Raw genomic sequence first — 115,343 nt, forward strand, 5'->3', positions numbered from 1 at the left:
CCTTTCCCGAAGGCGGGTGCGCACGTCGCCGGCGAGCATGTCGGCCATCGCGTATTTGTTGACAAGCGTGTCAGGGCACACCGCGTTGCCACCCAGCGTGCGGATCTCGACATCGTCGGGAATCAGTGGGTGCATCCGGTAGACGGCCACGAACTCCTCGGTGAGCGAGAACGGCACGCCGCTGTCCTCGGTCGGCGATCCGGGGATACCGCACAGGACCTCGTTGTCGGTGACCCGCCCGTACCGACGCCGGATCCGCTCGCCCAGGAGACCGAACCAGTTGCCGCGCATCGCGGCCACGGTGGTGGGGTGGGCGATGACCGCGGGGGTCCAGTCGATGGTGTGGATCTTTGCCATCAGGGCGGAGTTGATCAGTCGCGCGGTGTCATAGAGTCGCTGGTCGTCGGACTTCAGATGCGGGTACGCCGCGGCCAGACGATCGCAGATCGCGTTGTGCTCGCGCAGGAACAACGAGTGCAGCAACGCCAGGCCGACCCAGAAGTTCGCGGCCTGCCCCTCGGGGTCGAGCAGACGCTCGGTGTCGGCGGGCGGGAGTCCGTCATCATCGAGCCTAATCTTGCCACCTTTGCGGGTCCGGATCGCTTTCGCATATTCCTTTGTCTCGCCGTAGATCTGGGAGCCATCCCACCAGTGTGAGACCGTGGTGGCGAAAGTGGGCGGTGCACCACGGGCGGACGATGGGGCCGGGGCGGTCCGTGCGAACGTCATCGCTCCGTGGGACCAGTTGTCGTCGGGGGAGAGGTCGATGGTCCAATCAGCGTCTGAGGGGGCATGACTGAACCAGTCGTGCACCTCGAACTGAATCCAGGCCGCGGCGAGCAGATTGAGCGTGGTGGCCGGTCGAAAATGGTCTCGTGCCAGGAGACGCCGACTGATCAACCGCGGGTTGGGCTCGAGGATTTGATCCGGCGGCTCGGGAAACGTCTGCTCGGCCGGTATGTTGCGGCCGAAGAGGCTGCCGCTGGCACCCACTCGGGGTGATTGCAGGTTGTTGTACGTGCCGTCGATCGTTCGTGCGCGATGGTCATCTCGCTCGCCGGGAGGCAGAAGTGCGCCCGGACGACCGGTGTCCACCAGGTTGTGGGCACGCAACTGGCTACGAAGACCAACCAGAACCGCCAACCCTGCGGGTGTCCAGAGGCGGGCCCAACCCACCGAATGGTCAATCCGTTCCGCGGTAGCGGCGAGATACCTGGTCACGGACCCGCGCGTGTCGACCGTGGTGGTTTGACATTCCGACCCCACACCAGCGTTTCCGCCCGTTGGCGTGTGCTTCCCGAGCATGGCGACCTCCGAGAGTGCCTCTGGAGAGTGATGCACGGCCCCGGCGTCATCCCGACCCCTGTTCGCCGCAATCACCAGTATGTCCGGTTGGGAGTTGCTTGGGATGAGTAGTCGACTACTCGTTCTACTCGATCGGCGTGCGAGGGGGGTCGTACGACTGAGGTAGCGGCGTACTCGCGTCAGGTCCGTGCGCGGCAGAGACGATGAAGCTGAGCCTGCGGCGCCCGGGGTCGAGACAGTGCACCGGTCGCCGTCGGAGTGAGCAAAGTTCAGAAAGGGGCCGACACGGTGATCCCACCCATCAAGATCAAGGTCAACCTCGACCGGCCGGCTGTGACCGACGTCCTCGACGTCCTGGGTTGCGCGACCATCCAACCGATCGCTCGGGAGATCTGGTTCGCCGAGGCGCGAGTGGCCGTGACAGACGATCCGCTGCCCCTGCTCGCCAGCCATCTGGCGATACGGCTACGAAGCGGTGACCGCGACGACGTGACGGTCCAGCTGCGCCCATGCGTCACCGAACAACTCGTCGGGCGCTGGACCGCACCGTTCGAGGAACCCGACTTCACCTACCGTCTCGAGCAGGACTGGTGTGGTTCGCGGCAGGTGATGTCGTCGTCCGCGATCAGCAATCGCGCACCGGGATCGGTCGCGGCGGCAGTGGAGACGGGCATGGATCCGGCTCACGTGCTCGACGCTTCTCAACGTCAGTTCGTGGTCGCGTGCACGACGGTTGGCGTGCCGATCGATCACCTCATGACGCTCGGGCCGGTCGCCTCGACGACATGGCCGGTGATCACAATCGATCAGTGCTCGGTCCACGTCGAACGCTGGACCGTGCGAGACGTCGACCTCCTCGAACTGTCGACCCGGGTCTGGCCGCGCCCCGGCGAAACAGTCGAACGCCTCGAAGCGCGGGCCCTCGCCCGGCAAGAGGCGTTCGAGACAGCGCTGACCCGGCGAGGACTCCGCATCGACGAAGACCGCATCGACACCAAGACACATCAGGTCATGGCCGCGTTGACGTGCGACACCCCCGCGCCCTGACTCCTGGGGATTGCCGGGTCCGCCACCGTTCGGTCCCTGAGGAGCGTCGCGAGGTAGGAGCGATGCGTCACCAACCGGTCCCTGAGGAGCGTCGCGAGGTACGAGCGATGCGTCACGAAGGGCGCCCTTCGTGACGGTCCTCCGCTGGCGCTCCGGACGTCCTCAGGGATCGGGTGGTGGGCCCGCGATGGCCGCTCGCGGCCACGTGATGGTACGCAAGCGCGCGCTCGCAACCGTCACCATTCGGTCCCTGAGGAGCCTCGCGAGGTACGAGCGATGCGTCACGAAGGGCGCCCTTCGTGACGGTCCTCCGCTGGCGCTCCGGACCTCCTCAGGGATCGGGTGGTGGGCCCGCGATGGACGCTCGCGGCCACGTGATGGCACGCGATCGCGCGCTCGCCACCGTCACCACCGGTCCCTGAGGAGCCTCGCGAGGTACGAGCGATGCGTCACCATTCGGTCCCTGAGGAGCCTCGCGAGGGACGAGCGATGCGTCACGAAGGGCGCCCTTCGTGACGGTCCTCCGCTGGCGCTCCGGACGTCCTCAGAGAACGAGTGGTCGGCCGCGACGACGATCAGACCTTGGCCTGCATCGAACTCCTGGCTGGATTGCCCTGCTCGTCGACCTTTGGGTCGGGCTCGTCCTTCTTCTCGGTGACGCCCGCCTTGATCCCGGCGCCGATGTCAGGGTCGATACGGGTCCAGTACTCGTAGGCGCGGGCGAGGACGGGTTCGCTGACTCCGTTCAGGAGGTGACCCACCACGTTGTCGACCAACCGTGTGCGTGCGTCGTCGTCGAGGACCTCACGAACCATCGTCCCGGCCTGGCCCCAGTCGTCGTCTTCCGGATGATCGACGTAGGCGCTGCGGACAATCTCGCCATCGGCGGCCCACTGCGGCTCGGCCTGCCCCGGATACACGGCTGACGGTCCGCCCTTCGAATTCGGCGCATACACGGGATCGGTCACCGGAGTGATCCGCATCGCGCCGTCCTTCGAATAGCTGTGCACCTCGTTGCGCGGAGCGTTCACAGGGATCTGCTTGTAGTTTCCGCCGAGTCGTGCACGATGGGCGTCGGAATAGGAGAACACCCGTCCGAGCAACATGCGATCTGGGCTGAACCCGATGCCGGGGACCACGTTGTTGGGTTCGAAGGCCGCCTGCTCGATCTGGGCATGGTTGTCGGTCGGATTGGTGTGCAGCGTCATCCGGCCGACCTCGTGCAGCGGGTAGTCGCCGTGCGGCCACACCTTGGTCAGATCGAACGGATTGAACCGGTACTTCGTCGCGTCGTCGTACGGCATCAGCTGCACCTTGAGCGTCCAGCTCGGATGATCGCCGCCGGCGATCGATTCGAACAGGTCGCGGGTGTGGAAGTCGGTGTCGGCGGCAGCCATCTGGTCACCCTCGTGTTGCGTGAAGAACTCCACGCCCTGATCTGTGATGAAGTGGTATTTCACCCAGTGTTTGACGCCTTCGGAGTTCACCCACAGGTAGGTGTGCGACGAATAACCGTTCATGTGTCGCCAGGTCTTGGGAATCCCGCGATCACCCATCAACCACGTCACCTGGTGGGCCGATTCGGGCGACAACGTCCAGAAGTCCCACTGCATGTCGTGGTCGCGCAGATTGTTGTCGGCGCGACGCTTCTGCGACCGGATGAAGTGCTGGAACTTCATCGGGTCCTTGATGAAGAAGATCGGCGTGTTGTTGCCGACCATGTCGTAAATGCCCTCGGAAGTGTAGAACTTCAGTGCGAATCCGCGTGGATCGCGCCAGGTGTCGGGGCTGCCCCGCTCGCCGGCGACCGTGGAGAAGCGTGCCATCATCTCGGTTTTCACCCCGGGCTGGAACAAGCCGGCACACGTGTAGGCGGAGACGTCCGCGGTGGTCTCGAAGGTGCCGAAGGCACCGCTGCCCTTGGCGTGCGGCTGCCGCTCGGGGATGCGTTCCCGGTTGAACTGGGCCATCTGCTCGATCAGGTAGTGATCGTGCAGGACGATCGGCCCACCCGCACCCACGGTCAACGAGTGCTCATCGCTGCCTGCCGGTGCTCCCGAGTCACGGGTCGTGTACATGGAATTGCTGTCGGACATATCGCCTCCGAGAAGGTCAATCCGTCATGGGCATAGAAATACCCGGGCTGTTTCAGGTACGCCGCTGATCCTACGCTCCTGGCTCGAAGCGCCGTCGCGTTTCTGTCGACGAACCCCGAACTGCCCGTCGAGACATGTTCGTACACAACGCATCTGTTGGGTGCCGCGGATGTCAGGCAGGCGCTGCGGCGCGGAGTCGCTCCAGTAGCGGCTGTGCGGCATCTGCGAGGAACTCATCCTGCGTCTCGCCGCCGATCTGAACGAGGGCGATATCGGTGAAGCCCGCTTCCCAGTACGGGCGTACCGTATCGACGATCGCATCGAGGTCCGGACCGCAGGCGATCGACCCAGCGACGTCGTCGGGGCGTACGTACTGCGTCGCCGCGGCGAAACCGGCGGTGGTCCGGAGATCGGCGTTGACGTCCCAACCGCCACCGAACCAGCGGAACTGGTCGTGGGCTCGGGCCACCGCGGCTTCCTTGTCCGGATCCCAACAGATCGGGATCTGCCCGATGGCCCGGGAGTCGCGGCCGACAGTACCGGTGGCGCTGTGCCGGTTCCAGCGATCGATCAATTCGCTGTCCGGTTCGACCGCGATGAGGTGATCGACCGACGAGGCGAACTCGTCGATGCCGCGCCCACCGGCGATCGCCGCGCCGATCGGCACACCGTCGTCGGGCAGATCCCAGATGCGAGCCGAGTCGACCTGGAAGTACTCACCTCGGAAGTCGACGAGCCCGCCATCGTGCAGCGCGCGGATGATCTGAATCGCCTCGTCGAGCATGGCCTGCCGATCTGCCACCGACGGCCAGCCGGTTCCTACGACATGCTCGTTGAGGTTCTCGCCGCTGCCGAGTCCGAGAATGAATCGCCCGTCGGCGAGGAGTTGCAGGGTGGCTGCCTTCTGGGCGATGACGGCGGGGTGATACCTGATCGTCGGGCAGGTCACGTACGTCATCAGCCCCACTCGCTCGGTCGCATGCGCCACCGCGCCGAGCACACTCCAGGCGTAGGGGGCGTGACCTTGCGACGAGAGCCACGGGAAATAGTGGTCGCTGCACACCTCGAAGTCGAAGCCGACATCTTCGGCCGCGACCGCGAACCGTACGAGATCCTTCGGGCCGGCCTGCTCGGTCATCAGGGTGTAGCCGAATCGTGTTGTCATGGTGCGCTCACTTCTCCCACGTGCAGAAACGGGATCTGCTGCAATGCTGGACATGATGCACTCGACCGGCGGCCGAACCTGGAGGCGATGACATGGGCTCGGACTCTGCTTCACCGATCAACACGGCCTCGTCGGTGGACACCGTGCTGCTCGATGTCGACGGTACCCTCATCGATTCGACCTATCTGCACACCTTGGCGTGGATGCGTGCGTTCGCCCGGCACGATCTGATACCGGCGTGGTGGAAGGTCCATCGCACCGTCGGGATGGGCGGCGACCTGTTGGTGGCGCATGTGTGCGGTGATGCCATCGAGGAACGACTGGGCGACGAACTGCGATCGGAGTGGGCGAATCGATACCGTGAGGTTCTTCCCGAGGTCCGCCCGTTTCCGGGGGTCCGGCAACTGGTCGACGCCCTGTCCCACACCGGGCTGAAGGTGGCGCTGGCCTCGTCGGGGGCGAGCGAGTTCACCGACGCGGCTCTGGACCTCCTCGAGATGACGCGCGACGACTTCGCGGCGGTCACCTCGGCCGAGGACGCGGACCGGTCGAAACCTCATCCCGACATCCTCCAGACCGCACTCGAGCAGGTAGGCGGGCGGCGCGCGGTCCTGGTGGGTGACACGGTCTGGGATGTGAGCTCAGCGCTGCGGCAATCGGCGGACTGCGTGGCCGTACTCACCGGCGGCTTCTCGGAAGCAGAACTCCGGGACGCCGGCGCGACACTCGTCGTCGACGACATCAGTGTTCTGGCACAACGAGATTGGCGTCCCTGATCACGTGCCGCCCACACCGACCATCGCGCGGTACAGGTCGATGAGCGCTTCGGTCAGTTCAGGAAGGCGGGCGGGACTCTCGGACGCGGTGTCGGAATAGCGCATGACGACACCGGTGATAGCATCGGCGATCAGGTCGGCAGACGCAGCGGGCGCAGCACTACCGTCCTCGGCCAGCCGTTCGATGAAACGGACGTGGCGTCGATGAGAGCGTGCATGGATCTCGTGGTGCAGCTGCCGGATGCCGGGGTCGGACAATGCCTGGTGCTCGATCACGGTGAGCATGCCACGATGGCGCGTGTACGCGGCGAGGTAGGCGGTCAGCGTGCTCCGTATGGTCTCGCCGGCCGACGAGACGTCCGCTTGTTCCTGGAGCTCCAGCAGCTCCTCGCGCACGCGCGCGGCCAGTGCCATGAACACGTCGTCCTTCGAGGGGAAGTAGGCGTACACGGTTGGCCGGGTGACGCCCGCTTCGCCGGCGATACCCGCGATCGTGGTGCCGGCGTACCCCTCACGGCAGAAGACCCGTTCGGCGCAGTCGAGGAGCAGAACTCGCTTGTCCTCGACCGGCAGACTGCGCGGGCCGATCGCGTTCACCGGCACACCCCTGCTTCGGGCGTCACGTCATGAACCCCGGTGATCAAAGGCACGGCCGATCCAGGCCCGGGTCTCGGCCGGGTCGATGACCGCGTCGATCTCGAAGACGCTGGCCACGTTGAGTGCCTTGCCGCGTTCGTAGTGCTGGGCCACCAACTCGGCGTAGCGCGCCTGCCGCGCTGTGGGGTCGGCAATGGCGTCGAGCTGATCGCGGTAGCCCAGGCGCACGGCTCCCTCGAGTCCCATGCCGCCGAACTCTCCGGTCGGCCAGGACACGGTGACCAGAGGTGCGTGGAGATCGCCGCCGGCCATCGCCATCGCGCCCAGGCCGTACGCCTTACGCAGCACGACCATCACCATGGGCGTGGCCAGCGTCGCACCCGCACGGAACATCGCGCTGAACCGGCGCACCGTGGCGGTCCGTTCGGCATCTGGGCCGACCATGAATCCCGGTGTATCACACAAAGAGACGACGGGGAGTCCGCGGGATCCGCACAACTCGAGGAATCCGACGGCCTTGTCGGCGGCGTCGCCGTCGATCGCGCCGCCGAGATGGGCGGGATTGTTGGCGATGATCCCGACGGAGCGGCCGTCGATGCGGGCCAATGCGGTGACCACTCCGATTCCGAAGCCCGCGCGAAGCTCGAACACCGAGTCCGTGTCGCACAGCACCTCGATGATCGGACGCACGGGATAGGCACGAAGTCGGTTCTCCGGCACGAGGTGTCGGAGTCGTCGCTGATCCTGCCCATCGTCCACAGAACGACAAGGGATGGCGAGAAAGTCCAGATATCGCCGGGCGTCGGCGACCGCAGTGACATCGTCCGCCACCAAATGGTCCACCACACCGTTGGCCACCTGGACGTCCATCGGCCCCACATCTCCCGGCGCGACGCGTCCGAGTCCGCCGCCCTCGATCATCGCGGGACCACCCATCCCGAGACTCGACCCCTCGGTGGCGATGATGGTGTCACAGGTACCGGCCAGGGCGGCGTTGCCCGCAAAACAGTAGCCCGCAACAATCGCGAGTGTTGGTACGTGACAAGAGATCTCGGCCAACAAGCGGAAAGTCGTGACATCCAGCTGGGCAACTGCGGAGGTGTCCGTATCTCCCGGCCGGCCGCCGCCGCCCTCAGCGAAGATCACCACCGGGAGTTGTTCCCGTCGGGCGAGTTCGAAGAGCCGGTCGGTCTTTCGATGGTTGTGCAGGCCCTGAGTGCCGGCCAGCACGGTGTAGTCGTAGGCCATGATCGCCACGGGCATCCCATGCGCCCGGCCGGTGCCGGTGATGAGGCCGTCCGCGGGAGTGCGGGTGATCAGATCGTCGACGTCGCGTCGTTGACGTTGCGCCGCGATGGTCAGCGCTCCGTATTCGACGAAGCTGTCCGCGTCCAGAACCCCGGCCACACTTTCCCGGGCCGTCAGCCGGCCCTTGAGGTGCCGCTTGGCGACGACGTCGGCACGACCTTCGTCACGGGTGAGGCGTATTCGAGCCAGGACCTCGGCAAGGTCGGGTCGGATGTGGTCGGGGTCGGCATGTGTGGCCGATCCGTCGGCCCTCGAGGTGTCCGCCGACTGCGCGAGGAAGACTACGGCGGTGCCCTCGTCGACCGTGTCGCCCACTGCACCGGCCAGCGCGACGACCGTGCCGGTGGCCGGCGCGGACACGACATGTTCCATCTTCATCGATTCGACGACCACGAGTTCCGAGCCGGCCCGGACCTCGTCGCCGACATCGACCGGGATCGAGACGATCACGCCACGGATGGGGGTCGGGACGGGAACGGAATCGTCAGTGAGAGCGGGGTCGTCGCCGATTACGAGGTCGCTCTCCGCCGACTGCGGAACGAGATCGGCCAGGTGGCGGTCGACGTACGCCGTGTCGATCCGGCCGGCCGCGACGTCGTCGAGGGCCAGTAGTGAACGCAGGAGGTCGACGTTCACCGGCACCGGTTCGACGTCGAACCGGGCGAGTGCGCGGGCAGCGCCGCGCACCGCAGCAATCGGATCCGATCCGGTCACGATCACCTTCGCCAGCAACGAGTCGTAACGTGGTCCCACCGTGTATCCGGTGTAGCCGTGGGTGTCGACGCGAATGCCACGGCCGGAGGGCGGCTCAAAACGGGTCAGCACACCGGAACCGGGAGAGACGGTGCCGTCGGCACCGATCCGCTCGGCGTTGACGCGCGTCTCGACAGCGGTTCCGCGAGGGGACGGAGGTCCGTCGATGCCGAGGCAGGCGAGCGACTCACCCTGCGCCACACGGATCGCCAGCTCGACGAGATCGAGTCCGGTGGTCTCCTCGGTGACCGTGTGTTCCACCTGGATGCGGGGATTCACCTCGAGGAACACGAACTCGTCACCGGTGACGAGGAATTCGACCGTGGCGAGTCCGCGGTAGTCGGTCATCAGGGCCGCGGCGGCGTCGTGAAGCCGTTGCCGCAGCGATGTCGAGAGTGCGGGTGCCGGGGCGATCTCGATCAGCTTCTGCCGTCTGCGCTGGACCGAGCAGTCCCGATCGCCGAGCACCACCGAGGTCGACCCGTCCCCGAGGACCTGGACCTCGATGTGGCGGGCATCGCTGAGGTACCGCTCCAGGTAGAGCGAGTCGTCGCCGAAAGCGCCGGCGGCCTCCGATGCGCACCGGGCCATCGCGGCCTCGAGATCGGTGGGATCGGTGACGATTCGCATGCCACGACCACCGCCACCGGCGGCCGCCTTGACCATCACCGATCCGCCCGAGCCCAGCGAATCGAGGAATTCGTGCGCGGTCGCGACGTCGGTCGGAGCAGTGGTGGCCTCCAGCACCGGCACCCCACAACCGGTCGCGTGTGCGCGAGCAGACGTCTTGTGCCCGAACAGCTCCAGCGATTTCGCCGCGGGACCGACGAAGACGATCCCGTTGTCCGCGCACGCGCGGGCGAGCTCAGGATTCTCCGCCAGGAATCCATAGCCCGGGTGGAGCATGTCACAGCCGCACTCGATGGCCGCGGCGACAATCTGGGCGAGGTCGAGATACGCGGCGGGACCGGCTCCGTCGAGCACGACCGACTCGTCGGCCATCCCTACATGAGCGCACTCGGCATCGTCGGCCGGATGGACCGCGACGGTGTCGATCCCGAGTGCTGCAGCGGTCGCCATGACACGGACCGCGATCTCGCCCCGATTGGCGACCAGCAGCTTCATCAGTTCCCCCTTCGTATGATGATCCCGGCTGCTTCCCGGTCCCAGGTGTCGGCGCCGACGCCGGTGTCGCGCAGTTGCTTCTTCTGGATCTTCTGAGTCGGCGTCTTGGGCAGCACGTCGGTGAACTCGATGTATCGGGGAACCATGAAGTAGGGGAGTCGTTCCCGGACGAACTCGATGAGCTGCGCCGGATCGGGTGATCTACCGGCACGCCCGACCACCACCGCCTTGATCTCGTCCTCGCTCAACTCGGACGGGACCGCCACCACGGCGCTCTCGAACACGTCGGGGTGCTGATTGATGACCCGTTCCACCTCGAAACTCGAGATGTTCTCTCCGCGACGGCGGAGCGCGTCCTTCATGCGATCCGAGAAGTAATAACGCCCCGCGTCATCGGTACGGAAGGCGTCGCCCGTGTGCACCCATCCGTCGACGATGGTCTCGGCGGTCTTGTCCGGCAGGTTGTGATAGCCGCGCATCACCAGGCGCGGATCCGCGGGACGTACCCACAGCTCGCCGACCGCTCCCGGCGGCACCATCCGGCCTCGGTCGTCGACCAGCTTGAGCTCGAACTCGTCTCGGGCGAAACCTGATTCGCCGCCGACGATCGTGTCGGGCGCACCGTTGAGCACCGCGCCGATCTCGCTCATGCCGTACACGGCGGCGAGATCGATCCAGAACCGCGCCCGAAACGCGTCCACGTCGCTGGCCAGCGGTGCCATGACGGCGATCTCCAATGGGTTATGGCCGTCATCTGGTTGCGGTTCGACCTGTTGCAGGAGTTCGGCCATCGCGCCCAGCATCACCGTGAACGTGATCTGCTGATCGCGCACCGTCGTCCAGAACCGCGACACCGAGAAGCCGGCCTCGACGACGCAGGGGATGGTGTGGATCAGCGACTGGTAGACGCCGTACCACTGTCCCGCGAGGTGAAAGAGCGGCAGGGTGACCAGCGTGCGGTCGTCCCGTCGGGGACGCTCCTGGTCCTCGCGCGAGGCATAGGTGTAGGCCTGCGCATGGGGGATGAGCACGCCCTTGGAGCGGCCCGTCGTGCCCGATGTGTACATGTAGGCCATCAGGTCGTCGGCGTCGAGGTGTATCGGCACCGCCGGGGTGTGCGCCGTCAGATCGTCGAAGGTCACCACGCGGACCTGATCCCGGAGCCCATCCGCGGCGGCGATGTCACCGCGGATCACCAACGTCTCAAGGTCGGTGAGATCGGATGCGATCCGAGCAAGCCGGTCGACATAGACGTCGTCACAGATCAGCACCCGCGAACCGGAATCGTTGAGGATGTGGGTGAGGAACTCGCCTTTGTAGGCCGTGTTCACGGGCACCTCTGCACCTCCGCCCAGGCAGGTGCCGGTCCATGCGTGTACGGCGTCCACCGAGTTGTCCATCAGGATCGCGACGGGCTCCTGATGGCGGACGCCGAGGGCTGCCAGACCCCCGGCGATCGCGAGGGACCTCTCGTGGCTCTCTGCGACCGTGTAGTGGGCGTCCGCGCCGATGAGGGACACGTCGTCGGGTGCTCGGGTCAGGGCCCGGTCGAACGCCCAGCGCATCGTGCGGTCGGTGATGTCCGGTAGTCGTCCCACGCAATCCTCCTCGACCGATCAATGGCGATGACGCTACTTTACATTGATGTCAACTAACGCTCGCTGCACTTCGGCCGGAATCCTTCTGAACTCTGCAGGCCCGCGCAGTCGAACAGAAAGCCGCGCGAAGAACTGTCAACCCGCGACGCGCCGTGGCACGATTTCCTTGTGACCAGCGCTCCAGACGATGATCAACGGCTCCGCGACCTCGCGCGCCTGCGACGCGTGCGTGACCGGATCGATCGCGAGTACGCGCAACCACTCAACGTCGAATCGCTCGCACGCGGGGCCCACATGTCGGCCGGCCATCTCAGTCGCGAGTTCCGCCGGGTGTACGGGGAATCGCCATACTCCTATCTGATGACGCGACGCATCGAACGGGCGATGACGCTGCTGCGGCGTGGGGATCTCAGCGTGACCGACGTGTGCTTCGCCGTCGGGTTCTCGTCGCTGGGTACCTTCAGCACCCGGTTCGCCGAGCTCGTCGGCATGCCACCCAGCGAGTACCGGGTGCACGAGGCGGATGCGACCGCCGGCATACCGCCATGTCTCGCCAAGCAGATCACCAGACCGATCAGGAATCGAGAAGCGCCTGCGGGTCGATGACCTCTAGCGTGATCGACATGAACATCACCATTCACTACGCCTTCCTGCCACAGACCGATCCGGAGGCCGCACTTGCCTTCTACCGGGACACTCTCGGCTTCGAGGTTCGCAAGGACGTCGGCTACGAGGGGATGCGCTGGCTCACCGTCGGCCCCCCGAATCAGCCCGAGACAGCGATCGTGCTGCATCCGCCGGCCGTCGATCCGGGGCTCACCGATGACGAGCGCCGCACAATTCTCGACCTGATCGCCAAGGGTAGCTACGGTGCGCTCACCCTGGGCACCGACGATCTCGACGGACTCTTCGAACGACTCGAGGCCAGCGGCGCCGAAGTCCTCCAGGAACCCACCGATCAGCCGTACGGTGTGCGTGACTGTGCGTTTCGGGATCCGTCGGGCAACCTCCTACGCATCGATCAGCTCGACTGACCGGGCTCGATTGACGACCCCATGTGCCAGTTCCGAGAAGGACGTGTACACCTCGACGCGTCCGGCAGAGTGGTAGCGACGAGTCCGACACGGCAGCACGGTGCGGTGGGTTCAGGTCGGCCCGCACGAAAAGGATGGAGACACGATGAGCACCCCCACGAAGGCGAAGCCGACGGCGAAAGCCGCGTCGCCTGACGTTCCGATCGCCGACAGCCACGATCTGATCCGTGTTCACGGCGCGCGGGAGAACAACCTCAAGGACATCAGCCTCGAGATCCCCAAGCGGCGCCTGTCGGTCTTCACCGGCGTCTCCGGATCGGGCAAGAGCTCCTTGGTCTTCAGCACCATCGCCGCCGAGTCCCAGCGGATGATCAACGAGACCTACAGCGCATTCGTGCAGGGGTTCATGCCCAACCTCGGTCGGCCCGACGTCGACGTGCTCGAGGGCCTGACCACTGCGATCATCGTCGATCAGGAACGCATGGGCGCCAACCCGCGTTCCACGGTCGGCACCGCCACCGACGCGAATGCGATGCTGCGTATCCTGTTCAGCCGGCTGGGGAAACCGTATATCGGTTCGCCCCAGGCGTTCTCCTTCAACGTCGCCTCGGTCAGCGGTGCCGGGGCGGTGAGTATCGAGAAGGGGGGCCGCACCGTCAAGGAGCGTCGCAGCTTCTCGATCACCGGCGGGATGTGTCCACGATGCGAGGGGCGCGGTGCCGTGTCGGACTTCGACCTGACCGCCCTGTACGACGACACCAAGTCGCTCAACGAGGGGGCACTCACCATCCCGGGCTACAGCATGGAGGGATGGTACGGCCGGATCTATCGCGGGTGTGGATGGTTCGACCCGGACAAGCCAATCAACAAGTTCACCAAACGACAACTGAACGATCTGCTCTACAAAGAGGCAACCAAGATCAAGGTCGACGGCGTCAACCTGACCTATCTCGGACTCATCCCGCAGATCAAGAAGACCTTTCTCTCCAAGGACCGGGAGGCGATGCAGCCGCACATTCGCGCCTTCGTCGATCGGGCCATCACATTCCAGACCTGCCCGGATTGCGATGGCACCCGCCTCACGGCGGAGTCGCGGTCGTCGAAGATCAAGGGTCGCAGCATCGCCGACCTCTGCGCCATGCAGATCAGCGATCTGGCCGATTGGGTGCGCGACCTCGACGAACCGTCGGTCGGACCTCTGCTGACAACGTTGGGTGAGACACTCGACTCGTTCGTCGACATCGGTCTGGGGTACCTGTCGCTGGACCGGCCGGCCGGGACGTTGTCCGGTGGGGAGGCGCAGCGAACCAAATTGATACGCCACCTCGGATCGTCCCTGACCGACGTCACCTATGTCTTCGATGAACCGAGCATCGGCCTGCACCCGCACGACATCGAGCGGATGAACAACCTGCTGATCCAATTGCGGGACAAGGGCAACACGGTGTTGGTGGTCGAACACAAACCGGAGGTGATCGAGATCGCCGACCATGTCGTCGACCTCGGCCCACACGCCGGTAGCGACGGCGGCGAGATCGTGTTCGAGGGCACGGTCGACGGTCTGCGGGGGAGTGCGACTCTGACCGGTAAGCATCTCGACGACCGGGCGTCGGTCAAGCAGTCGTTCCGCGCATCCGACGATGCGCTCCAGATCCGCGGTGCGTCGACGCACAACCTTCAGGACGTGGACGTCGACATCCCACTGGGCGTCCTCGTCGTCGTGACCGGTGTCGCCGGATCCGGCAAGAGCTCCCTGATAGACGGGTCGGTGGCCAAGCGCGACGACGTGGTGTCGATCGACCAGGGCGCCATCAAGGGCTCGCGACGGAGCAATCCGGCGACCTACACCGGCCTGCTCGATCCGATTCGAAAGGCCTTCGCCAAGGCCAACGGCGTGAAACCCGGTCTTTTCAGCGCGAATTCCGATGGGGCATGCCCCAATTGCAACGGCGCCGGCGTCATCTACTCGGACCTCGCGATGATGGCGGGGGTGTCGACGCCCTGCGAGGTCTGCGAGGGGAAACGGTTCTCCGCCGACGTGCTCGACTACGCCTTCGGCGGCAAGGACATCAGTGAGGTCCTGTCGATGTCGGTCGCCGAGGCGGAGCGGTTCTTCGGCGAGGGCGACGGGAAGATTCCGGCCGCGCACAAGATCCTGGTGCGGCTGCGCGACGTCGGCCTCGGATATCTCAAGATCGGGCAGCCACTGACGACATTGTCGGGTGGCGAACGTCAGCGACTCAAGCTGGCCGCGCAGATGGGGGACAAGGGCGACATCTACGTCCTCGACGAACCGACGACCGGACTCCATCTCGCCGACGTCGAACAACTGCTCGGACTCCTCGACCGCCTCGTCGACTCGGGCAAGTCCGTCATCGTCATCGAGCACCATCAGGCGGTGATGGCCCATGCGGACTGGATCATCGACCTCGGACCGGGCGCCGGCCACGACGGTGGGCGAGTCGTGTTCGAGGGCACCCCATCCGCCCTCATCGCCGACAGCTCGACGCTGACCGGCGAACATCTCGCCGCCTATGTCGGGGCCTGAGGTCGGCTCCCCGCGGTTCGCGGGATATGGGTGACGTACGTCTCCGCGAGTCGTAGACTCGCTGTTGGAACATAACTAAGTATTCGTTCCAACGCGCGGCGACGTCGCGTTGAGGTGCGGCAAGGGTGTGGGGAGCACAGGTATGAACGCGAAGAAGAGGATGCAAGCCGGGCTGGGGACGCTGAGCAAGGCCTATCCCAGCAAGCCTCGCCCCCTCGCCGAGCCGCCCGCCGGTTCGGGACTGAAACCGGTGATGGGCGATGCCGGCATGCCGATCCTGGGCAATACCCTCGAAGCCCTCGCCGATCCGCTCGGCAGTGCGATGGCTCGCTACGAGCGCTTCGGTCCGGTGTCATGGTCGGGATCGCTGAACATGAGCATCGTCACCCTGATCGGGCCGGATGCGATCGAGTGCGCCTGGATGAACCGCGAAAAGGCATTCTCCAGCGAAGAGGGCTGGGAACCCATGATCGGACCGTTCTTCCGGCGCGGCATCATGCTGTTGGATTTCGACGAGCACATGCATCATCGACGGATTCTGCAACAGGCATTCACACGTCCCCGCCTCAACGGGTATCTCGACATGATGACCCCACACATCGCGAAGACGCTGTCCAATTGGAATGTCGGCAGCGGCTTTCCGATGTACTCGCGGACCAAGGACCTGACCCTGTCGCTGGCCACCGAGGTATTCGTCGGCGCGTCGCTCAACGAGTCCGAGGCCCATGACCTCGAGAGCGCCTTCGAGGCGGCCGTTCGCGGCGGCCAGGCGCTGGTTCGCGCCGATGTCCGGGACTGGACGTGGGCGCGCGGGCTGCGTGGCCGTGAGGCGCTGCAGAAATACTTCCGATCCGAGATCGGCTCCCGACGCGCCGGCGACGGCGACGACCTGTTCAGCGTCCTCTGCCACAGCGAAGACGAGGACGGCAACACCTTCAGCGACGAAGACGTGGTCAATCACATGATCTTCGTGATGATGGCCGCTCACGACACCAGCACCATCGCGCTGTCGATGCTGACCTACTTCCTCGGCCGATATCCGGAGTGGCAGGAACGTCTCCGCGACGAATCACTGGCACTGGGCAAGCCGACCATCGACTATGACGACCTGGACAAGCTGCCGAGCCTGGACCTCGCGTTCAAGGAAACCCTCCGCATCAATGCGCCGGTCGGCATGTTGTTCCGAAAGACCATCGCCGACACCGACATCCTCGGTCACTACGTGCCGAAGGGCACCTTGATCTCGATCCACCCGTGGGCATCGATGCTTCGGGAGGAATGGTGGCCGAACCCGACCCACTGGGATCCCGAGCGATTCTCTCCGGAGCGCAAAGAGGACAAGGTGCACCGTTTCGCCTGGGCGCCGTTCGGCGGCGGCGCACACAAGTGCATCGGCCTCTATTTCGGTGGCATGGAGGTCAAGGCGATCATGCACCAGATGCTGCAGCAGTTCGAGTGGTCGGTGCCCGCCGACTATCGTCTCGATCTCACCTACGGGACCGGGCCGACCCCGGCGGACGGGCTCCCGATTGACCTGCGCCGACGCACGACAGCGTGACTGACGGCCGCCCTTCGTGACGCATCCTCGCGGGCTCGGAGGCTCCTCAGGGAGCGGGTGGTAACGCAGGTCGCGAGAGTCGCCTCGGGAGGGCCGCCCTTCGTGACGCATCCTCGCAGGCTCGGAGGCTCCTCAGGGAGTGGGTGGTAACGCAGGTCGCGAGAGTCGCCTCGGGAGGGCCGCCCTTCGTGACGCATCCTCGCGGGCTCGGAGGCTCCTCAGGGAGCGGGTGGTAACGCAGCCCGCGAGACACCCCCCGCTCCCTGAGGAGCGAGCTGGCGAGCTTCACCCGCTCCCTGAGGAGCGAGCTGGCGAGCGTCACGAAGGGCTGGTCCCGCGGCCCCCTTCGAGGATCATCCCGCTCACGGTCTCGACCAGGTCCGCGACGAGAAGCTCCGATTCCTCCCGGTTGGCTCGCCACGCGGCAACGGTCGAGATACTGGTGCGCATCCCCTCGATGGGCAGGATGCGCACCGCCTCGCCGTGAAACAGTCGGTTGGCCATCCCGTCGTGGAGGCCGACCAGGGTGAACGCCTGCCCTGTCGCGACGAGGTGTGCCAGTCCGATGAAATTGTCGCCGGTCAAAGTGATCCGCTTGCGGATACCGTGGCGATTGAGCAGTTCGTCCAGATTTCGGTAGATCTCCGGCGCGGCGTCGTGATTGATGGATGCGAACGGTATGTCGGCCAGGTCCGCCAATGCGATCGATTCGGCGTCTCCGGCGACGGCATCCGTGCCCACCGCGACCCCGACGGGCTGTCGTTCGAGAAATGTACTGCGGATACCGGATCCGCCTGCCGGCCCGTGGACCAGAGCGAGGTCGATCTGGCCGGCGCGCACGTCGCGGAGCAGCGGCTCGGAACTGGCCGGGACGAGTTGGGGTCTGATGTCGGGATGGGCGTGGGCGAGGTCTGCCAGAAAGGTGTCCCGCACTGTCGCCGACACCTCGGGAGCGATCCCGATGACCGCCTGGCGAGCCGACCGTGTGTCGGCGTCGCGGACGACGACGGTCAGCGCGTCCGTGCGATCCAGGATGTCGATCGCCCGCGGCAGCAACGCCGCGCCTGCCTCGGTGAGGTCGATCCGGTGATGCGCCCGTACGAACAGGGAGGCGCCGAACTCACGTTCCAGATCCTTGATGCGTCGGCTCAGCGGCGATGCCGCCATGTGCAGCCGAGCCGCGGCCTTCGTGAAGCTCCGCTCCTCGGCAACGGCGACGAAGTACCGCAGATGGATCAGGTCCACACCGCCTACCCTAACGACCCGATCCACGCCACGACCGATGCGGTCATCTGGCCCTGCTCGAATTGATTCTGGTGACGCCGACGACACGCCCATAGCCTGGGAAGCGAGATCACAGTGGTGTGGACAAGGAGGTGGCGCATGTCGCGCGAGCCGATAAAGATCGCGAACTTCTCCGGGTACCTCGGGGACCGCCGCACGGCGATCGACGAGGCGATGGCGGGTGACCCGTTCGACGTGATGATCGGTGACTACCTCGCCGAGATCACGCTGGCGGCCTTGTCGGCGGCCTACCAACGCAATCCAGACCGTGGCTACGTCGACTATTTCGTCGACCAGATACGGCCCCACCTGTCCACGATCGCCGCCCGCGGAATCAAGGTGGTCACCAATGCGGGCGGATTCCATCCGGCCGCGCTCGCCGCGACCCTCCGCGAGGAGGCGGCAGCGGCGGGGGCCGATCTGCGGATCGCCCACATCGAAGGCGACAACATCCTGTCCGATCTGACACGGTTGGCCGGGCAGGGACACCGATTCGACAATCTCGACGGCGGCGCACCGTTGAGCGAGTGGGTGGCCACACCGTTCGCCGCCAATGCCTATCTCGGTGGCTGGGGCGTCGCCGCGGCGCTGGCCGACGGGGCCGACATCGTGGTCTGCGGGCGTGTCACCGATGCCTCCCTGACCGTTGGACCAGCGGCCTGGTGGCACGACTGGTCCGCCGACGACTGGGATGCGCTCGCCGGCGCGGTGCTCGCCGGGCACATCATCGAGTGTGGTGCGCACGCGGTAGGCGGCAACTTCTCCGGGTTCCTCGACATCCCGCACCGCACCGTTCCGGGGTTCCCCATCGCCGAGATCGCCTCCGACGGAACATGCGTGATCACCAAACACACGCGCGATGGCGGTGCGGTCACCGAAGACACCGTGACCGCACAGATCATGTACGAGATCCAGGGGCCCGTCTACCTTAATCCCGACGTCACCGCACACCTGGACCACGTTCGGGTGACGGAGGTCGGGGCGGATCGGGTCGAGGTGAGCGGCACGACCGGATCGCCACCACCCCCGACGACCAAGGTCGCGATCTTCGGTCCGGTCGGTTTCACAGTCGTCAACACCGTGTTCGTCACGTCCCCGCACGTCGACGAGAAGATCGCACTCATCCGCGATCAGGTCACGCTCGACCTTCCTTCCGGTGTTGCAGTGGAGTTCACCCCGATCGGGACGGCCGCCGACGATCCCGAGTCCCAGTGGTCGGCGACTGTCGCGCTGCGGGTGATGGCCACGGCGGACACCGCGGATCTCCTTTCGCAGGCAGACCTCGGCAGACGTCTCGGGAGCCTCTATCTGCAAGGCATTCCCGGCTATTTCCACGACGGCGCGGCCGGTCTGCAATCGAAGCCGCGACCACGAGTGGACTACTGGCCGGGCTTGCTCCCGATGGCCGCGCTCGATCACCGCGCCGTACTCGACGACGGTCGCGTCATCGAGGTGGACGCGCCCGAGCAGACGGAGATCGTCGGGCAACCCCTTCACCCGGAACCCTCGGAGGCCCCGCTCTCGGAGCGGGTGACCCGCCTTCCGCTCGGCACCCTCGTCCATGCGCGCAGTGGCGACAAGGGCGGCAACAGCAACGTCGGGATATGGACGCGTGATCCGCGGGTGTGGTTGTGGCTCAAACGGTTCCTCACCAGCGACGAGATCCGCAGGCTGATCCCGGAAGCGAAGGACCTCGACGTCGTACGCCACGAGTTCCCCGAGTTGCAGTCGGTACACTTCGTTCTCCGTGGCCTGCTCGGTACCGGTGGTTCCTCGAACACCAGGGTCGACCAGGTCGGTAAAGCGGTCGGGGAGTATCTGCGCTCCCGGCAGGTGCTCATCCCCGACGATCTCCTCGCCAATGCGGTCGATCCGTCGTTGGAGGATGCCCTGTGAGCGCATTGGCCGATCGTCTGCGGACCGCCTACGAGAACCCGGCCACCGGCGCCGACTTCGATCCGTCCGCTGAACTCGACGAGGTGCTGACCGGGATAGGGATGAGCGCCGCGGATACCGGCGGCGCGATCGACTTCCTCGGGGCCGATCCCGTGGTACCCAGTACGCTTCGTCTCGGTGGAGCGGCAGCAATCGCGCTCGCGGCGAAATCGGCTGCGCTAGCGAAACTCTGGCGCCTGCGCGGCGGTGAGGGCCAGGACATCAGGGTGGATCTGCGCAGCGCGCCGCATCGGCTGTGCCCGTTCTACGACCGCAAGTGGGAGCTGGTCAACGGCTATCCCGCCGGAACACCGTCGAACCCGTCGAACGCGTTGGGTTTCCGTTTCTACCCGACCGGCGATGATCGTTGGATCATGCCGCTCAATCCATACCCGAAGATCAAGGTCGGCGCCCAGAAACTGCTCGGTGTACCCGACGACGGCGCGGTCGTGGCGAAAGCGATCGCCACCTGGAAGGGACGCGAACTCGAGGCCGCCGGCGCCGAAGCCGGCGTGGTGATGCCGATGCTGCGCACCGTGCCCGAGGTACTCGACGAGCCACATTTCCGCGACGTCTTCGGCGACATGCCCCTGATCGAGATCACCAAGATCGCTGACAGCGAACCTGTTCCGCTGCCGAGATCGGGCGACCAACCCCTCGACGGGATTCGCGCACTCGGTATGGGCCACGTGATCGCCGGGGCGGGTGTCGGTCGTGCGCTGGCATTGCACGGCGCCGATGTCCTCAACGTGTGGCGGCCCAACGAGCTCGAACACGATGCCACCTATGTCAGCGGGAACGTCGGTGTCCGCTCGACGACACTTGATCCCTATCGCGGTGATGGGCCACAACACATCCAGCGTCTGCTGGCCGGCGCCGATGTGTTCTACGCGAACAGGCGACCCGGATACCTCGCGGAGATCGGACTCTCGCCCGCCGACGCCGCACAGGCCCGCCCGGGCATCGTCTACGCGACCGCCTCGCTCAACGGCGAATCGGGCCCGTGGTCGTCCTGGGTCGGCTTCGACCAGACCGCGGGCAGCCTCGCGGGCATGATGTTGCTCGAAGGTGGGGGCGACAAGCCCGTTCTGCCGCCGATCATGGTCGTCAACGACTACATCGTGTCCTGGTTGATGGCCGCAGGTATCGCCGAGGCGCTGGCCCGCCGCGCCCACGACGGCGGCAGCTACCAGGTACATGTATCGCTGACCCGCGCCGCATTGTGGATCATCGGCATGGGTATTTTCGATCTCGAGTACGCCCGTGGCACAGCCGGACAGCCCGGCAACGCCGACCGCCACCTCTATCTCGATCCCGAGACCTTCACCGCCGAAACTCCTTTGGGCCACTATCAGGGTGTGACCGATCAGGTGCAGATGAGTGCTACGCCGGGGCGGTACCGAACCATTCTGGTGCCGAAGGGATCGTCGCGGGCGGCATGGCTCGACGACCCGAGCTGAGGCCATGCCGGGCGAGACGCCGAGTCGCACTTTGCGCGTCCGCCAACCTGGCGGTCGCTGGCCGGGTAGCTTCGCACCGTCGGATACCGTTCCGCGAGACCTGATACGAGGGGCAGAGTGACCGAGAAGAACATCGCGCCGTCGACCGATCCCGCCGAGGTGGCCGATCGGATAGCGGGGCGTCTGAGTACGATTCGTGGCCGCGACATCACCGTGCGAAAGGCCCGTGTCCTGCCGGCGGGGGCCAGTCGGACCACCTATGCGGTCACCATCGGCGACGAGTCCGGCGACGAATCGGTGATCGTACGAGCGGCACCGGCGGCACAGCCGGGCGAAGGAGGACTCGCCGCCGAGGTCGCGGTCCTCCATGCCGCGTTGGACGCGGGTGTGGCGGTGCCCGAGGTGATCGACGTCAGCGACTCCGCCGGCGAATCCGGTGTGCTCGGCTTTCCGTACGCGGTGATGAGCTTCATCGACGGTGAATCGATTCCCCGACGGATTTTGCGCGACGAGGCGTTTGCGGAGATCCGGGACCAGTTCGCCCGACAGGCCGGTCACACCCTGGCCCGCATCCACGCGATGGAGATGTCGGCGACGGGTCTCGCATCGATCGGGGACCCGATCGATGCCCTGCGAACCTTGTTCGCCCGTGAGTACGCACAGGCGCCGGCGGGCCTCGTGGTCGCCGTGCAGTGGCTCGAGGAGAACCGTCCCGAACCGGGGTCGACCACGGTCGTGCACGGCGACTTCCGGCTCGGCAACCTGCTGATCACCCCGGACCGGATCTCGGCGGTGCTGGACTGGGAACTCGCCCACCTCGGTGATCCGATGGAGGATCTGGGCTGGCTCTGTGCCAAAGCGTGGCGGTTCGGGGTCGCTCGACCGGTCGCCGGGATGGGAACTCGCGCCGATCTGCTCGACGCCTACGCCGAGGTCGCCGGATGGCGGCCGAGTGAGACGACCCTGCGTTGGTGGGAGCTGTACGCCACCGTTCGCTGGGGTCTCATCTGTGCACGACAGGCCAACCGCTTTCTCGACGGTGCCGAACGATCCATGGAACTGGCCGCGATCGGCCGACGCAGCGCGGAACAGGAATTCGACGCCCTGCTGGCCCTCGGCATCACCGCGCCGATGAGGGTCATCGATCCGAACGACACCGTCACCCACCAGGAGCGGCGATCCGAGGACCCGCACACCGCCCCGACGATGTCGGATCTGCTGGAATCGGTGTCGGGCTTTCTGTCCGACGAGGTCGCGGCCGACGCCGGGGTGTCACCCCAGGTTCGGTTCCACACCCGCGTGGCCGGCAATGTGCTGGCGACCGTGCGACGACAACTGCTGGTGGGTGAGAGCCAGGCCGCCGAGAGTCGACAGCGACTGGCCGGCCTGGGCGTCACGAGCTCCGCAGAACTCGCCGCTGCTCTTCGCGACGGCACATTGTCGGCCGACGACGCAGCGGTCCGAGCCGTCGTGATCGCCGAGGTCGTGGACCGTCTGACGGTCGCGAACCCGCGACACCTGTCCCAACCCGAATGCTGACCGAGGGGAACTCAGAGTGGATTTCGCACTGCCCGAATCGCTGACCGACTATCTTGCCGAACTCGATGCGTTCATCGCCGCCGAGATCGTCCCGCTGGAGCAGTCCGACGACAACATCCGGTTCTTCGATCACCGCCGTGAGGATGCCCGGACCGACTGGGATCGCGGCGGGCTGCCCAGCGCCGATTGGGAGGCACTGCTCGGTGAAGCACGTCGTCGTGCCGACGCCGCCGGCCATTTCCGTTACCCCTTTCCGGCCGAGTTCGGCGGGCGCGACGGCTCGAACCTGTCGATGGCGGTGATCCGGGAACATCTCGCGTCGAAAGGGCTCGGGCTGCACTGCGACCTGCAGAACGAACACGCCATCGTCGGCAACAACGTCGGCTTGCTCCTGATGCTCGAGTACGGGTCGGATGACCAGAAGAAGGAATGGGTCGAAGGGTTGGCGGCGGGTACCCGATTCTTTGCCTTCGGCATCACCGAACCCGACCACGGATCCGACGCCACCCACATGGAGACCTCCGCGGTCCGTGACGGCGACACCTGGGTGATCAACGGAGAGAAGACCTGGAACACGGGTATCCATGTCGCGCACCGCGACATCATCTTCGCGCGCACCGCCGGGGAGGCCGGGGATGCTCGCGGGATCACGGCGTTCCTGGTCGACCCGCACACCGACGGCTTCACGGTCGAGGAGTATCTGTGGACCTTCAACATGCCCACCGACCACGCCCACATCACACTGCGGGACGTGCGTGTGCCCCACACGGCCATCATGGGCGAGGAAGGACGTGGGCTGCAGATAGTCCAGCACTTCTTCAACGAGAACCGGATCCGGCAGGCCGCATCGAGTCTGGGCGCGGCGCAGTACTGCATCAACCGGGCGGTCGACTACGCCAACGAACGATCACCGTTCGGTAAGAAGCTCTCGACGAACCAGGCCATCCAGTTCCCGCTCGTCGAATTGCACACCCGCGCCGCCATGCTGCGAGCCCTGATCCGGGAGACCGCGTGGAAGATGGACACTCACGGACCCTTCGCGGCGTCGCAGGAAGTGTCGATGTGCAACTACCAGGCCAACCGATTGTGCTGTGACGCAGCCGATCAGGCGATGCAGGTGTTCGGTGGACGCGGCTACTCACGACACGAACCGTTCGAGCACATCTACCGCCATCACCGCCGATACCGCATCACCGAGGGTGCCGACGAGATCCAGATGCGACGCGTGGCGGGTTACCTGTTCGGCTTCATGTCGGCCGGCGCTCCGAAGGGCGTCGGCAGCGGTCAGGCCGGGTGACGCGGCGCTGAGGCGGCGGCCTGCGCGAGCGCCCAGTCGAGTGCGTGATCGGCCACCGCCTCCCAACCGGGTTCTGCGCAGGTCCAGTGTGATCGACCCGGGAACTCGTAGTACTCGGTGACCGCTGCGGACTTCCGATAGTGCCGCGCATTCGACTTGTTGACCGCCGGGGGCATGATGTGGTCGGCGCCACCGCCGATGAACAACAGCGGTGCGCGTTCGTCGCGTGAGTAGTCGACCCAGGTCTCGAGATGACGCGGGGTGAGGTTGGCGAACAGCCCGTATCGCCAGACCCATGACCCCGGGGCGGCGATGGCGTACCGGTCGTAGGCCTCACGCGATGCCTCCGCGGTCAACGTGTTGGTGAAGGCGTAGTGGAACTCATCGGCCGTGAAGCCTGCCGCACCGTTTCGGCTCGAGGGATGCCTGAAGAACGGAAGCAACGACCGGAGCTGCGAGGGAGGATTGACCCGAACGCCCTCGGTCGGCGCGGAGTCGATCACCACCGCTGCGGCACCCAGGCCGCGGTCCACGAGTAGCTGAGTCATGGTGCCCCCGAACGAGTGGCCGATGAGGATCGGCGCCGCTGGCAACTCCTCGATGATCTTCGCCAGGTGTGCGATGGTCTCGGGAACCGTGAGGTCCGCGATCACCTGCGGGTTGTCCCGCAGGGCCTCCACCTCGACCTCGAAGCCCGGGTAGGCGGGGGTCAGAACCCGCAGGCCCTTGCTCTCGTAATGCGCCACCCAGTGTTCCCAGCTGCGGGGTGTCATCCAGAGGCCGTGGATCAACACGACAGTGTCGGGCTTGGGGGTTGTCATCGTTGCACTCCGTTTCATCGGTGCGGTGGATGTGACGGGTCCGGAGCCTCGTCGCCCCTGGGCTCTCTGCGGCGGCACCGTACCGCATCGTCTCCGTGTCGATCTGGCCCAGCGCGCACACTTTTGTGCTCACGCAGCACGACTCGGAGATCGCGACCCGTCCCGCCGATTGACGACCCGTGCAGTGTCAGCACAGGGGAGTGCAGGCACAAGCAGTTCGGGTGCGCTCCCTGCACGTACGGTTGGGGCCCCGAGTCGCGCAGGAAGGACCCTCATCATGACTTCGATCGCTCTGCATCGCCGGTCGATCCGGTCGCTCGTGACGATGATGGCGGCGATGTTCATCGTTGCCGTCGGCCTGGCCGGACTGTCGCCGGCGCCGGTTCATGGTGCGCCGCTCAAGCCGACGATCGTGTTGGTGCACGGCGCATTCGCCGACTCCACCGGATGGCGCCAGGTGGCGGCGAACCTCACCGCACGGGGTTACCCGGTGCAGACCTTCGACAATCCGCTACGCGGTCCAGCGCATGATTCCGCACTGCTCGAGAAGCAACTCGCGGGAATTTCCGGACCGATCGTGTTGGTCGGCCATTCCTATGGCGGGGCCGTCATCACCAACACCCACGATCCCGATGTCGTCGCGAACGTCTACATCGCCGCGTTCGCGCCCGATCGTGGGGAGTTCGTCCAGGGACTGCTGAACCCACTGATGTATCCCGGGAGCCGGCTCCTGCCGCCGGCATTGCAGCTGAAGGTGGTGGATGACCCCACCGGCATCGGCGGCAAGAATGTCGACGGATACATCGCCCGGGAGTACTTCCACGACATCTTCGCGCAGGACGTCAGCGCCGCGACCGCGGCCGACATGTATGCGCACCAGAAGTCCGCCGCCCTCGTCGCGAATCTCGAACCGTCGGGAGCACCGTCCTGGAAGAAGGTGCCGAGCTGGTATCTGGTCTCCCGTCAGGACCGCGTGATACCACCCGCCCTTCAGCGATTCATGGCGTCGCGTGCCGCACCCGGCCGGACCGCCGGCGTCGACGCCGGCCACGCTTCGCTGGTGTCGCAACCGGGCGCCGTGACCGCGATCATCCTGTCCGCCGCGCAGGCGTGAGCCTGCGGTTCGCTGATCGTGCGATGCGTGCCCACTCGGTCCCTGAGGAGCGTCGCGAGGTACGAGCGATGCGTGCCCACCCGGTCCCTGAGGAGCCTCGCGCGGGACGAGCGATGCGTCCCCACCCGGTCCCTGAGGAGCCTCGCGCGGGACGAGCGATGCGTCCCCACCCGGTCCCTGAGGAGCCTCGCGAGGTACGAGCGATGCGTGCCCACTCGGTCCCTGAGGAGCGTCGCGAGGGACGAGCGATGCGTCACGAAGGGCGCCCCTTCGTGACGGCCCTCCGCTAGCGCTCCGGGCCTCCTCAGGGATCGGGTAAGTCATTCCCGGTGGAGCCGTCGCGGGACGAGCGATGCGTGCCCACCCGGTCCCTGAGGAGCCTCGCGAGGTACGAGCGATGTGTGCCCACCCGGTCCCTGAGGAGCCTCGCGAGGGACGAGCGATGCGTCCCCACCCGGTCCCTGAGGAGCCTCGCGAGGGACGAGCGATGCGTCACGAAGGGCCCGACACGGATCTTCGTTGTGGGCACGAATGGCTCGCACCGTACCTCCCTCGAACCGTCTGCTTGAACGAGGAGCGCGATGCAGGAATCACTGCTCCAGCAAGTCACCGACTTCGTGCGAACACATCTGACCGATCCCGACCTGTCGGAGGCGATGATCGCGGATAATCTTGGAGTGGCACGGGCCCGGCTACGTGACCTCTCGGCATCCACGCAATTCGATCTCGACAGGTGGATCATCGCGGAGCGTCTCCGTCTGGCCCGCACGGTTCTCGCGGAGCAGAGCACCGGGTGGTGTCCCGAACAGTCGCGACGATGGGGCTTCGGGAACGCTTCCCACTTCACCGAGGAGTTCACGGCGGCCTATGGCGTCACACCGAGCGAATGGCAACGGATCACAGCGGCCGAGCCGCACCACACCGACGACGATCCCGACTGAGGCGACCTGACATGGTGACGGTCTTCAGTACCGCCGGGCTCGCCCCGTCGGAGCGAGTGGAGGCAACCTGCGCAGCGATGCAGGAGCAGTCGGTGCCGTCGACCGTCCAACTTGAGGACCCGGCGAACGTGACCTCTCGGATGGATGTCTGGACCTATGGTGACACCAGTATCTTCCGCGCCGAGATGACCGGATTCCGGCTCATCCGGACCCATCAGCAGATCAAGTCGGGCCCGGGCGAGATGCTGGCCATAGCCATCCATGAGGGTTGCGTCGGAAAGCAGGAACAGTTCGGCATCCAGCGGTACGCACGGCCCGATGAGCTCATGCTGATGGATCTGAACTCGACCTACGACTATGAGCTGAACGGTGTGGGTGCATCACGGTGCCTGCACGTTCCGGTCGAGGCCATCGGGCTGCCGCACGAGCTCATTCGGGAGGCTGCCGATCGGCTTCCGGCCAGCCCGGTGTATCAGATGCTGGTCAACCACATCCGCGAACTCACCGTGCACGCCGAGGCGTTGACGGTCAGCAGTGCGGCGCACGCATTGGGTGAGATCAGCATCGAGCTGACCCGCACACTGCTCGCCTCGGCATACGACGTCGACTACGCCCGGGGCGCGATGGCGGAGCTGATGCTGCCGCGCATCCGCGCGTATGTGAAGCAGCACCTCCGGGACCCTGGACTCGGCCCGGAGCGCATCGCCGCGGCCCACGGCATCTCGCAACGACGGCTCTTCCAGTTGTGCGCCGGCGCCGACTTCCGCCTCGAGCAATGGATCATCGCCGAACGGCTCGTGCGGGCTCGCGACGAGCTGGCGCGACGGGACATGCGGATGATGTCCATCGGCACGATTGCCCGGCGATGGGGATTTGCCAACGACTCTCACTTCAGTCGCCGGTTCCGGATGCAGTACGGGTTGTCGCCACGTGCGTGGCGGCAGTTGAACGCCGATTGCGATCCCGGGCCATCGACCGCTGCACCGTCCCCGTCGTAGCACCGTCATGGCCCTTCTTCTCGATACCTCAACCGTCGAACCCGGCGCAGTCGCCACCGAACTACATCGGGCCCTACGGGCGGCGGGTGCCGCAGCAGCCGCCGCTGTCACCCCTTTGGTGCCGCTCAGCGCGTTCCGTGCGACGGTCCACGGCTGGTCGGTCGGTGAGGGGATCACACTGATGCACAGCGAGTCGGACCCGATCGCCGTGGCCACCACGGCTCCACGGATCCATGCTCAGCCTTTCAACCGGGTGGCCCTCGCCGCCGTCTCCGCGGGTTCGTGGACCCATCTCCAGCACGGCAGGCGGATCGACCCCACAGATCAGGAATCGACCCTTCTCATCGTGGACCCCGCTTGTCCCTTCGACTTTCGCCGATCCGATCGCGGCGCGGCGACCGTCGTCCATGTCGATGTGGGCCTGCTGAATCTGCCGCCGACGGCGATCCGCGCCGCGGCGATCGCGTTGCGCCGAGCCCACCCGCTCCATCGCCTCTACCTCGACCATCTGGATCAGCTTCGGTGCGTGGCGCAAACCTGTCCCGCCATCCTGCCCGAGTTGGGCACCACGACGAACCTGCTCACCCGATCTCTCATCCTCGACGTCGCCGACGGTCCCGCTCCGGTTCCCATCGACGACGCCGGCGATCTGCTCACGCGTCTGAGTCGTCACATCACCGAGAACCTCACCGACGGCGATCTCTCGGCGACGGCGATCGCCAGGGCACACAACATCTCGGTGCGGACCCTCTACAAGACATGGGAGTCCACCGGCACGAGCTTGCAGGAGCACATCATCGGGCTTCGACTCGACCGGGCTCGCGACACGCTGCTCAGCCACCCACACCTGACGATCGCCGCGGTCGCCCGGCAGCACGGATTCGCCGATCCGACCCATTTCACTCACCGTTTCCGCGATCGCTTCAAGGTGAATCCACGCGACTGGCGTCTGACGAACCGACGACCGCTGGACGGGTGAGGGCGCCGTTACGCCACACGTGCACCGGCGATGCCAACGTACTCAGGCGCCGGCAGGCCCTGGGATCGAACCGGGCACCAGACGATGTTCGGCCACCGGCACCCGGGCGGAACGCCGCAAACGGATATGAGTGTCACCGTTTGTCGCGTACAGCGCGACATCAGAGGGCAGCTCGCGCGCAATACGCCGGACCTGCCAGGAAGGCCGGGCGCCACGCATCCCGACCACGACCGCCGTTGCCTGATGCCGGATCGCCGCATCCGAGAGAACCCGAACGGGGTCGCCTTCGATCGTCTCCGACGTCACCGTTGCCCGGCACCCGGACGCGAATGTCTCACGGCCGCGGCGCAGCTGCTCGTCGAGGATCGCCTGGTCCGACAACAGATATGCATCGCCCTTGAGTGCGTCGTACCCCACCCTGTCGGGCCGCGGCGGGCGGGTCGGGTTCATGCCGCAGACGAGCGCCACGCGGCTACTGGCGTGGACCGCGCGGGTGGTCGCCATGAGTGCCCTCCGTGACGCCTCGGTGTCGGTGTAGCCGACGACCAGCACACCGTGGGCCGGAAGCGCTGTGACGATCTCGTGTGCGAGTGTTCGCTGTGGGTGGATGATCTCGCGGAAGGTCATTGTCCTCACCTCATGCCGTTTCGACCGGTGGATGACGCGGTGGATCGATTGCATATCTGACGCTATGGTCTCCGGGACGCTCGATCTGCATGCCGAGGACGGAAACCGGCTCCACCCCAGGGTGGAGACGACCGTCCATCCGGAAGACGATGACTTCGGCCGAGCACCACCTATCCTTGTGTCGGTGAGGTCGTCGATTGCGTGGCTGCTCCGCCGGATCAGGATGGCCGGCGACGGCTATCCGCCGCTCTACCCGGCGGTGACCCTCGGCGGGTCATTCGCGATCATCATCGGTGCGGTGATCCAGCGCGTTCCGCTCGTACCGCCGTGGTGGGCGCTGATCGGTGCAGCGGTCGCGGCACTCTCGCTGGTCCTCGATCTGTGGCTGCTCAGCAAGATTCCGTGCACCGTCCTCGCCGCGGTCGCGACCGGTTTGATGCTGATGGATCCCGTGTCCACCGACATCGCGCCGCTGTTCCTCGCGCTGACCACCGCCATCGCCGCGGCCATGGAGTCACTCCGGACGAGCGTGGCGGTGACGGTTCTGTCCATCAGCGTGATCGTGATCGGCAATCAGACCGGCCACCTGCAGTCGCCGGCCGTGTACATCCTCGCGATTCTCTGCGGTTGGCTGGTGGGCTACATGATCCTCTATCAAAAACTGCTGTCCGAGAACGAGGTACGCGCACAACGTGTCAGAGCCGACCACGCCGCCAATGACGAGCGTCGCCGGATCGCCCGGGAAATACACGATGTCATCGCACACTCGCTGTCGATCACGATGCTCAATGTCACCGGCGCTCGACGTGCGTTGCAGGACGGCGCCGACGACGAGGCGCTCGAGGCGCTCGAGGACGCCGAAAGACTGGGCCGGCAGGCGATGACCGAGATTCGCTACATCGTCAAGGTGCTCGGCACCGAGGACGCGGTGGCCGCACCGCCCCCCGCGGCGGGGGACATCGTCCAGCTGGTCGAGGAGTATCGCAAGGCAGGGATCGACGTGTCGCTCGATGTTCATGGCGACCTCACGGCGATTCCGGGTCCCATCGGCTCTGCGCTGTACCGCATCGCTCAGGAATCCCTGGCCAACGTGGTCAAGCATTCGCCCTTCCCCAAGGCGAGCGTCACAGTGCGGGCCGATCCTGACATCGCGCTGCGCGTCCAGAACCCGTACACACCGACTCTCGGTCGGGCGGGCACGGACGGTTCGGGCATCGATGGGATGCAACAGCGCGCCCAGCTTCTCGGCGGATCGGTCGGTGTCAACGGCAGCGACGACTCATGGGTGGTGTCCGCGGTGTTCCCTGATCCGGTCCGCCCAACACGACAGCAGGCGATGTGATGACCTCGGTGCGGGCCGTACCCGCGGATGAGTCGCCCATTCGGGTTCTGCTGGTCGACGACCAGGAACTGGTCCGGACCGGCCTCCGACGAATCCTGCGACCGCGGGATGGGTTCGAGATCGTCGGGGAGTGCGGGGACGGGGGTGACGTCCTCGCCGCGGTCGCCGCGTGTACCCCGGACATCATCCTGATGGACTTGCGGATGCGCCACGTCGACGGGATCACGGCTACGACCTCGGTTCGGCGCCTCACCCAACCGCCCCCGGTGCTGGTGCTGACCACATTCGACGACGACCAGCTACTCTCCGGCGCCCTGCGGGCAGGGGCCGCCGGATTCGTGCTCAAGGATTCACCGGCCGAATCACTGATCTGGGCGGTGCGTGCGGTTGTCCGTGACGGCGCCTTTCTCGATCCGGCGGTCACCGCGCGGGTACTGGGCGGATTCCGGCGTTCCGCTCCTGAACCGCGTCAGCTCGGGGACACCGGATTGACAGATCGCGAACTCGACGTGCTCAAACTCATGGCACGGGGGCTGACAAACGCGGAGATCGCTGTCCGACTGTATATTTCGGAGGTGACGGTGAAGAGTCATGTCAACCACATCTTCACCAAGCTCGATCTGCGCGACCGTGCGGCGGCGATCGTCTACGCCTTCGACCACGCCTTGGTCCTACCGGCCGAGCGAACGGGCGATTGACCGATTCATCCGATCTTCATTGTCGCGGATGTACCATTGACAATTGTGTTAGGCAATCAGGCCCTGATCCGCTGACGTGCATCATGGCAACAGAGCTGGTCGAGGGCTTGACCTTCACCTCATCCGCCCCCGTTGTGGTCGATGACGAGCTCGTCTCCGGTTTCGCCGATGTGCTCGGGTCGGCCCCGGACATTGTGCCGCTGCCGATCATCTACCGCGTGAGTGTCGAACTGGCCCATCAGGCAATGGATTCCGGCGTGGTCCCGCGCGACGGCATCGTGCACACCGCGGAATCGATGCGCATCCGGCGCGCTCCGCGCCTCGGCGACCGGCTCACCGGCCTCCTGACGGTCACCCGGGTCCATCATCGCGCCGGCGCCACCCAACTGGCCGTGCGCAGCGACATCCTCGCCGATGGCGAGAGCACGCCGATCGTCGAGAGCACCTCGACCTTCGTCTTTCGGCCAGAGGCGAGGCCATGACCGAACGGGTGACCGATCGGATCCAGCTCGACGACCCACTCTGGGATGTCGAGGAGGATATCTCTCTGGAGCGGGTCCGTCGCTACGCCGAGGTTTCCGGCGACAACAACGCCATCCACATCGACCCGGATGCGGCCCGAGCGGCAGGCCTGGCCGCTCCGGTCGCGCATGGACTGCTGCTGGTCGCCATCATCCTCAAGTACGCGGACGCCTGGGCTCGCACCAACGGTCTGATCATCACCGGTTGCGATACTCGTTTCGTCCGGCCCGTGTATGTGGGCCTGCAGCCATGCCGACTGCACCTGACCGGTCACCTCGGCCGGCCCGAACAGATCAGCGCCGAAGTCTGGGTCCTCGACCCTGACGGTGTCACGCACCGCCCGGTGATACGTCCGATCCGGATCTCCTATCAACACCTGACCGAGGCGTGATCAGCGGTTCGACTCAGACCCCAGCATCGAAGCCGCCGCCCGCAGGTCCGACCGTAAGGCGGCGGGGGTCACGATGCGCAGGAGCGCGACAGCGGGTGCGATCACCGTGGGGACCGTGAGGTGCGCCGCCGCCGCGACGTCGCTGCCGCCGCCCGAGCGATCACGGAAGCTCAGCGTGAGACTGGCATCGACGAACCGCCATCGTCCGATCTCGGACCACCGTTCGCCCGGAACACATTCGGTGACCTCCATCTGCGGTGCCACGCCGGGCACGACGGTCACATCGGTCCATGCCGTACCGCGGTCGCCGGGCCGACCGCCGACCGCAGCGACGCTATCGACGCGTCGCAGACTCGACTGCCACTGCGGTCGATTCTCCGGATCGACCAGATAGTCGAAGGCGATATCCACCGGCACGGCGAAAGACACTGTGACGTCGGCGATCTGCATACGGTGGGTCGGAAAGTTCACGGGTGCTCCTGATCGGTGTCTGCAGTCTAACGGGCGTCGTCAACCGATAGTTTGGTCTCATGCGCGAGTTCCGAACAGTTCCCGACGCAGACAGCGCCGGAGCCGCCTTCCATGCGCTCTATGGCCCCTGGGCGACAGTCGCACCTCGAGATGTCCCCGACGTCCTGAACAATTTCACGAGACCGTGGTGGATCGCGGGCGGTTGGGCGATCGACGCATTCACGGGGACGGTCCGATCGCACGAGGACATCGACGTCGGCATCTTCCGTGATGACGTCCCGGCGTTGAGGGAAGCGATGATCGGCCACCTCCACGTGTGGTCGGTGGGTCCCGACGGGCTGCGTCCGATCACCGACGAGCAGCCGCTGCCGGCCTCGGCCGACCAGATCTGGTTGCGGGCCGATGCCTCGTCACCATGGCTCGTCGACATACTGCTGACCCCACAGCGTCACGGGCAGTGGGTGAATCGGCGTGATCGCACACTGGTGGCGCCGTTGACCGAGGTTACCTGGACCGATCGCGACGGCATTCGCTACCTCAAACCCGAACACGTCCTGGCGTTCAAGGCCAAATGGAACGCGGACGGGGGTGGCAGGTCCAAGGACGTCGCGGATTTCGAACGCGCCTGGCCCGCACTGGGCGTCGATGCCCGACGATTGCTCACATCGTTCCTCACCGAGCATCACCCGGATCATCCGTGGCTGGCCTACATGCGGTAGATCAGGACAGGTCGACGTGACGGACGTCGCCGAACCTCGCAGCGGCTTTCGTGCCCGGTTTTGGGCAGAGACTCCGCCTGGACGCAACATTGCGCAGGCGGCGCATTGATCGATGGTGTCGATGAATCAGGCGAATATGTGTCCTTGTGCCACCTCGGATGCGAACTAGCATCGAATGACGACCCAGGTTCGTGGTGCGCAACGGGCCGACGAACCCGATGGGACGAGGTGAACACCGACGATGCGAGCGCTCGATTCGGCTGGCGACTCCACCGACGACACAGCCACAGTCGGGCTGCTGGACCGACCCGACGGACCACGTCCGCGCCCCCGTGACCTGATTCGCGACGTCGGCGGCACCTATGTCGTCAACGGCATCATCGGACTCATCTTCTCGGCGACGGGACCTGTCGCGGTGATTCTCGCGGCCGGGTCCGCCGGGCACCTCACGCATGCCCAGCTCGCCTCGTGGCTGTTTGGTGTCTTCGTACTGAACGGCGCGCTGACGATCCTCACCAGCTGGGCGTATCGGATGCCTCTCGCGTTTGCGTGGACGATCCCCGGGACTGTCTTGGTCGGTACCTCACTGGGCCATCTGTCCTGGCCCGAGGTCCTCGGATCGTTTCTGCTCACGGGGGTGCTCGTTACCGTCGTGGGGCTGACCGGCCGGGTTCGACAGGTGATGTCGGCGTTGCCGACGCCGATCGTGATGGCCATGGTCGCCGGCGTCTTTCTCCAGTTCGGGACCGACGTCGTCCGCTCGGTCGGTCTCGACCCGAGCGTCGCGCTGCCGATCATCGTGGCATTCTTCGGTCTGATGGCCTACCGGCGCCTGGGTCGTTTCCTGCCGCCCATCATCGGTGCCTTTGTGGTCGGAATCGGGGCTGTCGCCGTGAGCGGACAGTTCCGTCCCGGATCAGATACGGGCTCGTGGGTGGCCGTGCCGCAGTTGCAGGCTCCCGAATTCAGCATCCGGGCGCTGACCGAGTTGGTGATCCCGCTCGCCATCACCGTCATCGTCGTGCAGAACGGACAGGGTGTCGCGGTACTGCGTGCGGCCGGGCACCGCGCCCCGGTGAATGTGGTCACCATCGCGTGCGGGCTCTGGTCGATGCTCGCGTCGGCGATCGGGGCGATCTCGAGCTGCCTGGCCGGACCCACCAACGCGTTGCTGGTCGCGGGCGGTGTGCGGGAACGCCAGTACACGAGCGCCCTCACATTCGGCACTCTCGCTGTGCTGGTGGGGGTGTTCGCACCTGCGTTCGTCGACTTCATGCTCGCGATGCCTGCCGCGTTCATCGCGACGGTCGGCGGACTGGCGCTGCTGGGTGCCCTACAGAATGCGTTCCGCTCCGCCTTCGGTTCGCACTACACGCTGGGAGCGCTGGTCACCTTCCTGGTCTCGATCTCCGACCTGACCGTCCTCAACATCGGTTCCGCGTTTTGGGGTCTGGTCGCCGGTGTACTGGTGTCGCGGGTGGTCGAGCGCGAGGACTGGCGGCGTACAGCCTGACACCGGTGCTGCGATTGCAGGAATCCGGCCCTTCGTGACGGTCCTCCGCTAGCGCTCCGGACCTCCTCAGGGACCGGGGGAGACGTCCTCGGGTCAAGAGCCGGGGCGGAGACGTCCTCGGGTCGGGAGCCGGGGAGACGTCCTCGGGTCAGGGACCGGGGGAGACGTCCTCGGGTCAGGAGCCGGGGGGAGACGTGCTCAGCTCAGGGAGCGGGGGAGACGTCCTCGGGTCAGGGACCGGGGGAGACGTCCTCGGGTCAGGAGCCGGGGGGAGACGTCCTCAGCTCAGGGAGCGGGGGAGACGTCCTCGGGTCAGGGACCGGGGGAGACGTCCTCGGGTCAGGAGCCGGGGGAGAAACGTCCTCAGCTCAGGGACCGGGGAGAGACGCCCTCAGCTCAGGAGCCGGGGGAGAAACGTCCTCAGGGACGGGCACGATTCCGGCACCGCGGTCAATGCGTCTGTTGGGCAGAGGGATCCGGTTTGACGTGAGGTCGAGCCCGCTCCTGCAGGCTTCGGAACACGCGTTTGGACGCCTCCGCCCACGGCATCAGGATGGGGAACACATGGAACATGCCGTATTCCTCCATCGCGTACACCTGTACACCGGCCTTTTCCAGCACCTCGGTGAATGCCCGAATCCCGTCTCGGAACATCTCGTCCGCGCCCCAACAGACAAAGGTCGGCGGGAACCATTCGGGATCCAGGTCGGCGTAGAGGACCGAGACACGTGAATCGTTGGGTTGCACGCCGTGCAGATACGGCGTCACCGGGACATTCCACGGCAGGATGTCGAACTCGGCGTTATCCGTCATGGACGGGCGGTCGAGGTCGAGATCGATCTCGGGGGAGAACAAGGCGACCGCCGCAGGCCGGGGCATCGCCTCCGCGTGCAGATGGGAGAGCAGAGAGGCCGCCAACCCACCGCCGCCGGAGTCGCCGGCGACGACGAGATGCGACGAATCGACCCCGCGATCGAGCAGTCCCTGATAGACATCTGCGGCGTCGAGCACACCTGCGGGAAAAGGAAACTCCGGGGCCATTCGGTAGTCGGCGATGAAGACCTCGTAGCCGGTGTGCTTCACCAGCGAAGCGGCGAACGCGGTGTACATGATCGGCGACGTACCGATGTAGCCGCCGCCGTGGAGGTACAGAATCGTGGCCCCGATGGTCTGTTTGTCGTCGGTGTCATCCACGAACGCATCCGAACTGGCCTTCGCCCGACACCACAGCCCGGGTACGCCGCCGATCGTGTCGCTGGTGATCTCGACCCCGTCGCTCAACGCGACGAAGGGTGGCATCACCACTTTGCAGATGTCGTCGAGGATCTTCTCCATCGACCGGAACTCCTCGATCGGCAGGGCCATCGAATAGCCCATGAACGACCGCACGACCTGGCGCGTCACCGTCTGCCCGACGTTGTCCAGCAAACCTCCGGGCCCCTGCCACGGGCGGCGGAAGGGAACGCGTGCCAACCCGTTGACCAGACACTCGGCCAGACCCACGACCGCCAGTGCGGTCACCGGACCAGACGCCGTGCGCACTCCAGGACGATCAGCCATCACCATGCCGACCATGATAGTGACAGCCGACCTCCCGTCCGGCCTTGATATGCAAGTAGCCACTTGCATATAGTGGGCTCGTGGCCGATGTGTTCCGAGCACTCGACGACGAGACGCGACGTCTCGTGCTCGATGAATTGGCTCGACGCGACGGCCAGACGCTGTTCGAGATCTGTTCACTGCTGACCATGCGACATGGTCTGAGCCTGACCCGCCAAGCAATCTCGCAGCATCTCGGTGTGCTCGAGTCGGCGGGGTTGGTCGTCACCGAGCGTCGCGGCCGCTCCAAGTTCCACTATTTCAACCCCGAGCCCCTGAACGAAGTCACCCGACGCTGGCCCGTCGGAGAGAGGACCCATCATGAGGATCAACCTGACGAGCGTCTTCGTCGATGATCAGCGAGCCGCCCTCGCCTTCTACACCGAGGTGCTCGGTTTCGTGAAACACCATGACATCCCGATAGGCGACGCCTCTTGGCTGACGGTGGTATCGCCCGAATCGCCTGACGGCCCGCAACTTCTGCTCGAACCCGCCGGCCACCCCGCGGTCAAGCCCTATCGCGACGCCCTCGTCGCCGATGGCATTCCGCTTGTCCAGTTCGCCGTCGACGACGTCGAGGCCGAACACGCGCGCCTCACCGGCAGCGGTGTGGTGTTCACCCAGCCACCGACGGACATCGGGACCGCTGTGATGGCGGTCTTCGATGACACCTGCGGAAACCTGGTACAGATCGTCGCGGAGAAGTCGGGTGCCGCTCCTACCGTGTGAGGCGCGTCCGCCGGAGCCTCAGACGATGCCGCGCTCGTAGGCGAAGGCCGTCGCGGCCGTCCGGGTGTTGACGCCGATCTTGGCGAAGATGTTGGTCAGGTGTCGCGACACCGTCTTCTCACTGAGAACCAGGTCGGACGCGATCTGTGCATTGCTCCGGCCGGTCGCGACCAGGCGGAGCACCTCGATCTCGCGATCACTGAGCCCAGCCGGAGGCGTGTCGGGGGCGATCACTGCGGCCAGCCGCTCGGCATCGGGCCGGGCGCCCAACGCCCGGAACGTGCTGCAGGCGGTGGCCAGCTCGTGGATGGCCGAATCCCGGTCGGAGAGGTCCAGCAGACTGCAACCGATCACGGCCTGGCATCGGGCCGTCTCGTAGGGACAGTCCAGATCCATCCAGAGTTGGCGAGCCTTGCGCAGGTACGGGAGCGCTCCGGCGGGATCGTCGTCGGCGGACTCGATCTGCCCCCACGCATACGCCGCCTTCGCCTGCAATCCGACACATCGGAAGCGTCCGGCGATAGCGTCGAGCTCCTGGGCCAGCGGCCGCGCCGCGTCGGCCGATTCGGTGGCCAGAACAATGTCGATCACTCCGGGCAGGATCCGCGACCGCTCGACCGGCTCGACTGTTTCCATGAGAAGCCGATGGACCGCGCCGCTCGCCGCGCCGGCGCGTCCGCGAGCGAGCCACAACTGCGCGAGCCCGGGCTGGGGGTCGTATCCGTGCGCACTCGCCGCCTCGTACGAGTTGTCGGCGTTCTCTATGTCGCCGAGGATCCGGTAGATATCGCCCCGTTCGGCCAAGGCCAGACCGGCCGCGGGTGCCGACGTCGTGCGGTATCGCTCCAGGGCCGCGTCGTACTCCGCGATGGCCTCGGCGAACGCGCCGTGCAGCGTGTGGATCTGCGCGCGGTGTACAGCGCATTGGCCGGTGTAGGGCACCAGGCCGGGCTGGTGATCACACCAGCGGCTCAGTGCCGCCGTCCAGGTGGCGGCGCGGCCGACGTCCGAGACGCGTTGGCAACCTTCGATCATCGTGCAGTACACCTGGCCGGCGAAGACCGGCGACACCTCACCGGCAGCGACGCCGACCATCGCTTCGTCGAAGAGGGCAAGACCTTCGGGGACCTGACCCCCTTCGAGCGTGAGCCTGCCCTGCGATGCCGTGCCGACGGCCACCAGGTCGGGGTCGTGGTGTCGTCGGCCGGTGTCCACGACGTCAGCGGCACACGCTGCGGCTTGTGCCCATTCGCCCGCCGCGATGTGTGCGTGCATCCGCAGGATCTGGAGGTAGCCGTGTTCGACGACATCGTCGCCCAGGTCGTCGAGCAGTCGCTCGGCTCGCGACGTCCAGCCCTGCCCGACGACCGGTTCGCCCGCCATCGACACGATCATCGCCACCCAGAAGGCGCAGCGGATGGCCTCGATGATGTCACCGTTGTCGAGATCGGTCTGAAAAGCGCGTTGCAGGGCGTTCACGGCGGTCGGGTCATGCCCGGTGAGGTGCGCCGCGACAGCGAGTTTGCCGAGGTCGTCGGGCCCGAGCTCGTCGGGATCGATGCTCTCCCAGGCCAGGAAGGCACCCTGCCAATCGCCCGCCTCGAATTCGGATCGCGCACGAGCGAGATCGTCGGTGACCGTCATCGACATCCACCTCCTGCATCGAGGGTAGGACGATCCGCTCACGCTGTGGAGTACTCAGATCATCCGGCGTCCACCAGCGCCGGGCGGTCGGCCCTCTCGTGGATGCGCTCGGCGATGTAGGCCGCGTCGCGGCCCACACCGGGCAGGACCATCGAGCTGAAGGAGTATTGGAAGGACAACCCGCAGAAGAACAGTCCGGGCGTGGCGGCGACGACCCCGCGCATCTCGTCCGGCCAGCCGTCCGCACCGAGGACGGGAAGGTGGATCCAGTCGAACACCTGGCGAAACCCCGTGCACCAGATCACGTTCGACGCATCGAGTACGTGGCCGTCGGCCGTTTGGGGACGACCGTCCGCAGTGCCCGTCACACGCTGCTCGATGCGGGTCACCCCGCGCTCGCGCAGATCACTCGACTTGACCCGCAGTGCGGGGGCACCGTGGAAGCGCACCTTCGGCATCTCCTTCCGCCCGATCGGCGTGCGGCGGGTGAGTACATGTCGCCAGGCGAAGACGAGGAACGGGAACAGCATCCGTGCCTGCCAGGACTCCGGTCGAACCGGGATCGAGCCGCAATCACGGCCGCAGAGGGTCGTCGGATGTGTTTCGGCCACCTCATAGGCGATGTCGGCTCCGGAATGCGAGGCCCCGACCACGAGGGTCGGGCCGTCCCTGAGTTGCGCAGGCCGTCGGTACTCGCTCGAATGCAGTTGCAGTATGGCCGGATCCAGTTCCGCCGCGAAATCCGGAATGTTGGGGGTACGCCCGAACGTCCCGGTCGCCACGACCACATTGCGACACACGAGCGTGCCCGAGTCGGTGCTGACCTCGAAGCCGCCGGCCGGGTCGGGGTCGAGGGCCCGTACATGTGTGTTCAACCGGACGGGCAGGCGAAATCGGTGTGCGTATGCCTCCAGATAGTCCCCGACATCGTCCTTGCCCGGAAACGACCACCCGTCCGCGGGGAACGGCATCCCGGGCAATCCGTCGTACCGGGCGGGGGAGTACAGGCGCAGGCTGTCCCACTGGCGGCGCCAGTTGTCGCCGATCCGGCTGTTGGCGTCGAGCACCACACACGGGCGATCATGTGCTCGCAGGTGGTAGGCGGTCGCGAGCCCGGCCTGACCGGCTCCGATGATGACTGTTTCGATTCTCTCGGTGGTCATGGCGTCCTCCTGTCACGGGTGATGACAGTGACGCTAGGAGCCCACGGCGTCCACCACATCGGGCGTGGACACCAATCGCGGCCGGCCACGGAGTGGGGCGATCACCCCACGAACTCGGTTATCACGCCTTCTGGGTCACCTCGGGCTCATCGACCACGGCGCCGGAACGCTGACGGGTGCGGCCAGGCCAAGGAAGGCGACGATCTCATAGCCGCCCGGATTGGCCTGGATGGGCACCTGCTTCCAGTTGTTGGCGAGCCAGACGTTTCCGGACGGGTCCACGGCAACTCCGGTGTTGCGGACGAGTCCGTCGAAGTAGTAGCCGGTGACGTCGGGGGAGATCGGTGCGCCCACGGACTTGCCCGGCGGGCAGGTGGACGTGTCGACACCACAGAAATGCGAGAGTCGCTTGCCGCCGAAGTTGGCCACCCACACATTGCCGTCGCCGTCGGTGGCGATACCCCACGGCAGCGTCGCACCGCCGCCGCGGAACGGGCCGGCGACCGCCCGTCCGTCCGGGCTCATCAGGCTCACCGACCCGACCTTCGGGCTCTGCTGCGCCCGCTGTGGGCACGGCAGCGACACCGCTCCGGAGTTCGCGACCCACACGTTGCCACGTTGATCGGTGGCGACTCCCATGGGTTTGTCGAAGATGCCGCTGCGCGGCGAACCGGCCACCGGTGTGCCGTCGTAGCGAAGAACGGCGACGTTGTTGCTGACCATCCCGCTCACGAACACGTACCGGCCGTTGTCGACCACGCCGAACGCCTGCTTCAGCCCGACATCGAGGCTGCGGGCGCGACTCGGGTCGCCGCCCTGATAGACGGTCACGCGACCGGAGCCGCAATTGGCCATCCACACGTTGTTGCGTCGATCGACCGCCGTGCCCTGCGGCCAGTCCAGCCTGCCTTGGGTGAAACCGGTCGCCGGCGAGAGTGGGGTGCCGTCGGAGGTGAACGTGGACACGGAGTTGTGCGGCGGCTGCCGATCGGCCGGACATTGGGGCACCGGAGCCGCGAATCCGTAGTTGGCCACCCAGACGTTGTCGCCACGGTCCAGCGCGATACCGAAACCGGAGCCACTCAGTCCGCCACCCCGGAACGGTGATCCGTCGACCATCTTGCCGTTCGGCGCGAACTTGAAGAGCAGATCGCTGCCACACGCCGGGATTCGGGAGCTGGGCGTGTAGTCGTAGTTGTTGTTGACCCACAGGTTGCCCCGCCGATCGATGGCGAAATTGCCTGGACCGTCGATCATCCCGCCGCCACCGTTGAATCGCAGCGCGAGCGTCCAGGCCGGTGGTGCGGTCGCGAGCCCACCGCCGAACACTGTGCGGACCTTCGACAGTGCGAACAGCGGGAGAGCATTGTTCGACGGATTCCGGGCGATCTGCGCGAAGGCCCGGAAGCTGTCGGCAGGTCCCGGCCATCCGGGTGTGGTGGCGCCGGAGCGCAACGCATCACATGCAATGGACGTGGCCACGCACGCGGCGAGCATGTTGGTCAACGAGTCGAACGCACGCAACGTCGAGGTCTGTGTGCCGTTGGGCGCAGAGGTCAGTACCCTGCCGAGGGCGCCGGTGTGCAGATCCACCAGATTGGGCACCATCGTCGCCGCGTTCAACACGCCCGGCGCGCGACCGCCGATACCGCGTGGCCCGATGAACTGGGCCAAGGCGAAACCGGTTGCCACCGTGGTGCGTTCGTTCAGCACCACCTGGCCTGGCACGCCGTCGAACACAGTGGCGAAGGTCGGCGTGCTGCCCGAACCAGGTGCGTGCGCAGTCAGGTACACGATCGACCATTCCCGCGGCAAATCTGTCACCGGCACCCGGAAAGCACCGCCCGCGGTGGTCGTGGTGCGACCGACAACCCGTCCGACACCATGTCCGGTACCCGAGATCGCCGCCGTGACCGTCCATCCGGCCCCGTCGCCCGATGACGGTGCCACTCGACCGGCGATGCCCGCGGCCGGTTGGGCGGTCGCCGGGACGGTGGCGATCACGGTTCCCACGAGTGCACTGACCACAGCGATGACGAACGGCCGAAAACTCTTCATGGAACGGGTGCACCGCCTCGGTTCAGAGGTTGCTGACACGATCGCTTCTCGGGCGAATGCTAGACGACGACGCACCACGGCGTTGCGAGAAATGCCGCAACGTGACATGACTGGCAACTACCGTTGCCTGTGGTGCACCTCGCCCGGCAGCGGGTCGACGCGGCTCGGCTCACCCGGGCCCCGACTCCGAGCGGCTTGCGCACTCCGGTCGCAGGTGCGCACCGTCGGACCGTCACCCGGTCGTGTCGCGATCCGGTCCGGTGACCTCGCAGCCACGCCGGTTCTGCGCGCCGCGCTCGACGGCGTGTTCGGCCGGCACTCGATCAGTGGAACACCCATCCCAGGGGTGGTCCTGCCGACATGGCACACTACCTCGGGTCCTGAAAGTCCCGTGAACCCCGTGAGGCGGCGATGGAGAGTGCTGAGCAACCGACGCTGGCGCATGCCTGGGAGGCCAATCGGTCCATCCAGAAGTCGGCCGCGGTCCGGCTGTTCGCGGCCACCAATTCCGCATTGTATGTGACCTTGATGGAGCGCCACCTGGACTTCGGCACCCGACTGTCGGAGACCGACCTCGCCGTGCGACTCGAGCGCGACATGGTCGAACTCGACGTCCACGACCAGGCGAGCGGCCTGGAACTGCTGAAATCGTGGGCCCGGCAGGGATGGCTGCATCGGGTCACCGACAGCACCCCGTCCACCACGCAGAACCTCTGCTATCTGAGCTCGGAGGCGCGGTCGGTACTCGACTATGTCCGCCGCCTGCGCCGCGAGGACAGCGTGGCCACCGGCGGTTCCATCAACGGCATCGCCGCCGGCCTGCGTCGGGTCGCAGGACAGGTGACCGACGATCCGCAACAGATTCGCGAGGATATCGAGCACCAGATCTCCGAACTCGACGCCGAACTCTCCGACCTCGACGCCGGTCGTCGGCGCGATCCGGATCTGCGGGTGGCCGAGGACGAGGCCCGCTCCATCGCCTACCAGATGGAGCAGGTCATCTCCGACATCGGGCAGTACAGCACCATGCTGGACCGCATCACGACCGCACTGCTCGACGATCCACACGACTCCGACCTGGCATACCGCGATCGCCAGCGGCAGATGTTCGACGACTACGAGTCGCTGCTCGAATCCTCGCAGAGCGCGTCCTATCACGCGTTCAGCCACATGATCCAGGATCCTCGCCAGCGCGAGCGCCTCGCCGCCGACATCGAAACGGTGACGCGGCACCTCCCCGACATCGACCGGGGCCTCCGGTCGGTCATGGACAACTTCTTCGGGCTCGTCACCCAGCAGATGGGCGAGGTCGGCCGCACGCGGCAACGCTGTGCCCGCCGAATCCGCAGGTTCGTCGCCTCCGGAACCCTCGAGCAGAGCCGTGGCGTCGCGCGTCAGCTCAACGACGCGTTGGCGACGGCCAACGAGCTCCTTCGATCCTCCCTCGCGGACCGCCGCATCGGATACGAATTGCCCTTGGCGACACCGGCGGTCACCTCGGCCGGGCGGCTCGCCTTCGAGATCAGGAATCCGGAGTCGCCGGCTCCGGCCCTGCCGGCCGGCGGCACCACCGACCTGACGTCCTTCGCGTCCATGGCCGGCCAGGTCGACACCGGCGAGCTGACGGAGACGGTGAACGACGCCGTGCAAGCCGGCCCGGTCGCGCTATCCGAGGTCGTCGGCCGACTCGAGGAGCCTTACCTCGCCCACGTGATCGTGCTGTGGTCCTGGGCGTTGAAGCAATCAGGAACCGCGAGTCACCGATCGGAGTTCGTGCGGTTCCGATCGCTGGAAGGTGAGGACCGAGCCATCGAGGTCCCTGCAGTGATGTTCACCGAACCGATTCCGACCGTGGAGGTCGATGACTTGTGACCAGCGATCTCGACACCCCCGATGAGGACGCCGGATTCGACGACCTGCCGTCGGTCCAGAACGTCAGCGCCGACACCGGTCCGCAGGCGCCTCGGTTCGACGGCGATGTCGGCGAGCTGCCCGACCGCGCCTGTTGGGCGCTGCAGAACCTGCTCACGCGCCGCTACGTCAGCGGCGATCGTCAACCGCAACTGTGGGCGTGGGTCGCCGAGTATCAGGATGTGTTGCGCGTCCGACTCTCCGAACTGGACCTTCGCCTGCGTGTCGTGGACGAACTGGAGGTCGCCTTCGTCGAACAGGCTGACTACGATTCACGCTGGGGCAGAAGGATTCTCAAACGTGAGACGATCCAGACCTACGACGCGATCCTGGCGTTGCACCTGGCCAAGTACGTGCGTGCGTCACGCGAGGAGCACGTGCTGATCACGCGGGAGGAGATCCATGAGCTGTTCGCCGGGGTCTCCAACACCATCGACCGCGACCTCGCACTGTTCGACAAGCGCATCGAACGATCCATCGACAAGCTGGAGGAGCTCGAGTTCCTGCGTAAACAGCGCGACGACCACGACACCTTCACCGTGAGTCCGGCGATCTCGGCTGTGATGACGGCCTCGGTGATCACCGACCTGCAACGACAGTTCGAACAGTTCATCGGGTCCGGCGACACCGGGGACGACGCGATGTCACCCGACACCGACTCGAGCGACGACGAAGCCGGCGGGACCGACGACGAGGACGAAGGAGACGATTGGTGAGCGGACTCGTCGAGCAGTACCACCTGTCCCGGTTGCAGCTGATCAACTGGGGAGTCTTCGACGGGTATCACTCGATCCCGTTCAGTACCAACGGTTCACTGATCACCGGTTCCTCCGGCAGTGGTAAGTCGTCGTTGCTGGACGCCATCTCGCTGGCCTTCCTGCCCGACCACCGACGCAACTTCAACGCCTCGGGCGATGCCACCGCGGCAGGGTCCTCGAGTGGCAAACGCACGGTCGGCAAGTATGTCCGTGGTGCATGGGGCGAACGCCGCGACGGGACCAACGCGCACCGCGAGATCATGTACCTGCGTGGCAGTGGGCCCGCGTGGGCGGCCATCGCGGTCACGTATACCTCGAGTTCGGGTGCGTCCATCACGGGCCTGGTATTGAAATGGCTGGCCGCCGGAAAACTGACCGACGCGCACAGTTCCTACTTCATCCACGACGGTGACGTCGACATCGTCGAGGTCTGCAACGACTGGGCCGCGAGCAACTACAACTCTGCGCGATTCCGAGATCAGGGTTGGCGCGGCGGTCCCGGGGAAGGCAAGTATCTCGCCACCCTGTACTCGCTGATCGGCATTCGTGCCTCCGAGGCGGCCCAACAGCTCCTCGGAAAGGCCAAGTCGCTGAAAAGTGTTGGTGGACTCGCACAGTTCGTCCGCGAGTTCATGCTCGACGATCCGACCAGCATCGTCGGGATCCCAGACGCACTCGATCAGATCGATCCGCTTGTCGAAGCCCGCGAGCTGCTCGATGTGGCCCGCCGGAAACGGACCATCCTCGGCAACATCGAATCCGTACACGAGCGGTACGTCAGCGAGGCGGCCACATTCAGCGTCCTCGACACCATCGATTCCGCGACGGTCCGGTCCTACGTCAACAATCTTCGACGCCACAACGCCCAACCAGAGGTGGCCGACCTCGACGATCAGATCGCACGCCTCGACACCGATCTCGGCGCCCTGACCGCCCAGCATGATCAGCTTCGCCAGGACCACAGTCATCTGCTGGCGCGGATATCGTCGTCCACCGGCGATCTCGCCCCACTGCAGGAGCAGCTGGCGGCGGCCCAGAAGGTCAGCAACGAGATCACGACACGACGTTCCGGCTACGAGGACAAGATGACCGCCCTGGGTTATTCCCTGCCCGAGGATGCCGAGGACTTCTGGTCGCTGCGCGAGACACTCATGGAGGAGGCGACCCGGATCGACGGTCACCTCGAGGCCGGCAAGGCGCACTTCGCCGAAACGCTCGCACGAGAGGTGACGGCCCGCGCCCACCGCGATGCCGCCCATGACGAACTGAGTCGAGTGCAGCAGGCGGGATCGGCGCTACCCCGCGCCGAACACGAGATGCGTCGTGGCATCGCGAATGCCCTGCAGATCGACGAGTCGGAGCTGCGCTATGTCGCCGAGCTGGTCGAGCTGGATCCGGATCAGGAACGATGGCGCCTGGCCGTCGAGAAGGTTCTGCGCAACGCCGGACTACGACTTCTGGTTCCGGACAAACACTTCCGCGCTGCCCTGCGATATGTGAACAGTCACGACATGCGCGGCCGCATCCAGTTGCACCACGCGGAGAACCGGTCGGCACCCACTCCTGAGCCGAACACTCTGGGCGCGCTGCTGCGTTCGGTGGACCCCGGCCATCCATGCTCTGCCGAGGCGTTGTCGATCCTCACCCGACTCGGCAACTACACGTGCGTCGACACGCCGGCCGACTTCGCCGACCACACAAAGGCGGTCACCGACCAGGGCCTGCGGAAGGATTCGGCCAAGCTCGCGGTCAAGGACGACCGACAAGCCCTGCGGCCCTCCCAGTACATCTTCGTCGGCGACGTTGCAGCCAAGGTCGCCGCGCTGCAGGAAGAACTCGACCACGAGCAGCGCATCTTCGACAGGATGCGCGAGGCCAGCGCCGAATTGGATCGCGAACGGACCGAGCAGGCCCACCGTCGGGACGCCTACCGAAGGATCTGCGAACAGTTCACCCAGTGGAGCGAGATCGACACCGAAACCGCCGACGATCGTGTCGAGCAGCTCGCCGATCAGTACGAGTTGCTCATGGAGGAGCATCCCGACGTCGAAGCATTGCAGCGCAAGGCCGAAGACATCTGGGAGCAGGTTCGGGCGGCGATCTCGCAGGCAGCGCTCGTGCGCGACAAGATCGCCACACACGATGAGCGCCGCACCCAGCTGCTCGATGTCATCGATCGATTGACGACGGACGATCTCCCGGCTCAAGCGGTCAGCACACTCGACGGGTTCCGCGAGGATTCCGTCGCGACCCTCGACGTTCTCGCGCCCGAAACCTACCGCCAAGAATTGCTGAAGGCCGTCATCAGGGATCGAGACCGCACGCGTGCCGATTCGCGACGTTCCCGGGACGAACTGGTGCGCATCCTCGACAGCTACGACGAGGAATTCCCGGACGCGATTCCCAACGACAGCGACGATCTCGACGAGCGACTGCACGACTACGTCGCGGTCTGTCGACGAATCGATGAACGTGAGCTGCCCGCCGCCTACGAACGGATGCGACGCCTGATCACCGAGCAGGCGCCCGGCGCAATCCTGAACCTGCACATGGCCGCCGATGCCGAGGAACGCCGGATCGTCGAGCAGATCGAGCGCGTCAACACCGGTCTGGGCGCGGTGGCGTTCAACCGCGGCACCCGACTTCGGCTGTGTCCGGGCCGCAAGAACCTCGCCGCAGTCGCCGAATTGACCGAGAAGGCACGACTGATCGCGCAACGTACCACCGCCGTCAGCTTCGGGGACGAGCAGGCGATCCTCGAGCAGTACACCGATATCCTGCTGCTGCGCGAACGGCTGGCGGGTGCCACCCCCGAGGACCGGCAGTGGACCCGGGACGCCCTCGACGTACGCAACAGATTCGACTTCTATTGCGAGGAGCACGACGCGGTAACCGGGGAGACGATCCGGACCTACAGCAACGCGGGTGACAACTCGGGTGGCGAGCAGGAGAAACTGATGGCGTTCTGCCTGGCCGGTGCGCTCAGCTTCAACCTCGCCAGCCCGAACGGCGACGACAACCGCCCGATTTTCGCCCAGCTCATGCTCGATGAAGCGTTTTCCAAATCGGATCCGCAGTTCGCCCAGCAGGCGCTGTCGGCGTTCCGCAAGTTCGGGTTCCAGCTGATCATCGTGGCAACCGTGCAGAACACCAGCACCATCCAGCCCTACATCGACAATGTGGTGATGGTGTCGAAGACCGAGGACCCGGCTGACGGCCGTCCCGTCGCCACCGCCATGTCGACGTCGATCCGGGAGTTCTCGGATCTACGCCGTGGTGGTGGGGGACAACTGCTGGTGTGATCTCGTCCTCGACTGCGGGGCTGCTAAACGATCCTGCCCTGGACCGCATCCCGCCCGACCACGTCCACGTAGGACCCGATGTTCGGGGCGCTCTCGGCCCGTCCTGGAAACTGCTGCCATCGGTGATATGCCGGTGCTGCGATGTACAAGGGAGTCGCCGGATCGTCGGTGATCTCCAGCAATCTCACCTGGCCTGCGAACCTGCTCACCCGGTTCGCTTGTCGTCGTAACCGGCGAACACCGATGGTGAGGAGATTGATGCCACGGTAGGCGAGGTTCAGCGAAATGTTCGGTGTGAATCGATCATCGAGCACGTCGACCGCCTCCGGCAGAAGGCGTAGACGTGCGGGTACGAACTCCAACCCATGCTTCGAGGCCTCGGCGACCATCCAACCGAGTGTCAACAGCGACGGCTCACAACGCTGGTATCCGCCGCCGATGTCGGTGTGTACGCCTTCGAACCAGACCTGCTTGATGTCGGTCGTCGTGTTCTTGTCCGTCGTCCACACACAGGGGTCGAAGGTGAGTCGGCGCTCGTCGATCGCGAGGGCCTGTCGGGCGACGTCGACCGCGGGACTCAGCTCGACGTCGAGGAACCGATACCGCCTTCGAGTGATCCCGGGAGCCCCCAGGGCGCCGACGGTGTCGAACACACCGATGAACTTGATCCGCGGCGCGGCGCCGGCGTCATCGGATCCATAGGTGTAGCCGCGGAAGGTGTCAAGTCTTTTCCTCTCGTCATCGGCCTTCTTCCCGCCGCGAAGGCTGGTGCTCTGGTACAGCTGCAGCGCCTCGTCGAGGAGGTTCGTGTGGCCGGCCGGCGGAATCGCGAGATTGTCGGCCGTCACCAGCCCGATCTTGGCAATCATGCCGACCAGACTCCGGGCCGTGTAGGCGCCTCGGCTGAAACCGAAAACGAAGATCTCGTCACCCGGTTCGTAGTTCAGCGCGAGAAATCGATATGCGTCGACCAGATTGATGGCCAGGCCTCGCCCGAAGGCACCGCCGATGACGCGGTCAAGCCAGATGGCCCCGGTTCCCACACCGTTGGAGTAATGCACCAACTGCACTGTGCGGGTTGCTCCGTCGCCGGCTTCCGTCGTGATCGCCCGTGCGATCTTCTCGATGTTCGAGATGTAGGGATCCTTCGACGACTTCCACGTGCCGTCACAGCACACAACGAGACGCTTCATCGACGAACCCCGATTGTCGCAGTTGTTCGGATGAGCCGACCCTTTCAAGCGAAACCCGATCGGGCACGAGTAGTGCGCTACCCGATTGCGTCGGGGTTTACTACCCACATGTCCGTGACGCTTGTTCCGCGAGCTCTCGGCCGGTGTGTGTCCGCGTTCAGCCTGATCGTGCTCGTCGTGCTGCTCACCTGGCCGGCGGCCCGCGCGCACGCCGCACCGGGCGCCGGCGGCCTGGACCCGGCGCTGGCGACTGCGTATTCGGGGGCGGCCGCGGCCGCTCGCGCACAGGGCGTCCCGCTGCGCATCACGTCCGGCGCGCGCACACGCGCAGAACAGAGACAGATGTGGCGCCAGGGCATCGCCACCTACGGCAGTCCCGAGGCAGCGCGACGCTGGGTCCTACCTCCCGAAGAGTCCACGCATGTCGGCGGTCATGCCATCGACGTCGGGCCCCGCGCGGGCGCCGCGTGGCTGGAGACGAACGGCTACCGCTGGGGCCTGTGCCGGACGTTCGCCAACGAGTGGTGGCACTTCGAGGTGATGTCGGTGCCCGGTGTGCGGTGCCCGCCGATGTGGACCGACGCCGCGACCCGGGCCGATCGGCGAGCCGACCCGCTCGGCTGACGCACGACGCGAGGTCAGACCAGTTCGGCAGCGGAATCGAGCGGCACCACCGGATACATCGGCGGTTCGTCGGCGGGGAACAGGGCGGTGGGACCGTAGATCCAGTCGATGTAGGTGTAGTCGTGAGCGTCTCGGGTGCGCAACAGCGCGTTGCGCTGTTCGCGACCCGGCGCGCCGAGGTGCCACAATTCGCCCCATGCGCGGGCCGTGGTCATCACGCGGCGGCAGTGCTCAGGACGGACGGCTTCGTAGGCCGCGAGCACGCCATTCCAGTCGATCGCGCCGCCGGCGCTGCGGAGGCGGGCGACATGACGACCCAATACCCAGCCGTCCTCGATCGCCATGATCGCTCCCTGCGCCATGTACTGCAGCGGGGGATGGGCCGCGTCGCCGAGCAATGCGATCCGCCCGTGCACCCAGTTCATGATCGGATCCCGGTCGTACATCCGCCACCACCTGTCGCGCCACATGAACCCGATACCGTCCCGCACAGCGTCACAGGACTCGGTGAAAGCGGCCTCCAGTTCGTCCGGAGTTCCCCAATCCTCGTCACCAGCCAGGGCTTTGGGGGACTCGAACACGGCCACCTGGTTGAGCATCTCGCCGCCGCGCAGTCCGTAGTGGACGAAATGATGTCCAGGCCCGACGTAGACGACGACCTCGGACAGATCCACCGGGCGTTCGGCCAGTTCGGCCAGCGGCACGGTGCCACGGTAGGCGACGTAAGACGACGAGACGGGTTCATCATCGACGAGCAGCTTGCGTGCCACCGAGTGCAACCCGTCGGCGGCGATCACCAGACCGGCCTCGTGCACGTCACCGGTCGCCAACCGAACCAGCGCACCGGTGTCGGTGTTCTCGTAGGCAGTCGCCGTGGCATCGGTGACCAGTTCCACACCTGCCCTTCGGCAGGCACGCAGCAGAATGCCGTGCAGATCACTGCGATGGATGACGAGATACGGGAAGCCATAACGGCGTTCGAGGTCGACCAGGTCGAGCCGCGTCAGGTCGGTGCCGTCCAGGGCATCGCGCATGACCATCGCCTCCGGAACGACACCGAGACCCTTGGCCTCGTCGAGCAGCCCGTAGTCGTCGAGGATGCGGGTGCAGTTCGGCGCAAGCTGCAGGCCCGCGCCGACCTCGCCGAACTCGGCAGACCGTTCGAGCACCCGGACCGCGAGGCCTTCCCTGGCGAGGGCGAGTGCGGCGCCGAGACCGCCGATGCCGCCGCCGACGACGATGACGTCAGGTGTGTGCATGGTGATTTCCGTTCCTAGAGCCACGCCGGCAGCGCCGGTGCGGGAGATCCCTCGTCGGTCGACAGGTTGGTGGTTCGGCCACTGAGGTAGGCGACAAGGTCGGTCAGCGGCGCGGATATGACGACTGGTGTGTGCGGTCCTGCCAGCTCCCAGGTCACCGGGGCATCAGTGGCCACGAGCCGTAGGGCGAGGGTCGTCGAGGAGTTGCGTTTGGCGACTATGTCGGCGCCGAGTTCGGTGAGAAAGTCCGCGGTCAGGTCACCGAAACCCGTTCCGGTGCACAGATCGACGGCATGTACGCACGTCTCGCGTGCCCGCAGCCACGGGATCTCTGTGGCCGGCACCGTTCGCCCCTGTGCGGTCCGGACGTCGTGGGTCCACTGCGCATCGGACAGCCGATCCATCGCCGATTCCAGTGCCTCGGCGGAGTGCGACGCCCAGGCCAGCAACTCGGGCGTCGGTTTCGAGGCGCCGTCTTCGATGCCGCGGGCACGAGCTTCGGGAGATGCGTACATGGGCGTCTCGACGCCGGTCTGCGCCCAGCGGACGAGATTGCCGAGTGCCTCGGCGTTCGCGGCGACATGCGCGACCAGTTGCCGCCGACTCCAGCCGGGAAGGCCGGAGGCGGCGCCCAAACCGCTGTCGTCGAGTCCGGCGACACCATCGAGGTAGAGGGTGGTGCCGTGGCGCATCCAGCGGCGGGCGTCGTGGACGTCGCGGGTCATGCCTTCACCACACGGTTGGTGCAGGCACCGAGGCCGGCGACGGCGGTCACCACCGTCTCGCCGCCGAGGAGGTAGACCTTCGGGTCGCGTGCATGCCCAACACCGGCAGGGGTGCCGGTGGCGATCAGATCGCCGGGATTGAGTCGGGTGACGGTCGAGATGTACTTGACCAATGTGACCGGATCGAACAACAGGGTTCCGGTGTCGTCGCGCTGCATGACCTGACCGTCGACGGTGGTGGTGACCTCGAGTGCCGGACGGACACCGCCGACCTCGTCGGGTGTCACCAGGTAGGGGCCGACAGGGGTGGAGGAGTCCCAGATCTTGCCCTGGGTCCACTCGATGGTGCGGAACTGCCAGTCCCGCACGGAGACATCGTTCATGACGGTGAACCCGGCGATCGCCGCCTCGGCCTGCGCGTCGTCGGCACGGCGTACCTGCTCGCCGATCACGATGACCAGCTCGACCTCCCAGTCGAGGGCGTCGGTCTCGTCCGGCTTGACGATGTCGTCGTTCGCTCCGATCAGGGTGTCGGCGAACTTCGGGAACAACGTCGGGTAGGTGGGCAGGTCGCGGCCCATCTCCTTGATGTGGTTGGTGTAGTTGTGTCCCACGCACACAACTTTCGACGGCGCCGGGATGACGGGTGCGAAGTCCGCGCCGTCGACGGGGTAGGTGGCAGCTCCATCGGCGGTTGCGTCTGCCGCCCGGTCCTGCCAGTCCGGCCGGGCCAGGAAGATGCCCAGATCGGGGTCGCCGAGGTCGAGCAGACGGTCACCGTCGAGCCTGACCGCGCGGGTCGTGCCGTCGATACGAATGGTGCTGAGCTTCATCGTGTTACCTCCATGCGGTTGAGCTCGAGAGCTTCGAAGACGGGTGCGTCCCCGAAGCGGAACAGATCCAGGGCGCCGGAATCCGAATCGGTCGCACCGGATTCGGACCTGGCCGAGAACGACTCCCAGGACGGTACGACGAACAGGTCCCCACGCGTCACGGCCCAGGTCTGGTCGCCGACCGTCACCGTGCCGGAGCCGTCGAACACCTGATAGACGCTCGACCCGGTTTCCTTGACGGGCGCGGTCTCGGCACCTCGGACGATGCGATGGAACTCGGTCCGCATCGTCGGCAGGACGTCTCCGCCGTTGTGCGGGTTGGTGTATCGGACCGCCGCGTGGCCGGGCTCGATCGTGCCGCCGAAGCCCTCGGCCTCGATTGCGAGTTGGTCGTTCAGCGCACGATCGGTGAATTCCCACTTGTAGGACAGCAGGGGGGTGCCGGGTGCGGCGTACGTTGCGCCGAGTGGCCGCAGACCGGGATGGCCCCACAGCCTTTCGGAGCGGGAGCGCTCTGGCGTGACGCGTTCGGCGTCGCTGATCGCATCACGGCCGAACTCGAAGAACTGCGCCTCGGTGAGGTATTGGAACGGGATGTCCAGGCCGTCGATCCAGGCCATCGGTTTGTCGGTGGCGTTGTGGTGTGCGTGCCAGTTCCAGCCGGCCTGCGGCAGGAAGTCGCCCCGATTCATCGGCACGGCATCGCCACCGACGACCGTCCACACCCCGGATCCCTCGACGACGAAGCGGAAGGCGTGTTGTGAGTGGCGATGCTCGGGGGCGTCTTCGCCCGGCATCAGATACTGGATCGCCGCCCAGAGCGTGGGAGTGGCGAAGGGCCGGCCGCCCAATGCCGGGTTGGCCAGCGCGATCGCGCGACGCTCGCCGCCCCGTCCGACCGGGACGATCTCGCCGGCCTGCTCGGCGAGACGCACCAGGTTCGCCCATCTCCACAGGTGGCCCACCGCGTGCGACCGCGGGTGAGCCGGCATCAGATCACCGATCTCGGTCCACAGCGGCACCAGCAATTCGTTCTCGAATCCGCGGTACAGATCCTTCAGCGCGGGGGTGACCGGTGGCTGGTCCGGCGAGGCGACTGGGTGTAGCCGTACTGGCGTGTCGGTCGATGTCATGGGTCAAGCCTGACCGCCGTTGTGGTCCACAGAACAGTTGATTCTGCTATACAGAATGCAATGAAGCCGCAGAAGAACCCACCCACCTACGCCATCGCGAGCGTGGACCATGCGCTGAGGCTTGCGGCCATCCTGCAGTTGGAGGGCGAACTGACGGTCGCACAGGCGGCGGAACGACTCGGTGTCGCCCGCTCGACCGCCCATCGACTGCTGCAGATGCTGGTCTACCGCGACTTCGCGGTGCAGCATCCGGGTCGCGAGTACGGTGCCGGGCCGGTGCTGCAACTCGCGGAGCACTCCCGATCCGCCACATCGCGGCTACGGTCGGCCGCGCTGGCCCACATGGAACGTCTGGTGCAAGCAGTCGACGAGTCGGTCAACCTCACCATCCGCGTCGGCGCCGAGGTCCGCTTCATCGCGTCGGTGGAGTCCGGTCAGGCGCTTCGCGTCGGTTCGCGAGAGGGGATGGTCTTTCCCGCCCATCAGACCTCGGGTGGTCTGGTGCTCCTGGCCGACCTCTCCGAGGAAGTGGTCCGCGAGACCTATGAGGTGCGTTACGAGGCGGACGATCCCGACCGACCCGACCTGGTCCGGCTGCGAACCGAACTTGCGCGGGTCCGGAAACAAGGGTTTGCGGTCAACCAAGGTCGATCAGAGCGTGGCGTTGTGGCGATCGGCGTGCCCGTACGCGATGCCGACGGCACGGTCGTTGCCGGACTCTCGGTTTCGATACCGTCCGTGCGCTACGACAAACAGCGGTTGCCGGCCCTGGTCGCCACCCTGCGGATGGCCGCCGACGCCATCGCTGTTTCGTAGCGGCAGGCCATGCACCGCGCGGTGCGGAGGGCGGCGCAGTCGCTTGCCACCAAGCCGCGGTGGCGCCCACGAATCCCGGTTCCTGCTGCCCTTCACGACTTTGCGGCAATAGCCGGCGACCAGGCCATCGCCCGCTCCAAAACCGCTAGAGTCACAGTCGTCACTCCCGTCCGGTGAAACTGGAGCCGCGATGCACTGGTTTGTCGACAGCCCCCTGCTGACCCTGTTCTTCTGCGTCGGGTTCGGAGCACTGGTCGGGCGTATCCCGTTCGGGCCGGTCTCCTTCGGCCCCGCCGGGGCGCTGTTCGTGGCCTTGGCGCTGTCGGCGATCGAACCCGATGTCGCGCTGCCGCCCATCGTGACCAGTCTGTCGCTGTGCGTGTTCTGCTACATGGTGGGCATCGCCGCCGGACCGGCGTTCGTCAGCGTGCTGCGCACCGGATGGAAACCGGTGCTGGTGTCGCTGGTGGCGATCGTTGCGATGGCGGCCACCGCACTCGGGGTCGGCAAGGTTCTCGACTTCGACATCGGCACGATCGCGGGTGCGTTCGCCGGCGCCGGCACGGCCACCGCGGCCCTCGGTGCAGTCCAGCAACAACTGGCAGACGGCGGCGAGATACCGCCCGAGCCGGCGATCGGATACGCGGTCGCCTACCCGATCACTGTCCTCCTCACCATCCTCGCCTGCTCGTATCTGATCAGCGCCGGCCGTCGCAAGCCGACTCCGGAGGATCAGGAAAAGGTGTGGCCCATCGTGGTCCGGACACTGGAGGTCATCGGAGACCCGAAGCTGACGGTTCATGGACTGTGCGAGCGATACGAAACCGTGGTCTCGCGGCTGACACGCGACGGCCAGACCGTCGTCGCGCATGATGCCGAGGCGATCGCGGCCGGTGACCAGCTGACGATCACCGCCCGCGAGGATGTTGCCGAGCGCCTGACTGCCGACCTGGGACGGCCCGCACCCGAGGAGACCTGGCTCAACCGATCCGAGATCGACTTCCGCCGCATCGGCTTGTCCAACCGTGCGTACGTGGGACGCGAACTCCACACCTTGCGACTCGAAGAACGCTTCGACGCCGTCGTCAGCCGGGTCCGCCGCGGGGACATCGACCTCATCGCGGCACCGGACCTGGTGCTGCAGAGCGGAGACCGACTCCGCGTGACCGCGCCGCGTGACCGACTCGCGGAGGTCACCACGGAACTCGGGGACTCGGAGCGCTCCGCGAGCGACATCAACGCCATCGGGCTGGGCGTGGGCCTGGCCATCGGCCTCGTGCTGGCGTTCGTGGAGATCCCGTTGCCCGGAGGGGGCACGCTGGTCCTCGGTACCGCGACCGCACCGCTGATCGTCGGAGTGGTCCTCGGCGCCCTGGGACGCACGGGACCGATCGTCTGGACCCTGCCGGGCAATGTCACGAACACGCTCAATCAGTTCGCGCTGTACGTGTTCCTGGTTGCGGTGGGTACCGGCGCGGGCTCCGGTCTGGTCACCGCCCTCGGCGACCAGGGACTGCAACTGGTGGTGCTGGGACTGGCCATCTCCGCGGCGCACGCTCTCATCGTCGTGTTCGCGCTGCGTTCGCTGCTCAAGTTCGGTACGGCTCGCGCACTCGGGGGACTCACCGGCTCACAACTCAACCCGGCGCCGTATGCCTATGCCATGGGGAAGGTTCCCGACCAGCGGGTCGCCCTCGGCTACGCGGTGCTCTTCCCGGTGAGCATGATCGTCAAGGTCTTTCTGGCGCAACTGATGGTTGTCTACTTCTGACGGTGATCGATATGGCCAAGCGAACTCTCGGTACTGACTACCTCGTCATCGGGGCGGGCGCGGCCGGCATGGCGTTCACCGACGCGCTGATCGACCACGCCGATGTACACGTGACCCTCGTCGACCGTCGGCACACGGCCGGGGGACATTGGCTCGACGCCTACCCGTTCGTCCAACTGCATCAGGCATCGGTGTTCTACGGCGTCGCCTCGACCGTGCTCGGTGACGGAACTCTGCAAGGCAGCGGGCCCGAGCAGGGGTTCGGCGAACGAGCCCGCCAACCGGAGATCGAGGCCTACTACGATGACATCCTGCGCCGCCGCTTCGTCGGCTCCGGCCGGGTCACATTTCTCGGCGGCCACGAATACACGTCTGATGGCGACACTCATCTCGCGACATCCCGGGTATCCGGTGAGACGGTCGAGATCCGGGTCGCCCGCCGGGTCGTCGACGCCACGTACGTGTCGCCGACCGTTCCGGCGACGACCCCACCGCCGTTCGGAGTGGCCGACGACGTCGCAGTGGCCCCGATCAACGAACTCGCTCGACTGGCCGCCGCACCCAAGAATCTTGTGATTGTCGGCTCCGGCAAGACCGCCACGGATGCGATCGTCTGGCTGCTCGCACACGGGGTGGAGCCCGATCAGATCACCTGGGTGCGTCCACGCGATCCCTGGATGCTCAACCGAGCCGTGGTGCAACCGAATCCGGCAGTGGCACTGCGATTGGCCGCCGACACGATGGCGGCGGCCGCGGGTGCCGACACGCTCGAGGACCTGTTCCTTCGTCTGGAGGCCGCCGGCGTGATGCTCCGCATCGACCGCGACGTCACGCCGACGATGGCCAAGACGCCCACTCTCGGCGAGTGGGAACTCGATCTGCTCCGAACCATCGACCGTGTCGTCCGCTTGGGGCATATCGACCATGTGACGCGCCGGGAGATCGTCTTCGACGGCGGGTCGGTACCGTTGCCGCCGGATTCACTGGTGGTGCACTGCGCCGCCTCCGGGCTGCAGTACCCGCCGCTGATCCCGATCTGGGCGCCTGATCGCATTCGGCTCCAGACGATCCGGGCGGGATTCCCGTGCTACTGCGCCGCGCTGGCCGGCTATGTAGAGGCCACACGTGACGACGACAGAGAACGAAATCGGTTGTGTCCGCCGAACAATCTGCCGGACGACCCCAGAAGTTGGGCGCAGATGCAGGTGCGGGGAACGATCGCGGCAAAGACCTACGGAGCGGAGCCGGACATAGCCGCGTGGGCCAACCGCTGCGCTCTCAACCCGGCACGTATCCAAGCGGGGCAACAAGACGATCCAGCCGTCCGGGCAGCGGGTGCCGGCCTGGCCGAGCATGCCCAGCAGGGCCTCGCCCGCCTCGCCGAACTCGCACGCCTACCTATGTAGCGGGCTGTCGATGCGGTCGACCTACCCGGCGGCCGCGCCGCGATCACCGACGCGCCGATGGAATCGGCATGGCCAGCACCGTGAGGTCGCCGTGATCGGCCGAGCGGATGGTGACCGGTTGATCGGCGGCGCGGATGTCGATGAGCAGCTCACCGCCGACCGAGCCCGCAATCGCGGGGTAGAGCGTGATCAACTCGAACCGGAGTTCGATGTCTGGGCCCGTCGCCGAGGCCGTGACGGTCCCAAAGACCACGTCGTCATCATCGAGCAGTTGGACACCGTGCGATCCGACACGGATCGTGACGTGCGGTGATGACCGCTCGAGTGCCCGCAGCAGTTCCGCCGCAACGATCGTCACCCGGGTAACAGCCGGCGCGAGTGTCTCGAGCATCGTCCGATAATCGGGAAACTCATTGTCGACAGTCCGGCAGTGGTACTCACCAGCTGAGGTGATCACCTGTACACCTGTTGCGGTGCAGACCAATTCGACGTCGGGACTTCGACGGATCTGCGTCACCGACGTACGGAGGTCATCGACGTGCAGTGCCGCCGACCAGTGCTCGCCGACGTGCCCGGTGAGCGCGAGGGTGCGTACGACGAGTCGGTATCGGTCGGTCGCGGCCATCGTGAGGCCGTCGCCGGTGACCTCGACACACACCGTGTTGAGCATGGCCATTTCGGGCTCGACTGTCGTCGCCGTCAGTACCTGTTCTATCGCTGACGCCAACACCGGCCCGCGAAGTCTGACCCCTGGGCCATCGCCGCAGCCGACGGCGAGACGGCTCTTCACGCCTGCGGCCTGCCGACGGGCGTGCGCGGCATCGTCGACGACCATGGCCACATGCTCGTCGACGAGGACCATGGCCTCACTCGGCGACGCGTCGAGTACCTCGCGCACGCGCGGCAACGGCATTGCCATCTCGCGCAACTGCCGCAACGTCACCGCGCGGTCGACCTGTTCGTCGGTGTACATCCGATACCCGGAGACGGTGTCGGTGTACGCGGGCGGCAACAGCCCGGCGTCGGCATAGAAACGCAGTGCGCTCGCGGTGAGTCCGGTCCGGCGGGCGAAGGCGCCGATGGGCATCTCGTCGGGTGTGGTCACTCGATCATCCTCGGGCTTCGAGCAACATGAAGGTCAACTCATCACGCCGCGTGTGCCCGTGAAGCGCTCAACGCCCGATCTCTGGCCAGGAAGAAGAACGGGATGGCGGTGGCGATGCCGACACCGAACGTGAGCACGACCGAGGCAAGCCACCAACCGACGATGTGCAGGCGACGTGCCTCCGCGAATGCCCACGCGTGAAACCCGATCACCACAAAACCGAGATCGACCATCGCGAATCGGCCCGGCGTGGTCTTGTGGATGTCCCCGACGAAGAAGTCCGCGGTCGATCGCCAACCGTTCTTCTGAACATAGGGAAGAGCGATCGCGTTCTGGGTGACGAGTGCCGCCAGGAAGATCACGATGAGCGATCGACGCTGCCAGTCTGTGGCCGGTGCTGATGCTGACACGGAACATCTCCTTCTCGTGGCGTGGACGCCGACCATCATGCACTAGATCAGGACACCCCGAAATCAGTACGCTTCGGACTGTCGAGAACCGGGCTTCTGCTCCGTCCCAGGGATACGAGCGGCCGACACGGGCCGCACGACGCGAAGGAGATTGACCATGAAGTACCTGTTGCTCAAGCACTACCGTGGCGGCCCGACACCGGTCGACGGCTGGACGACCATGGACCAGTGGACCCCTGACGAGGTCGACGCGCACATTCAGTTCATGCGTGATTTCTCCAAACGGCTGGAGGAGACGGGTGAGATGGTCGACGCGCAGGCCTTGGCACCGGAGGGTACGTTCGTCCGCTACGACGGCGAAGGACGCCCACCGGTGACCGACGGTCCGTTCGCCGAGACCAAGGACCTCATCGCCGGGTGGATGGTGATCGACGTGGAGTCGTGGGATCGCGCCCTCGAACTGGCCGGCGAGTTGTCCGCCGCTCCCGGAGCGGGCGGCGAGCCGATCCACGAATGGCTCGAGGTCCGTCCGTTTCTCACCGAACCGCCCACGGTCACCGAGTGAACGAGTCGCTGCTGCGCGACCTCGTGCCCGAGGTGATCGGCGTCCTCGTCCGTCGTGGAGCAGACTTCGCGTCGGCCGAGGACGCCGTGCAGGAGGCACTGATCCGGGCGCTGGAGACCTGGCCCGACGACCCGCCCCGGGAGCCGAAGGCTTGGTTGATCTCGGTCGCGTGGCGCAAGTTCCTCGACGCCGCGCGCGCTGAGTCATCAAGGCGCGACCGGGAGATCGTCGTCGATGCGGAACCGGCCGCCGGCGCGGCACCGGCCACCGACGACACCCTGAAGTTGTATTTTCTCTGTGCGCACCCCGACCTGCCGCCGAGTTCGGCTGTCGCGTTGACGTTACGTGCGGTCGCCGGACTGACCACCCGACAGATCGCGGCGGCCTATCTCGTGCCGGAACCGACAATGGCGCAGCGGATCAGCCGGGCCAAGAAGCGCATCATGGGACTGCCGCTCGACCAGCCCGGCGACCTCGCCTTGGTGTTGCGGGTGCTCTATCTCATCTTCAACGAGGGATACGGCGGAGATATCGACCTCGCGGCCGAGGCGATCCGCCTGACCCGCCAACTCGATGCCCTGACCGATGAGCCCGAAGTCGCCGGACTCCTCGCACTCATGCTCCTGCACCACGCGCGTCGCGCGTCTCGTACAGGTCCGGGCGGTCGGCTGGTGCCGCTCGCCGAACAGGACCGATCCCTGTGGGACACCGTGCTGATCGCCGAGGGGGTGGCTATTCTGCAGGCGGCGTTGGGTCGCGACCGACTAGGGGAATACCAGGCACAGGCCGCAATCGCAGCCCTGCACGCGGATGCCCGCAGCACCGATCAGACGGATTGGGTCCAGATTGTCGAATGGTACGACGAACTGCTGACCATCACCCCGAGTCCGGTCGTCCGCCTCAACAGGGCTGTGGCGGTCGGTGAGGCAGATGGACCACATGCCGGTCTGGCGGCGTTGGCCGATGTCGACTCCCGGGTGCCCCGTCACACCGCGGTCATGGCTCACCTACATGAACGCGCCGGCGACGCAGATCAGGCCGCCGACCTCTACGCCGCGGCGGCCCGCGTGGCAACCAGTGTGGCCGAACGCGATCATCTCACCCGTCAGGCCGCCCGCGTACGTGCCTCTATGGAAAAGTCGTGACCGCCTATCGCAGAGCGTCGGCCAACCGACGCCACTGCTCGCGCGGAATGGCGCGCTGATCTGCCTGCAACACCTGCAGACAGACATGATCGGCGCCCGCCGCGCGATGCTGCTCGATGCGGGCGAGCACGTCGGCCTCGTCACCCCAGGCGATTATCTCGTCGAAGAGGCGGTCGCTCACCGTATCCAGATCATCGTCCGAGAAGCCCAGGCGGCGAAGGTTGTTCGCATAGTTGGGCATCGCCAGGTACCCGCGCAGCCACTTGGTGCCGATCGATCGGGCCTCGTCGCGGTCCTCGGTGAGGATCACGGTCTGCTCCGGTGCGAGCAGCGGAGCCTCACCGAGGGCTGCGCGAGCGATCGCCGTGTGCTCCGGCGTCACCAGGTACGGGTGTGCACCGCGGCTGCGTTCGGCGGCCAGGTCCAGCATCTTCGGGCCGAGAGCCGCAAGGACCCGGCTGTCGGCCGGGACCGGCTGTGTGGCCGCGTCCAGCCCGTCCAGGAACGCCTTGGTGGTCGCCAGCGGCTTGCGGTAACGACCGGGTTCGCCCGCGTCGATCAGCGGTGCATGGCTGATCCCGAGGCCGAGCAGGAATCGGGGACCGTGCTCCTCCGTCAGGCGGGCATGCGCGGCCGCGACATCGTCCGGCTCATGCATCCACATGTTGAGGATTCCGGTCGCGATGACGGCTTTTTCGGTGGCGCCGAGAAGGTTCTCCACGGCGTCGAGCACCGGACCGCCGACATCGGGAATCCACAGCGCCGTGAAACCCAGTTCGTCCAGCTCCGATGCCGCTTCCGCAGCCGCTCCCGCATCGCCGTAGCGCAGTGGCGAACTCCAGATACCCACCCCGTCGAGATCCATACCGCGACCCTACCCGGTGGTGTGGCTGCGACGTGAAGTGCGGCGGTCGCGGTGGGGCTCAGGACGAATAGTCGTAGAAGCCCCGCCCGGTCTTCTTCCCGAGGTAACCGGCGTCGACCATGCGCTGCAGCAGGGGCGGCGGCGCCAGGTGCGGTTCCCGGAACTCCTGGTAGAGGGACTCGGAGACGTCGAGGACCACGTCGAGGCCGACCGTGTCGGACAACGTCAACGGACCCATCGGATGGGCGCAACCGTTGATCATCCCGGCGTCGATGTCTTCCTTTGTCGCGTAACCACTCTCGTACATGCGAATCGCGCTGACGAGATAGGGGATGAGCAAGGCGTTGACGACGAAACCGCCACGGTCGCCGGCCTGGATGGTCTTTTTGCCGAGGTGGTCACGGGCGTAGGCGGTGACGGTCTCGATCGCCTGCGGCGAACTGGCGAGACTGGCGATGATCTCCACCAACGGCATCACCGGCACCGGATTGAAGAAGTGCACGCCGACGACCCGGGAGGGATCGGCGACGTTCTTCGCGATGCGGACGATCGGGATCGACGACGTATTGGTGGCCAGGATCGTGGTGGCAGGTGTGACCTTGTCCAGTTCGGCGAAGAACTCGACCTTGAGTTTCTCGATCTCGGGCAACGCCTCGATCACCAGTTCGCGGTCGCCGAAGTCGGCAATCGTGGTGGTGGTGCGCAGCCGTGCCAGGGACTCCTGCGCCTGTTCGTCGGAGACCTTGCCCGATTTCACCGCCCGTGCCAGCGACTTCTCGACGCGTGCCCGTGCGGCCGCGGCAGTGTCCACGTCCCGTTCGAGGACCAGCACGTCGTCTCCGGCCCGTGCGGCCACCTCGGCGATACCGGCACCCATCGTGCCGCCACCGATCACTCCCAGCTGTGTCACGCGATCCTCCGTCGTATCGGATGTCAGGGTTTCCCATCGGGCGGCGGCATCGGCCGCCGCCGACAGTCTGTTCACAACCTAGCGGGCGCGTGGGCATCTGCCATGCCCAGGTTGCGGTGACCAGGTCACGGATGGGCGGACGGCCGAGTTCGCCAGGGTCCTAGGTACCGCTGACGGTGACGATCAGCCCTCCCGCTGCACCGCGTTCGACACTGGTGAGCGGCCATCGCAGCGGCAATCGTGGACGTATGGATTACGTGGTCGCAATCGAGGAACTGGGCCTCGAGAATACATCCCTCGTCGGCGGCAAGGGCGCAAATCTCGGCGAGCTGGCGCGGGCCGGGCTGCCGGTGCCGGGCGGGTTCGTGCTGTCGGCCACCGCCTTTTCCGACTCGATGGAGCACGCGGGGGTGCGTGACGAACTGATCGATGTCCATCGTCAGGCGTTGAACGCGGTTGACGACGGCGATCGGGTGGCCATGCTCTCTGATCGGATGACGAACATCGTGTCCGCGGCCGGGATCGCCCCGGCTGTGCGGGATGCGCTGGTCGCGGCGTATCAGGAGTTGAGCACGGACGGTGACACCGACGCGATTGTGGCGGTGAGGTCATCGGCGATCGGTGAAGACGGCGTCACCGCATCGTTCGCCGGGATGAATGCCACGTTCACGAACGTTTCCACCGAGGCCGGGTTGGTCGGCGCAGTCGGACGCTGCTGGGCCTCACTGTTCAGCCCGAGGGTCATCACCTACCGGGCCGGCAAGGGTCTCAGCGGCGAGCCGTTGATGTCGGTGGTGGTGCAGAGAATGGTTGCCGCGGTCACGGCCGGCATTGTGTTCACGGCAGATCCCGTCACCGGAGATCGAAGTCGTCTCGTCCTCGAGGCCGCTCGCGGCCAGGGTGAGGTCGTCGTCTCCGGTGCGGTCACACCCGACACGTACGTCGTATCGAAGGATGGTGACTCGACGATCACCCGGACCGCCGGAACGCAGGATTTTCGTATCGTTCGCGGGACGGACGGGCACGATCACCGCGAACAACTCGACGAAGCGGAACGTTCGCTGCCCGTCCTCGACGACGATCTGGTCCGAACCATCGTCGGGCTGGCGCTGGCGGCCGAGAAGCATTACGGCGACCCGCAGGACATGGAATGGGCCATCGACGATGCCGGCGCAGTGTGGATCGTCCAGTCGCGCCCGATCACCACGCTGGACCCGACGGGATTGCGTAGCGGGACCATGCCCGAGAAGTCCACCGGCGGAAAGCGATTGGCGCACGGATTGGCGGCCGCGCCCGGCATCGCCAGCGGCCCGACGCGGATACTCATGGCCCCGGAGGAGGGCCCTCGCCTCCGAGCCGGGGAGGTACTCGTCGCGCCGATGACCGATCCCGATTGGTTGCCGACGATCAGGCGAGCCGCCGCAGTGGTCACCGATCGAGGCGGCGTCACCTGCCATGCGGCGATCGTCGCGCGTGAGGTCGGTATCCCATGTGTGGTGGGCACCCGCTCGGGCACCAGGGATCTCGCGGACGAGTCCATCGTCACCGTGAACGGAACGACGGGGGAGGTGACGGCGGGTACGGCTCCGCAGCTGGTCGATTCACGGACGAGACCAGCCTCTACTGCGCGATCCGTCGGCCGAGAATACGTGACGGCAACGCACATCTACGTCAACCTCGGCACGCCCGATCGCGCCGCCGAGATCGCCGCCGACGACGTCGATGGTGTTGGGCTCGTGCGAGCGGAGTTCATGCTCACCGACGCGTTGTCCGGCCGCCATCCGCGTGCCGTGATCGCCGATGGTGACAGTCGAAGGTTCGTCACATCCCTGTCCGACGCACTGAGCCGGATCGCCGCGCCGTTTGGCTCACGTCCGGTCACGTACCGCACCACGGACTTTCGCAGCAACGAATTCCGTAGGCTCGCGGGTGGTGCGGAGTTCGAACCGGAGGAACGAAACCCGATGATCGGCTACCGCGGGTGTTTCCGTTACGTCCGGGACCCTGAGGTCTTCCGCCTCGAACTCGAGGCCATCGCGCTGGCGCGCGAGTCGCACGCGAACATCCACCTGATGCTGCCGTTCGTGCGTACTCGGTGGGAATTGGAGCGCTGCCTTGATCTCATCGACCACAGCCCGCTCGGAGGGCACCGTGGGATGCACCGATGGATCATGGCCGAGGTGCCCTCGGTCATGTACTGGCTGCCCCAGTACGTCGACGCCGGTATCGACGGCGTGTCGATCGGGAGCAACGATCTCACCCAGCTGATGTTAGGGGTCGACCGGGATTCCGAAACATGTGCCGAGTTGTTCGACGGGAGTGATCCGGCGGTGCTCGACGCCATCGAGACGATCATCGGTACCGCCCGTGATTGTGGAATCTCGTCGTCACTGTGTGGGCAGGCGCCATCGACCGATCCCGCCTTTGCCGAGAGATTGGTGCGAATGGGTATCACGTCGATCTCGGTGAACCCTGACGCGGTGGCGGCCACCCGTCGGCACGTGGCACGTGCCGAACAACGGCTGCTGCTGGACAATGTGTTGCGTCACGCGGCGCCGGGAACACAGGACGGGTAGCGCAGAACCCTTGGTGCGCGCTCGAATGGATCCACCGCGGCGCTCGCCCATCACATCCCGCGGTGCCACCGAACGACCGTGATGGGGCAGTGCGCCGCGGCCAGCACGTCTCGACTGGTCGACCCGAGGAGCATGCCGGAGAACCCGCCTCGCCCGCGGCTGCCCACCACGACCAGTTGTGCCGCCTGCGCATGATCGAGCAGCGCACGAGCCGGCCGATCCCGGACCACAACCGCACGAACCGGAATGGCGGGGTATCTGGCGCGGACATTGGCGAGGGCATCGTCGAGCTGTTCCTGGGCGTCGGCACGGTGCACCGGCCATTGCCGCGCCAGATTCTGATCCGACCCCATCAACGCGAGGTCGCTGTCAGCCCATGCGTGCACCACCGTGACAGCGACACCGCGAGCCGACGCCTGGTCGAACGCGGTCTCCAGCGCCGTCGCGCAGGCCGCGGAGCAATCTGTCCCCACCACCACCGCTGAGTCGACGGGGACATACGCGGACCGCTCGCCGACGACGGTCAAGGGACAGCGGCAGTGCGAGGCCAGAGCGGTGCTCACCGATCCCATGCTCGCGCGAACGATCCGCCTGTGGCCCCGATCGCCGACGACCAGCATCCACGCGGTCTCAGACCGGGTGAGCAACGACGCAATCGGCGCCTCGGTCACGATCTCCACCCTGACGCCGACCCGGGAGCCGTCGGCCATCGCGGCTGCGATTGTGCGGCGCGCCTCGGCCAATGCGCGCTCACATCCCGAACGCAACGACGCGCGGTACGCGGCCGGCAGGATCGTGGCGCCAGATGGGCACATCGATGACAGCAGGAGAACGGCGGATTCGTGGAGTTCGGCATCCTTCGCCGCCCAACGCACCGCCTCCAAGGCGGTCCCAGAACCGTCGACGCCCACGACGGTCAGACCAGCCGACACGTGGATCACCTCCGTGCCCGAAGTGGTCGATACTGTTCCAGTAGAACTCATTTCGAATGGCTGGGGCACGTGTCGAAGACCCCTGATCGCTGGGCCGAAATGCCTCGCCCCAGGCCGCCCAGGTGCCCCGGCAGGGGAGTTGATCGAGGATCAGCGGTTGCGCCGCTCGTCGGCCAGCTTGGCCGCGTACACGGCGGCCTGGGTTCGTCGCTCCATTCCGAGCTTGGCCAGAAGGCGCGACACATAGTTCTTCACGGTCTTCTCGGCCAGGTGCATCCGCTCGGCAATCTGGCGATTGGTGAGACCTTCGCCCAACAGGGACAGCAGGATCTTCTCCTGGTCACTGAGGCCGTTCAATGGCCCGGACTCGTGCTCCTGCTGCTGACGGAGCCTATCCATCAATGCGGCCGCCGCACGATTGTCCAGCAACGACCGGCCCGCACCGACCTCGTTGACCGCCTTCGCCAGCTCCATTCCGGTGATGTCCTTGACAACGTATCCGCTCGCACCCGCCAGGATGGCATCCAACATCGCCTGATCCTCGGTGAAGGAGGTGAGCATCAGGCACCGGAGGCCGTCCACCTTGCTGAGCAGTTCCCGACACAATTCGATGCCGTTGCCGTCGGGGAGGCGTACGTCGAGCACGGCGACGTCGGGCCGGAGCGCCGGGATGCGCGCCAGTGCATGTGAACAATCCCCGGCCTCTCCGACGACTGTCAGGTTGGGGTCGGAATCGAGCAGTTCGATCAGCCCCCGCCGAACGATTTCGTGGTCATCGACCAAGAACACGGAGATCATCGGTTCCTCCCGACCGGAGCTGATGGCTGGCGATCACAGTCTGAAAGCAGCGGGTCAGCCGGTTCGGACCGGCACTCCGGGATGCACGGCCTCGGTTGAGAGGTTCGTCCCGAAAACCTCGTCCGCGAGCTTGCTCAGCGCGCGACAATCCTGCGCCCACGCCATCCGGCCGGCCGGCGTCGTGTGATACACCCGCAGCTGTTCGTATCCGGCCAGCTGACAGTCCATGGTCAACAGACCATTCGCGACGAGTTCCTCGAGGATCGCACGCAGTTCGCTGGACTGGAGCCGATAGTCGCGGCGGATGAGTTCTGCCTCGATATGAGGTTCAAGCATCGGTTCTGCGATCGCGCAACCCAGGATGTGGAGACGTTTCGCTGCGTACTCGATGGATCGCATCGTCATTTCCTCTCTGGGGCCGGCTGTCCGCCCGTCACTCTTCACTGTGCGACTGCTCGAGCAGGTTGTACAGGGCCGCAGTACCCTTTCCCCGAGGGACTTGTGCCGCCGCGCCGCGAAGACGACCCGCGACGGTGATGGACGCCGTCGGCGCACCCCGACCTGCTGTGCGAGCGGTGTCGGCACCACTAGGATCAGTCCTCATGACGGCTGATTCGGGAAGCGCGGGGGATCAGTCGGAGGACAGGCATGACCCGCTGTCCCAGATGCGCGTCCGAGATCCGACGGACGGCTTTCTCGAGGCCATGCTGGCGGTCAGTTCCGGACTCGACCTGAAGGCCACACTTGCATCGATCGTCGACTCGGCGGTGACCCTCGTCGACGCCGAGTACGGGGCGCTCGGCATTCGCGGCACCGGACACGACCTGAGCGCGTTCATCCACCAGGGTATCGACGACGCCACGCGCACCCGGATCGGTCCGCTGCCGAGCGGCCGAGGCGTGCTCGGTCTACTCATCGATCAGCCGAGAGTTGTTCGGCTCAAAGACCTCTCGCAGCACCCCGACTCGGTCGGCTTTCCGGCACATCACCCGACGATGACCACATTCCTGGGGACTCCGATCCGAGTGCGTGACGAGATCTTCGGAAACCTCTACCTCACCGAGAAGAAGGGTGGTGCCGAGTTCACCGAAGACGACGAGCTGGTGATCCAGGCGTTGGCGTCGGTGGCAGGGATCGCGATCGACAACGCCCGCCTGTATGAGCAGTCGCAGACGCGGCTCACCTGGATCGAAGCAACCCGCGACATCCGCATGGAATTGTTGTCCGGCGTCGACCAGCACGCGGTCGTCGAGATGATTGCGCGCAAGGCCCTCGTCCTTACGGATGCGAACCTCGTTTTCGTTGCGGAGCCTCCCGTGTCCGACCAGCCTGCCGGGATGGTTCGCGAACTCGTGGTGACCGTGGCCGAGGGCGAGCACGCGGGCGACGTGGTCGGCTCATCCATTCCGGTGGCGGACTCGACCTCCGGCGAGGCGTTCTCCAGGCGGATTCCGTTGCGCCGCGATCGGCTTCGATTCAGCCCCACCGATGAGGTGTCCAATCGTTATGGCCCTGTCATGGTGGCACCGTTACGCACTCTGGAGGTCACCAGCGGTGTACTGGTGGTGCTGCGCCGGGCCGGTCAGCCGTCCTTCTCCGACGAACTGTTGGCGTTGAGCGCGAATTTCGCCGACGAGGTGGCGCTTGCCCTGGAGTTGGCCATGGCCGGCCACCGGGCACAACAGGTACAGGTCCTCGCCGATCGAGAACGGATCGCGCGCGACCTGCACGATCACGTGATCCAGCGGATCTTCGCCGAGGGCATGAGCTTGCAGGCGACGTTGCAGCAAACGCAGTCGCCCGACGTTCGGGAGCGATTGACCCGGACGATCAACAATCTCCAGGACGTCGTCCAGGAGATCCGCACCACGATCTTCGACCTGCACAACGCCGACTCGGCGATCACGCGACTTCGGCAACGGATAGACGAGGTCATCGATCAGCAGGTCGACGACGCACTACCGTTGCGCACTCATGTCCGGTTGTCGGGGCCCTTGTCCGTGGTCGAGCCACGGCTCGCGGAGCAGGCGTTGGCGGTGCTGCGGGAGGCGGTCAGCAACGTTGTCCGCTATGCGCAAGCCGACACCATGACGGTGATCATCTCGGTCGCCGACGACCTGGTGGTCGAGGTCGTCGACGACGGCATCGGCCTACCCGAAGACGTCACCGCGAGCGGCCTGACCAACCTACGTGAGCGAGCGGAGGCCTTCGGCGGTTCCCTCACACTCTCCCCGCCACCGACCGGCAGTGGGCTCGTGCTGCGATGGTCGGTACCACTCCAATGACCGACGAGCCATATCGCGACATACGAGCGGAGTCGGTCAGTGGTGGCTGTTGATGTCAAGATCTCGCCACTCGTTTTCCCACACGCGATACCTACTGCGTTGCAGGAGACGTCGGATCGCCGCGGTGAGAAGCCACCACCCCAACACCACCAGTAGCGTGGTGGCCGCAGTGGCGATCAGAGCGTCGACCAGAGCATCGGCCGCCGTCCGCGGCGGGTTCACCACGGTTCCGGAATCGTCGACCCAGAGAGTTCGCGTCCCGCCGACGATGTCGGTACGGAATGAACCGATCTGAGCGCTCATCGATCGACCATCCGGTTGGGTCCACCTCACAGTGGTCGGCATATCCAGTCGCGCTGGAGCTTTCGTAATGGTTGCGACGACAGAGTGACGCGGCGCCTGATGATCGATCGTCGATGTCACCGAGGTGTATGTGCTGCTGCCGATGATCAGACTGACCGCAAAGCCCACCGCGGCGGCGATGGTCACGACGACCAATGCGAAAGTCTCGATGCGGTCGACCGGGCGGACGAGTTTGTTCGCCGACATGTGCATCAACCGCCACGCGTGGAGTTCCCGGGAAAGCTGCTGCAGCATGTGTCTCGCCTCCCTGCCGACGGCCGGACTCCAACTCCCAGAGTATCGCTGCGCCGCTGATCGATCATCGGTTCTTGGACTGCAGGCCCGATGACCTTCGTCCCGGTTGGCCGCGATGTCCCCTTCGTCGCGGGTGGGCCGTTGGGCCCGGCGCCCTGGGGCGATCCGCCGAGCGCTGACCGCAACACCCGGCTGACGATGGCCTGGAGACCGTGATGCCCGTCGACCTCGCGGAGGATGACCTTCGACTCACGCGCAGACGCCTACGGCGAGCGTGTAATGGCGTCAGCTGATGTGGTTCCAGCATTCACCGGGAAGAAGGAAGACGGACATGAGCGAGCCGAACGCGCCGATGATGGTGGCGGTGGATGGGTCGGACAGCGCGACGGATGCCCTGCGTTGGGCCGCCGCGGCCGCGGTTCGCGAACACCGAGATTTGACGGTGGTCAGCGTCGCCGGAATCGTCCCGGCCGCCTACGGGCCGGGAGTCGTAATGACCTATACCGAGATCAAGCATGCCATGCGCGCCGAGGCGCAGCGCGTCGTCGACGATGCCGTTCGACTCGTCACGGAGTCGGCACCCGCGCCCTCGGTGACCGGAACCGTGCTGGAAGGCACACCCGCGCTGGCACTGCGCGAGATCTCCACCCGCGCGCACACGCTGATCGTGGGCAGTCGCGGGCGCAGAGGAGTCAAGGGATTGATGCTGGGCTCGGTCAGTACGGATGTGGTCGCGCACGCGAACTGTCCGGTCGTCGTGGTCTCGGGTCCGAGCGCAGCGGACGGACCGGTGGTGGTGGGCGTCGACGGTTCACCGCTGTCGCGTGCGGCCGTGGCCGAGGCCTTCCGGCAGGCCTCGTTGCTGAACACCTCAGTGCTGGCGGTCCACACCTACGGGGGCTCTGAACAGTTCGTTGGTTTGTGAGTAAACGTGATCGAAGGTGTGTATTTGTTGGCGTGTGTAGCTGGCTGTGTGGGCGCGGTCGCAGGGTGTTCATCGGTAGACGGCGTATCGGTGGTTTCGTGAGGGTCGGATGCCGGTTCCTGCTCGGCGGTTGGGGTCGGGGACGATGTGGGTGGAGACTTCGGTCACCGAGCCTGTTGGTCGGACTGTTGTGTATGCGCGGGTGTCCTCGCATGACCAGCGGGCTGAGCTGGACCGGCAGGTCGCGTGGGTGAGTGAGTGGGCCACGGTCAATGGGCACACGGTTGGCGAGGTCGTGTCCGAGGTCGGCTCGGGCTTGAATGGCAAGCGGCCGAAGATTCGGCGGGTGTTGTCGGACCCATCTGCAACAGTGGTGATCGTGGAGCACAGGGACCGTCTGGCGCGGTTCGGGGTCGAGCACCTCGACGCTGCATTGTCGGTGCAGGGCCGTCGTATTGTGGTGGCCGACGACGGCGAGAGTGACGATGATCTGGTCGGCGAGATGATCGAGGTCCTGGCGTCGATGTGTGCCCGCCTGTACGGGCGGCGAGGAGCACGTAACCGGGTCATGCGGGCGGTCGCCGCGGCGAAGCAACCCGACGCTTGGGCTGTGTGATGGCCGTGAGGTTCCAGATTCCGGACGGGCACGTGCTCCAGGCGTACCAGTACGCACTCGATCCGTCCGATGGGCAGGTCGGGGTGTTGGAGTCGCATGCTGGTGGTGCGCGGTTCGCATACAACACGATGCTGCGGGCGGTGAAGGCGAATCTGTCGCAGCGGGAGGCCGAGAAGTCCTACGGGATCGCTCCTGAGGACCTGACCCCGTCGCTGAGGTGGTCGTTCCAGTCATTGCGGAATGAGTTCAACCGCCGCAAGCACCAGGTGGCCCTCGACGAGGACGGGTTGCCGTGGTGGCCGGTGAACTCGAAGGAGGCCTACGCCGGGGCGTGCAGGAACCTATCGGAGGCGTTGGCGAACTTCGATGCCAGCCGACAAGGCGCCCGTGGTGGTGCGCGGGTGGGGTTCGCGTCGTTCAAATCGAAACGGTCGACCCGCACGTTCACCTTCACCACCGGCGCAATCCGCGTCGAGCCTGACCGCCATCACGTGACGTTGCCCAAACTCGGCGCTGTCCGGGTCCATGAGTCGACTCGCAAGCTCGCGCGGCGCCTGGAATCGGGTACGGCACGGATTCTCCGGGCCACAGTGCGATTCGAGCGCGGCCGGTGGCTGGTCAGCTTCACCTGTGTCGTCGCCCGCGCCGTGCAGCGGCCCCCACACGTCAAGCTGGTCGCACCGGTGGTCGGGATCGATCTGGGGGTGAAAGACCTTGTTGTCGCCGCGACCCCGGAGGGCAGGGAGGTGATGCGGGTTCGGGCACCGAAGGAACTCTGCCATGCCGGGCGGCGGTTGCGGGCGTTGCACCGCAAAGCGGCCCGCCAGCAGGGCCCGTGGGACGACCCCGCAGGAGCCGTCGGCCGGGTGGCGGCGTACCCAACAGCAGCTCGCCCGCGAGCACGCGCGGGTCGCGAACCTGCGGCGTGACCGACTCCACAAACTCACCACCCGGTTGGCGCAGTCGTTCGAGGTGATCGGTACCGAGACGCTCGCGGTGAAGAACATGATGGCCGCCGGTAGTGCCCGCAAACGCGGGTTGAATCGTGCGATCGCTGATGCCGGGCTCGGTGAGTTCTTCGGGCAGCTCGACTACAAGACCGGCTGGTACGGCTCGACATGCGTGCGAGTCGATCGGTGGTATCCAAGCTCGAAGACGTGTTCTGGCTGCGGGTCAGTGAAAACCAAACTGGCCCTGTCAGAACGCCTCTACCAGTGCAGTAACGGCGACTGCGGGTTGCAGATCGATCGTGATCTCAACGCCGCAATCAACCTCGCACGCTATGCGCGAGCGGAGCAGAGTGCCTGCTTCGACAATGGTGGAGCCGACCGTAAGACGACCGCTCCGGCGGCGCTGGTGGCGATGAAACCTGAATCCGGTAACGGAAGCGCCTCACCGCAAGGCGAGGCTGCCTGATGAACGAGCACACTCACCTTTGCTCACCAACAGGCAACGGCTCTGCCCATGACGCGTTCTACGGTGCGGGAAACCAGGTGATGCAGCGATGGCACGACGAGGCGATCGCATTGGTGGCCGAGCAGTTGGCCGGCTTTCGCGAGGATTACCCCGACGTCGGCATGGACACCATCGTCGCGGTCGATACACCGGCGCACCGCATCGTGGATGCGGCTCAGACTGCTCAGCTCGTGGTGGTCGGAAGCCGTGGACGCGGAGGCTTCCGCGGACTACTTCTCGGTTCCACCAGCCGAGCTGTGCTCCATGTCTCGCCTTGCCCGGTCATGGTCGTCCACAGCGCGACGTAGGCCTCGGCGTTCGAGTGCCGCCGGGAACGCGACACTGCCCACGCCTGCCGGGCACCGGCTCCGGGCCGGGGTTCGGTGCCCGAGCAGCGACCGCTCAGACGCGATCCGGTGCTTGTTCGGCTGCGGCGATCTCGGCGCGCACCTGGTCCATGTCGAGGTCGCGCACCGCGCCGATCAGTTGATCGAGCTGCGCGGTCGGCAGGGCGCCGGGCTGATTGAATACCAGGACACCGTCACGGAATGCCATCAGCGTCGGGATCGACCGGATCTGGAAGCCGGCAGCCAGCTGTTGCTCGGCTTCGGTGTCGACCTTGCCGAACACGATGTCGGTGTTGTCCTGTGCGGCCTTCTCGAAGACCGGCGCGAACTGGCGGCAGGGACCGCACCAGCTCGCCCAGAAGTCGAGCAGCACGATGCCACCCTCTCCGATGGTGTCCTGCAGATTCTCCAAAGTGATCTCACGAGTGCTCATGATCTGTTCAATGCATACCCCTGGGGGTATATTCCCTCGGAGATGTCACCGTGATCACGCTGTCCATTCCGGTGCGGCCCGCGGCGATGCGTCCAGACCGCGGGACGCCTCAGGCGTCATCCGGTGCTTGTTCGGCTGCGGCGATCTCGGCGCGCACCTGGTCCATGTCGAGGTCGCGCACCGCGCCGATCAGTTGATCGAGCTGCGCGGTCGGCAGGGCGCCGGGCTGATTGAATACCAGGACACCGTCACGGAATGCCATCAGCGTCGGGATCGACCGGATCTGGAAGCCGGCAGCCAGCTGTTGCTCGGCTTCGGTGTCGACCTTGCCGAACACGATGTCGGTGTTGTCCTGTGCGGCCTTCTCGAAGACCGGCGCGAACTGGCGGCAGGGACCGCACCAGCTCGCCCAGAAGTCGAGCAGCACGATGCCACCCTCTCCGATGGTGTCCTGCAGATTCTCCAAAGTGATCTCACGAGTGCCCATGACCACTGCAAGGCCCGTCCGTCTGGGCATATTCCCGATTCAGTCCGCGGTGTTCGCGCCGGGCCGCGCTCCGCGCGACGACGCGCTGCTCACTGATGCAGGTGTAGCGCGAGGACCGGGATCGTCCGGATACCTTCGGTCTTTACCGCATAGTCGGCGAATCCCGGGTAGCGACGAGCCTGTTCGGCATAGATGCGGTCGCGATCAGGCCCGGTGACCTCACTGACCGAGACCGCACGCTTTTCGGTGCCGAGTTCGACCTCGGCGGAACCCGCGGTGGTGAGGTTGTAGTACCAGGCGGGATTGCTGGGTGCGCCCGCCTTCGACGCGAAGACATAAACCGTCGTGGGATCCTGATCGTCGGGCAGATACATCATCGGAGTGACGTTCTCTTTGCCGGTCTTGCGACCTCGATGATGGACCAGCACCATCGGGGCCCCCTCGAAGTTCCCTCCGACCCTGCCGTCGTTGGCCCGGAACTCATCGATGATCTGGTTGTTCCAGTCCTGGTACTCGCTCATCGCATTTACTCCTCGGTCGGTACGGCGCACGACAAAGCTGGGAGAAGCCTACGACGATCGGTGTTGCGGTAGGCCCGCATATCGGTAGATCGCGCTGTCCGGATGCCGTGCCAGCGCACCGGGTCCACAAAGCAGGCCGTGGCCCAGATGTCACACCAGATGGTCTCTCAGATCTCGAAGTACTCACAGTGGATGGACGCCGGCTCTGCCCCGGCGCGGATTGCCGCAGCACGGATCGAAGAAACTCTTGTCCCGCCCAGAGCTGGTGGGGAAGTACGAGTCCTGCAGCCAGATACCCGTACAGATGGATCAGGTGCCAGGACTCGTAGCGCAGGCGGCGGCGCGCAAACCGGTACGACGTGAGCACGACCATGACGATGCATACCGTCCCGGCGATCGCGAGCAGCATGCCCGGATAGTCGAGCGCGAAGTCGACGACGGTCGGCCAGATGTGCGCCAGGTCGACATCCGCGTATCCGACGGTGACCAGCATGATATGCGCGAGCAGCAAAGCGAAAGAACCGAAACCGACCCAGCGATGCGCCCGGGTCAGTGCGTCCCGCCCCCACGCACGTTCGATGAACGGCACTCGCGCCATCATGATCACCTGGACGAGCATCAACGCCGATGCCCAGAGCCCGGCCAGGCACCCGATCGAGGTGACGATCGCACCTGCCGTCCCCGTGTCGGTCAGGCCACCGCCGGCCACCCAGAGCACCGTGACGAAGAGAAGCAGTGCCCAGAACACACTTCCGGTCACGTCTCGCCACCAACGAGGGCTCCGATGAGCTCGGCGTCGCCGCGTACCGACGGCTGGCGCCGCACCGGCCGATGGAGGGGCGGGAGCGACAAGATTGCCCGATGTCACGTGGCCAATCCTCTGTCGCGAAGTCGGGGGGTGACTGGCAGCGGGCTGGGAACCACCTGTCAACGGTGTGCAGCGTCGTCCCGGCCGAAAGAGCGGGAATCGGCAACAGCGTGGATGCCAAATCGACCGTGCACGTCACCTCCTACCTGATTCGACGTGGGATAACGTCTAGTCATGTCGGATTCTGAACGTGAGGATTCAGCGGCCCAGCCGGCGCCGTCCATGGCCAGCCCGGCCCTGCTGCGTGAATTGCCGTCCACCCCTCGCGGCATCCGCACCCGCGACGCGTTGATCTCTGCGGCGCGCATGGTTTTCGAACGGCTCGGCTATCTCGACACCCGGCTGATCGACATCACCACCGAAGCACGCTGTTCGTCGGGGACGTTCTACACATATTTCGCGGGCAAAGAGGAGATTCTCGCGGCGGTCCTCGAGATGTCACAGAAGGACATGCTGCATCCCGGAATGCCTCACGTCATCGACGATGACGATCCGGTAGCCGTCATCGCGGCCAGCAACCGCGCGTATCTCGAGGCGTACCAACGCAATGCGCGCTTGATGGGAGTCCTCGAGCAGGTCGCCAACATCGATCCCGAGTTCCGCCGCCTACGTCATGAGCGAGCCGAGGCGTTCGTTCTCCGCAATGCCCGGAGCATCGAGGCGCTGCAGTCGCGAGGACTGGTCGACGAGCGCCTCGACCCGCTGCTCGCATCCCGAGCGCTGTCCGGAATGATCAGCCGACTGGCGTTCTCCTTCTTCGTGGTCGAGCCTGAATTGGGCAAACCGCCTGTCGACATCGACGCGGTTACGGACGCATGCACCATTTTGTGGGCCAACGCTCTTCGACTCGCTTCCTGACATCCTTTTCGCCGGCCCCGCTGATCGCCCCTGCCTGCCGACTCCTGCCGAGCAGGCATCGATCCGAAGTCGCCGGGTAGTCGCCATCGGGAAGAAGGACGACCTCCCCCCGGTCGCCGACGAGATCTGTTCGGTCCCGACTCTGTCCTCCGCTATTGAAGTTGACGGCGACTTCAACTATACAGTTCTGAGACGTGCATCACAGCACGTTCACACATTGGGGTAGCTCACACAATGAGCTCGGGAATGGCCGCGGAGACCCTCGAGCCCGTCCACGCAGTCGCCTACGCCGGTTCTATCGCCGGCAGTCAGATCACATTGTCGGAGAAGGGAAGCAGGTTGACACACACTGAGACGGAGCTGATCGACAGGAGCGCGAGCGCCGCCCCGCCACGTGGGCTGCGGTCGCTCTGGGATCGCAAACTCGACAGCTATCCGGAAGCCGCGGCACGCTACCGATATCTGGCAATCACCGTTCTCGCCACGATCGTTCTGTACTACCAGCTCTACATCCAAGGGGCGGTCGCGACGAAGATCATCGCTTCGTTCGGCATGACCTTCACCCAGTTCGTCGTCATCTCGATCGTCGGCAATCTCGTGGGTGCGTTCGCATCACTGGCCGCCGGACTCGCCGACCGATGGGGACGTGCCAACCTGGTCGTCATCGGCCTGGTGATCACGGGTCTGTTGGTGCTGTTCGCGTTGCCGCTGGCTCCGAATACCCTGTGGTACACCATCTTCTTCGCGCTGCTGAGCATCGTCGAAGGCATGATCCTCGTGGCTACGCCTGCGCTGATCCGTGATTTCTCACCTCAGGTCGGCCGGGCGTCGGCGATGGCATTCTGGACGATGGGCCCGGTGCTGGGCAGCTTGGTGGTGACCGCCGTCTCCAGCAGCACACTCGATGCACACCCGGATTGGCAGTTCCAGTTCTACGTATGCGGCATAGTCGGGCTGATCGTGGCAGTGATAGCCATCGTCGGGCTGCGCGAGCTCTCGCCGGGGCTACGGGATCAGCTGATGGTCAGCCTTCGCGAACGAGCGCTCATCGAGGCCCGCGCCCGCGGCATCGATGCCGAGACGGCCCTGCGCGGACACTGGCGTCAGATGCTCCGATTCGACGTCATCGGCCCAGCCATCGCGATCAGCCTGTTCCTGCTGTTCTATTACATCGCGGTCGGGTTCTTCGTGGTGTACTTCGCGACGACCTTCGGCTACTCCGAAGCACGCGCCAACGGTCTGGCCAATTGGTACTGGGTCGCGAACGCGATCGCACTGATCCTCGCGGGTGTGATCTCCGACAAGATCCGGGTACGCAAGCCACTGATGGCGATCGGTGCTGCGATCTCGATCGTCGGCACGGCGATCTTCGCCATCCTGGCGACACATCCCGATACCGGGTATTACACGTTCGCGATGGTGCTGGTGATACAGGCAGTGGGCGGCGGAATCGCCTATTGCGCCTGGATGGCGAGCTTCACCGAGACGGTGGAACGACACAACCCGGCCGCCACGGCGACGGGCCTGGCGATCTGGGGATGGACGATCCGTATCACCGTGACGCTGGCACTGACCGCCTTGACTTTCGTGGTCCCGGCGACATCGACACTCGTCGACCAGGGTTCCCGAGTGTCGGAGATCGTCGCGGAGTATCCCGAACAAGTGGCCACGGCGAGCGCGGTGGAGCCGGCGACGCTCGGCGCCCTGGCCGCCAACCCGATGGACGCGCGCGCGGGTGCGTCCGCGGTCGCCCAGTTGATGCGGGCAGGTCTGGCGGCGACTCCTCAGGACGCGGTGGCACGCCTTCAGCAACTGAGCACCGATCCGATCCCACCCGCCGATCAGGCCTACCTCGCCGAGCACGCTTCCGACGTGAAACAGGCACAAGACGACAATCCGGGCCAGTGGCAGGTCTGGTGGTGGATCTGTGTCATCGCTCAGCTCCTGTTCGTGCCGTTCATCTTCGTGCTGAAGGGTCGATGGAACCCGCGAAGGGCTCGTCTCGACGCGCGGGAACACGACGCCGTCGTCGAGCGGGAGCTGTCCGCGTTGCGGTCGGCCTGAGAAGCGATCTCTCGCAGGCCAACTCGCCGACAGATCGGCCCGGTCCCCGAGGAGCTCCGGAGCGCCGGCGGACGATCCGACCACAGATCCCTGAGGAGCTCCGGAGCGCCAGCGGACGACCCGACCACCGATCCCTGAGGAGCTCCGGAGCGCCAGCGGACGACCCGACCACCGGTGCCCGGGAAGCTCCGGAGCGCCAGCGGACGACCCGACCACCGATCCCTGAGGAGCTCCGGAGCGCCAGCGGAGGAGCGTCACGAAGGGTCACCCCTCTGACGCTCCTCCGCTGTCGTGGCGGCCGGCGCTTCACCCCTCAGGGCCGAATTCATGCAGCTCGGAGGTGGCGGTTCAGCAGAGTGCGGGTCACGTCGGACGCCGGATGAGAGTCTCCGATCGGTTCGGAGGTCCGAGGTCGGCAACACCAGCAGTGGCCCGAACTACCGAGTTTTGGCCGCTCCTGTGCTGTCGGTCACACCGCAAGCGCCATAGGTTCGTACGTGACAGAGGTCACAGGGTCCACAGATCATGCTGATGGACTTACGACGGTGAGGGAGAGACCGCATGCCACTCGAACCTGTATCGCAGGGGCTCCTGCAACAACTCGCGGAGGAACGCCAGCCACCGATCAGCGAACAAACTCCTGCGCTGGCGCGGATGTCGGGACCGATCTTCGCCGGAATGAGTGGTCGAGGTCCGGACGTCGCGCGAGTGCAGAATCTCAAACTGGAAGGCAACGACGGCGGCACGTTCCGTGTGCGTGTCCTGGTACCCGAGGGGGAGCCGGAGTCGGTCATCGTCTATTTCCACGGTGGGGGATGGGTTCTCGGCGACATCGACCTCCAGTACGACCATGTGGGCCGCGACTTGGCGAATCGGACCCGGTCCACGGTCGTGTTGGTCAATTACCGCAAGGCACCCGAGCACCGGTTTCCGGTCGCGATCGAGGACAGCTACATCGGATTGTGTTGGGCGGCAGATCATGCGGCGGAGTTCGCGAGGCCCGGCGCGCCACTGATCATCGCCGGGGACAGCGCCGGCGGCAACATCGCCGCCGTCATGGCGTTGTGGGCGCGGGATCGGCAGGGACCGCGGGTCGACTACCAGGCCCTCGTCTACCCCGTCACCGATTGCGACTTCGAGACGGCGTCGTATGTGAACCCGGAAAACCAGTTGATGCTCAGTCGGGACACGATGATCTGGTTCTGGGATCACTATCTACCTGACGCCGACGCGCGTACGGATCCGGATGCGTCGCCACTGCGCGCGACAAACCTGGCCAGCCTACCACCGGCGCTGGTGTATGTCTGCGAGTACGACCCACTGCACGACGAGGGGGTCGCCTACGCGTCAGCGCTCGAGAAGGCCGGTGTGCCGGTGACTTTGACACAGGCCGACGGCCAGATGCACATCTACTTCCAGATGGCGAACATCCTGCCCGGCTATCAGACAGGCATCCAACTGGTCGCCGACCACATCAGCGAATTCATCACCAACCACACTCGCACAGCGCAGGAGTCCTCCCGCGCTCCGGAAAAGGAGACCACTGATGCCTGATCGCGACGTCATCATCATCGGCGCCGGCTTCTCCGGTCTCTACCAGCTGTTCAAGCTGCGCGACCTCGGGTTCGACGCCCATGTGATCGAGGCGGGTCCACAAGTGGGCGGCACCTGGTATTGGAACCGATACCCGGGCGCACGCTGCGACATCGAATCGATCGGCTACTCATACTCGTTCGATCCCGACCTCCAGCAGGAGTGGAACTGGTCCGAACGCTATGCCGCTCAGCCGGAGATCTTGTCCTATCTCGAACACGTCGCCGATCGCTTCGACCTCCGTAGGGACATCACCTTCGACACGCGGGTCCAGTCATTGGAATTCGACGATTCCGACGATGTGTGGACGGTGACCACCGACTCCGGTTCGCGGATCACGTCGAGGTTCGTGATCGCCGCGACCGGATGTCTGTCGAAGCCGTTGGTTCCGACGTTCGACGGCCTGGACGACTTCACCGGCGACAGCTACTGGACCTGGAACTGGCCGGTGAGCGGTGTCGATCTCAGCGGCAAACGTGTTGCCGTCGTGGGAACCGGATCCTCGGGCGTACAGACGATCACCGCCATCGCCCCGACCGTTGGCTCGCTGACGGTGTTCCAGCGCACCCCGACCTATGCGGTCCCGGCCCACAACCGGCTCATCGCCGAGGAATTGGCAGAACTCAAGACGCACTATGACGACTACCGGGAAGAGTGCCGGCTCTCGGTCGGCGGGGCGCTCTGCGGCGACGAGCTACCGCCGTTCTTCGATGACCTCGACGACGATCGCATCGCTTCCGAACTCGGACTGCGCTGGGACGACGGCGGACTGTGCTTTCAACAGTCGTTCCGTGACCTGCTGCAGCACCCGGAGGCCAACGAGCGAGCCGCCGAGTACGTGCGAAACCGCATCCACCAGAAGGTCGAAGACCCCGAGACGGCCGAGAAGTTGACTCCTCGGTCATACCCCATCGCGGCGAAACGAATGTGTGTGGACACCGGCTACTACGAGGTCTACAACCAGTCGAACGTGTCCCTGGTCGATGTGAACGAGCATCCGATCCACCGGATCACCGAACGTGGGATCCTTGTCGGCGAGACCGAGTACGAGTTCGATGTGATCATCCTGGCCACCGGTTTCGACGCCATGACCGGGGCGCTCGACGCGATCGAGATCCGTCACGGTGACCTGACACTTCGCGACAAGTGGGCCGACGGACCGCGCACCTATCTGGGGCTGATGTCGGCCGGGTTCCCGAATCTGTTCACGGTGACCGGCCCGCAGAGTCCGTCGGTGCTGTCGAACATGCTGACCTCAATCGAGTATCACGTCGAATGGATCAGCGCTGCACTGCAGCATCTGCGCGACCAGGGGCTCACGCGCATCGAACCGGACGTCGATGCCGAGGACAATTGGGTCAACACCAACAACGACGTCGCAGACCTCACGCTGCTACCGCAGGCACCGTCCTGGTACATGGGCGCGAATGTTCCCGGCAAGCGACGTGCCGCCCTGCCTTTCGTCGGCGGGGTCGGCACGTACAAACAGATCGGCGATGGCGTGGCGATCGCCCACTATCACGGCTTCGAATTGGCCTGATGCACAGCCGGATTCTCAATGGGGCTGTGGTCTGCTTAGCGGCCACTGATCGCTCAGCCTGATCCACCGGTGTCCTCAGCTCATCAGCTCATCACGAGCCACTGATCCCTGAGGAGGCCCGGAGCGCCGGCGGAGGGACGTCACGAAGGGCGGCCCTCCGCCGGCGCATCCTTGCGAGCGTTCGGGCTCCCTCAGGACTCGTGGTGGATGGGAGCTCGGATCCGAACCTCTACGAAGAAGTGATCGGCAATCGTCCCCGCCCGAGCGACCGCAGGCGAACCGGTGCTCAGTCGGCGGTCGGTGAGCTCGCCCACCGTCGCATCGCCCGCGAAAAACTCGACCAGTCGCGGTATCCCAGTCGCTCGGCGATCTGGGTCCGCGGCAACGACGTGTCACGGATCAGGTCGTGCGCCAGGCTACGACGGACATCGTCGTGAATCGCCCGATACGAGGTGCCCTCGCGGGTGAGGCCCCGGCGCAACGTCCGAGCCGAGTAGTGCAGGTCTGCGGCACATTCCTCGAGTGTCCGGTCCAGCGACGGCTGCTCGAGCAGATACGCGCGCACACGACCGGCCACCCCGTGAGCGTGCAGGCGTTCCGCGCGCAGCCGCTCACACTGTTCGATGATGACAGCGGCGGTGTGTGGATTGGCCATGGGCAGCGGCAGGTCGAGGTAGGAGCGATCGAAGATCAACTCGTCTCGGCTGCAACCGAAGTCGACCGAGACCTCGAAAACCTCCCGATAAGTGTCACGCGCGTCACCGTCGGGTGCATCGCGGGTCAGGTGCACCTCTCGCAACGGCGCGACGTCGGTGCCGGCGAACAGTTCACGCTGCATCTGCACGCTCGCGCTGAGGTCACGTTCGATCACAAATGCCGCGATGTCATCTGGTACACCCGCGGTGTGCGCCGAGAGTGACCAGCGGTCGTCGCCGACGAGCTCACCGGTCATCGTCGCGAAGGCGAACGTCAGCGGCGAGTACCTCAGACCGCACCGCACCATGTCCGCGACCAGACTGCAGGCCTGCAGCAGATAGCCGTAGTAGCCGTACGACGTCAGGTGGTACTCCCGGCCGATCTCGGCCCCGATACCCGGTCGGTCACCGAGGGCGGCCAGCAGGTTCCGGATCACCACGATCTCCTGCTGCGCCTCGATCAGCTTGGCCGTGTCGGTAAGAGTGTCCCCGGTCAGTCCGGATCCGTCCCAAAGCGATTCGGGCGATACCCCGTTGTCGGCAGCCCACGCGCAGATGATGGCCACGCCGGCGGTCGTGCGTGGATGGTCCCATGGGTCTGGCATGCGGGCGAACACCGTTGCCGACGCCTCATCGATCACGTCCCCGTCCGTCTCGACGATCATCGTCACGCCGTCATCCTCTCTGCCGCGCCGCTCGAGCCATGTGAGGAGTATCACCCTCCAGGCCGCGCCACGGCAATTCTCTGCACGTTCACGCGAAGGAGTGGGACGACCGTCCGAGTCCCCCTGTGTGGCCGCAATTGCCATCCTTCTGGCCCCGAATGACCTGTCTGTGTCGCGCCTCCCGACCATACGCTCATCAACGACCGACGTGACAGTCGTCACATGGCGCGGCGTTTCCGGTCCGATGACACAGCACGCACCCCGGCCACCCGGTTCACCAAGTCCCAAGGAGAACGTATGAAGACCAAGGCAGCGATCCTCGAAGAGGTCGGCGGAGACTGGAAGATCGCCGACGTGGACCTCGGCGATCCGACGGCAGGCGAGGTGCAGGTCAAGCTCGCGGCGTCCGGCCTGTGCCACTCCGACGCGCACCTGGTCACCGGGTCGAGCCCGGTGCCCATCATGCCGGTCCTCGGCGGCCACGAGGGTGCCGGCGTCATCACCAAGGTCGGCCCTGGCGTGACCGGACTGGAGGAGGGCGATCACGTCGTGCTGGCGTTCATCCCCGCCTGCGGTACGTGTCCGTCATGCTCGACCGGACTGCAGAACCTGTGTGACGAGGGCGCCGGGCTGCTCACCGGGCAGGCGATCTCCGACAAGACCAACCGGGTGACCCGCGACGGGCAGCCTGTGCTGCAGATGTGCCTGTTGGGAACATTCGCGCCCTACGTGACCGTGAATCAGGCGTCCGTCGTCAAGATCGAGAAGGACATTCCGCTGGACAAGGCCGCCCTGCTCGGTTGCGGCGTGTCGACCGGGTGGGGTTCGGCGACCGAGATCGGCAATACCCGCCCCGGAGACACGGTCGTGGTCATGGGGGTCGGTGGTGTCGGTATCAATGCCGTCCAAGGTGCCGCGTTCGCAGGTGCACGGTTCGTAGTCGCGATCGACCCGGTGGAGTTCAAGCAGAAGAAGGCGATGGAGTTCGGCGCCACCCACACCTACGCGTCGGTCGACGAGGCAATGGCGGAGCTACCCGACATCACCTGGGGTCACATGGCCGACGTCGTGGTGATCACCGTGGGCGAGATCAAGGGAGAGCACGTTCAGCAGGCACTCGGCATGACGGCCAAGGGTGGCCAGGTGGTCGTCACCGGTATGGGCAATTTCCAGGACGGGCAGGTCGATCTCAACCTCTTCGAGCTCACGTTGCTGCAGAAGCGGGTGCAGGGGGCCATCTTCGGCGGCGCGGGCCCGCGCACCCAGATCCCCAAGCTGCTGCACCTGTATCGATCCGGACTCTTGAAGCTCGATGAACTCGTCACCACGACGTATCGCCTCGAGGACATCAATCAGGGCTACCGCGACATGGCCGACGGCAAGAACCTGCGCGGCGTCGTCGTGTACACCGACGAAGACTACTGAGGAGACACCCAGATGCGTACCCACAAGGACCACTACATCAACGGGCAGTGGATTCCGTCTACGGGGAGTTGGCTTCTCCCGGTGACGAATCCGGCGACCGACGAGACCATCGGCGAAGTCGCCGCGGGGTCGGCCGACGACGTCGACCAGGCCATTCGGGCCGCGCGCGCCGCTTTCGACGGATGGTCGGCGACGTCGGTGGCAGAGCGCGCCGGCTATCTCGGCGCGATCGCGCAGGGACTCATCGATCGTTCGGAGGAACTGGCCGCACTCATCTCGAGCGAGATGGGCGCACCGATGTCGTTCGCCCGTGCGGCGCAGGTCCCGTTGCCCATCAACAGCTTCGCGCAGGCCGCCGCCATCGTCACCGAGTTCGAATTCGAGGGCAGCTACCGCGGGTCGACGATCGTCCGCGAGCCCTACGGGGTCATCGGTGCCATCACGCCGTGGAACTATCCGCTCCACCAGATCGCGCTGAAGGCCGCATACGGCATGGCCGCAGGCAACACCGTGGTGGTGAAACCGAGTGAGGTCACACCGCTCAACGCCATCGTTCTGGCCGAGATCATCGACGCCGCGGGACTTCCGCCGGGTGTGTTCAACGTGGTGTTCGGAACGGGTCCGGAAGTGGGAGAGGCCATCGCGTCGCATCCTGACGTCGACCTGATCAGCTTCACCGGCTCCACCCGGGCTGGGCGACGGGTCAGTGAACTCGCGTCGAACACCGTCAAGCGGGTCTCGCTCGAACTCGGTGGCAAGAGCCCCAACATCCTGCTCGACGATGCCGACCTCACCGCCGCGGTGCCGGCCGCGGTGCAGGCCGCATTGCTCAACTCGGGCCAGACATGCTCGGCCCTGACCCGTCTGTTGGTGCCTCGCTCCAAACTGGCCGACGTCGAGAGCATCGCGAAAACCGTGATCGAGTCGATTCCCGTGGGCGACCCGACCGACGAGGCCACAGTGCTCGGGCCGCTCTCGTCTCGAACCCAGCAGGAGCGGGTTCTCGGATACATCAAGAAGGGAATCGACGAGGGTGCACGTGTTGTGACCGGCGGACAGACCGAGCCGGGAGACGGTCCCGGAGCCTATGTCCAGCCGACTGTGTTCTCGGACGTCACCACGGAGATGACGATTCACCGCGAGGAGATCTTCGGCCCGGTGCTCGCGATCGAGCCGTATGACACCGAGGACGAGGCAGTCGAGATCGCCAACGACACCATCTACGGTCTCGCCGGTGGGGTCTGGTCTGGCTCGACGGAACGTGCCCAGAAGGTGGCGCGAAGGATTCGGGCGGGCCAGATCGCGGTCAACGATGCCGGAATGAATCTCGATGCGCCTTTCGGCGGCTACAAGCAGTCCGGGATCGGTCGCGAGGCAGGACAATTCGGCCTCGAAGAGTTCTTGGAGGTCAAGTCCATCCAGGGCTGACCGATGGCATTGCCGTCGACGCTGCGAAACCGGGATCGTCTCCGGTTTCGCAGCGAGACGTTCTAGTGTGTGATCACGGCCACATGTCTGATGCGCCCCCGGCACGGATCCGCGGCGCACGACGAGGGAGAGATGAAACATGTCAGTCACCACCACCGGATCGACCAATGATCTGACCACCGAACCGCTGCGCTCGCGTCGAAATCACTGGAACAACCAGGTCCGTCGGCATGCCTTCATGACCCCCGATCAGGCGGCGGTGACCTACCTCGACACTGTGACGACGTGGCGCGAACTCGACGCACGATCGCGCGCATTCGGCGCCGCGCTGCACCGGCGGGGAGTGCAGTTCGGCGACCGCGTCCTGATGGCGCTGCTCAACCGCACCGAATACCTCGAAGCGGTGCTGGGGGCCAATCTGATCGGCGCCATCCCAGTGCCGGTCAACATCCGCATGAGTCCCGCCGAAGTCGGCTTTCTGGTCAACGACAGTGGGGCGAAGGTGATACTGACCGAGACGATGCTCGCCCCACTCGCCGACGCCGTCAGCGCCGCGACCGGCGGGATCGACACCACTATCGTGGTCGGCGGCAGTGAGAACGAGGCCCACCTCGACTTCGAGACGCTCGTTTCCGAGGATTCGTCGGATCTGCCCGAGATCGATGTGCCCGAAGACACCGTCGCCCTCATCATGTACACCTCGGGAACCACGGGAAAACCCAAGGGCGCCATGCTGACCCATCAGAATCTACAGGCGCAGGCGATGACGGTGATCGCGACGTCACAGAGTGGATCGTCCGACGACGACGTGGCCTCGATCGTTCCACCCATCTTCCACATCGCGGGCCTTGCAGCTTTCGCACCGGTGCTCTACCGCGGGGTCCGGTCGGTGATCCATCCGCTGGGCGCCTTTGATGCCGACGACATGCTCGACACCCTGGAACGGGAGGGGACCACGTCGGTGTTCATGGTGCCCGCGCAGTGGCAGGCGGTATGCGCCGCACAGCAGACCCGTCCACGAAAGCTGAAATTGAAGACGATCAGCTGGGGCGCTGCGCCGGCCTCGGACACCGTCCTCCACGCCATGAACGACAACTTTCCCGAGGCGCTCAACATGACCGCGTTCGGTCAGACCGAAATGTCACCCATCACCACGATCCTCGAGGGTAAGGACGCGCTGCGCAAGATCGGCTCCATCGGCAAGGTGGTGCCCGCGGTGACGGCACGCATCGTCGACCCGATGATGAACGACGTCAAACCCGGGGAGGTGGGGGAGATCGTCTATCGGGGCCCGAACATGATGGTGGGCTACTGGCAGAACCCGCAGGCCACCGCTGACGCCTTCCGCGGCGGCTGGTTCCACTCCGGCGACCTGGTACGCCAGGACGACGAGGGCTTTCTCTACGTCGTCGACCGGGCCAAGGACATGATCATCTCCGGCGGGGAGAACATCTACTGCGCGGAAGTGGAGAACGTCCTGTACGGCCACGACAAGATCGCCGAGGCCGCAATCATCGGTCGTGCCCACGAGAAGTGGGGAGAGGTCCCCGTCGCCGTCGTCGTCCTGGCGGAGGGAGTCGACGATCTCACCCTCGACGAACTCGAGCCCTATCTGAATGACAACCTCGCCCGGTTCAAGCAGCCCAAGGATCTGGTCATCATCGATGAACTGCCGCGCAATGCCGGCGGCAAGGTCGTGAAGCCGAAGCTGCGCGACGCCTATGGGAGCAAGGACGCCGGGCTCGCCCACTGATTCGACGGGTGGGTGGCGCGGGCTCGAATCTCGCGCGCACCCACGAGGGGCGGTCGCGGACGAACGAGCGAAGCGTCACCCCTGGTCTCTCAGGAGCATCGCGAGGAACGTCGCGAACGTCACCACCGCACCCTGAGGAGCCTCGCGAGGAACGAGCGAAGCGTCACGAAGGGCGCCCTTCGTGACGGCCCTCCGCTATCGCCCGGACCTCCTCGGGGACCGAGTGGTGACGACTCCCATCCCGCGCCACGACCGCCACCGACGGGCAGTGCACAACCCGAGGAACGTCGCGACCGTCACCCCCGCTCCCTGAGGAGCCTCGCGAGGAACGAGCGAAGCGTCACGAAGGGCGCCCTTCGTGACGGCCCTCCGCTATCGCTCCGGACCTCCTCAGGGACCGAGTGGTGACGACTCCCATCCCGCGCCACGACCGCCACCGACGGGCAGTGCACAACCCGAGGAACGTCGCGAACGTCACCACCGCTCCCTGAGGAGCCTCGCGAGGAACGTCGCGAACGTCACCCCCGCTCCCTGAGGAGCCTCGCGAGGAACGAGCGAAGCGTCACGAAGGGCGCCCTTCGTGACGGCCCTCCGCTATCGCTCCGGACCTCCTCAGGGACCGAGTGGTGACGGCCCTCCGCTATCGCTCCGGACCTCCTCAGGGACCGAGTGGTGACGGCCCTCCGCTATCGCTCCGGACCTCCTCAGGGACCGAGTTGGTGATGGCCTCGACCGGCGCTTGCGGTGGAAGTTCTTCTGATTTTTTGTGAAGGGTGCCGAAGATGACATCGGGCGCCGATGGCATCCTCGTCACCCGCCTGCGTCGCGGCGCGATTCTGGTCGATCGACCAACTCCATAGCAGCGCTGACCTGCTGCGATGCGGCCACTCACGATGCGCCGACCAGTGCAGGCCGATCGGGCGAGAGCGTGGCCGAAGCGAGTCCTCCGGCAAAATCAACCTGCTGTGGGATATCTCTCTCATCTGCCGGGCTCACAAACCGTACTCGCGCGTAGGGAAACGATTCGCAACAATCAACCACGTCAGCCGTCGACGTTCTGCGTCCGACCACAACCGCCCGACCCGAGCTCGGCACAGCCGTCGAGCCGGGCGCCGCGACCGCCACGCGCCAATCGGCAGGCACATAAGAGAAGGGAGTCGGTGATGTTCGCTCGCATTGCCATCGTGAACCGGGGTGAGGCCGCGATGCGCCTCATCCACGCAGTCCGGGGTCTGTCCGCGGAGACCGGGCAGCAGATCGAGGTGGTCGCCCTGCACACCGACGTCGACCGGAACGCGACATTCGTGCGCGAGGCCGACATCGCCTACGACCTCGGGCCTGCCGCAGCGCGCCCGTATCTGAACCTGAAGGTCCTCGAGCACGCCCTGCTCGAGACCGGCGCCGACGCCGCCTGGGTCGGCTGGGGCTTCGTCGCCGAGGACCCGAACTTCGCCGAACTCTGCGACCGCATCGGCGTGACCTTCGTCGGCCCGTCGGCCGAAGCCATGCTCAAGCTCGGCGACAAGATCGGCGCCAAGCTGATCGCCGAAGAGGTCGGCGTGCCGGTGGCCGCGTGGAGCCGAGGCGGTGTCGACACCGTGGAGGACGCGCTGGCTGCGGCGGCCGAGATCGGCTATCCGTTGATGCTCAAGGCGACCGCCGGCGGTGGTGGTCGAGGCATCCGGAAGGTCACCAACGACGCCGATCTGCGGGACGCGTACGAACGAACCCGCGACGAGGCGGCCCGGGCCTTCGGCAGCGGCGTGGTCTTCCTGGAGCGCCTGGTCACCGGCGCCCGACACGTCGAGGTGCAGGTCATCGCCGACGGTCAGGGCACCGCATGGGCGCTGGGCGTGCGCGACTGCTCGGTGCAACGACGCAACCAGAAGATCATCGAGGAATCCGCGTCGCCGGTACTCCCGGCCGACCAGGTCGCCAGTCTCAAGGCGTCGGCCGAGCGACTGGCGGTCGCCGTGGGCTATCGGGGTGCGGCGACGGTTGAGTTCCTCTACCACCCGGGCGAGAATCTGTTGGCCTTCCTGGAGGTCAACACCCGTCTGCAGGTCGAGCACCCGATCACCGAGACCACAACCGGTTTCGACCTCGTACGGGCACAGCTGTTCGTCGCCTCCGGTGGCCGCCTGGAGGGTGAGCCGCCGCAGGAACGCGGCCACGCCATCGAGGCACGACTCAACGCCGAAGACCCCGATCGCGACTTCGCACCCGCACCCGGCCGCATCGCACTGCTCGAACTGCCGGCCGGTCCGGGCATCCGCGTCGACACCGGGGTCAGCGAGGGCGACACCATCCCGGCCGACTTCGACTCGATGATCGCCAAGATCATCGCCTACGGCCGTGACCGCGACGAAGCGCTGGGACGGCTGCGGCGTGCGATGCGCGAGACGCGCGTGATCATCGCCGGAGGCGCGACCAACAAGAGCTTTGTCCTCGAGTTGCTGAACCGGCCCGAGGTGATCGACGGCAGTGCGGACACCGGCTGGATCGACCGCGTGCGCGCCGACGGTGAGCTCGTCGCCAACCGGCACTCCGCCATCGCATTGGCGGCTGCGGCCATCGACGCCTACGAGGAAGAAGAACTCGTCGAACGGCAACGACTGCTGTCGACGGCAGCCGGTGGACGGCCGCAGGTCCAGCACGACAGCGGACGTCCCCTCGACCTGAAGCTGCGTGGCGCGGGCTATCGCGTTCGCGTGGCACGCATCGGAGCGCATCGCTTCCGGGTCGGCATCGAAGCAGGTGCCGACACCCACACCGCCGACGTCGAGATCGAACGCTTCGACGAGCACACCGCGCAGATCGTGGTCAATCGTGTCCGCTACCGACTCGTCACCGACACGCACGGACCGATCCACCTGGTCGACGTCGACGGCGTGACCCATCGGGTCAGTCGCGATGAGGGCGGCGTCGTCCGTTCGCCCGCTCCGGCGCTGGTTGTCGCCACACCGCTGGAGGTGGGTGCGGAGGTCGAGGCCGGAGCTCCTGTGCTGGTCCTGGAGAGCATGAAGATGGAGACGGTGCTGCGTGCACCGGTCCGCTCGCGGCTGAAGGAAAGCCTGGTGTCGGTCGGCACGCAGGTCGAAACCGGCGCAACGCTGCTGCGACTCGAACCGCTGGCCGACGATGACGACGACGAGTCAGCTGATGAGGCGACCGAGGGCATCGACCTCGAACTTCCCGCAGAGCCGACGCACGTCGAGGCACACGAGCGCACGACCCGTAGCCAAGAAGATCTGCGTAGTCAGCTGCTCGGGTACGACGTCGACCCGCACGATCGCAGTCGACTGCTCAACGACTACCTCTCGGTTCGCCGTGATGCGCTCGAGAACGGGCGCCGTCCGCTCGCCGACGAGCTCGAACTGATCACCGTGTTCGCCGACCTCGCTGAACTGAGCCAGAACCGGACCTCGGGTGAAGACCTCGGCATCGAGCACGTACACAGCGCACGCGAGAACTTCCACACGTACCTGCAGAGCCTCGACGTCGAGCGCGACGGACTGCCCGAGACCTTCCACACCCAGCTCGGGAGGGCCCTGGCCCACTACGGGGTCACCGATCTGGAACGTACCCCCGAACTCGAAGCCGGCGTGTTCCGGATCTTCCTGGCGCTTCAGAAGCCCGCCGATTCGGTGACCGTGATCAGCACACTGCTGCGGGAGTGGCTGCGCGAACCGACTCCGCGCGACGAACTACAGGACGCTGTCGGCAGCGGCCTGGACCGGCTCGTGGCGGCAACGCAGGTCCGGTTCCCGGCCATCGCCGACCTCGCACGCGGCGTCGTCTACGCCTGGTACGGCCAGCCGCTGCTGCGGCGCGACCGGGCGCGGGTCTACAACAACGTCCGCAAGCAGTTGCGCTACCTGGACGCGAATCCCGAGGCGCCCGACCGCGACGAACGCATCGCGGACATGGTCCGCAGCACCGAGCCGCTGGTTCGACTGCTCGGACAGCGCATCTTGCGCGGCAACTCCGACAACACCGTGATGCTGGAGGTGCTGACCCGTCGCTACTACGGAAACAAGGGCCTCACGGGTATCCACATCCAGCAGGCGGGTGGAGCGACCTTCGTGATCGCCGGACGCGACGGCGCGAACCTCGTGTCGGCCGCGGTGGGTTACGACCAGCTTCCCGCCGCGATCACCGGTCTGGCCGAGATCGCCCGGGACACCGCATCCGTCGATGCCGACATCTACCTGAGCTGGGAGCAGCAGCCCACGGACTTCGACGTCATGGCGGGCGCCCTGCACGAGATCATCAACACTGGATCGCTGCCCAACCAGGTGCACCGCGTCACCGTCACCGTCGCCGGCAGTGGTGATGCCCGCATGCACCAGCACATCACGTTCCGGCAGTCGGCCACCGGCATGTCCGAGGAGCGGCTGATCCGCGGACTGCATCCCTACATCGCCCAGCGGATGCAGATGGAGCGGTTGCGCAAGTTCGACCTCACCCAGCTGCCGTCGTCCGACGACGAAGAGGTGTACCTCTTCCGGTGCGTTGCCAAGGAGAACCCGGCCGACGACCGCCTCATCGCGTTCGCCCAGGTCCGTGACCTCACCGCGATGCGCGAGCAGGACGGCCGACTGCTGACCGTGCCCACCGCCGAGACCACACTGGCATCCTGTGTCGACTCGATCCGGCGGGCTCAGCGCGGCTCCAAGAGGACCGTCAACACCAACCGGATCATCATGTACGTCTGGCCGCCGATCAGCGACACGCCCGAGGATCTCGACACGATCGCCGACTACATCCGGGGCACCGCCACCGACGTCGGCCTCGAAGAGGTGCTGCTCATCGCGCGGCGCCGCGACCGCGACTCCGGCGAGCTGACCAAGGTCGCAGTGCGGTTCTCGGTGAATGCGACCGGCGGCTTCAACGTGACCGTGGGAGAGCAGTCCGACGACCCGATCGAGCCCGTCGACGCCTACCGCCAGAAGGTGCTGCAGGCCGCCCGACGCAACACGGTCTATCCCTACGAGCTGACCGGGTTGCTCGGTGAATTCACCGAATATGACCTCGATGTCGAGCAGCGACTCGTGCAGGTCGATCGCCCGAAGGGCCGCAACACCGCGGCCATCGTGGCCGGTGTGGTGACCACGCCGTCCGAGAAGTACCCGCAGGGTGTCACCCGCGTGGTGCTGCTCGGGGATCCGACGAAATCGCTTGGTGCACTGTCGGAACCGGAGTGCAGTCGAGTGATCGCCGCCCTGGATCTCGCCGAACAGATGGAGGTGCCGCTCGAGTGGTACTCGCTGTCGTCGGGAGCGCGGATCTCGATGGATTCGGGCACCGAGAACATGGACTGGGTGGCACGCGCACTCAAGCGGGTCGTCGAGTTCACCCAGGCGGGCGGCGAGATCAACATCGTCGTCGCCGGTATCAACGTCGGTGCGCAGCCGTACTGGAACGCCGAGGCGACGATGCTGATGCACACCAAGGGTGTCCTGGTGATGACCCCGGATTCGGCGATGGTGCTGACCGGTAAGCAGTCGCTGGACTTCTCCGGCGGTGTGTCCGCCGAGGACAACTTCGGTATCGGTGGTTACGACCGGGTGATGGGTCCGAACGGGCAGGCGCAGTACTGGGCGCCCAACCTGGAGGCCGCGCGCGACATCCTGATGTCGCACTACGACCACACCTATATCGCACCCGGCGAGCAGGCGCCGCGACGGTCGTTGACAAGCGATCCGACCGATCGGGACGTCTCCGATTTCCCACATGTGCTCGCGGGCAGCGACTTCACCACGGTCGGCCAGATCTTCTCGTCGGCGACCAACCCGGATCGCAAGAAGCCCTTCGACATCCGGACCGTGATGCGTGCGGTCGCCGATCAGGATCACCCGGTGTTGGAACGCTGGGCCGGCATGGCCGACGCCGAGACGGCGGTCGTGTGCGATGTCCATCTCGGTGGTATCCCGGTGTGTCTGCTCGGTATCGAGTCGCGGGAGGTGCAGCGTCGCGGCTACAAGCCGACCGACGGCCCCGACACCTACACCGCGGGCACCTTGTTCCCGCAGTCGTCGAAGAAGGCGGCACGGGCGATCAACGTGGCCAGCGGCAACCGTCCGCTGGTGGTGTTGGCCAATCTGTCCGGGTTCGACGGTTCACCTGAGTCGATGCGGAAGCTGCAGTTGGAGTACGGCGCCGAGATCGGCCGTGCGATCGTGAACTTCCGTGGACCCATCGTGTTCTGCGTGATCTCGCGGTACCACGGTGGCGCGTTCGTGGTGTTCTCCAAGGCACTGAACCCGAACATGACCGTGCTGGCCATCGACGGCTCGTTCGCCTCGGTGCTCGGCGGCGCACCGGCAGCGGCAGTGGTGTTCGCCGGCGAGGTCGCCAAGCGAGTCGGTGCCGATCCTCGCGTTCGCGAGCTGGAACTGCGGGTGGCGGAGGCATCCGGGGCCGATCGGCCGGCGTTGAACGCCGAGCTGGCCGATACCCGGCAGTCCGTGCGCGCGGAGAAGATCAGCGAGATCGCCGCCGAGTTCGATTCGGTTCACAGCATCCGACGTGCGGTCGAGGTCGGTTCGGTCGACGCCGTGATCCAGGCCGCCGAACTGCGTCCGCGCATCATCGGTGCCATCGAGGGAAGCCCCCGGTGGTCAGATCACAGTGCGCAGGTAGGGGTTTCGTAGTCGAAACCCTCATCCGAAGAAGTCGGCCACCCCGGTGGTGGCCAGGCTCGACTCCCAGAGCAGTCCTTCGGATTCGGGATCGCGCTCGGGAGTGAGGAGTTGGGCCGGACCCGGCTTCCCACTCCCGAGCGGTCCGTAGAACTCGCCGCTGCGTGCGGTGGGGTCGCACGATGCGCGCAGGATTCCGAGTGCTCCGTCCTCGACGGAGTGAGCGACTCGGAGCGTGCGTTGCAGGATGAGTTTGTCGAGCACCCGCGTTCCGCCGGCATCGGTGGTCTTTGCCTGCAATCCGGAGTTGGTGGGACCCGGGTGCGCGCACAGGCTCGCGACTCCCGAGCCGGCGTGGGTTGCGGAAATCCGATCGTGCAACGCGTAGGTGAACAGCAGATTCGCCAGTTTCGACTGCTGATATCGACGCCACTTGCCCAGGCCCGGAAACCCGTCGCCGCCGAGGTGTCCTCCGTTGGTACCGAGATAGTCGGCGCGAAGGGCCGGTCCGCGTCGGGCTCCGCTCGATTGGTTGACGACGCGGGCCTCAGCAGCTCGCACGAGTAGCGGCCAGGCCCGCGACGTCAGCAGAAAGTGCGACAGGTGGTTGGTCTGCATCTGGATGTCGCACCCGTCGACCGTGGCCTGGTCCGGCAGACCCATCACACCGGCGTTGTTGCACAGCACATCGAGACCGTCGGGGCAGGCCTGCGCGAGCATGTCGGCGGCGACCCGAACGCTGTCGAACCGCTGCAGATCACAGGGGACCTGCACCGCCTCGACGTCATCGTTCCGGAGGTCGGCAGCCGCCGCGTCGGCTCGTTCCGACGGACGATTGAGCAGTATGACGCGTGCACCCAATCGTCCACAGGTACGGGCCATCACAAGTCCGGTGCCGCTCGTACAACCGGTGATGGCGACGGTCTTCCCATCGAGTCTCGGCAGCGTGGCCACGACCTCGTCGAAGAACCGAGGCGCCGGGGCGGGATATGTGCGGGACAGCATGCTCGAGCTCCTGCGTTTGGTGGGATCCAGTGGTGCGTCTCGGAAACACGCAACTAGTGGTGCGTCTCGTCCGGATCGGAGAAACGGGGCTCGCGCTTCTCCATGCCGGCATACACCGCCTCGAGCTGATTCGGCGAACCCATGAGACCCTCTTGGAGCTCGCTCTCGAGCATCAGGGCCGTTGCCGGATCCGAGCTCGTCCACGTCTGGTCGTACAGATGCTTGGCCGCCCGGACGGCATGAGGTGATTTCTGCGCGATCTCATGTGCGAGATCAAGTGCAGTAGTGAGGGGATCGTCGACGACACGGGTGACGAGTCCGAGGTCGTGCGCTTCGGTGCCCGACAGGATGCGCCCGGTGAAGGTCAGTTCCTTCGCGATGTCGGCGGCCACGAGGCGGGGGAGTGTCTGGGTGATCCCCATGTCTGGGACGAGGCCCCATTTGACCTCCATGATCGACAGTCGCGAATCCGCAGTGGCATAACGGATGTCGGCGCCGAGCGCGATCTGTAAGCCGCCACCGAAGCAGTTGCCGGTGATCGCGGCGATGACCGGCACCGGCACTCGGGCCCAATCCACCGACACGCGCTGTGCGTCGTTGGCGAGCTGACCTTCCTCGCGGGTGATCAGCGAGCGGGTCGCGTTGCCCTGTCCCAGGCTCGTGATGTCGAGTCCGGAGCAGAAGCTCTTGCCCGCGCCGTGCAGGACGACGGCTCGGAGCCGAGGATCGGTGGCGAGTGTGCCGGTGACATCCAGGAGAGCATCGAACATGGCGCGGTCGAGGGCGTTGTGCTTCTCGCCGCGATCCAGCGTGACCGTCGCGACACCGGAGTCGTCGAGGTCGACGCGGATTCTGTGTTCGCTCATCAGGTGTATCTCCCTACAGTCGTTGTCGGATCGATCCGGGGCCATTCTAGGAGGCCCAGGGCCTCTACCCGCGGCCGGACAGGATCACCTGTGCCGTCGCGGCGACCGCGCGGTCCGGATCCGCGGTCAGCCTGTCCAGCAGGTCGTCGGCTGCGGGAACGGGTATCTCGGCGAGCGACTGCGTGATCCGAAGCCGTGCCGCAGCATCGCTCGTCGCGTCCACATGGGCCCGCAATGCCGCGACGATGTCCTCGGGCGACTGCGGTGACAGTCCTCCGAGTGCCTCGGATGCCTCGACGTCGCGGTGGCCGTCGACGATCATCGCGATGAGCGTTGGGATTCCCGCTGGGTCTGCAGCGCCGGCGAGCGCGATGGCGGCACGCTCACGCACGTCGCGGTCGGCGTCGTCGAGGCCCCGGCGGAGCAGCGCGATCGCGTTCGGATGATCGATCGCCGCGATGGCCGAGACGGCTCGCCGTCGTACCGCATCCTCGGGTGAGTCGAGGCCCGCGGACAAGCCGTCCAGAGCCGCTCCGCCATCGCGCGCGAGCGCCCATCGCAATGCGCCCGAAACGTTCGGGTCACTTTCCGAGAGAAGAGCTTTGACGAGTTCGGGCATACTGAACCCGGCCCCGTCGGTCGGGGCCAGAATCGCCTGCTGTCGTCGGGCACCCGACTCCGAGTCCAGTGCGCGTGCCTGCGTGACGACATGCACCACATCCGCCCAGTCCGTGGGGCCCGATTGCTGTACGCGTTCCAGTCGAGCCAGCAGGTCCTGCTCGGTGGCGATGCGCTCACGGGTACGTTCCATGAGCTCGCTGACCAGAGCGGCCGGCGAAAACCCTGGTCGAGCCATGGCTTCGCGGACGTCCTGGAGGGAGAGGCCCAGCGTTCGGAGACTCTCCACGTGGAAGAGTCTCCGAACGTCGTCGGCGGAGTACTCGCGGTAACCCCCGGTCGTCCGTCCGGTGGGCGCCACCAACCCCAGCCGGTCGTAGTGACGGAGCATCCGGGGACTGACACCCGAGCGCCGGGCGACCTCACCGATCAGCATCGGCTACCCATCGACACCGACAGAGACCCGTCGGGCGAAATCGACAGCGAGGTCGAACCCGGCGTCGGGGTCGTCCAGTAGCCGGCGAGTGGTCGTGGCATGCACGCGGACGCCGTCGTCCGGATCTTCCATATGAGCGTCGATGACCGCCTGGGCCGACTCACCGAGCGCCATCAGACCGCGGGTGAGACTCAGCTGTACCTCCTCGTCGCCTCGACCCAATTCCCTCGCGAGATCCGCGGCGAGATCGGCCTGACCGTCGGGCTCGACCAGTGCCACCGCGGCGCGCCACGCGGCCCGGGCGACGTCGTCGTCGCTGTCGTGCAGCACGACAGACAACGCCGAGAACGCCTGCCGGTCACCGATCTTGGACAACGTGTGCAGGGCCTGGCTGCGCGCCTGGGGGTTCGCCGACCCGAGTTCGGCCACCAGCCGAGGCACCGTGACCTCGGCGGGGAACCGGCACAGAGCCCACGTGAGCATGTCGCGCACGAAGAAGTCGGGGTCGATCCCGCACCGCTCTACGAGAGCCTCGACGAGGCGCACATCTCCGCTGGTTCCAGCGGTCAGCGCGGCGCGAAGCCGCGTCGAATCGTCGTCGGCGCCCAGTGCGTCGATGAGACGAGTTGTCAGATCGTTCATGGTCATGACGATCACCTCCTTCACCGACCATGAAACAGCCTGTCACGGTGTCAAGGTCAAGCGTCGGAAATCGAACAGCGCGTCGGTCGGAACCCTTGCTCGCCATAGACTGTGACCGTGAGCGAGGCCACCTGGGAACTCAGTGATGCAGATGGGTCGGTTGTCGTCCACACCGGCGTCGCCGGTCGGGCGGCACGAACCGGGCATCGGCTGACCATCGAGGCGCAACGGTGGTCGGCGTCGGTGACCTGGGAGGGCGACACACCCACGGCGATCGCGGCGACCATCCCGGTGGACTCGTTGCAGATCATGTCGGGCAGCGGCGGACTGACCCCCTTGAGCGGGGCAGAAAAGGCGGTGGCGCGCGCCAACGCACTCAAGTCCATGGCGGCCGACAAGTTTCCCGAGGTCACCTACGAGACGTCGGCGATCACCGGCGCGGCCGACTCCTACCATGCGGAAGGCACTCTCACGATCCACGGTCGCCGTCGTCCGCACTCGCTCGACTTCACGGTCGCCGACGCCGAAGACGGTTGGGTCATCACCACGGAGACGACGATCATTCAGACCGATTTCGGCATCAAACCGTATTCCCTGATGATGGGTGCACTGAAAGTTGCCGACGACGTTCAGGTGACAATCGAGGTCAGACGCGCAATGGATGCGTGAACGATCGGGATGATCACCCACGTACTCAACGGAACGGGTCGGCCGGCGAGATCCCGAGTCTCCGCAGCGGTGCGCCCAGCCGCCAGTAGAGCAGCCCGCCCAACCCGCGCGGAAAGAAGGTGGAGGTGGTCGAAAGTTCGGCAACCGCGCCTCGGCCGGTTGCCGAATCCGTCAGCGAGAACTCGACGAACGCTCGTCCCACGTGACGGTCGGCGCCGATCCGCAGCAGGTCCGGCCGTCGCATGTCCACGACCTGCCACTGCTTGCCGACGCGGCGGCGGAGTTGGTCCCAGGAATCCTCGGCGCTGCGGGGCACCGACCGGCGCTGTGCGGTCCGAAACACCGTCTCCCCGGCCCATGGCGGATCGGACGGCAGCGGCTCGGCGGGTGGGACCTCGGCCGTCGCGTTCGACCAGGTGGCCTCGCCGTCTCCGCGATGCACTCGATCAAGGGTGGCCACCAGCGCGTCCCGGTAGGACGTCAATCCGCCGACAGGTGCTGCGATGACCTCGTCGATGTCGTGTTCGCGGCAGATGGCGTCACATTCCAACGACTCGATCAGCGGGCGTGCGATCTTTCCTCGGATCGGCGTGACGAATCGGACCCATCGACTCGCGATGGTCGGGGTGAGGTAGGGGAGCACGATCATGCGCCGACGTGGCAGGCCGGCGATCTCGGCGTAGCCCTGCATCATGTCGCCGTATTCGAGGACGTCGGGGCCGCCGATGTCCCACGTACGGGATTCGGGGACCGGAGCGGTCGCCGCCTCCACCAGGTAGTGCAACGCATCAGCCACCGCGATCGGCTGGATCGAGTTGTGCACCCAGCGCGGAGTGGTCATCACCGGTAGCCGCTCGGTGAGGTGGCGAATCAATTCGAACGACGCCGAACCGGATCCGATCAACGTGCCGGCCTGCAGCGCCACCGTCTCGATTCCCGAGTCGATCAGGATCTGCCCGACCTCCGCGCGTGAGGCCAGATGCTCGGACAAGTCGGTGCCATCCGGATGTAGCCCGCCGAGATAGACGATCCGGGATACGCCTCCCGAACGAGCCGCGGCGATCACGTTCTCGGCGGAGCGACGCTCTTCGGCGGCGAAGTCCGCGTCTGTGCTCGTCGAGTGCACAAGGTGATAGACGACGTCGACGCCGGCGAACGCGTTCGCGAGCGAATCGCGATCGGACAGGTCGCCGGCCACGACCTCGGCGTCGGGATCAGCCGCCCACGGTGCGTCCGCCAGTTTCGCGGGTGTCCGCGCCAGCGCGCGCACCCGATGGCCACGGGCGATCAGGCGCGGCGCGAGTCGGCCGCCGACATAGCCGGTCGCGCCGGTGACCAGACAGCGTCGCGAATCATTCACAGGTCCACCCTACGGATCGCAACCGACGCCGCCGCGCACTTCAACGTCCTCACGGCTGGTGAGGAGCCGACAGTCCGATATCGGCGAGTACTGCCTTGGCACCTTCGTCATTCTTGGCCGCCTCGCGCTTCACGAGGTCGATCGCCCACTGCAGACCTTCGCGGGCCGCGCGTTCCACGTATTCCTCGTGGATACGGGCGTCGATATTGAGCACGAACCCGGCCAGCGTGTCGATCGGCTCATCGGTGGTGCGGTACTTCGATCGGCTCGGGAACTTCATGCCGAGTTCCTCGTCGGCCATGGACATGGTGGCACCTCCGAACATGCGGTTGAACTCGTCTCCCGAACCTCGGAAGGCGTTGACGTCGACGGATTGCCCCGACACGCTGCCGGTATCCGAGAACTGAAGGATCTGAACAGGTTTGCCGCCGACATCCGCCCAACCCGCATGCCCGTCGCCGGGGTAGAGGTTTCGCGGTGTGTTGTGTCCGAACACGTAGTGGCTGTTCCAGATCGAGACCGGCAGTCCGGTCAACCGTGGTGCCCCCATCCACTCACGCCAATACCAGCGCGGTAGATAGATGGGTAACAGACGGGTGAATCCGGCTGCCCGGTAAGCGGATATGCGGTGGTAAAGGTCGTCGAGAGAGCCTGCGTTCGCGGTGTCTTCGTAGTCGATCTGCAGTGGGAAGTCCGTCGAACCGGCGTGTGATCGCAATAATCGTGCTTCGGCTTCGGGGTCGGTGTGCGTGCGGCAGAAGACATAGCCGCCCCATCGTCCGGGGAACCAGCGTCGCATCTCCGCCTGTGCGCGTGGCCAATACGGGTCACGATAGCTGTCACCTTCGGTGACCTTGTGCGTGGCGAAGGTGATGCCTTCGCCCTTGGCACGAGCGAAGTCGAAGTCCCTCTGGTGGTTGGAGACATCAATCCCGAAGAACGTCACCGTTGGCCTCCACAGAGCACTCGTGCACCCGCCGATCGATGGTGAGGACGAACCCGGGAGTGGATCGGCGGGCAGATCCTCTCGTCACGGCCGGAAGTAGACGAAAGCATGTTCTGCTGCTGAGGCGTGTGGTCAGCCTCCCTGCGTACTGAAAGTGCCGTCGCAGCGACATCATTCGGTACAAACAATCCTACGCTCGGACAAGCAGTCGCAGCCGCGATGAGTTTTCGCCTGGTCGTTGGTCTGTCCCGCTGAAGGGCTTCGGCGCCGCATGCCGTCGCCTGCACGAGCCACCCGGAGGAGACCATGACGACCACACCGAACGATCCGGCGGCTGGAATGCGCGGCCGCCCACCCATCGTCGACCGGACCACCTGGCAGAGTGCCCGCGATGATCTGCTGGTCCGCGAGAAGGCTCACACCCGCGCGGGCGACGCGATCGCGGCAGCACGTCGACGACTGCCGATGGTGGAGTTCGACCCGGCCGTCGACGTCGTCGGACCGGACGGTCCGATCCCGTTCCTGGACCTGTTCGGCGATCACGACGAGCTCGTGGTCTACAAGCACATGTGGTACGACGGTGCCCCGCATCAGGGCCAGTGCGAAGGCTGCACCACGACGGCTTGGCATCTGAAGGACTCCGTGTATCTCGATGCGCGCGGAGTCTCGTTCGCGATCCTGACAACCGGACGGTGGGACGAGGTCGCTACCTATGTCGCCTTTCTGGGCTACGCCCAGCCTTGGTATTCGGTGCGCGACGTGGACGACCCGATCGGCGGCGAGATGGGCTATCTGACCTGCTATTTGCGAGACGGCGATCGCGCGTTCCTCACCTACTCCACGACAGGCCGCGGGAACGAGCGCGTCAACGGCTCCCTGGGCCTGCTCGACATGACGCCCTACGGACGCGGCGAAGAGTGGGAGGACACTCCCGACGGCTGGCCCGAGGGTCACAGCCCGTGCTGGTCATGGCGCTCGGACGTGGATGGGAACGCAACCTGGGGGCCGACCAGCCGACCGGTGCCGCAATGGAGTCGACCCGGCGCGACAGCGGTGGATACACTCGGAAGGCCGGGCCACCCTCACTGACGTGTCGGCGCCGATCGACGACGGCGCGTCGACGAGCTCATCGTCTGTCAGTTGTCTCCGTGCTGCCGATGCGCGAGCTCTTCCTGCAGGTGCGTCGCTCGTTCTGCCCGAGCCGCATTGTGGGCGTCGACCTCGTCAGCGGTCCAGACGATCGAATCCGGCCCCGGATAGACAAGTGCGGTGTGGCCGGAGCCTTCCCACCGGACAAGGTAAGGAGGCGACCCATCGGCCGACCTCACCTCGAGGATCAGACCCATCTCCGGTTCCTTGCCGAGCACCGCCTGCTCGACCACGAGCCAGTTTCCCGGTTGCGCATGCATCACGCCTCCTTGTCCGAAATGACTGATGAGACCAGCTTCCCGCACACTCTGCGGCGACATGCCGCAAACAAGCAACAAATGCCGGAACGAGGGGGTATCCGAGCCGGCGCCGGAGTGTCCGAGCGATCGGACGACCGACGTTGGACTACCTTGCGTGCCTCACCACCAGCGTCTGGACCTCACCGATGATCGTGCGCGTGGCCGCGATCGCGGACCGCAACTCCTCGTTCGACGAGCCCAACGAGCCAAGGATCTGTGCCGACCTGCCGGCAAAACCCGGCGGAGCCAGCTCGAGGCGTGCCACAGCCGGTATCAGCCCCTTCTCGTTCGTCACCCATCTCCGGTTGTGTGCATGAAGCACATGCGCGCACAGCATCAGCGCCCTCGTCAGGCACAGGCAGACGTAACCGGTGTCCTCGCGAGTCGTTGCCTTCGCAGCGATCGCCACCAGGAAATCCGCCTCCCACAGCAGGTGGCACATGGCGTCCCGCAGGGCTCGCGGATACCGCTGCATCTCGCGATGCAACTCGGTCAGGACTCCTGACGGATCGACGAGAACGACGGCGAGCGCGAGCTCACCCGCGTAGGCAACGTCGAGGAAGCCGAGTGGGTGGCCGACCTGCATGTGAAAGGCGAAGTCGCCGTTCTGCGCTCGTGTCCACTGCTCGCGAATCCGGCAGACATTCCGGAGCAGCCAGTCGACCGGAACCTCGTCCACGCGGAGCCAGCCACCGCCGTCGACCCACGGCCCCCCACCCTCCGGGACCCACGATCTCGGCATCGGGTCCCGACCATCGTTTGCCGACAGCTCGTAGGGCGGTGAGGTCGAGCGAGGCGTCGTAGTAGATGCCGAGATCGACGTCAGAAGACGGGAGAGCGTCGCCGCGAGCGCGACTTCCACCAAGGGTGACGCCGACGACCCCGTCGACGGCGATGATGTCCTCGACCATCTGTCGGACAACCGCATCGGACAACATGGGCAACCTCGCCGGGTCGGAGTTCACGTAGCGCACAACCTACCGTCCACTTGGACCAGGCTCCACGGATTTTGTTCCGCACTAGGCGGTCAGCGAGATCGGGTGCTGCAGTCAGCCGCCAGCAATTGGATCTGAAATCGATCGTGAAAGCCTCTTGCACATCCCCTCCGGATGCCATAGACTCGAACGTACGTTCGACCGCGAGCCGATCAGGGGGAGGTGTAGCTCATGGATTCCGACCGACCGACATCCGACGATTCACACTCCGACGATTCCCACTCCGAGGTGGTGGCGCTGTACCGCGAACTGCACGACGTCCTGGATCGGATCGCGCAGGTCGACACCACGCCGGCCTCGGATGTGGAGGTCGTGGAGGTGGCCGACGCGCACGAGCGTGCCGTTCGTCGGATGAGTGGCTTGGGCCATCACCGCTTGATGGATGTCTCCGATCGAGGCGCCTTCACCAAGTTCGGGTATCGAAACCTGACCGATTTCCTCGGCGACCGCCTCAAGATCAGCGAGCCGCGCGTGCGACAGCGACACACCGCTGCCCTGGCGCCGAGATTTTCGATGCAGGGCGAGAAGATGCCTCCCACCTGCCCGAACACCGCCCAGGCGCTGATCGACGGCGCGATCAGTGTTGATCACGTCGACATCATCCTCAAGACGTTGCACCGGATTCCGGCCGCGCTGCCGGTCGCGGTCAGCGCCGCCGCCGAAGCCGAAATGGCCGACATGGCAACCAAATACTCCACCGATGCACTCATCGAGATCGGCAAACGCATCCTCGGCCACGTCGACCCCGACGGCACCCTTACCGACGACCGCGACCGCGCCCGGCAACGTCGACTCGGTGTGGGCAAACAAGACATGCAGGACATGAGCAAACTTGCCGGCCTGCTGGACCCGAAGACCCGAGCCATGCTCGACGTGGTCTTGGCCAGCTGGGCGGCTCCCGGCATGAACAATCCCGCCGACGACACCCCACTGGTCGGCCGCACCGACGACGTCGTCGATGCCGAACAACTGCGCCAAGCCGTCGAACGCGACCACCGCTCCCAGCCGCAACGCAACCACGACGCACTGGCCGCGCTGCTGCGCCACGCCCTTGACGGCGGCATCCTGGGGAACAGCCACCGCGGACTGCCGCCGCACCTGATCATCAAGATCACCGAATCCGAACTACGCGAACGCGCCGGCGTCGCCACCACCACCAGCGGCGCACGCCTGCCGATCAGCACCCTGATCGAACTGGCCGCCCACTCCCAGATGCACCTGGCCGTGTTCGCCGACCACACCGGCGAACCGCTCTACCTCGGCACCGCCAAACGCCTGGCCAACCAAGCCCAACGATTCATGCTCTTCGCCCACGGCGGCGGCTGCTCCTGCCCAGGCTGCACCCGCGCCTTCGACACCGTGGAAATCCATCACGCCGAACGCGACTACGCCGACGGCGGCACCACCGACATCAACACCCTCACCCCCGCGTGCGGACCCCACAACCGCATGGTCGGCACCAAACCCGGCCAATACACCACAGACATCATCAAAGACGGCCCCAACACCGGCCGCGCCCAATGGACACTGAACACCGACGGCACCACACCACCAAACCCACCACGCATCAACGAACTACCCTTCATCGGCGAACTCTTCGAACGACGCCTCCGAGAACACACACCCGACCGAAACCACCCGGGCACCCCACTGCAGACGATCATCGACGAGATCAACCAGACCCGACCCCAGACAGACCAACCTGCACGCACGCCCACTCACCGCACGGCCGAACAGACACTGGCCGGCGCCCTTCTCGACCAACTCCTCCAACGCGACCCCATCAGCAACGCCGTCGCACACGGATGGACGATCACCGACTTCGGCCCCGAAGGATACGACCTATCCGACCTCGAACTCGCCGGATGACCGGTGGAACCGAGCAGGTCAGCAAGACGTGACGTGGTCCTCCCGCGCCGTCAGATCCCCCGATCGGGCGCACTCATGTCGCCTGTGCCGGGCGTCCCGTCGGCAAGCGCGTAGCGCAGTAACACGACACCTCGGGGCGAGGTGACGGCCGGCTCGACGAGAGTGAGATTGGTGGGGACGCTGCCGCCGTCGAACACCTTCTTACCCGTGCCCAGAACTATTGGGTGCACCCACAGGTCGAGAGTGTCGAAGAGCCTCTCGCGCAGTAACGTCTGCACCAGGTTGAGGCTCCCGACAACGCTGATGTGCTCGTGTCGCTCTCGCAGTTCGCGCACTTCGGCGGACAAGTCGGGCCCGAGCTGACTGGACCCGGCCCAGTCCAACGTCGGCCGCCCACGCGACGCGACATACTTCGGGATGCTGTTGAACAACGTCGCGATCTCGTTGTCCTCGTCACCCTCGTATGCCGGCCAGTAGCCGGCGAAGATGTCGTAGGTCCGGCGGCCCAGAAGCAGAGCGTCGGTCCGCTCGTACGCTGCGCCGACCTGCGCTCCGGTGACCTCATCCAGCAGCGGCGCCTGCCAGCCACCGAAGCCGAATCCGACCGGGTCCTCGTCCGGTCCGCCCGGAGCCTGCCCGACGAGGTCGAGGGTCGCGAACAGCTCGATCTGGATCAGGCCCATCGTTCCTCCAAGAATCGTGATGGTCGCGCCGCCGCACGCGTCGTGCAGATCTCGCCAGGATAGGCGCGACGCCATGGAGCGCGGCAGGGAAACAACGATTCACCGGCCTCGAGCGGACGGACTCTCAGCGGCTCCCGTCGTCTCGGTCGTCGGTGTCGTCTGTGGCACGACCTTCCTCGGGCGATCCACCGTCGGCAGGGTTGTCGAAGGTCACGTCGATCTCCTGAAATCCCTTGCTGCGCTGCGCTCGTGCCTGCGCCGAATATGCAGCCTCGTCTCCCGGCGTGAGAATGACGTTGTCCGTGAACGGCGTGAGCAGCGACCGTGGGTAGAGGTTGTCCACGCGCACCGCGTTGAACTCGAGACACACGACGACCATCACGGCGGCCACGTAGAGGAAAGCGAGGAGCCCCAGCACCACCGCGAACACACCGTTGGTGGCGCTGGCATTGGCGATGACCCGTTGCACGAAGACACTGCCGAATGTCTGCAACGCCTGCCACCCGACGGCGGCAACCAACGCTCCCGGGAGAACATCCCGGATGCTGACCGGACGCGCGGTGCCGAATCGGAAGCCGACCACAAACACCGCGCTGTAGAGGATCACCGGTCCGATGAGCGCCAACAGTCGACCGTTGCCGGGGAGGTCGAGTGCAGCAGTCACGCCGTTGAGAATGGTCAGTCCGAGGATGGCCAAGCCCACCGTGGACAACAGCATCGCACCCTTGATCCGCACCTGGATGGGATTGGGTCGGTCGTTGCGCGGTACCGTCCACACGATGTTCATCGCGTTCTGGATCGCGACGGAGACACCCAGCGCGCCGTAGATCGCACTCACCACGCCGATGGTCACGGCGGTGACGCTGCCACTGAGCTGTCCTGCTTCGCCCAGCTGCTCGCCGACGACGGGTATCTGGGACAGCGCCGAATCGACGATGCGCTCCTGGAGTTCGGGGTTACCTTCGAGCAGCAGACCGAGCACCGAGGTGAACACCAACAGCAGTGGGAAGAGCGAGATGAAGCCGTAGTAAGTGATGAGTGCGGCGAGGTAGCCGCCTTGATCGTCGAAGAACTTGTAGGCCACGGCCAGTGGGAATCCGCTCCGCGGGTGCCGGCGCTGGAAGTCGTCGATGCGGTAGGACAACGACACCGGCGCCACCTTCCCTCGAACACGCGCGAACTGAACGCCGCACCGTCTGACCGGCACCGTCACGGATGCCGTCGCAGCGCCGAGTCTACGGCGCTTTGCCACCCTGAACGCTCAGTACACACGGGGCATCTGACTGACCCACAGATCACGACTGACTCAGGAGAGGTAGGGGACGACCGAAGTCCCGAAACGGTGCAGCTGATCGATCGGATCTCCGACAGGCCAGACGAACACCGCATCGACGCCGGCGTCGGCGTATCGCGCCAAAGTGCCGACGCATTCCTCGGCCCGCCCGATCAGCACTTGTCCGGCCAAGATCGCCGGATCCCGGCCGAGCATCCGCGCCACGGCATCCAGCTTCGCCCGGGCCTCTGGCGCCGACTCGGTGACCCAGGTCCACATCGTCGCGAGGACGATCGGGAACTCCTCGACGTTCCGCCCCAGCGAGGCCAACGAATCGTGGATGATCCCGCGTCCGACGGATATCCGCTCGGGCGTGGTGTTGTACGCCGAGGCCAGCCATCCGTCACCGAGACGGGCGACCCGGGTAAGTCCAGCTCGCGAACCCCAGCTGCCGATCCAGATCGGGAGCGGCTGCGGCGGCCGAGGTACCAATACGGGGACGTCGTAGAAGTGTCCCGAACCCATTGCCGGCGCGTCGGACAGGGAGGCACGAAGGACGCGCACCGATTCATCGAACCGGGGCCAGCGCTGGTCGAACGGAATCCCGACCGCCGCGTAGTCGGCGCTCGAGGAGCCCGGACCGACACCGAGCACGAACCGACCACCCGACAACGAAGCCAGTGCCGACGCCGCTTTCGCCACCATCGCCGGTCCCCGGATCACCGGAAGCGTCACCGTCGTCGCCAACGTCAGACCGGCACTCTCCTCGACAACACTCGACAACGCGACGAGTCCGTCAAGCCAAGGCCGAGCGAAGACCACATGATCGTTCGCGCTGATCGCCCGGAAGCCCGCATCGCGTGCGGCATCCACGAAGCCCGTCAACGAGGGACGCTTCGAACTGTCGAGGTCGATCAGCGGCAGGTGCGCACCGAACCACACCGTCAAAGGGTAACGGAGGCAGCCTCAGCAGGTTCCGAGTTATGCGATCGCTACCCGCAACACGGGTATCAGCCCGATACCGGATTCGAGTAGGGCGCTACTCGCGTAGAGAGCATGATCTCCTGTCACGCTCAGACACAGTGGAGCGCTCGGCCAGACCGGGCGCGGAGAAGGATCGTGGTGACCATGACCGCTGCCCAGATATCAACGCGCCGAGATGAACTCGAGCTCGCTCTGCGGCAGGAGTTGCCGATCTCGATGCGCCACGCCGACCTCGCCGTGCTCACCGACCAGGAGCTGGTCGCCGGCCGGCGCATGCTCGCCGCGCTGCGCACCGAATGCGGCTGCCGAGCAGGCGAATTCACAATGATTGCGGCCCTCGCAGTAGCGCTCGGCCACATAGCGCTCGGACACGGCTCGAGCACGGCGGCGGGCGTGGTGGCCGCGGTGGGCGAGGTCGTGCTGGCGCTGGTCGCCGGTGGCGGAATCGGCAAAGCCGCCGGGATCCTCACCGCTCGTATCCGATACGTGCACCGCAGTCGCCACCTTGTTGGAGGTCAACGATGAGTTTCTTCACCGACGTCCTACGCGCCGTCTTCGACAGTTCCTCGATCGGCCCGCATACGACTGCCGAGCGTGATCGCGCGGTCGTGGTGCCGGATGATCTGGCGCGATGGGTTCGTGCGGCATTCGCGGCGGACGGCGAGGATGAGGAACGGCGTCTGATCGATCATCTCGCCGCGGATGCCGAGCGCACCATCACCGACGTTGCTCGCCTCTACTGGCGGCTCGGCGACGAGGACGCTTCGCTTCGGTGGGCGTTGGTTCATTGCGCGGCACAATTGCGCTCACGCTCTGCCACAGGGTTTCTGACCGACGTGCTCGACACCGATATCCCACCGGAACAGTCGACGGATGTGCATCTGTACTCGACCGTGGCCGAGGAGGTGGCCCAACGGATGCGAGCGATCGAGGGGCTGGCGGATCTGCTCGACACGGACGACCGGGCCGTCGAAGGTTTGTTGCGGGCGCTGCGGCACCCCGTTTTCGCGATCCGCGCGACGACGTACCTCGCGGTACGCAACCGGGTGGATCCGGCGCGGCTCGACGACGCGGTCGCCGAATCCGATCGCGAGGAGTTGAACGGGCTGCGTCGGATTCGCGTCGCTGAGCTCAGCGATTTCGGCGAACTCGAGCGCGTCGACCTGCCACGTCTACCGGGACCGTCGGAGCACGTGCGCAGCACCGGACCCAGACGCACACCGACGATCAGAGGAGGCGATCATGGCTGACTGCAAATACACCGTGGGCGATCTGGACGCCAGCGGCGACAACCTGTACGGCACCCGGATGGCGAATCAGCCATTCATCGACTGGGCGTGGCCCACCTGGCAGTTCGCCTACCCGTGGTGGCAGGACGGTTGGGGCTGGGACGACTGCACCAACCGGCGCAAGCCGCTGGGCCGTACCTTCGCCGCACTGCATGCGCTGACATACTCCACCGCGAACAACTGGTCGGCCACATTTGGTCCGAACATGCTGGAGTGGGGTGCGCGCTGGGCGGCCGGACAGATCCAGGGCTACGAACTACGAGCGCGCTGCGGAACGAAGGTCGCCAGCACGACCGGTCAACAATGCGCCGCCGGGCACACCGCGAGCAGTCGGGTCTGCGACGCCGTCGAGCAACAGGCCCGACGTGAGTGCCGCAGCTGGTTCTTCCTGTTCAGCTGGATCTGCCACCTGTTCGTCACCGTGTGGGTGTGGGTGTGCACGGCCTGGAGCACCATCACCACGTGGATCTGCGATGCATTCACGGCCAAGCACATGGATCTGCAGAACACCGCCTACTTCTACGGAAAACCGGTGGTCGGACGGGCATCGACGTTCATCCACGAATGCCGTCATATCTCCGGCAAACCACACAACGCCAACTTCCCATCAGGATCGGTGTACGGGAAGGGATCTGGTGCTGACGCGGACTGGGAGTACGAAGGTGCGTGGCGCTGGCAGGCGATCTGGCTCGCGTGGTACGCCGAGACGGCGATCGACTCGACGGCGGCGCTCCGGACGCGGGCGCGCGACGACGCCAACGTGATCATGCTCGGCGCCTTCGCCAAGAGCCCGGGCTTCACGTTCTGACCGCGGTGCCGCGGGCAGGGAAGTATCGGCGGGGCCGATCTCACTCGAGCGCCGACACCGCGATCGTCTGCCACAGCGTGCGGTCGGCGCCGCCGGGTATTTCGAGGAGATCGGGTCCGACGTTGGCGGCCTCCACGCACACGAACTCGCGCCAATGCGGACCCACATCGGCCATACCCGACGCACCGTCCTCGCCCGGATTCCACACCACCGCGCTCCGGCCGCCGCGCACGGAGACCTCGATCGCGCGGCGTAGACCCGGATCGACGAGTCGGTAGTTCCCGCCCGCTCCCGGGTAGACCCGGTCGCTGCGCGGGTCGTCATCACGCAGCGTCCAATCGCCGTGCTGAGTCTTGGTTCTCAAGCCGTCGAACTTGTCCAGGTAGGTCAACCCGCCGAGCCCTTCGACGCGGACCTCACCGACGTCGGAGACACGGAAGTAATTGTGGAACGCCTCGGTCATGATGACGCTCTCGTCACCCGGGTTATGGGTGTGCAGACCTTGTTCGAGGGTGGCGCCGACACGAACTGTCATCCGTGGCCGCAGAGGTAGGCGATCGAGGCCGTCGGGTGTGAACTCCAACTCGATGACGCCGGATTCGGTCGTCCGGCCGGCGGTCATGCTCCATCGAGCAGTGCGCGCGTACCCGTGCGACGGAACGTCACCGACCTGTCCTTCACGCCCGAAATATGGCCAGCACAAGGGTATTCCGCCGCGGATCGGAGTCGGGGGAGACGCGAGGAGAGGAGACACCCAGAGCGTGTCCACGGCCGCGTCCGCCGGGATGAACGACAGCACTTGGCCGCCGAAAACAGAGATCGCGGCCGTGGAGTGCGGGGTCGTCACGATGATCGCGTCGAGTCCGTGGACCGTGCCGTGCCGCACGCCGTCGATGTCACCAGATGCCGTCACGGTCCCAGCATGGCACAGCACGGACGGGGAGATTGCCGGCCTGCAATGTCACGTGAGCATGGCCAACAGCGCGACCAGAGGCGGCAGGGTGGATGCGATGGTGCCGAGGATGCTGCCACCGCGGGGCCGCCAGAGCCCGAGCAGATCTGCCAGGCCCATCGCCAGGCTGGCGAGCACCATGTAGCAGCATGCCGTGACGACGGTGGCGTGTCCGGCAACACGGGCGCCGTCGTCGTCTGCGGCCCACCAGATGATGAGCCCGATGATGGCGCCGAGACCGGCGAGCATGTTCCGGAAGCCGACCACGAAGGCCCACATGCGCACGTCATCGATGTTGTCGGCCTCCACATGAAGGAACCGCCGGGCGGCGGGTCGATCAAAGAAGACCATCTCGACCGGCGCAGCGCCGAGATAGACAAGCGCGGATACCAGAGCGGCGACCTGCGCCGTGATGTTCATGCCTTCACTCCTTGGCAGGTTCGGCGGCCGATTGCGCCCGCCATCGCTTTTCGCGAGCTTGGGCGGTCGCGATCGCGTCGTCGATCACCAACGGCGAGTCTGCGTGAAGATCGGTGTGGGACGCGACGGAATAGAACCGGATCTCGTGCCCATCGGGGTCATGCACCATCGGCAGGATCCAGCCGATGGTGGCGAAATGTACCCCCGCATGCGTCTCATCGAGCGAGGTGAGGTGGTCAGCCAGCTGTTCCAGGTGCGCGCGATCCGGCACGCCGATCGAGAAATAGTCGAATCCCGCTGACGCGCGGGCCATTTCCGGGCTGTAGGTCAGGCCCAACATCGGGCCACCGGACGGGTGCGTCATGGAGACACCTGTCCGGTGGCCATGTTCACGGAATTCGATGACGACCTGATAGCCGAGACATCGTCGATACCACTCGATCGCACGGTCCAGATCGGTGACAGGCAGTTTCAGGTGGTGCACTCCGGCGAGCGTGGGAATCATCGACTCCACCTCCATAAATGCAGCGTGAGTGCATCAATACAGTTAGACTGCATCACATGGGTGGAGATGTCAAGGAAGGGGCGTCGGGGCCATCAGATCTGAGGGCTCAGCGTGTCGCCCGTACCGAGACCATGCTGATCGATGCAGCACGAGCGCTGTTCGTGGAGAAGGGCTATGTGGCCACGACGCTCGCCGACGTTGCGCGACAGGCTGGACTGGCACCGCGCACGGTGTACGTCCGCTTCTCCACAAAGGCGACCCTGTTCCGGAGAGTTGTCGACCAGGCCCTTGTCGGCGACACGGCTCCGATCGATGTCGCGCACCGGGCACGTGTCCGGGAAGCGATGACGGCAGCGACACTCGCGGAGCGCATCGAGAAGCTCGCGGATGCCGCGGTGGGGATCGCCACTCGTGCCGGTGCCCTCTTCGAAGTGGCCGCTCAAGCCGAGGGCCTCGAGCCGGAACTCGGCGAGGCCGCCCGTGCGGACCGACGCGCCACGGCTGAACTCTGCCAGACGTTCTGGGACAACGCGGAGGCGGACGGCCTGGTGAACGGGCTGGACGCGGGGCGCTGTGCCGCGGTCACCGATCTGCTCATCAGCGCGGACACGACCGTGCATCTCCGGCGCACCGGCGAGTGGTCAGCACCGATGCATCGGTCGATCATCATCGACACCCTCACGGCGCTGAGCCGGTCAATCGAGTGATCAGGACGTGCGAGCTCGTCACAAGGCATCGTCACACAGGGCGTCGTCGCGGTTCGCGCCCTCTGCGTCCTACGGCACACGGCAACACGACGATCCTTCGCTGCCGACGCAGTCCTCTGCGATGATTGTCAGCGATGAGTACCCCTCTGCCGCCCGTACCCACCGACGTGCGTCTCGTCGTCAGCGACATGGACGGCACACTGCTCGACGAGTCAAAGCGCATCCCTGAGTCACTGTGGCCGTTGCTCGACATCCTCGGTGACCGCGGAATCGTGTTCAGCCCGGCCAGCGGCCGGCAGGCGGCGACACTGCTGCACCAGCTCGGCCATGCGGTTCCCGGTCTCGTGGTCATCGCGGAGAATGGTGCGGTTGTCGCCCGCGACAGCGAAACGCTTCGCGTCACCCCGCTTGATCACGAAGCCATCGGCACCGTGCTCAACCGCGCACGTGAGCTGGTTGGCATGGGTGTCTCTGATCTCGGAATCGTGTTGTGCGGACCCGACGGCGCATTCATCGATCGAGCCGACGACGCCTTCCTCGAGCAAGTCGTGCCCTACTACTACGCACACGAGATCGTGGACGATCTGAGCGCCGTCGACAGCGAACTCGTGAAGGTCGCGGTCTACGACTTCGGCAACATCGAGGACGTCACCGCGCCGGAGATCGCGGCGTTGGGTGGCGCCATGGAGGTGGTCGTCTCCGGCCGAAACTGGCTCGATGTCATGGCACCCGGCGTCGACAAGGCCGCTGCGGTGCGCGCCGTCCAGGAGCGACTCGGCATCTCGCCGGCACAAACCATGGTCTTCGGTGACTATCTCAACGATCTCGCGATGCTCGACACCGCCGACTGGTCGTACGCCGTCGCGAATGCGCACCCCGGCATCGTCGAAGCGGCCCGCTATCTGGCTCCCTCGAATGCGGAGAACGGGGTGGTGCGGACGGTGCGTGCCGCGCTGGGGTTGTCGGACCTGTGATCACTGGTCCGACCGCCGCATCTCGACGTCCACCCACGGTGTCGTTCACATCCGCTTGAGCCAGATCCGGTAGAGGTGGCCCTCGCCAATTCGCATTGACGGTCCCAGCCGTCGCAAACAGCGCATGTCAGTCGACAAGCGACACCGGCGTTGACACGGGTGGGGTAGCGGGGCAGCCGACGTCGTTCGGAGACTGCGACTTCCGAGATCCTGTGCGGCCGTGGTGGCGGAGATACCAGACCAGCATCAGACCGGACGACGTGCCGTGAAACCCGTGGAGCACCCAGATCGGACCGGGCGGCAGGCTGAACACGTAGATCGCGTAGACGGCGTTGCCGACGTTGGCCAGCACGATGTTGCCGATGCTGTAGGAGGACAGGTCGCGGGTGGTACCCGCTTTCCACAACATGGGCAGCGTCGAGACGACGAATACGGCCGTCGAGACGCTACCGGCGAGTGTTGCCACGGCCATCATGGCCGGGCTCCGGTCACCGGATTCACCGCAATCTGGTCGGCAAACGCTGACGTGTTCATGCCTGGGACTCCCATCCGATGTGTGCGTGGTGTGGCGGTACGTGATGACAGACCCAGGATCGGTCGTCGTACGCCACCCCGACATCGGGAGCCGTTCCCCATTTATCGTCAGCGTGGGAGAACCCCGTCGCGACCCCAAACAGGGAGCCGGCGTGCTGACGTCACTCGTCAGAGCGAGGGAGTTGCACACGGTAGCCCTGTCTCGTGAGCCACTCGCGGGCCCGGCCGCGCTGCCGTTCGTCGGAGAACATTTGGTACCGGGAGAATTCGTCCGGCGACTCCCACAGAACATCCTTGAAACGTCGGAACGCCCCCTTACCGATCAAGGCGTTGCGCAGGTGTTCCACCAACGCCGGATCGGCCACCGAAG

Annotated in this window: 100 protein-coding genes and 3 pseudogenes (2 of these 103 only partly in view); 54 read left to right on the forward strand and 49 right to left on the reverse strand. The window is 65.8% G+C overall.

All coding sequences use genetic code 11. The annotated features are described in order from the left end of the window. Positions 1 to 1,305, reverse strand: partial view of a peroxidase family protein gene (locus tag AC4AMJ_RS07100; RefSeq protein WP_489917624.1) — the 5' portion only. The gene continues 576 nt to the left of window position 1, outside the view; 1,305 of the gene's 1,881 nt are visible here — the first part of the coding sequence; the start codon lies at positions 1,303 to 1,305; the stop codon falls past the left edge of the window. Between the two features lie 288 nt (positions 1,306 to 1,593). Between AC4AMJ_RS07100 and AC4AMJ_RS07105 the strand changes: the two genes are divergently transcribed. Further along, positions 1,594 to 2,352, forward strand: a complete 759-nt coding sequence (locus AC4AMJ_RS07105; RefSeq protein WP_489917625.1) for a hypothetical protein — start codon at positions 1,594 to 1,596, stop codon at positions 2,350 to 2,352. Between the two features lie 575 nt (positions 2,353 to 2,927). Here the strand turns inward: AC4AMJ_RS07105 and AC4AMJ_RS07110 are convergent. Further along, positions 2,928 to 4,448: a catalase gene (locus AC4AMJ_RS07110; protein WP_489917626.1), complete on the reverse strand. Its 1,521-nt coding sequence runs from the start codon at positions 4,446 to 4,448 to the stop codon at positions 2,928 to 2,930. A gap of 172 nt (positions 4,449 to 4,620) precedes the next feature. Continuing rightward, positions 4,621 to 5,613 (reverse strand): TIGR03557 family F420-dependent LLM class oxidoreductase, encoded by a 993-nt coding sequence (locus tag AC4AMJ_RS07115; protein ID WP_489917627.1) that lies wholly within the window; start codon positions 5,611 to 5,613, stop codon positions 4,621 to 4,623. A gap of 92 nt (positions 5,614 to 5,705) precedes the next feature. Here AC4AMJ_RS07115 and AC4AMJ_RS07120 point away from each other — a divergent pair, with 92 nt between their 5' ends. Then, a complete protein-coding gene (locus AC4AMJ_RS07120; protein WP_489917628.1) occupies positions 5,706 to 6,389 on the forward strand; it encodes an HAD family hydrolase in 684 nt (227 codons plus the stop codon). On the opposite strand, the gene AC4AMJ_RS07125 is transcribed toward AC4AMJ_RS07120, so the two are convergent. From AC4AMJ_RS07125 to AC4AMJ_RS07135, 3 genes are read right to left on the reverse strand one after another with little or no spacing between them, the layout of a single operon-like run. After that, positions 6,390 to 6,986, reverse strand: coding sequence for a TetR/AcrR family transcriptional regulator (locus AC4AMJ_RS07125; RefSeq protein ID WP_489917629.1), 597 nt, complete (start codon positions 6,984 to 6,986; stop codon positions 6,390 to 6,392). A gap of 27 nt (positions 6,987 to 7,013) precedes the next feature. Continuing rightward, positions 7,014 to 10,172 carry an acetyl-CoA carboxylase family protein gene (locus AC4AMJ_RS07130; protein ID WP_489917630.1) on the reverse strand — a complete coding sequence of 1,053 codons (3,159 nt, stop codon included), beginning with the start codon at positions 10,170 to 10,172 and terminating at the stop codon, positions 7,014 to 7,016. After that, on the reverse strand, positions 10,172 to 11,770 hold the full coding sequence (locus tag AC4AMJ_RS07135; protein WP_489917631.1) for an AMP-binding protein: 1,599 nt from the start codon (positions 11,768 to 11,770) through the stop codon (positions 10,172 to 10,174). Before AC4AMJ_RS07135 ends, AC4AMJ_RS07130 begins: the two co-directional genes overlap by 1 nt. A gap of 168 nt (positions 11,771 to 11,938) precedes the next feature. Between AC4AMJ_RS07135 and AC4AMJ_RS07140 the strand changes: the two genes are divergently transcribed. From AC4AMJ_RS07140 to AC4AMJ_RS07155, 4 genes are all read left to right on the forward strand, one after another. Beyond that, positions 11,939 to 12,376, forward strand: a complete 438-nt coding sequence (locus AC4AMJ_RS07140) for a helix-turn-helix transcriptional regulator (RefSeq protein WP_489895316.1) — start codon at positions 11,939 to 11,941, stop codon at positions 12,374 to 12,376. Between the two features lie 17 nt (positions 12,377 to 12,393). Beyond that, positions 12,394 to 12,804 carry a VOC family protein gene (locus AC4AMJ_RS07145; protein WP_489895318.1) on the forward strand — a complete coding sequence of 137 codons (411 nt, stop codon included), beginning with the start codon at positions 12,394 to 12,396 and terminating at the stop codon, positions 12,802 to 12,804. A 145-nt stretch (positions 12,805 to 12,949) separates the two neighbouring features. After that, positions 12,950 to 15,352, forward strand: a complete 2,403-nt coding sequence (locus AC4AMJ_RS07150) for an ATP-binding cassette domain-containing protein (RefSeq protein ID WP_489917632.1) — start codon at positions 12,950 to 12,952, stop codon at positions 15,350 to 15,352. A gap of 142 nt (positions 15,353 to 15,494) precedes the next feature. Next, positions 15,495 to 16,910: a cytochrome P450 gene (locus AC4AMJ_RS07155; protein WP_489917633.1), complete on the forward strand. Its 1,416-nt coding sequence runs from the start codon at positions 15,495 to 15,497 to the stop codon at positions 16,908 to 16,910. 318 nt (positions 16,911 to 17,228) lie between these two features. Here AC4AMJ_RS07155 and AC4AMJ_RS07160 read toward each other — a convergent pair whose 3' ends face one another. Further along, the gene (locus tag AC4AMJ_RS07160; RefSeq protein ID WP_489895324.1) at positions 17,229 to 18,155 is read right to left on the reverse strand and encodes a LysR family transcriptional regulator; all 927 of its coding nucleotides are present in this window, start codon (positions 18,153 to 18,155) and stop codon (positions 17,229 to 17,231) included. Between the two features lie 138 nt (positions 18,156 to 18,293). On the opposite strand from AC4AMJ_RS07160, the gene AC4AMJ_RS07165 reads away from it, so the two are divergent. The 4 genes from AC4AMJ_RS07165 to AC4AMJ_RS07180 all read left to right on the forward strand — a co-directional run bounded on the left by AC4AMJ_RS07165 (position 18,294) and on the right by AC4AMJ_RS07180 (position 24,425). Continuing rightward, the gene (locus AC4AMJ_RS07165; RefSeq protein ID WP_489917634.1) at positions 18,294 to 20,090 is read left to right on the forward strand and encodes an acyclic terpene utilization AtuA family protein; all 1,797 of its coding nucleotides are present in this window, start codon (positions 18,294 to 18,296) and stop codon (positions 20,088 to 20,090) included. Continuing rightward, positions 20,087 to 21,589: a CoA transferase gene (locus AC4AMJ_RS07170; protein ID WP_489917635.1), complete on the forward strand. Its 1,503-nt coding sequence runs from the start codon at positions 20,087 to 20,089 to the stop codon at positions 21,587 to 21,589. Before AC4AMJ_RS07165 ends, AC4AMJ_RS07170 begins: the two co-directional genes overlap by 4 nt. Positions 21,590 to 21,706: 117 nt before the next feature. Then, a complete protein-coding gene (locus AC4AMJ_RS07175) occupies positions 21,707 to 23,128 on the forward strand; it encodes a phosphotransferase family protein (protein WP_489917636.1) in 1,422 nt (473 codons plus the stop codon). 16 nt (positions 23,129 to 23,144) lie between these two features. After that, positions 23,145 to 24,425: an acyl-CoA dehydrogenase family protein gene (locus AC4AMJ_RS07180; protein ID WP_489895332.1), complete on the forward strand. Its 1,281-nt coding sequence runs from the start codon at positions 23,145 to 23,147 to the stop codon at positions 24,423 to 24,425. On the opposite strand, the gene AC4AMJ_RS07185 is transcribed toward AC4AMJ_RS07180, so the two are convergent. Then, positions 24,413 to 25,246, reverse strand: coding sequence for an alpha/beta hydrolase (locus tag AC4AMJ_RS07185; RefSeq protein WP_489895334.1), 834 nt, complete (start codon positions 25,244 to 25,246; stop codon positions 24,413 to 24,415). The two genes, AC4AMJ_RS07180 and AC4AMJ_RS07185, sit on opposite strands and share 13 nt — an antisense overlap. A 325-nt stretch (positions 25,247 to 25,571) precedes the next feature. Here AC4AMJ_RS07185 and AC4AMJ_RS07190 point away from each other — a divergent pair, with 325 nt between their 5' ends. The 4 genes from AC4AMJ_RS07190 to AC4AMJ_RS07205 all read left to right on the forward strand — a co-directional run bounded on the left by AC4AMJ_RS07190 (position 25,572) and on the right by AC4AMJ_RS07205 (position 29,278). Continuing rightward, the gene (locus AC4AMJ_RS07190) at positions 25,572 to 26,360 is read left to right on the forward strand and encodes an alpha/beta fold hydrolase (RefSeq protein ID WP_489900884.1); all 789 of its coding nucleotides are present in this window, start codon (positions 25,572 to 25,574) and stop codon (positions 26,358 to 26,360) included. Between the two features lie 581 nt (positions 26,361 to 26,941). Next, positions 26,942 to 27,301: a helix-turn-helix domain-containing protein gene (locus tag AC4AMJ_RS07195; protein ID WP_489917637.1), complete on the forward strand. Its 360-nt coding sequence runs from the start codon at positions 26,942 to 26,944 to the stop codon at positions 27,299 to 27,301. Between the two features lie 11 nt (positions 27,302 to 27,312). After that, complete coding sequence (locus tag AC4AMJ_RS07200; protein WP_489895338.1) at positions 27,313 to 28,299, forward strand: helix-turn-helix domain-containing protein; 987 nt, start codon at positions 27,313 to 27,315, stop codon at positions 28,297 to 28,299. A gap of 7 nt (positions 28,300 to 28,306) precedes the next feature. Then, the gene (locus AC4AMJ_RS07205; protein ID WP_489917638.1) at positions 28,307 to 29,278 is read left to right on the forward strand and encodes a helix-turn-helix transcriptional regulator; all 972 of its coding nucleotides are present in this window, start codon (positions 28,307 to 28,309) and stop codon (positions 29,276 to 29,278) included. Between the two features lie 42 nt (positions 29,279 to 29,320). Here AC4AMJ_RS07205 and AC4AMJ_RS07210 read toward each other — a convergent pair whose 3' ends face one another. Next, entirely contained in the window at positions 29,321 to 29,905 is a 585-nt protein-coding gene (locus AC4AMJ_RS07210; protein ID WP_489917639.1) for a universal stress protein, read from the reverse strand. Positions 29,906 to 30,089: 184 nt separating this feature from the next. On the opposite strand from AC4AMJ_RS07210, the gene AC4AMJ_RS07215 reads away from it, so the two are divergent. The 4 genes from AC4AMJ_RS07215 (at position 30,090) to AC4AMJ_RS07230 (ending at position 32,858) form a co-directional block, all read left to right on the forward strand. Then, positions 30,090 to 31,247, forward strand: a complete 1,158-nt coding sequence (locus tag AC4AMJ_RS07215) for a sensor histidine kinase (RefSeq protein WP_489917640.1) — start codon at positions 30,090 to 30,092, stop codon at positions 31,245 to 31,247. Continuing rightward, positions 31,247 to 31,945 carry a response regulator gene (locus tag AC4AMJ_RS07220; RefSeq protein ID WP_489895346.1) on the forward strand — a complete coding sequence of 233 codons (699 nt, stop codon included), beginning with the start codon at positions 31,247 to 31,249 and terminating at the stop codon, positions 31,943 to 31,945. Before AC4AMJ_RS07215 ends, AC4AMJ_RS07220 begins: the two co-directional genes overlap by 1 nt. An 83-nt stretch (positions 31,946 to 32,028) precedes the next feature. Beyond that, a complete protein-coding gene (locus AC4AMJ_RS07225) occupies positions 32,029 to 32,427 on the forward strand; it encodes a hypothetical protein (RefSeq protein WP_489895348.1) in 399 nt (132 codons plus the stop codon). After that, positions 32,424 to 32,858, forward strand: coding sequence for a MaoC family dehydratase (locus tag AC4AMJ_RS07230; protein WP_489895350.1), 435 nt, complete (start codon positions 32,424 to 32,426; stop codon positions 32,856 to 32,858). Before AC4AMJ_RS07225 ends, AC4AMJ_RS07230 begins: the two co-directional genes overlap by 4 nt. On the opposite strand, the gene AC4AMJ_RS07235 is transcribed toward AC4AMJ_RS07230, so the two are convergent. After that, entirely contained in the window at positions 32,859 to 33,329 is a 471-nt protein-coding gene (locus tag AC4AMJ_RS07235) for an SRPBCC family protein (protein WP_489917641.1), read from the reverse strand. 59 nt (positions 33,330 to 33,388) lie between these two features. On the opposite strand from AC4AMJ_RS07235, the gene AC4AMJ_RS07240 reads away from it, so the two are divergent. Beyond that, positions 33,389 to 34,048, forward strand: a complete 660-nt coding sequence (locus AC4AMJ_RS07240) for a nucleotidyltransferase domain-containing protein (RefSeq protein WP_489917642.1) — start codon at positions 33,389 to 33,391, stop codon at positions 34,046 to 34,048. 241 nt (positions 34,049 to 34,289) lie between these two features. After that, positions 34,290 to 35,561 carry a benzoate/H(+) symporter BenE family transporter gene (locus tag AC4AMJ_RS07245; RefSeq protein ID WP_489917643.1) on the forward strand — a complete coding sequence of 424 codons (1,272 nt, stop codon included), beginning with the start codon at positions 34,290 to 34,292 and terminating at the stop codon, positions 35,559 to 35,561. A gap of 450 nt (positions 35,562 to 36,011) precedes the next feature. Here the strand turns inward: AC4AMJ_RS07245 and AC4AMJ_RS07250 are convergent, their stop codons facing one another. After that, positions 36,012 to 37,127, reverse strand: coding sequence for an alpha/beta hydrolase (locus tag AC4AMJ_RS07250; protein ID WP_489895358.1), 1,116 nt, complete (start codon positions 37,125 to 37,127; stop codon positions 36,012 to 36,014). A 74-nt stretch (positions 37,128 to 37,201) separates the two neighbouring features. On the opposite strand from AC4AMJ_RS07250, the gene AC4AMJ_RS07255 reads away from it, so the two are divergent. Both AC4AMJ_RS07255 and AC4AMJ_RS07260 read left to right on the forward strand, forming a co-directional pair. Further along, on the forward strand, positions 37,202 to 37,516 hold the full coding sequence (locus AC4AMJ_RS07255; protein ID WP_489895360.1) for an ArsR/SmtB family transcription factor: 315 nt from the start codon (positions 37,202 to 37,204) through the stop codon (positions 37,514 to 37,516). Continuing rightward, entirely contained in the window at positions 37,482 to 37,889 is a 408-nt protein-coding gene (locus tag AC4AMJ_RS07260) for a VOC family protein (RefSeq protein WP_489895362.1), read from the forward strand. The genes AC4AMJ_RS07255 and AC4AMJ_RS07260 overlap by 35 nt, the downstream gene beginning before the upstream one ends. A gap of 18 nt (positions 37,890 to 37,907) precedes the next feature. On the opposite strand, the gene AC4AMJ_RS07265 is transcribed toward AC4AMJ_RS07260, so the two are convergent. The 3 genes from AC4AMJ_RS07265 to AC4AMJ_RS07275 all read right to left on the reverse strand — a co-directional run bounded on the left by AC4AMJ_RS07265 (position 37,908) and on the right by AC4AMJ_RS07275 (position 42,754). Beyond that, positions 37,908 to 39,533 (reverse strand): helix-turn-helix transcriptional regulator, encoded by a 1,626-nt coding sequence (locus AC4AMJ_RS07265; protein WP_489895364.1) that lies wholly within the window; start codon positions 39,531 to 39,533, stop codon positions 37,908 to 37,910. Positions 39,534 to 39,592: 59 nt separating this feature from the next. Further along, complete coding sequence (locus AC4AMJ_RS07270) at positions 39,593 to 40,696, reverse strand: flavin-containing monooxygenase (RefSeq protein WP_489895366.1); 1,104 nt, start codon at positions 40,694 to 40,696, stop codon at positions 39,593 to 39,595. 135 nt (positions 40,697 to 40,831) lie between these two features. Next, the gene (locus tag AC4AMJ_RS07275) at positions 40,832 to 42,754 is read right to left on the reverse strand and encodes an NHL repeat-containing protein (protein ID WP_489917644.1); all 1,923 of its coding nucleotides are present in this window, start codon (positions 42,752 to 42,754) and stop codon (positions 40,832 to 40,834) included. A gap of 411 nt (positions 42,755 to 43,165) precedes the next feature. Between AC4AMJ_RS07275 and AC4AMJ_RS07280 the strand changes: the two genes are divergently transcribed. Genes AC4AMJ_RS07280 through AC4AMJ_RS07290 form a run of 3 tightly spaced genes read left to right on the forward strand, consistent with a single transcriptional unit; the run spans position 43,166 to position 48,725 of the window. Further along, positions 43,166 to 44,626 (forward strand): DUF3375 domain-containing protein, encoded by a 1,461-nt coding sequence (locus tag AC4AMJ_RS07280; RefSeq protein ID WP_489917645.1) that lies wholly within the window; start codon positions 43,166 to 43,168, stop codon positions 44,624 to 44,626. After that, entirely contained in the window at positions 44,623 to 45,381 is a 759-nt protein-coding gene (locus AC4AMJ_RS07285) for a DUF4194 domain-containing protein (RefSeq protein WP_489917646.1), read from the forward strand. The genes AC4AMJ_RS07280 and AC4AMJ_RS07285 overlap by 4 nt, the downstream gene beginning before the upstream one ends. Continuing rightward, positions 45,378 to 48,725, forward strand: coding sequence for an ATP-binding protein (locus AC4AMJ_RS07290; RefSeq protein ID WP_489917647.1), 3,348 nt, complete (start codon positions 45,378 to 45,380; stop codon positions 48,723 to 48,725). Before AC4AMJ_RS07285 ends, AC4AMJ_RS07290 begins: the two co-directional genes overlap by 4 nt. A 23-nt stretch (positions 48,726 to 48,748) precedes the next feature. Here the strand turns inward: AC4AMJ_RS07290 and AC4AMJ_RS07295 are convergent, their stop codons facing one another. Next, the gene (locus AC4AMJ_RS07295) at positions 48,749 to 49,918 is read right to left on the reverse strand and encodes a T6SS phospholipase effector Tle1-like catalytic domain-containing protein (protein WP_489917648.1); all 1,170 of its coding nucleotides are present in this window, start codon (positions 49,916 to 49,918) and stop codon (positions 48,749 to 48,751) included. A 108-nt stretch (positions 49,919 to 50,026) separates the two neighbouring features. Between AC4AMJ_RS07295 and AC4AMJ_RS07300 the strand changes: the two genes are divergently transcribed. Further along, complete coding sequence (locus tag AC4AMJ_RS07300; protein ID WP_489917649.1) at positions 50,027 to 50,542, forward strand: M15 family metallopeptidase; 516 nt, start codon at positions 50,027 to 50,029, stop codon at positions 50,540 to 50,542. 14 nt (positions 50,543 to 50,556) lie between these two features. On the opposite strand, the gene AC4AMJ_RS07305 is transcribed toward AC4AMJ_RS07300, so the two are convergent. The 4 genes from AC4AMJ_RS07305 to AC4AMJ_RS07320 are packed head-to-tail and all read right to left on the reverse strand — an operon-like array spanning position 50,557 to position 54,492. Continuing rightward, complete coding sequence (locus AC4AMJ_RS07305) at positions 50,557 to 51,801, reverse strand: FAD-dependent monooxygenase (RefSeq protein ID WP_489917650.1); 1,245 nt, start codon at positions 51,799 to 51,801, stop codon at positions 50,557 to 50,559. Between the two features lie 14 nt (positions 51,802 to 51,815). Then, positions 51,816 to 52,526 (reverse strand): maleylpyruvate isomerase family mycothiol-dependent enzyme, encoded by a 711-nt coding sequence (locus tag AC4AMJ_RS07310; protein WP_489917651.1) that lies wholly within the window; start codon positions 52,524 to 52,526, stop codon positions 51,816 to 51,818. Further along, positions 52,523 to 53,359, reverse strand: coding sequence for a fumarylacetoacetate hydrolase family protein (locus AC4AMJ_RS07315; protein WP_489917652.1), 837 nt, complete (start codon positions 53,357 to 53,359; stop codon positions 52,523 to 52,525). The genes AC4AMJ_RS07310 and AC4AMJ_RS07315 overlap by 4 nt, the downstream gene beginning before the upstream one ends. Continuing rightward, positions 53,356 to 54,492 carry a cupin domain-containing protein gene (locus AC4AMJ_RS07320; RefSeq protein WP_489917653.1) on the reverse strand — a complete coding sequence of 379 codons (1,137 nt, stop codon included), beginning with the start codon at positions 54,490 to 54,492 and terminating at the stop codon, positions 53,356 to 53,358. The genes AC4AMJ_RS07315 and AC4AMJ_RS07320 overlap by 4 nt, the downstream gene beginning before the upstream one ends. A 60-nt stretch (positions 54,493 to 54,552) precedes the next feature. Here AC4AMJ_RS07320 and AC4AMJ_RS07325 point away from each other — a divergent pair, with 60 nt between their 5' ends. The 3 genes from AC4AMJ_RS07325 (at position 54,553) to AC4AMJ_RS07335 (ending at position 58,485) form a co-directional block, all read left to right on the forward strand. Then, positions 54,553 to 55,308, forward strand: coding sequence for an IclR family transcriptional regulator (locus AC4AMJ_RS07325; protein ID WP_489895388.1), 756 nt, complete (start codon positions 54,553 to 54,555; stop codon positions 55,306 to 55,308). Between the two features lie 190 nt (positions 55,309 to 55,498). Next, on the forward strand, positions 55,499 to 57,079 hold the full coding sequence (locus tag AC4AMJ_RS07330) for an aspartate:alanine exchanger family transporter (protein ID WP_489917654.1): 1,581 nt from the start codon (positions 55,499 to 55,501) through the stop codon (positions 57,077 to 57,079). 11 nt (positions 57,080 to 57,090) lie between these two features. Next, the gene (locus tag AC4AMJ_RS07335; protein ID WP_489917655.1) at positions 57,091 to 58,485 is read left to right on the forward strand and encodes an NAD(P)-binding protein; all 1,395 of its coding nucleotides are present in this window, start codon (positions 57,091 to 57,093) and stop codon (positions 58,483 to 58,485) included. Positions 58,486 to 58,528: 43 nt separating this feature from the next. On the opposite strand, the gene AC4AMJ_RS07340 is transcribed toward AC4AMJ_RS07335, so the two are convergent. Beyond that, positions 58,529 to 59,590, reverse strand: a complete 1,062-nt coding sequence (locus AC4AMJ_RS07340) for a DNA polymerase III subunit beta family protein (RefSeq protein WP_489917656.1) — start codon at positions 59,588 to 59,590, stop codon at positions 58,529 to 58,531. Positions 59,591 to 59,631: 41 nt separating this feature from the next. After that, positions 59,632 to 60,000 carry a DUF2834 domain-containing protein gene (locus AC4AMJ_RS07345; RefSeq protein WP_489917657.1) on the reverse strand — a complete coding sequence of 123 codons (369 nt, stop codon included), beginning with the start codon at positions 59,998 to 60,000 and terminating at the stop codon, positions 59,632 to 59,634. 157 nt (positions 60,001 to 60,157) lie between these two features. Between AC4AMJ_RS07345 and AC4AMJ_RS07350 the strand changes: the two genes are divergently transcribed. Both AC4AMJ_RS07350 and AC4AMJ_RS07355 read left to right on the forward strand, forming a co-directional pair. After that, entirely contained in the window at positions 60,158 to 60,565 is a 408-nt protein-coding gene (locus tag AC4AMJ_RS07350; protein WP_489895398.1) for a YciI family protein, read from the forward strand. Next, the gene (locus tag AC4AMJ_RS07355) at positions 60,562 to 61,710 is read left to right on the forward strand and encodes an RNA polymerase sigma factor (RefSeq protein WP_489917658.1); all 1,149 of its coding nucleotides are present in this window, start codon (positions 60,562 to 60,564) and stop codon (positions 61,708 to 61,710) included. The genes AC4AMJ_RS07350 and AC4AMJ_RS07355 overlap by 4 nt, the downstream gene beginning before the upstream one ends. Before the next feature lie 4 nt (positions 61,711 to 61,714). Here the strand turns inward: AC4AMJ_RS07355 and AC4AMJ_RS07360 are convergent, their stop codons facing one another. Together AC4AMJ_RS07360 and AC4AMJ_RS07365 are read right to left on the reverse strand one after the other, a co-directional pair. Beyond that, the gene (locus AC4AMJ_RS07360; protein WP_489917659.1) at positions 61,715 to 62,575 is read right to left on the reverse strand and encodes an LLM class F420-dependent oxidoreductase; all 861 of its coding nucleotides are present in this window, start codon (positions 62,573 to 62,575) and stop codon (positions 61,715 to 61,717) included. Between the two features lie 58 nt (positions 62,576 to 62,633). Next, the gene (locus tag AC4AMJ_RS07365; protein WP_489917660.1) at positions 62,634 to 63,485 is read right to left on the reverse strand and encodes a 3-hydroxybutyryl-CoA dehydrogenase; all 852 of its coding nucleotides are present in this window, start codon (positions 63,483 to 63,485) and stop codon (positions 62,634 to 62,636) included. A gap of 248 nt (positions 63,486 to 63,733) precedes the next feature. Here AC4AMJ_RS07365 and ppsA point away from each other — a divergent pair, with 248 nt between their 5' ends. Then, positions 63,734 to 66,061 (forward strand): phosphoenolpyruvate synthase, encoded by a 2,328-nt coding sequence (gene ppsA, locus AC4AMJ_RS07370; RefSeq protein ID WP_489917661.1) that lies wholly within the window; start codon positions 63,734 to 63,736, stop codon positions 66,059 to 66,061. 50 nt (positions 66,062 to 66,111) lie between these two features. On the opposite strand, the gene AC4AMJ_RS07375 is transcribed toward ppsA, so the two are convergent. The 3 genes from AC4AMJ_RS07375 to AC4AMJ_RS07385 form a co-directional block, all read right to left on the reverse strand. Continuing rightward, positions 66,112 to 66,993, reverse strand: a complete 882-nt coding sequence (locus tag AC4AMJ_RS07375; protein WP_489917662.1) for a universal stress protein — start codon at positions 66,991 to 66,993, stop codon at positions 66,112 to 66,114. Between the two features lie 150 nt (positions 66,994 to 67,143). Further along, entirely contained in the window at positions 67,144 to 67,791 is a 648-nt protein-coding gene (locus AC4AMJ_RS07380) for a response regulator (RefSeq protein ID WP_489895410.1), read from the reverse strand. A 54-nt stretch (positions 67,792 to 67,845) separates the two neighbouring features. Further along, on the reverse strand, positions 67,846 to 68,190 hold the full coding sequence (locus tag AC4AMJ_RS07385; RefSeq protein ID WP_489895412.1) for a PadR family transcriptional regulator: 345 nt from the start codon (positions 68,188 to 68,190) through the stop codon (positions 67,846 to 67,848). A 203-nt stretch (positions 68,191 to 68,393) separates the two neighbouring features. Here AC4AMJ_RS07385 and AC4AMJ_RS07390 point away from each other — a divergent pair, with 203 nt between their 5' ends. Then, entirely contained in the window at positions 68,394 to 70,076 is a 1,683-nt protein-coding gene (locus AC4AMJ_RS07390) for a sensor histidine kinase (RefSeq protein WP_489917663.1), read from the forward strand. 36 nt (positions 70,077 to 70,112) lie between these two features. Here AC4AMJ_RS07390 and AC4AMJ_RS07395 read toward each other — a convergent pair whose 3' ends face one another. Beyond that, positions 70,113 to 70,673: an Rv1733c family protein gene (locus AC4AMJ_RS07395; RefSeq protein WP_489917664.1), complete on the reverse strand. Its 561-nt coding sequence runs from the start codon at positions 70,671 to 70,673 to the stop codon at positions 70,113 to 70,115. A 331-nt stretch (positions 70,674 to 71,004) separates the two neighbouring features. On the opposite strand from AC4AMJ_RS07395, the gene AC4AMJ_RS07400 reads away from it, so the two are divergent. The 5 genes and pseudogenes from AC4AMJ_RS07400 to AC4AMJ_RS07420 all read left to right on the forward strand — a co-directional run bounded on the left by AC4AMJ_RS07400 (position 71,005) and on the right by AC4AMJ_RS07420 (position 73,977). Beyond that, complete coding sequence (locus AC4AMJ_RS07400) at positions 71,005 to 71,598, forward strand: universal stress protein (RefSeq protein ID WP_489917665.1); 594 nt, start codon at positions 71,005 to 71,007, stop codon at positions 71,596 to 71,598. Positions 71,599 to 71,638: 40 nt separating this feature from the next. Further along, positions 71,639 to 72,214: pseudogene (locus tag AC4AMJ_RS07405) on the forward strand (IS607 family transposase). Then, a pseudogene (locus AC4AMJ_RS07410) lies at positions 72,214 to 72,318 on the forward strand (hypothetical protein); the annotation flags it as partial. The pseudogenes AC4AMJ_RS07405 and AC4AMJ_RS07410, both read left to right, overlap by 1 nt. Before the next feature lie 676 nt (positions 72,319 to 72,994). After that, the gene (locus AC4AMJ_RS07415; RefSeq protein WP_489917666.1) at positions 72,995 to 73,630 is read left to right on the forward strand and encodes an RNA-guided endonuclease InsQ/TnpB family protein; all 636 of its coding nucleotides are present in this window, start codon (positions 72,995 to 72,997) and stop codon (positions 73,628 to 73,630) included. Next, positions 73,630 to 73,977, forward strand: a complete 348-nt coding sequence (locus AC4AMJ_RS07420) for a universal stress protein (protein WP_489917667.1) — start codon at positions 73,630 to 73,632, stop codon at positions 73,975 to 73,977. Before AC4AMJ_RS07415 ends, AC4AMJ_RS07420 begins: the two co-directional genes overlap by 1 nt. A 94-nt stretch (positions 73,978 to 74,071) precedes the next feature. Here the strand turns inward: AC4AMJ_RS07420 and trxA (AC4AMJ_RS07425) are convergent, their stop codons facing one another. From trxA (AC4AMJ_RS07425) to AC4AMJ_RS07440, 4 genes are all read right to left on the reverse strand, one after another. Continuing rightward, positions 74,072 to 74,449, reverse strand: coding sequence for a thioredoxin (gene trxA / locus AC4AMJ_RS07425; protein WP_489917668.1), 378 nt, complete (start codon positions 74,447 to 74,449; stop codon positions 74,072 to 74,074). Between the two features lie 109 nt (positions 74,450 to 74,558). Then, complete coding sequence (gene trxA, locus AC4AMJ_RS07430) at positions 74,559 to 74,936, reverse strand: thioredoxin (RefSeq protein ID WP_489918392.1); 378 nt, start codon at positions 74,934 to 74,936, stop codon at positions 74,559 to 74,561. A gap of 89 nt (positions 74,937 to 75,025) precedes the next feature. Further along, positions 75,026 to 75,457 (reverse strand): nitroreductase/quinone reductase family protein, encoded by a 432-nt coding sequence (locus AC4AMJ_RS07435; protein WP_489895430.1) that lies wholly within the window; start codon positions 75,455 to 75,457, stop codon positions 75,026 to 75,028. Continuing rightward, positions 75,417 to 76,217: a ferric reductase-like transmembrane domain-containing protein gene (locus AC4AMJ_RS07440; protein WP_489917669.1), complete on the reverse strand. Its 801-nt coding sequence runs from the start codon at positions 76,215 to 76,217 to the stop codon at positions 75,417 to 75,419. Before AC4AMJ_RS07440 ends, AC4AMJ_RS07435 begins: the two co-directional genes overlap by 41 nt. Positions 76,218 to 76,499: 282 nt before the next feature. Here AC4AMJ_RS07440 and AC4AMJ_RS07445 point away from each other — a divergent pair, with 282 nt between their 5' ends. The 4 genes from AC4AMJ_RS07445 to AC4AMJ_RS07460 all read left to right on the forward strand — a co-directional run bounded on the left by AC4AMJ_RS07445 (position 76,500) and on the right by AC4AMJ_RS07460 (position 82,380). Next, the gene (locus AC4AMJ_RS07445; protein ID WP_489895434.1) at positions 76,500 to 77,183 is read left to right on the forward strand and encodes a TetR/AcrR family transcriptional regulator; all 684 of its coding nucleotides are present in this window, start codon (positions 76,500 to 76,502) and stop codon (positions 77,181 to 77,183) included. A 246-nt stretch (positions 77,184 to 77,429) separates the two neighbouring features. After that, positions 77,430 to 79,247 carry an MFS transporter gene (locus tag AC4AMJ_RS07450; RefSeq protein ID WP_489917670.1) on the forward strand — a complete coding sequence of 606 codons (1,818 nt, stop codon included), beginning with the start codon at positions 77,430 to 77,432 and terminating at the stop codon, positions 79,245 to 79,247. Between the two features lie 561 nt (positions 79,248 to 79,808). Further along, the gene (locus AC4AMJ_RS07455; protein WP_489917671.1) at positions 79,809 to 80,801 is read left to right on the forward strand and encodes an alpha/beta hydrolase; all 993 of its coding nucleotides are present in this window, start codon (positions 79,809 to 79,811) and stop codon (positions 80,799 to 80,801) included. Then, a complete protein-coding gene (locus tag AC4AMJ_RS07460) occupies positions 80,794 to 82,380 on the forward strand; it encodes a flavin-containing monooxygenase (protein WP_489917672.1) in 1,587 nt (528 codons plus the stop codon). The genes AC4AMJ_RS07455 and AC4AMJ_RS07460 overlap by 8 nt, the downstream gene beginning before the upstream one ends. 286 nt (positions 82,381 to 82,666) lie before the next feature. On the opposite strand, the gene AC4AMJ_RS07465 is transcribed toward AC4AMJ_RS07460, so the two are convergent. Further along, positions 82,667 to 83,740, reverse strand: a complete 1,074-nt coding sequence (locus tag AC4AMJ_RS07465; protein ID WP_489900886.1) for an AraC family transcriptional regulator — start codon at positions 83,738 to 83,740, stop codon at positions 82,667 to 82,669. A gap of 297 nt (positions 83,741 to 84,037) precedes the next feature. Between AC4AMJ_RS07465 and AC4AMJ_RS07470 the strand changes: the two genes are divergently transcribed. From AC4AMJ_RS07470 to AC4AMJ_RS07485, 4 genes are all read left to right on the forward strand, one after another. Continuing rightward, positions 84,038 to 85,165, forward strand: coding sequence for an NDMA-dependent alcohol dehydrogenase (locus AC4AMJ_RS07470; protein WP_489917673.1), 1,128 nt, complete (start codon positions 84,038 to 84,040; stop codon positions 85,163 to 85,165). 12 nt (positions 85,166 to 85,177) lie between these two features. Then, a complete protein-coding gene (locus AC4AMJ_RS07475) occupies positions 85,178 to 86,593 on the forward strand; it encodes an aldehyde dehydrogenase family protein (protein WP_489917674.1) in 1,416 nt (471 codons plus the stop codon). 139 nt (positions 86,594 to 86,732) lie between these two features. Then, a complete protein-coding gene (gene fadD5 / locus AC4AMJ_RS07480; RefSeq protein ID WP_489917675.1) occupies positions 86,733 to 88,346 on the forward strand; it encodes a fatty-acid--CoA ligase FadD5 in 1,614 nt (537 codons plus the stop codon). Between the two features lie 1,163 nt (positions 88,347 to 89,509). Further along, positions 89,510 to 95,002: an ATP-binding protein gene (locus tag AC4AMJ_RS07485; protein WP_489917676.1), complete on the forward strand. Its 5,493-nt coding sequence runs from the start codon at positions 89,510 to 89,512 to the stop codon at positions 95,000 to 95,002. A gap of 9 nt (positions 95,003 to 95,011) precedes the next feature. On the opposite strand, the gene AC4AMJ_RS07490 is transcribed toward AC4AMJ_RS07485, so the two are convergent. The 4 genes from AC4AMJ_RS07490 to AC4AMJ_RS07505 all read right to left on the reverse strand — a co-directional run bounded on the left by AC4AMJ_RS07490 (position 95,012) and on the right by AC4AMJ_RS07505 (position 98,563). Continuing rightward, the gene (locus AC4AMJ_RS07490) at positions 95,012 to 95,995 is read right to left on the reverse strand and encodes an SDR family NAD(P)-dependent oxidoreductase (protein ID WP_489895450.1); all 984 of its coding nucleotides are present in this window, start codon (positions 95,993 to 95,995) and stop codon (positions 95,012 to 95,014) included. Between the two features lie 53 nt (positions 95,996 to 96,048). Further along, entirely contained in the window at positions 96,049 to 96,861 is an 813-nt protein-coding gene (locus AC4AMJ_RS07495; RefSeq protein ID WP_489917677.1) for a crotonase/enoyl-CoA hydratase family protein, read from the reverse strand. 64 nt (positions 96,862 to 96,925) lie between these two features. Next, a complete protein-coding gene (locus AC4AMJ_RS07500; RefSeq protein WP_489895456.1) occupies positions 96,926 to 97,915 on the reverse strand; it encodes a MerR family transcriptional regulator in 990 nt (329 codons plus the stop codon). Between the two features lie 3 nt (positions 97,916 to 97,918). Continuing rightward, on the reverse strand, positions 97,919 to 98,563 hold the full coding sequence (locus AC4AMJ_RS07505; RefSeq protein ID WP_489917678.1) for a HEAT repeat domain-containing protein: 645 nt from the start codon (positions 98,561 to 98,563) through the stop codon (positions 97,919 to 97,921). Between the two features lie 111 nt (positions 98,564 to 98,674). On the opposite strand from AC4AMJ_RS07505, the gene AC4AMJ_RS07510 reads away from it, so the two are divergent. After that, complete coding sequence (locus tag AC4AMJ_RS07510; protein WP_489895460.1) at positions 98,675 to 99,226, forward strand: YceI family protein; 552 nt, start codon at positions 98,675 to 98,677, stop codon at positions 99,224 to 99,226. Positions 99,227 to 99,251: 25 nt separating this feature from the next. On the opposite strand, the gene AC4AMJ_RS07515 is transcribed toward AC4AMJ_RS07510, so the two are convergent. Continuing rightward, the gene (locus AC4AMJ_RS07515) at positions 99,252 to 100,586 is read right to left on the reverse strand and encodes an NAD(P)H-binding protein (protein ID WP_489917679.1); all 1,335 of its coding nucleotides are present in this window, start codon (positions 100,584 to 100,586) and stop codon (positions 99,252 to 99,254) included. A gap of 49 nt (positions 100,587 to 100,635) precedes the next feature. Beyond that, positions 100,636 to 101,532: a glycoside hydrolase family 25 protein gene (locus AC4AMJ_RS07520; protein ID WP_489895464.1), complete on the reverse strand. Its 897-nt coding sequence runs from the start codon at positions 101,530 to 101,532 to the stop codon at positions 100,636 to 100,638. 306 nt (positions 101,533 to 101,838) lie between these two features. Here AC4AMJ_RS07520 and AC4AMJ_RS07525 point away from each other — a divergent pair, with 306 nt between their 5' ends. Next, positions 101,839 to 102,621, forward strand: a complete 783-nt coding sequence (locus tag AC4AMJ_RS07525) for a DUF899 family protein (protein WP_489917680.1) — start codon at positions 101,839 to 101,841, stop codon at positions 102,619 to 102,621. 47 nt (positions 102,622 to 102,668) lie between these two features. Here AC4AMJ_RS07525 and AC4AMJ_RS07530 read toward each other — a convergent pair whose 3' ends face one another. The 3 genes and pseudogenes from AC4AMJ_RS07530 to AC4AMJ_RS07540 all read right to left on the reverse strand — a co-directional run. Further along, entirely contained in the window at positions 102,669 to 102,941 is a 273-nt protein-coding gene (locus tag AC4AMJ_RS07530) for a DUF1918 domain-containing protein (protein ID WP_489895469.1), read from the reverse strand. Positions 102,942 to 103,086: 145 nt separating this feature from the next. Continuing rightward, positions 103,087 to 103,722, reverse strand: a complete 636-nt coding sequence (locus AC4AMJ_RS07535) for a DNA polymerase subunit beta (RefSeq protein ID WP_489918557.1) — start codon at positions 103,720 to 103,722, stop codon at positions 103,087 to 103,089. Positions 103,723 to 103,777: 55 nt separating this feature from the next. Continuing rightward, positions 103,778 to 103,918, reverse strand: a pseudogene (locus AC4AMJ_RS07540) (nucleotidyltransferase domain-containing protein); the annotation flags it as partial. Positions 103,919 to 104,146: 228 nt separating this feature from the next. Here AC4AMJ_RS07540 and AC4AMJ_RS07545 point away from each other — a divergent pair. Next, complete coding sequence (locus AC4AMJ_RS07545) at positions 104,147 to 105,844, forward strand: HNH endonuclease signature motif containing protein (protein WP_489917681.1); 1,698 nt, start codon at positions 104,147 to 104,149, stop codon at positions 105,842 to 105,844. A 50-nt stretch (positions 105,845 to 105,894) separates the two neighbouring features. On the opposite strand, the gene AC4AMJ_RS07550 is transcribed toward AC4AMJ_RS07545, so the two are convergent. The 3 genes from AC4AMJ_RS07550 to AC4AMJ_RS07560 all read right to left on the reverse strand — a co-directional run bounded on the left by AC4AMJ_RS07550 (position 105,895) and on the right by AC4AMJ_RS07560 (position 108,742). After that, positions 105,895 to 106,527 (reverse strand): dihydrofolate reductase family protein, encoded by a 633-nt coding sequence (locus AC4AMJ_RS07550; RefSeq protein ID WP_489917682.1) that lies wholly within the window; start codon positions 106,525 to 106,527, stop codon positions 105,895 to 105,897. A 124-nt stretch (positions 106,528 to 106,651) separates the two neighbouring features. Continuing rightward, positions 106,652 to 107,677: a YihY/virulence factor BrkB family protein gene (locus AC4AMJ_RS07555; protein ID WP_489895477.1), complete on the reverse strand. Its 1,026-nt coding sequence runs from the start codon at positions 107,675 to 107,677 to the stop codon at positions 106,652 to 106,654. A gap of 156 nt (positions 107,678 to 107,833) precedes the next feature. Then, positions 107,834 to 108,742, reverse strand: a complete 909-nt coding sequence (locus AC4AMJ_RS07560; protein WP_489917683.1) for an LLM class flavin-dependent oxidoreductase — start codon at positions 108,740 to 108,742, stop codon at positions 107,834 to 107,836. Positions 108,743 to 108,922: 180 nt separating this feature from the next. Between AC4AMJ_RS07560 and AC4AMJ_RS07565 the strand changes: the two genes are divergently transcribed. The 3 genes from AC4AMJ_RS07565 to AC4AMJ_RS07575 are packed head-to-tail and all read left to right on the forward strand — an operon-like array spanning position 108,923 to position 110,881. Continuing rightward, positions 108,923 to 109,309 carry a hypothetical protein gene (locus AC4AMJ_RS07565; RefSeq protein ID WP_489917684.1) on the forward strand — a complete coding sequence of 129 codons (387 nt, stop codon included), beginning with the start codon at positions 108,923 to 108,925 and terminating at the stop codon, positions 109,307 to 109,309. Beyond that, entirely contained in the window at positions 109,306 to 110,034 is a 729-nt protein-coding gene (locus AC4AMJ_RS07570) for a hypothetical protein (protein WP_489917685.1), read from the forward strand. Before AC4AMJ_RS07565 ends, AC4AMJ_RS07570 begins: the two co-directional genes overlap by 4 nt. Continuing rightward, positions 110,027 to 110,881: a hypothetical protein gene (locus tag AC4AMJ_RS07575; RefSeq protein ID WP_489895485.1), complete on the forward strand. Its 855-nt coding sequence runs from the start codon at positions 110,027 to 110,029 to the stop codon at positions 110,879 to 110,881. Before AC4AMJ_RS07570 ends, AC4AMJ_RS07575 begins: the two co-directional genes overlap by 8 nt. A 40-nt stretch (positions 110,882 to 110,921) precedes the next feature. On the opposite strand, the gene AC4AMJ_RS07580 is transcribed toward AC4AMJ_RS07575, so the two are convergent. The 3 genes from AC4AMJ_RS07580 to AC4AMJ_RS07590 are packed head-to-tail and all read right to left on the reverse strand — an operon-like array spanning position 110,922 to position 112,758. Beyond that, on the reverse strand, positions 110,922 to 111,794 hold the full coding sequence (locus AC4AMJ_RS07580; protein ID WP_489917686.1) for a D-hexose-6-phosphate mutarotase: 873 nt from the start codon (positions 111,792 to 111,794) through the stop codon (positions 110,922 to 110,924). 48 nt (positions 111,795 to 111,842) lie between these two features. After that, complete coding sequence (locus tag AC4AMJ_RS07585; RefSeq protein ID WP_489917687.1) at positions 111,843 to 112,253, reverse strand: DUF1304 family protein; 411 nt, start codon at positions 112,251 to 112,253, stop codon at positions 111,843 to 111,845. 4 nt (positions 112,254 to 112,257) lie between these two features. Beyond that, a complete protein-coding gene (locus AC4AMJ_RS07590) occupies positions 112,258 to 112,758 on the reverse strand; it encodes a VOC family protein (RefSeq protein ID WP_489917688.1) in 501 nt (166 codons plus the stop codon). Between the two features lie 56 nt (positions 112,759 to 112,814). Here AC4AMJ_RS07590 and AC4AMJ_RS07595 point away from each other — a divergent pair, with 56 nt between their 5' ends. Both AC4AMJ_RS07595 and AC4AMJ_RS07600 read left to right on the forward strand, forming a co-directional pair. Continuing rightward, entirely contained in the window at positions 112,815 to 113,465 is a 651-nt protein-coding gene (locus tag AC4AMJ_RS07595) for a TetR/AcrR family transcriptional regulator (RefSeq protein ID WP_489917689.1), read from the forward strand. A 134-nt stretch (positions 113,466 to 113,599) separates the two neighbouring features. Further along, a complete protein-coding gene (locus AC4AMJ_RS07600; protein ID WP_489917690.1) occupies positions 113,600 to 114,439 on the forward strand; it encodes an HAD family hydrolase in 840 nt (279 codons plus the stop codon). Positions 114,440 to 114,566: 127 nt separating this feature from the next. Here AC4AMJ_RS07600 and AC4AMJ_RS07605 read toward each other — a convergent pair whose 3' ends face one another. Further along, complete coding sequence (locus AC4AMJ_RS07605) at positions 114,567 to 114,914, reverse strand: hypothetical protein (RefSeq protein WP_489895491.1); 348 nt, start codon at positions 114,912 to 114,914, stop codon at positions 114,567 to 114,569. A 220-nt stretch (positions 114,915 to 115,134) separates the two neighbouring features. After that, a protein-coding gene (locus tag AC4AMJ_RS07610; RefSeq protein WP_489918393.1) for a UPF0158 family protein crosses the window boundary here: on the reverse strand, positions 115,135 to 115,343 show its end. It continues 373 nt past the right edge of the window; the window shows 209 of its 582 coding nt (coding positions 374-582); its start codon lies beyond the right edge, outside the window; the stop codon is at positions 115,135 to 115,137.

This window comes from Gordonia sp. LMA484, assembly GCF_058129505.1.

Coding starts and splice junctions, on each gene's coding strand:
- AC4AMJ_RS07110 (WP_489917626.1), bottom strand. CDS start 4,448: ATGTCCGACAGCAATTCCATGTACACGACCCGTGACTCGGGAGCACCG.
- AC4AMJ_RS07115 (WP_489917627.1), bottom strand. CDS start 5,613: ATGACAACACGATTCGGCTACACCCTGATGACCGAGCAGGCCGGCCCG.
- AC4AMJ_RS07120 (WP_489917628.1), top strand. CDS start 5,706: ATGGGCTCGGACTCTGCTTCACCGATCAACACGGCCTCGTCGGTGGAC.
- AC4AMJ_RS07130 (WP_489917630.1), bottom strand. CDS start 10,172: ATGAAGCTGCTGGTCGCCAATCGGGGCGAGATCGCGGTCCGTGTCATG.
- AC4AMJ_RS07145 (WP_489895318.1), top strand. CDS start 12,394: ATGAACATCACCATTCACTACGCCTTCCTGCCACAGACCGATCCGGAG.
- AC4AMJ_RS07150 (WP_489917632.1), top strand. CDS start 12,950: ATGAGCACCCCCACGAAGGCGAAGCCGACGGCGAAAGCCGCGTCGCCT.
- AC4AMJ_RS07155 (WP_489917633.1), top strand. CDS start 15,495: ATGAACGCGAAGAAGAGGATGCAAGCCGGGCTGGGGACGCTGAGCAAG.
- AC4AMJ_RS07165 (WP_489917634.1), top strand. CDS start 18,294: ATGTCGCGCGAGCCGATAAAGATCGCGAACTTCTCCGGGTACCTCGGG.
- AC4AMJ_RS07185 (WP_489895334.1), bottom strand. CDS start 25,246: ATGACAACCCCCAAGCCCGACACTGTCGTGTTGATCCACGGCCTCTGG.
- AC4AMJ_RS07190 (WP_489900884.1), top strand. CDS start 25,572: ATGATGGCGGCGATGTTCATCGTTGCCGTCGGCCTGGCCGGACTGTCG.
- AC4AMJ_RS07195 (WP_489917637.1), top strand. CDS start 26,942: ATGCAGGAATCACTGCTCCAGCAAGTCACCGACTTCGTGCGAACACAT.
- AC4AMJ_RS07200 (WP_489895338.1), top strand. CDS start 27,313: ATGGTGACGGTCTTCAGTACCGCCGGGCTCGCCCCGTCGGAGCGAGTG.
- AC4AMJ_RS07205 (WP_489917638.1), top strand. CDS start 28,307: ATGGCCCTTCTTCTCGATACCTCAACCGTCGAACCCGGCGCAGTCGCC.
- AC4AMJ_RS07210 (WP_489917639.1), bottom strand. CDS start 29,905: ATGACCTTCCGCGAGATCATCCACCCACAGCGAACACTCGCACACGAG.
- AC4AMJ_RS07220 (WP_489895346.1), top strand. CDS start 31,247: ATGACCTCGGTGCGGGCCGTACCCGCGGATGAGTCGCCCATTCGGGTT.
- AC4AMJ_RS07225 (WP_489895348.1), top strand. CDS start 32,029: ATGGCAACAGAGCTGGTCGAGGGCTTGACCTTCACCTCATCCGCCCCC.
- AC4AMJ_RS07230 (WP_489895350.1), top strand. CDS start 32,424: ATGACCGAACGGGTGACCGATCGGATCCAGCTCGACGACCCACTCTGG.
- AC4AMJ_RS07240 (WP_489917642.1), top strand. CDS start 33,389: ATGCGCGAGTTCCGAACAGTTCCCGACGCAGACAGCGCCGGAGCCGCC.
- AC4AMJ_RS07245 (WP_489917643.1), top strand. CDS start 34,290: ATGCGAGCGCTCGATTCGGCTGGCGACTCCACCGACGACACAGCCACA.
- AC4AMJ_RS07250 (WP_489895358.1), bottom strand. CDS start 37,127: ATGGTGATGGCTGATCGTCCTGGAGTGCGCACGGCGTCTGGTCCGGTG.
- AC4AMJ_RS07260 (WP_489895362.1), top strand. CDS start 37,482: ATGAGGATCAACCTGACGAGCGTCTTCGTCGATGATCAGCGAGCCGCC.
- AC4AMJ_RS07265 (WP_489895364.1), bottom strand. CDS start 39,533: ATGACGGTCACCGACGATCTCGCTCGTGCGCGATCCGAATTCGAGGCG.
- AC4AMJ_RS07270 (WP_489895366.1), bottom strand. CDS start 40,696: ATGACCACCGAGAGAATCGAAACAGTCATCATCGGAGCCGGTCAGGCC.
- AC4AMJ_RS07275 (WP_489917644.1), bottom strand. CDS start 42,754: ATGAAGAGTTTTCGGCCGTTCGTCATCGCTGTGGTCAGTGCACTCGTG.
- AC4AMJ_RS07280 (WP_489917645.1), top strand. CDS start 43,166: ATGGAGAGTGCTGAGCAACCGACGCTGGCGCATGCCTGGGAGGCCAAT.
- AC4AMJ_RS07295 (WP_489917648.1), bottom strand. CDS start 49,918: ATGAAGCGTCTCGTTGTGTGCTGTGACGGCACGTGGAAGTCGTCGAAG.
- AC4AMJ_RS07300 (WP_489917649.1), top strand. CDS start 50,027: ATGTCCGTGACGCTTGTTCCGCGAGCTCTCGGCCGGTGTGTGTCCGCG.
- AC4AMJ_RS07305 (WP_489917650.1), bottom strand. CDS start 51,801: ATGCACACACCTGACGTCATCGTCGTCGGCGGCGGCATCGGCGGTCTC.
- AC4AMJ_RS07310 (WP_489917651.1), bottom strand. CDS start 52,526: ATGACCCGCGACGTCCACGACGCCCGCCGCTGGATGCGCCACGGCACC.
- AC4AMJ_RS07315 (WP_489917652.1), bottom strand. CDS start 53,359: ATGAAGCTCAGCACCATTCGTATCGACGGCACGACCCGCGCGGTCAGG.
- AC4AMJ_RS07320 (WP_489917653.1), bottom strand. CDS start 54,492: ATGACATCGACCGACACGCCAGTACGGCTACACCCAGTCGCCTCGCCG.
- AC4AMJ_RS07325 (WP_489895388.1), top strand. CDS start 54,553: ATGAAGCCGCAGAAGAACCCACCCACCTACGCCATCGCGAGCGTGGAC.
- AC4AMJ_RS07330 (WP_489917654.1), top strand. CDS start 55,499: ATGCACTGGTTTGTCGACAGCCCCCTGCTGACCCTGTTCTTCTGCGTC.
- AC4AMJ_RS07335 (WP_489917655.1), top strand. CDS start 57,091: ATGGCCAAGCGAACTCTCGGTACTGACTACCTCGTCATCGGGGCGGGC.
- AC4AMJ_RS07350 (WP_489895398.1), top strand. CDS start 60,158: ATGAAGTACCTGTTGCTCAAGCACTACCGTGGCGGCCCGACACCGGTC.
- AC4AMJ_RS07360 (WP_489917659.1), bottom strand. CDS start 62,575: ATGGATCTCGACGGGGTGGGTATCTGGAGTTCGCCACTGCGCTACGGC.
- ppsA (WP_489917661.1), top strand. CDS start 63,734: ATGGATTACGTGGTCGCAATCGAGGAACTGGGCCTCGAGAATACATCC.
- AC4AMJ_RS07380 (WP_489895410.1), bottom strand. CDS start 67,791: ATGATCTCCGTGTTCTTGGTCGATGACCACGAAATCGTTCGGCGGGGG.
- AC4AMJ_RS07385 (WP_489895412.1), bottom strand. CDS start 68,190: ATGCGATCCATCGAGTACGCAGCGAAACGTCTCCACATCCTGGGTTGC.
- AC4AMJ_RS07390 (WP_489917663.1), top strand. CDS start 68,394: ATGACGGCTGATTCGGGAAGCGCGGGGGATCAGTCGGAGGACAGGCAT.
- AC4AMJ_RS07395 (WP_489917664.1), bottom strand. CDS start 70,673: ATGCTGCAGCAGCTTTCCCGGGAACTCCACGCGTGGCGGTTGATGCAC.
- AC4AMJ_RS07400 (WP_489917665.1), top strand. CDS start 71,005: ATGAGCGAGCCGAACGCGCCGATGATGGTGGCGGTGGATGGGTCGGAC.
- AC4AMJ_RS07415 (WP_489917666.1), top strand. CDS start 72,995: ATGCCGGGCGGCGGTTGCGGGCGTTGCACCGCAAAGCGGCCCGCCAGC.
- AC4AMJ_RS07420 (WP_489917667.1), top strand. CDS start 73,630: ATGAACGAGCACACTCACCTTTGCTCACCAACAGGCAACGGCTCTGCC.
- trxA (WP_489917668.1), bottom strand. CDS start 74,449: ATGAGCACTCGTGAGATCACTTTGGAGAATCTGCAGGACACCATCGGA.
- trxA (WP_489918392.1), bottom strand. CDS start 74,936: ATGGGCACTCGTGAGATCACTTTGGAGAATCTGCAGGACACCATCGGA.
- AC4AMJ_RS07435 (WP_489895430.1), bottom strand. CDS start 75,457: ATGAGCGAGTACCAGGACTGGAACAACCAGATCATCGATGAGTTCCGG.
- AC4AMJ_RS07445 (WP_489895434.1), top strand. CDS start 76,500: ATGTCGGATTCTGAACGTGAGGATTCAGCGGCCCAGCCGGCGCCGTCC.
- AC4AMJ_RS07450 (WP_489917670.1), top strand. CDS start 77,430: ATGGCCGCGGAGACCCTCGAGCCCGTCCACGCAGTCGCCTACGCCGGT.
- AC4AMJ_RS07455 (WP_489917671.1), top strand. CDS start 79,809: ATGCCACTCGAACCTGTATCGCAGGGGCTCCTGCAACAACTCGCGGAG.
- AC4AMJ_RS07460 (WP_489917672.1), top strand. CDS start 80,794: ATGCCTGATCGCGACGTCATCATCATCGGCGCCGGCTTCTCCGGTCTC.
- AC4AMJ_RS07465 (WP_489900886.1), bottom strand. CDS start 83,740: ATGATCGTCGAGACGGACGGGGACGTGATCGATGAGGCGTCGGCAACG.
- AC4AMJ_RS07470 (WP_489917673.1), top strand. CDS start 84,038: ATGAAGACCAAGGCAGCGATCCTCGAAGAGGTCGGCGGAGACTGGAAG.
- AC4AMJ_RS07475 (WP_489917674.1), top strand. CDS start 85,178: ATGCGTACCCACAAGGACCACTACATCAACGGGCAGTGGATTCCGTCT.
- fadD5 (WP_489917675.1), top strand. CDS start 86,733: ATGTCAGTCACCACCACCGGATCGACCAATGATCTGACCACCGAACCG.
- AC4AMJ_RS07485 (WP_489917676.1), top strand. CDS start 89,510: ATGTTCGCTCGCATTGCCATCGTGAACCGGGGTGAGGCCGCGATGCGC.
- AC4AMJ_RS07490 (WP_489895450.1), bottom strand. CDS start 95,995: ATGCTGTCCCGCACATATCCCGCCCCGGCGCCTCGGTTCTTCGACGAG.
- AC4AMJ_RS07495 (WP_489917677.1), bottom strand. CDS start 96,861: ATGAGCGAACACAGAATCCGCGTCGACCTCGACGACTCCGGTGTCGCG.
- AC4AMJ_RS07500 (WP_489895456.1), bottom strand. CDS start 97,915: ATGCTGATCGGTGAGGTCGCCCGGCGCTCGGGTGTCAGTCCCCGGATG.
- AC4AMJ_RS07505 (WP_489917678.1), bottom strand. CDS start 98,563: ATGACCATGAACGATCTGACAACTCGTCTCATCGACGCACTGGGCGCC.
- AC4AMJ_RS07525 (WP_489917680.1), top strand. CDS start 101,839: ATGACGACCACACCGAACGATCCGGCGGCTGGAATGCGCGGCCGCCCA.
- AC4AMJ_RS07530 (WP_489895469.1), bottom strand. CDS start 102,941: ATGCATGCGCAACCGGGAAACTGGCTCGTGGTCGAGCAGGCGGTGCTC.
- AC4AMJ_RS07535 (WP_489918557.1), bottom strand. CDS start 103,722: ATGCCGAGATCGTGGGTCCCGGAGGGTGGGGGGCCGTGGGTCGACGGC.
- AC4AMJ_RS07545 (WP_489917681.1), top strand. CDS start 104,147: ATGGATTCCGACCGACCGACATCCGACGATTCACACTCCGACGATTCC.
- AC4AMJ_RS07550 (WP_489917682.1), bottom strand. CDS start 106,527: ATGGGCCTGATCCAGATCGAGCTGTTCGCGACCCTCGACCTCGTCGGG.
- AC4AMJ_RS07570 (WP_489917685.1), top strand. CDS start 109,306: ATGAGTTTCTTCACCGACGTCCTACGCGCCGTCTTCGACAGTTCCTCG.
- AC4AMJ_RS07575 (WP_489895485.1), top strand. CDS start 110,027: ATGGCTGACTGCAAATACACCGTGGGCGATCTGGACGCCAGCGGCGAC.
- AC4AMJ_RS07585 (WP_489917687.1), bottom strand. CDS start 112,253: ATGAACATCACGGCGCAGGTCGCCGCTCTGGTATCCGCGCTTGTCTAT.
- AC4AMJ_RS07590 (WP_489917688.1), bottom strand. CDS start 112,758: ATGATTCCCACGCTCGCCGGAGTGCACCACCTGAAACTGCCTGTCACC.
- AC4AMJ_RS07595 (WP_489917689.1), top strand. CDS start 112,815: ATGGGTGGAGATGTCAAGGAAGGGGCGTCGGGGCCATCAGATCTGAGG.
- AC4AMJ_RS07600 (WP_489917690.1), top strand. CDS start 113,600: ATGAGTACCCCTCTGCCGCCCGTACCCACCGACGTGCGTCTCGTCGTC.
- AC4AMJ_RS07605 (WP_489895491.1), bottom strand. CDS start 114,914: ATGATGGCCGTGGCAACACTCGCCGGTAGCGTCTCGACGGCCGTATTC.